General features: G+C 70.9%; 88 protein-coding genes and 1 pseudogene. 44 read left to right on the top strand and 45 right to left on the bottom strand.

Going from position 1 to position 82,629, the window contains the following annotated elements; translation table 11 throughout:
* Nucleotides 1-566 (bottom strand): glycosyltransferase family 39 protein (locus tag VFZ70_00640; GenBank protein ID HEX6254292.1); only part of this gene is annotated, 566 nt, incomplete at its 3' end.
* A 179-nt stretch (nt 567-745) separates the two neighbouring features.
* Nucleotides 746-2,341, bottom strand: coding sequence for a glycosyltransferase family 39 protein (locus VFZ70_00635; GenBank protein HEX6254291.1), 1,596 nt, complete (start codon nt 2,339-2,341; stop codon nt 746-748).
* 194 nt (nt 2,342-2,535) lie between these two features.
* Between VFZ70_00635 and VFZ70_00630 the strand changes: the two genes are divergently transcribed.
* The 5 genes from VFZ70_00630 to VFZ70_00610 all read left to right on the top strand — a co-directional run bounded on the left by VFZ70_00630 (nt 2,536) and on the right by VFZ70_00610 (nt 9,382).
* Nucleotides 2,536-5,172, top strand: coding sequence for a molybdopterin-dependent oxidoreductase (locus VFZ70_00630; GenBank protein HEX6254290.1), 2,637 nt, complete (start codon nt 2,536-2,538; stop codon nt 5,170-5,172).
* Nucleotides 5,169-6,116: an FAD binding domain-containing protein gene (locus tag VFZ70_00625; GenBank protein ID HEX6254289.1), complete on the top strand. Its 948-nt coding sequence runs from the start codon at nt 5,169-5,171 to the stop codon at nt 6,114-6,116. Before VFZ70_00630 ends, VFZ70_00625 begins: the two co-directional genes overlap by 4 nt.
* Before the next feature lie 133 nt (nt 6,117-6,249).
* A complete protein-coding gene (locus tag VFZ70_00620) occupies nt 6,250-7,485 on the top strand; it encodes a hypothetical protein (GenBank protein ID HEX6254288.1) in 1,236 nt (411 codons plus the stop codon).
* Between the two features lie 91 nt (nt 7,486-7,576).
* Nucleotides 7,577-8,500, top strand: a complete 924-nt coding sequence (locus VFZ70_00615; protein ID HEX6254287.1) for a pirin family protein — start codon at nt 7,577-7,579, stop codon at nt 8,498-8,500.
* Nucleotides 8,501-8,506: 6 nt separating this feature from the next.
* Nucleotides 8,507-9,382: an arginine deiminase family protein gene (locus VFZ70_00610; GenBank protein HEX6254286.1), complete on the top strand. Its 876-nt coding sequence runs from the start codon at nt 8,507-8,509 to the stop codon at nt 9,380-9,382.
* A 50-nt stretch (nt 9,383-9,432) separates the two neighbouring features.
* Here the strand turns inward: VFZ70_00610 and VFZ70_00605 are convergent, their stop codons facing one another.
* The 3 genes and pseudogenes from VFZ70_00605 to VFZ70_00595 all read right to left on the bottom strand — a co-directional run bounded on the left by VFZ70_00605 (nt 9,433) and on the right by VFZ70_00595 (nt 11,678).
* A complete protein-coding gene (locus tag VFZ70_00605; protein ID HEX6254285.1) occupies nt 9,433-10,500 on the bottom strand; it encodes a calcium/sodium antiporter in 1,068 nt (355 codons plus the stop codon).
* A gap of 16 nt (nt 10,501-10,516) precedes the next feature.
* Nucleotides 10,517-11,424: pseudogene (locus tag VFZ70_00600) on the bottom strand (aldo/keto reductase).
* 119 nt (nt 11,425-11,543) lie between these two features.
* Nucleotides 11,544-11,678 carry a hypothetical protein gene (locus VFZ70_00595; protein ID HEX6254284.1) on the bottom strand — a complete coding sequence of 45 codons (135 nt, stop codon included), beginning with the start codon at nt 11,676-11,678 and terminating at the stop codon, nt 11,544-11,546.
* A gap of 50 nt (nt 11,679-11,728) precedes the next feature.
* Here VFZ70_00595 and VFZ70_00590 point away from each other — a divergent pair, with 50 nt between their 5' ends.
* Nucleotides 11,729-11,869, top strand: coding sequence for a hypothetical protein (locus tag VFZ70_00590; protein ID HEX6254283.1), 141 nt, complete (start codon nt 11,729-11,731; stop codon nt 11,867-11,869).
* A 31-nt stretch (nt 11,870-11,900) separates the two neighbouring features.
* Here VFZ70_00590 and VFZ70_00585 read toward each other — a convergent pair whose 3' ends face one another.
* Genes VFZ70_00585 through VFZ70_00575 form a run of 3 tightly spaced genes read right to left on the bottom strand, consistent with a single transcriptional unit; the run spans nt 11,901 to nt 14,485 of the window.
* Nucleotides 11,901-12,320 (bottom strand): DUF86 domain-containing protein, encoded by a 420-nt coding sequence (locus VFZ70_00585; GenBank protein HEX6254282.1) that lies wholly within the window; start codon nt 12,318-12,320, stop codon nt 11,901-11,903.
* The gene (locus VFZ70_00580) at nt 12,313-12,684 is read right to left on the bottom strand and encodes a nucleotidyltransferase domain-containing protein (GenBank protein HEX6254281.1); all 372 of its coding nucleotides are present in this window, start codon (nt 12,682-12,684) and stop codon (nt 12,313-12,315) included. Before VFZ70_00580 ends, VFZ70_00585 begins: the two co-directional genes overlap by 8 nt.
* 58 nt (nt 12,685-12,742) lie before the next feature.
* Entirely contained in the window at nt 12,743-14,485 is a 1,743-nt protein-coding gene (locus VFZ70_00575; protein ID HEX6254280.1) for an RICIN domain-containing protein, read from the bottom strand.
* A gap of 119 nt (nt 14,486-14,604) precedes the next feature.
* Between VFZ70_00575 and VFZ70_00570 the strand changes: the two genes are divergently transcribed.
* Together VFZ70_00570 and VFZ70_00565 are read left to right on the top strand one after the other, a co-directional pair.
* Nucleotides 14,605-14,958, top strand: coding sequence for a hypothetical protein (locus VFZ70_00570; GenBank protein ID HEX6254279.1), 354 nt, complete (start codon nt 14,605-14,607; stop codon nt 14,956-14,958).
* Between the two features lie 7 nt (nt 14,959-14,965).
* On the top strand, nt 14,966-15,739 hold the full coding sequence (locus tag VFZ70_00565; protein HEX6254278.1) for a DUF72 domain-containing protein: 774 nt from the start codon (nt 14,966-14,968) through the stop codon (nt 15,737-15,739).
* Between the two features lie 54 nt (nt 15,740-15,793).
* On the opposite strand, the gene VFZ70_00560 is transcribed toward VFZ70_00565, so the two are convergent.
* The 3 genes from VFZ70_00560 to VFZ70_00550 form a co-directional block, all read right to left on the bottom strand.
* On the bottom strand, nt 15,794-16,531 hold the full coding sequence (locus VFZ70_00560; protein ID HEX6254277.1) for a pirin family protein: 738 nt from the start codon (nt 16,529-16,531) through the stop codon (nt 15,794-15,796).
* 87 nt (nt 16,532-16,618) lie between these two features.
* Entirely contained in the window at nt 16,619-18,115 is a 1,497-nt protein-coding gene (locus VFZ70_00555) for a gluconokinase (GenBank protein ID HEX6254276.1), read from the bottom strand.
* A gap of 22 nt (nt 18,116-18,137) precedes the next feature.
* Complete coding sequence (locus VFZ70_00550; protein HEX6254275.1) at nt 18,138-18,659, bottom strand: hypothetical protein; 522 nt, start codon at nt 18,657-18,659, stop codon at nt 18,138-18,140.
* 42 nt (nt 18,660-18,701) lie between these two features.
* On the opposite strand from VFZ70_00550, the gene VFZ70_00545 reads away from it, so the two are divergent.
* The 4 genes from VFZ70_00545 (at nt 18,702) to VFZ70_00530 (ending at nt 25,234) form a co-directional block, all read left to right on the top strand.
* Nucleotides 18,702-20,126, top strand: a complete 1,425-nt coding sequence (locus tag VFZ70_00545; protein ID HEX6254274.1) for a DUF1990 family protein — start codon at nt 18,702-18,704, stop codon at nt 20,124-20,126.
* A gap of 362 nt (nt 20,127-20,488) precedes the next feature.
* Nucleotides 20,489-23,716 (top strand): DEAD/DEAH box helicase, encoded by a 3,228-nt coding sequence (locus VFZ70_00540; GenBank protein ID HEX6254273.1) that lies wholly within the window; start codon nt 20,489-20,491, stop codon nt 23,714-23,716.
* 34 nt (nt 23,717-23,750) lie between these two features.
* A complete protein-coding gene (locus VFZ70_00535) occupies nt 23,751-24,065 on the top strand; it encodes a hypothetical protein (GenBank protein ID HEX6254272.1) in 315 nt (104 codons plus the stop codon).
* 170 nt (nt 24,066-24,235) lie between these two features.
* A complete protein-coding gene (locus VFZ70_00530) occupies nt 24,236-25,234 on the top strand; it encodes a DMT family transporter (protein ID HEX6254271.1) in 999 nt (332 codons plus the stop codon).
* On the opposite strand, the gene VFZ70_00525 is transcribed toward VFZ70_00530, so the two are convergent.
* Complete coding sequence (locus VFZ70_00525) at nt 25,125-25,808, bottom strand: 5'/3'-nucleotidase SurE (protein HEX6254270.1); 684 nt, start codon at nt 25,806-25,808, stop codon at nt 25,125-25,127. The two genes, VFZ70_00530 and VFZ70_00525, sit on opposite strands and share 110 nt — an antisense overlap.
* A 233-nt stretch (nt 25,809-26,041) precedes the next feature.
* On the opposite strand from VFZ70_00525, the gene VFZ70_00520 reads away from it, so the two are divergent.
* The 3 genes from VFZ70_00520 (at nt 26,042) to VFZ70_00510 (ending at nt 29,506) form a co-directional block, all read left to right on the top strand.
* A complete protein-coding gene (locus VFZ70_00520; protein ID HEX6254269.1) occupies nt 26,042-27,313 on the top strand; it encodes a GerMN domain-containing protein in 1,272 nt (423 codons plus the stop codon).
* Nucleotides 27,314-27,437: 124 nt separating this feature from the next.
* A complete protein-coding gene (locus tag VFZ70_00515; GenBank protein HEX6254268.1) occupies nt 27,438-28,118 on the top strand; it encodes a response regulator transcription factor in 681 nt (226 codons plus the stop codon).
* Entirely contained in the window at nt 28,115-29,506 is a 1,392-nt protein-coding gene (locus VFZ70_00510; protein HEX6254267.1) for a HAMP domain-containing sensor histidine kinase, read from the top strand. The genes VFZ70_00515 and VFZ70_00510 overlap by 4 nt, the downstream gene beginning before the upstream one ends.
* Nucleotides 29,507-29,582: 76 nt before the next feature.
* On the opposite strand, the gene VFZ70_00505 is transcribed toward VFZ70_00510, so the two are convergent.
* Together VFZ70_00505 and VFZ70_00500 are read right to left on the bottom strand one after the other, a co-directional pair.
* Nucleotides 29,583-30,554 (bottom strand): cation diffusion facilitator family transporter, encoded by a 972-nt coding sequence (locus VFZ70_00505; GenBank protein ID HEX6254266.1) that lies wholly within the window; start codon nt 30,552-30,554, stop codon nt 29,583-29,585.
* The gene (locus VFZ70_00500; protein ID HEX6254265.1) at nt 30,541-30,909 is read right to left on the bottom strand and encodes a metalloregulator ArsR/SmtB family transcription factor; all 369 of its coding nucleotides are present in this window, start codon (nt 30,907-30,909) and stop codon (nt 30,541-30,543) included. The genes VFZ70_00505 and VFZ70_00500 overlap by 14 nt, the downstream gene beginning before the upstream one ends.
* Nucleotides 30,910-31,023: 114 nt before the next feature.
* Here VFZ70_00500 and VFZ70_00495 point away from each other — a divergent pair, with 114 nt between their 5' ends.
* The 3 genes from VFZ70_00495 to VFZ70_00485 all read left to right on the top strand — a co-directional run bounded on the left by VFZ70_00495 (nt 31,024) and on the right by VFZ70_00485 (nt 34,651).
* A complete protein-coding gene (locus tag VFZ70_00495; protein HEX6254264.1) occupies nt 31,024-32,295 on the top strand; it encodes an MFS transporter in 1,272 nt (423 codons plus the stop codon).
* Between the two features lie 80 nt (nt 32,296-32,375).
* The gene (locus tag VFZ70_00490; protein HEX6254263.1) at nt 32,376-33,569 is read left to right on the top strand and encodes a 2,3-bisphosphoglycerate-independent phosphoglycerate mutase; all 1,194 of its coding nucleotides are present in this window, start codon (nt 32,376-32,378) and stop codon (nt 33,567-33,569) included.
* A gap of 62 nt (nt 33,570-33,631) precedes the next feature.
* Nucleotides 33,632-34,651 carry a S66 peptidase family protein gene (locus VFZ70_00485; GenBank protein ID HEX6254262.1) on the top strand — a complete coding sequence of 340 codons (1,020 nt, stop codon included), beginning with the start codon at nt 33,632-33,634 and terminating at the stop codon, nt 34,649-34,651.
* 43 nt (nt 34,652-34,694) lie between these two features.
* Here VFZ70_00485 and VFZ70_00480 read toward each other — a convergent pair whose 3' ends face one another.
* Nucleotides 34,695-35,180, bottom strand: a complete 486-nt coding sequence (locus VFZ70_00480) for a CHRD domain-containing protein (GenBank protein ID HEX6254261.1) — start codon at nt 35,178-35,180, stop codon at nt 34,695-34,697.
* A gap of 189 nt (nt 35,181-35,369) precedes the next feature.
* On the opposite strand from VFZ70_00480, the gene VFZ70_00475 reads away from it, so the two are divergent.
* From VFZ70_00475 to VFZ70_00455, 5 genes are all read left to right on the top strand, one after another.
* Complete coding sequence (locus VFZ70_00475) at nt 35,370-35,765, top strand: VOC family protein (GenBank protein HEX6254260.1); 396 nt, start codon at nt 35,370-35,372, stop codon at nt 35,763-35,765.
* 166 nt (nt 35,766-35,931) lie between these two features.
* Nucleotides 35,932-36,405, top strand: coding sequence for a hypothetical protein (locus tag VFZ70_00470; GenBank protein HEX6254259.1), 474 nt, complete (start codon nt 35,932-35,934; stop codon nt 36,403-36,405).
* A gap of 1 nt (nt 36,406) precedes the next feature.
* Nucleotides 36,407-37,108 carry a response regulator transcription factor gene (locus tag VFZ70_00465; GenBank protein HEX6254258.1) on the top strand — a complete coding sequence of 234 codons (702 nt, stop codon included), beginning with the start codon at nt 36,407-36,409 and terminating at the stop codon, nt 37,106-37,108.
* Nucleotides 37,109-37,151: 43 nt separating this feature from the next.
* Nucleotides 37,152-38,294 (top strand): HAMP domain-containing sensor histidine kinase, encoded by a 1,143-nt coding sequence (locus VFZ70_00460; protein ID HEX6254257.1) that lies wholly within the window; start codon nt 37,152-37,154, stop codon nt 38,292-38,294.
* Between the two features lie 105 nt (nt 38,295-38,399).
* The gene (locus VFZ70_00455) at nt 38,400-39,737 is read left to right on the top strand and encodes a DUF2252 domain-containing protein (protein HEX6254256.1); all 1,338 of its coding nucleotides are present in this window, start codon (nt 38,400-38,402) and stop codon (nt 39,735-39,737) included.
* 108 nt (nt 39,738-39,845) lie between these two features.
* Here VFZ70_00455 and VFZ70_00450 read toward each other — a convergent pair whose 3' ends face one another.
* Together VFZ70_00450 and VFZ70_00445 are read right to left on the bottom strand one after the other, a co-directional pair.
* Complete coding sequence (locus VFZ70_00450) at nt 39,846-40,676, bottom strand: NTP transferase domain-containing protein (GenBank protein HEX6254255.1); 831 nt, start codon at nt 40,674-40,676, stop codon at nt 39,846-39,848.
* Nucleotides 40,673-41,191, bottom strand: a complete 519-nt coding sequence (locus VFZ70_00445) for an NUDIX domain-containing protein (GenBank protein ID HEX6254254.1) — start codon at nt 41,189-41,191, stop codon at nt 40,673-40,675. The genes VFZ70_00450 and VFZ70_00445 overlap by 4 nt, the downstream gene beginning before the upstream one ends.
* A 165-nt stretch (nt 41,192-41,356) precedes the next feature.
* On the opposite strand from VFZ70_00445, the gene VFZ70_00440 reads away from it, so the two are divergent.
* On the top strand, nt 41,357-43,261 hold the full coding sequence (locus tag VFZ70_00440; protein ID HEX6254253.1) for a potassium transporter Kup: 1,905 nt from the start codon (nt 41,357-41,359) through the stop codon (nt 43,259-43,261).
* Nucleotides 43,262-43,273: 12 nt separating this feature from the next.
* On the opposite strand, the gene VFZ70_00435 is transcribed toward VFZ70_00440, so the two are convergent.
* The 7 genes from VFZ70_00435 to VFZ70_00405 form a co-directional block, all read right to left on the bottom strand.
* Nucleotides 43,274-44,623, bottom strand: a complete 1,350-nt coding sequence (locus VFZ70_00435) for a protein kinase (protein ID HEX6254252.1) — start codon at nt 44,621-44,623, stop codon at nt 43,274-43,276.
* Between the two features lie 115 nt (nt 44,624-44,738).
* Nucleotides 44,739-45,608, bottom strand: coding sequence for a DUF3097 family protein (locus tag VFZ70_00430; GenBank protein HEX6254251.1), 870 nt, complete (start codon nt 45,606-45,608; stop codon nt 44,739-44,741).
* Nucleotides 45,609-45,661: 53 nt separating this feature from the next.
* Complete coding sequence (locus VFZ70_00425) at nt 45,662-46,330, bottom strand: hypothetical protein (protein ID HEX6254250.1); 669 nt, start codon at nt 46,328-46,330, stop codon at nt 45,662-45,664.
* Nucleotides 46,327-46,623, bottom strand: a complete 297-nt coding sequence (locus VFZ70_00420) for a hypothetical protein (protein ID HEX6254249.1) — start codon at nt 46,621-46,623, stop codon at nt 46,327-46,329. The genes VFZ70_00425 and VFZ70_00420 overlap by 4 nt, the downstream gene beginning before the upstream one ends.
* A gap of 106 nt (nt 46,624-46,729) precedes the next feature.
* A complete protein-coding gene (locus VFZ70_00415; protein ID HEX6254248.1) occupies nt 46,730-48,220 on the bottom strand; it encodes a patatin-like phospholipase family protein in 1,491 nt (496 codons plus the stop codon).
* A 52-nt stretch (nt 48,221-48,272) separates the two neighbouring features.
* Complete coding sequence (locus tag VFZ70_00410) at nt 48,273-48,704, bottom strand: hypothetical protein (protein ID HEX6254247.1); 432 nt, start codon at nt 48,702-48,704, stop codon at nt 48,273-48,275.
* A 198-nt stretch (nt 48,705-48,902) separates the two neighbouring features.
* Nucleotides 48,903-49,415, bottom strand: coding sequence for a hypothetical protein (locus VFZ70_00405; GenBank protein ID HEX6254246.1), 513 nt, complete (start codon nt 49,413-49,415; stop codon nt 48,903-48,905).
* A gap of 602 nt (nt 49,416-50,017) precedes the next feature.
* On the opposite strand from VFZ70_00405, the gene VFZ70_00400 reads away from it, so the two are divergent.
* Entirely contained in the window at nt 50,018-50,731 is a 714-nt protein-coding gene (locus tag VFZ70_00400; GenBank protein HEX6254245.1) for a TetR/AcrR family transcriptional regulator C-terminal domain-containing protein, read from the top strand.
* 389 nt (nt 50,732-51,120) lie between these two features.
* Here the strand turns inward: VFZ70_00400 and VFZ70_00395 are convergent, their stop codons facing one another.
* Nucleotides 51,121-52,068 (bottom strand): DUF1028 domain-containing protein, encoded by a 948-nt coding sequence (locus tag VFZ70_00395; protein HEX6254244.1) that lies wholly within the window; start codon nt 52,066-52,068, stop codon nt 51,121-51,123.
* 441 nt (nt 52,069-52,509) lie between these two features.
* On the opposite strand from VFZ70_00395, the gene VFZ70_00390 reads away from it, so the two are divergent.
* Nucleotides 52,510-53,328 (top strand): hypothetical protein, encoded by an 819-nt coding sequence (locus VFZ70_00390; GenBank protein ID HEX6254243.1) that lies wholly within the window; start codon nt 52,510-52,512, stop codon nt 53,326-53,328.
* 496 nt (nt 53,329-53,824) lie between these two features.
* Here VFZ70_00390 and VFZ70_00385 read toward each other — a convergent pair whose 3' ends face one another.
* On the bottom strand, nt 53,825-54,295 hold the full coding sequence (locus tag VFZ70_00385; GenBank protein ID HEX6254242.1) for a hypothetical protein: 471 nt from the start codon (nt 54,293-54,295) through the stop codon (nt 53,825-53,827).
* A gap of 770 nt (nt 54,296-55,065) precedes the next feature.
* Here VFZ70_00385 and VFZ70_00380 point away from each other — a divergent pair.
* Both VFZ70_00380 and VFZ70_00375 read left to right on the top strand, forming a co-directional pair.
* A complete protein-coding gene (locus VFZ70_00380) occupies nt 55,066-55,356 on the top strand; it encodes a hypothetical protein (GenBank protein ID HEX6254241.1) in 291 nt (96 codons plus the stop codon).
* Between the two features lie 226 nt (nt 55,357-55,582).
* The gene (locus VFZ70_00375) at nt 55,583-55,711 is read left to right on the top strand and encodes a hypothetical protein (GenBank protein HEX6254240.1); all 129 of its coding nucleotides are present in this window, start codon (nt 55,583-55,585) and stop codon (nt 55,709-55,711) included.
* A 101-nt stretch (nt 55,712-55,812) separates the two neighbouring features.
* On the opposite strand, the gene VFZ70_00370 is transcribed toward VFZ70_00375, so the two are convergent.
* Together VFZ70_00370 and VFZ70_00365 are read right to left on the bottom strand one after the other, a co-directional pair.
* On the bottom strand, nt 55,813-56,478 hold the full coding sequence (locus VFZ70_00370; GenBank protein ID HEX6254239.1) for an SRPBCC domain-containing protein: 666 nt from the start codon (nt 56,476-56,478) through the stop codon (nt 55,813-55,815).
* Between the two features lie 328 nt (nt 56,479-56,806).
* Nucleotides 56,807-57,238: a nuclear transport factor 2 family protein gene (locus VFZ70_00365; protein HEX6254238.1), complete on the bottom strand. Its 432-nt coding sequence runs from the start codon at nt 57,236-57,238 to the stop codon at nt 56,807-56,809.
* A gap of 143 nt (nt 57,239-57,381) precedes the next feature.
* On the opposite strand from VFZ70_00365, the gene VFZ70_00360 reads away from it, so the two are divergent.
* On the top strand, nt 57,382-58,140 hold the full coding sequence (locus VFZ70_00360; protein HEX6254237.1) for a BTAD domain-containing putative transcriptional regulator: 759 nt from the start codon (nt 57,382-57,384) through the stop codon (nt 58,138-58,140).
* On the opposite strand, the gene VFZ70_00355 is transcribed toward VFZ70_00360, so the two are convergent.
* The gene (locus VFZ70_00355) at nt 58,137-58,295 is read right to left on the bottom strand and encodes a hypothetical protein (GenBank protein HEX6254236.1); all 159 of its coding nucleotides are present in this window, start codon (nt 58,293-58,295) and stop codon (nt 58,137-58,139) included. The genes VFZ70_00360 and VFZ70_00355 overlap by 4 nt on opposite strands.
* Nucleotides 58,296-58,659: 364 nt before the next feature.
* Nucleotides 58,660-59,442, bottom strand: coding sequence for a DUF1353 domain-containing protein (locus tag VFZ70_00350; protein ID HEX6254235.1), 783 nt, complete (start codon nt 59,440-59,442; stop codon nt 58,660-58,662).
* Between the two features lie 52 nt (nt 59,443-59,494).
* On the opposite strand from VFZ70_00350, the gene VFZ70_00345 reads away from it, so the two are divergent.
* Complete coding sequence (locus VFZ70_00345; GenBank protein ID HEX6254234.1) at nt 59,495-60,415, top strand: 5'-3' exonuclease; 921 nt, start codon at nt 59,495-59,497, stop codon at nt 60,413-60,415.
* Complete coding sequence (locus VFZ70_00340) at nt 60,412-60,858, top strand: DUF983 domain-containing protein (GenBank protein HEX6254233.1); 447 nt, start codon at nt 60,412-60,414, stop codon at nt 60,856-60,858. The genes VFZ70_00345 and VFZ70_00340 overlap by 4 nt, the downstream gene beginning before the upstream one ends.
* A 42-nt stretch (nt 60,859-60,900) precedes the next feature.
* Here VFZ70_00340 and VFZ70_00335 read toward each other — a convergent pair whose 3' ends face one another.
* Nucleotides 60,901-61,347, bottom strand: coding sequence for a hypothetical protein (locus tag VFZ70_00335; protein HEX6254232.1), 447 nt, complete (start codon nt 61,345-61,347; stop codon nt 60,901-60,903).
* 91 nt (nt 61,348-61,438) lie between these two features.
* A complete protein-coding gene (locus tag VFZ70_00330; protein HEX6254231.1) occupies nt 61,439-62,716 on the bottom strand; it encodes an endonuclease/exonuclease/phosphatase family protein in 1,278 nt (425 codons plus the stop codon).
* Nucleotides 62,717-62,853: 137 nt separating this feature from the next.
* Between VFZ70_00330 and VFZ70_00325 the strand changes: the two genes are divergently transcribed.
* The 3 genes from VFZ70_00325 (at nt 62,854) to VFZ70_00315 (ending at nt 65,574) form a co-directional block, all read left to right on the top strand.
* Nucleotides 62,854-64,323 (top strand): alkaline phosphatase PhoX, encoded by a 1,470-nt coding sequence (locus tag VFZ70_00325; protein ID HEX6254230.1) that lies wholly within the window; start codon nt 62,854-62,856, stop codon nt 64,321-64,323.
* 341 nt (nt 64,324-64,664) lie between these two features.
* The gene (locus tag VFZ70_00320) at nt 64,665-65,120 is read left to right on the top strand and encodes a methylglyoxal synthase (protein ID HEX6254229.1); all 456 of its coding nucleotides are present in this window, start codon (nt 64,665-64,667) and stop codon (nt 65,118-65,120) included.
* Between the two features lies 1 nt (nt 65,121).
* On the top strand, nt 65,122-65,574 hold the full coding sequence (locus tag VFZ70_00315) for a universal stress protein (protein ID HEX6254228.1): 453 nt from the start codon (nt 65,122-65,124) through the stop codon (nt 65,572-65,574).
* Between the two features lie 34 nt (nt 65,575-65,608).
* On the opposite strand, the gene VFZ70_00310 is transcribed toward VFZ70_00315, so the two are convergent.
* Nucleotides 65,609-66,505: a hypothetical protein gene (locus VFZ70_00310; GenBank protein ID HEX6254227.1), complete on the bottom strand. Its 897-nt coding sequence runs from the start codon at nt 66,503-66,505 to the stop codon at nt 65,609-65,611.
* A 71-nt stretch (nt 66,506-66,576) separates the two neighbouring features.
* Between VFZ70_00310 and VFZ70_00305 the strand changes: the two genes are divergently transcribed.
* Complete coding sequence (locus VFZ70_00305) at nt 66,577-67,284, top strand: histidine phosphatase family protein (protein HEX6254226.1); 708 nt, start codon at nt 66,577-66,579, stop codon at nt 67,282-67,284.
* Nucleotides 67,285-67,394: 110 nt separating this feature from the next.
* On the opposite strand, the gene VFZ70_00300 is transcribed toward VFZ70_00305, so the two are convergent.
* Nucleotides 67,395-68,225 (bottom strand): hypothetical protein, encoded by an 831-nt coding sequence (locus VFZ70_00300; protein ID HEX6254225.1) that lies wholly within the window; start codon nt 68,223-68,225, stop codon nt 67,395-67,397.
* A gap of 173 nt (nt 68,226-68,398) precedes the next feature.
* Here VFZ70_00300 and VFZ70_00295 point away from each other — a divergent pair, with 173 nt between their 5' ends.
* Nucleotides 68,399-69,391, top strand: a complete 993-nt coding sequence (locus tag VFZ70_00295) for a branched-chain amino acid aminotransferase (GenBank protein HEX6254224.1) — start codon at nt 68,399-68,401, stop codon at nt 69,389-69,391.
* A gap of 20 nt (nt 69,392-69,411) precedes the next feature.
* On the opposite strand, the gene VFZ70_00290 is transcribed toward VFZ70_00295, so the two are convergent.
* The gene (locus tag VFZ70_00290) at nt 69,412-69,930 is read right to left on the bottom strand and encodes a VOC family protein (GenBank protein HEX6254223.1); all 519 of its coding nucleotides are present in this window, start codon (nt 69,928-69,930) and stop codon (nt 69,412-69,414) included.
* 87 nt (nt 69,931-70,017) lie between these two features.
* Here VFZ70_00290 and VFZ70_00285 point away from each other — a divergent pair, with 87 nt between their 5' ends.
* The 5 genes from VFZ70_00285 (at nt 70,018) to VFZ70_00265 (ending at nt 73,743) form a co-directional block, all read left to right on the top strand.
* Nucleotides 70,018-71,274: a cysteine desulfurase-like protein gene (locus VFZ70_00285; protein ID HEX6254222.1), complete on the top strand. Its 1,257-nt coding sequence runs from the start codon at nt 70,018-70,020 to the stop codon at nt 71,272-71,274.
* Between the two features lie 124 nt (nt 71,275-71,398).
* Nucleotides 71,399-71,821 carry a hypothetical protein gene (locus tag VFZ70_00280; GenBank protein HEX6254221.1) on the top strand — a complete coding sequence of 141 codons (423 nt, stop codon included), beginning with the start codon at nt 71,399-71,401 and terminating at the stop codon, nt 71,819-71,821.
* A 154-nt stretch (nt 71,822-71,975) separates the two neighbouring features.
* Entirely contained in the window at nt 71,976-73,091 is a 1,116-nt protein-coding gene (locus VFZ70_00275) for an acetamidase/formamidase family protein (protein ID HEX6254220.1), read from the top strand.
* Between the two features lie 67 nt (nt 73,092-73,158).
* Nucleotides 73,159-73,359, top strand: coding sequence for a hypothetical protein (locus VFZ70_00270; GenBank protein HEX6254219.1), 201 nt, complete (start codon nt 73,159-73,161; stop codon nt 73,357-73,359).
* 84 nt (nt 73,360-73,443) lie between these two features.
* Nucleotides 73,444-73,743 carry an antibiotic biosynthesis monooxygenase gene (locus tag VFZ70_00265; GenBank protein HEX6254218.1) on the top strand — a complete coding sequence of 100 codons (300 nt, stop codon included), beginning with the start codon at nt 73,444-73,446 and terminating at the stop codon, nt 73,741-73,743.
* Between the two features lie 60 nt (nt 73,744-73,803).
* Here the strand turns inward: VFZ70_00265 and VFZ70_00260 are convergent, their stop codons facing one another.
* Nucleotides 73,804-74,442, bottom strand: coding sequence for a VOC family protein (locus VFZ70_00260; protein HEX6254217.1), 639 nt, complete (start codon nt 74,440-74,442; stop codon nt 73,804-73,806).
* A 60-nt stretch (nt 74,443-74,502) separates the two neighbouring features.
* On the opposite strand from VFZ70_00260, the gene VFZ70_00255 reads away from it, so the two are divergent.
* On the top strand, nt 74,503-75,120 hold the full coding sequence (locus tag VFZ70_00255) for an alpha-ketoglutarate-dependent dioxygenase AlkB (GenBank protein ID HEX6254216.1): 618 nt from the start codon (nt 74,503-74,505) through the stop codon (nt 75,118-75,120).
* A gap of 101 nt (nt 75,121-75,221) precedes the next feature.
* Here VFZ70_00255 and VFZ70_00250 read toward each other — a convergent pair whose 3' ends face one another.
* The 8 genes from VFZ70_00250 to VFZ70_00215 all read right to left on the bottom strand — a co-directional run bounded on the left by VFZ70_00250 (nt 75,222) and on the right by VFZ70_00215 (nt 80,006).
* Nucleotides 75,222-75,839 (bottom strand): MBL fold metallo-hydrolase, encoded by a 618-nt coding sequence (locus VFZ70_00250; protein ID HEX6254215.1) that lies wholly within the window; start codon nt 75,837-75,839, stop codon nt 75,222-75,224.
* Entirely contained in the window at nt 75,836-75,958 is a 123-nt protein-coding gene (locus VFZ70_00245; GenBank protein ID HEX6254214.1) for a hypothetical protein, read from the bottom strand. Before VFZ70_00245 ends, VFZ70_00250 begins: the two co-directional genes overlap by 4 nt.
* 74 nt (nt 75,959-76,032) lie before the next feature.
* Nucleotides 76,033-76,218 carry a hypothetical protein gene (locus VFZ70_00240; protein HEX6254213.1) on the bottom strand — a complete coding sequence of 62 codons (186 nt, stop codon included), beginning with the start codon at nt 76,216-76,218 and terminating at the stop codon, nt 76,033-76,035.
* Nucleotides 76,219-76,222: 4 nt separating this feature from the next.
* On the bottom strand, nt 76,223-77,842 hold the full coding sequence (locus tag VFZ70_00235; GenBank protein ID HEX6254212.1) for a molybdopterin-dependent oxidoreductase: 1,620 nt from the start codon (nt 77,840-77,842) through the stop codon (nt 76,223-76,225).
* 202 nt (nt 77,843-78,044) lie between these two features.
* Nucleotides 78,045-78,764, bottom strand: coding sequence for a haloacid dehalogenase type II (locus VFZ70_00230; GenBank protein ID HEX6254211.1), 720 nt, complete (start codon nt 78,762-78,764; stop codon nt 78,045-78,047).
* A 19-nt stretch (nt 78,765-78,783) separates the two neighbouring features.
* Nucleotides 78,784-79,299: an AAA family ATPase gene (locus VFZ70_00225; protein HEX6254210.1), complete on the bottom strand. Its 516-nt coding sequence runs from the start codon at nt 79,297-79,299 to the stop codon at nt 78,784-78,786.
* The gene (locus VFZ70_00220; GenBank protein HEX6254209.1) at nt 79,296-79,814 is read right to left on the bottom strand and encodes a 2'-5' RNA ligase family protein; all 519 of its coding nucleotides are present in this window, start codon (nt 79,812-79,814) and stop codon (nt 79,296-79,298) included. The genes VFZ70_00225 and VFZ70_00220 overlap by 4 nt, the downstream gene beginning before the upstream one ends.
* 9 nt (nt 79,815-79,823) lie before the next feature.
* The gene (locus VFZ70_00215; protein ID HEX6254208.1) at nt 79,824-80,006 is read right to left on the bottom strand and encodes a CsbD family protein; all 183 of its coding nucleotides are present in this window, start codon (nt 80,004-80,006) and stop codon (nt 79,824-79,826) included.
* Nucleotides 80,007-80,147: 141 nt separating this feature from the next.
* Here VFZ70_00215 and VFZ70_00210 point away from each other — a divergent pair, with 141 nt between their 5' ends.
* A complete protein-coding gene (locus VFZ70_00210; protein ID HEX6254207.1) occupies nt 80,148-81,113 on the top strand; it encodes an alpha/beta hydrolase in 966 nt (321 codons plus the stop codon).
* A 163-nt stretch (nt 81,114-81,276) separates the two neighbouring features.
* Here VFZ70_00210 and VFZ70_00205 read toward each other — a convergent pair whose 3' ends face one another.
* Nucleotides 81,277-81,726 carry a hypothetical protein gene (locus tag VFZ70_00205; protein HEX6254206.1) on the bottom strand — a complete coding sequence of 150 codons (450 nt, stop codon included), beginning with the start codon at nt 81,724-81,726 and terminating at the stop codon, nt 81,277-81,279.
* 210 nt (nt 81,727-81,936) lie between these two features.
* On the opposite strand from VFZ70_00205, the gene VFZ70_00200 reads away from it, so the two are divergent.
* Nucleotides 81,937-82,629, top strand: a 693-nt coding sequence (locus tag VFZ70_00200; protein HEX6254205.1) for a hypothetical protein, incomplete at its 3' end; no start/stop codon positions are given.

The following is an 82,629-nucleotide window of genomic DNA, read 5'->3' as shown; positions in this document are numbered from 1 at the left end:
GGCACCGCCAGCAGCGCCCACCACGACAGGCGGTCACCGCGGCCGGCGGCAAGGATGATCGCCATGGCGGCGAGCGTGATGGCGGCGCCCGGGATGTCCGGCATCATCTGCCACGAGCTGACGTGCCAGCCAGGGAAGATGACCACCAGCCACACGGCGATCGCCGCGGTGGTCGCGTCGGTCAGCAGCCGGGCGATGTACCAGGTCAGTCCCGTCGCCACCATCGCGAACAGCAGGCAGGTGATGCGCAGGGCGAGGTCGCTGGAACCGAACAGCGCGGCCGTCGGCGTCAGCAGCAGCGGTAGGCCGGGGGCACGGACGTCAAGCCAGTAGTCGCCCCGCGTGCTGACGGCCTCACCTAGCCCGAGGTTGAAGCGGGTGCGCAGCCCGTACACCGATTCGTCCCACAGCAGCGGCACGCCCTTTGACAGCGCGAGCGCACCGATCAGCGCGACCGTCAGCACCGCCCCGACAACGACCGCGATCTCCCACGGCGCGACCGGCCATCGCCGGGCGGACGGCGTGGCCGACGGCGGAGCCGCCCTGGCGTCCAGACTCGCGGACACTACAGATCCTCCACGTGCCGCACGAGGTTGTGGCGCGTGCACCCGGGCATGCTACAGCGTCGCGGCGTCTGTGGTCACGCTGCAGCCTGCCCACCACGCCCGGTTCCAGCGCCCGATCGCTGCCGCCGACCGCGACGCCGCTGGACTCGCTGTCCTGCGCCGGCGGGGTCACCACGTGGTCAGCTGCGTCCGGGCGGCACCCAGCGACCAGTCGGCGGGAGGCGCCGCAGGGTGTTGTCTCGCTGTCCCAGCGCGGCGTCGAACTCCGCGACGGTGCCCATCCGCAGGGCTGCCGTCGCAGGTGTGACGTCGGTGACCTCGGCGGCGGTTCGCCGCAGCCATGCCGCGTGCGCCCCGGCGTCGGTCTCGCGGCCACGGAGCGGGAACGACGTATCACCTCGACGCAGCACCATCCACAGGGGATCGTCGGCGCGGGCGGTCTCGGCGAGCTCAGCAACCCCATGGCGGATGCTGACAGGGCGCTTGAGCGTGCATCCCGAGTACCACCCAGCGGTCGGGCTGCGGTTCAGCATGACGCAGGGACGCTCGGTGGTCTCCGCGATGTGGACGTAGGCGGCCCGCCTGTTGCCGGCCACGCGCGACAACTCGTCGACGCTGTGGAGCGTGACCCGGGCAGTATGGATGAGCCCCGCGAGGCCGACGACCGCGCCGATGACGCCCAGCGTGACCCACGCCGCCGGACGCGTGTTCCAGCTGGGGAGGTCTGCGATGCCGATCGCGGCGAGGATCGCGAGGAACGGCAGCGCCGGCGCGAGGTAGCGCAGGTGGTACTCGGCGATGCCCACCAGCAGCAGCGCAAGCACGCTCAGCGTGACCAGCGCGCTGGCAACGACAGGACCGCGCAACGCCGGGTGGCGCCAGGCCGCGACGACCGCCAGCACGATGCCGATGACGACCAGGGTGCCGAACACCGGTCCGGTGACCGTCGCCAAGCTCGCGAAGAAGTCGGCCGCGCTCTCGGTGGCTGGAATCGCCTTCGCGTCCTGCCGGTCCGTGAAGATCAGGACCGGGGGCCGCGGCGACCGGGTGACAGCGGGGATGAACCACACGACGGCTGCGCCGACCGCGGTCCCGACCAAGGTCGCGACCGCGCGCCATGGTCGTGCACGGACCGCCGGCCAACGCAGCGCGAGCGCGGCAACGACGGCCGGACCGATCAGCAGCGGCGCGCCATAGCGGATGAGGGTGGCGGCGAACGCCAGCGGTGCTGCGGCGAGGGCCCACCAGCCGAGCCGGTCGCCGCGAGCTGCGAGCAGGATCACCGCCATCGCTGCCAACGTCAGCGTTGCACCGGGGATGTCGGGCATCACCTGCCACGAGCTGTCGAGCCAGCCCGGGGCGAGCACCAGAAGCCAGGCCGCCAGCGCGGCGGCGCCGGCACCGGCGAGCAGCCGCGTGATCAGCCACGTTACCGCGACGCCCGCAACGGCCAACACCAGGCAGGTGGTGCGGAAGGCGACATCGGTGGCGCCGACCAGCAGCGCCATCGGCGTCAGCATCAGCGGGAGGCCCGGCGCCCGCACGGAGATCCAGTACTGCCCCAGGTCGGTCGCGCCGAGCAGCTCGAGAGCTCGCAGGCTGTACACCGCCTCGTCCCACCGCAGCGGAGCGCCACGACGGATCGCGGCAACCCCGAGCGCCGCCACGACGACCATCGCCAGGCCGACCGCGACGAGCTCCCACCACGCCACCGGCGTGCGCCGTTCGGATGCCGGAACAGCGATGGTGGTCTTCGGTTCAACAGTCGCAGTCACACACGATCCCCCGACACCCGCCGTGCCAGATGGCGGGTACGATCGCCCGGCGAGCGAGCCTACCAGCCGGCACGGTGCTCGTGACGACCACGACGCGGTGGCGCACTGCACGCGCGGGTGCGGTCTGTCCAGTTGAGCTCGCGTGATGCGCCAACCGCCCGCCACCGGAGCCCGGGCCGCAGAAGGGTGCACCATTGACCGACGAGGCTGTCCCGATCGAGGTCGACCTGAACGGGCGTCGCACCGCCCTCGACGTCGCCCCGACCGAGGCCGCAGTCGAAGCCATACGCGAGCGCGCCGGGTTGACCGGCACCAAGTACGTGTGCGGTGCAGGTGTCTGCGGCACCTGCACGGTGCTGGTCGACGGCACGCCGACGGCGACGTGCCTGCTGCCTGCGACGGCGCTGGACGGCACGTCGGTCACGACCGTCGAGGGGCTGGCCGCACCGGACCTGCACCCGGTCCAACGCGCGTTCATGGCGCACGACGCCCTGCAGTGTGGCTACTGCACGCCAGGGTTCGTCGTCGACGCCGCGGCGTTCGTGGACGACTGGCGGACAACGCACGGGGACACCGAGCCCGACCGCACCGCGATCGCCGACGCACTCGCGGGACATCTGTGCCGCTGTGGTGCCTACGCGGGGATCTACCGGGCGGTCGCCGCGGCCTGTCGGGGCGAGTTCGACGCGGCGGACACCGCGACGTCCCCGCGGGTGGAGGCGGCCGCCAAGGTGACCGGCGCGGCGCGCTACACGACCGACATCACGCTGCCCGGGATGTTGCACGGCGCGATCGTCCGCGCGCGCACGGCCGCAGGCAGGGTGGACCGGTTGGACCTCACACCGGCACGAGGGGTCGGCGGGGCGCAAGCCGTCGTCGACCTGCGCCCGTCCGACCCGACGATCCGCTGGGTGGGTCAACCGCTGGCGGCGGTCGCCGCCACCGACATGACGACCGCACGTCGCGCCGCGCGGGCGGTCGCCATCGAGATCTCACCCGCGGAGGCCGTGCTGTCGGTCAGGGACGCCATGACGGACGGCGCGCCGTCGGTGTACGCGGACCGCGCGGCACGCCGGGACGTGCCGAACTCGTCGGAGGGACCGCTGCTGCCGGTGCCGTGGCACGGCAACCATCGCGGACCGACGCCGATCAGCTGGCTCGGCCCGGTGGCTGATCGTCGGATCGCGGCCGCCCGTCGCCGTGGTGATCCGCTGTTCGTGTCGACCACCTACACCACCGCCGTGCAGGTGCACACCAGCTTCGAGCCGCACGCTGCCGTCGCCGACTGGTCGGCCGGGGAGCGCCTGCGCCTGTGGGTGTCGACGCAGGCGGTCGAACAGGCGCGCCGGGAGGCAGCGGCGCACACCGGCCTCGACCCCGACCGCGTCGAGGTGATAGCGGACCACGTGGGTGGCGGGTTCGGATCGAAGCTGTCGCTCGGAGTCGAGGCGATCGCGGCGATCGAACTGTCGCGCACCGCGGCGGCACCGGTGCGGGTGGTGCTCGACCGGTCCGAGGAACTGACCGCCACAGGGCTCCGGCCGGGGTCACGCACCGACGTGACCATGCTGGCCGACACCGACGGTGGGCTGTCGGCGATGACCGTCGACACCGTCAACGACGGCGGCGTGTCGGTCGGCGTGTTGACCGCGGCGCTGGCGTCGGTGGTCTACGGGCGCAGCCCCCGTCGCACGCGGGACCACGACGTCGTCACCAACGCACCACCAGGCTCGCCGTTCCGTGGACCGGGCGGGCCGCCGCTGGCGTGGGCGGTCGAGCAGAGCGTCGACGAGGTGGCCCACCGGCTGGGCGAGGACCCGCTCGCGCTGCGCCGCCGCTGGAACGGCAGCGGACCCCGCGGCGCGCTGTACGAGCGCGCGGCCGGCCTGCCCATGTGGCGCGACCGCCCGTGGACCGGATCGCAGACGGGGCGGTACCGCCGTGGCGTGGGCACGGCCGCAGCCAACTGGCTGTACTTCGCCGACCCGTCCGCCGAGGTCACCGTACGTGTCGCTGACGGACGACTGGTGGCGTCCACCGCAGCGCAGGACATGGGGACCGGCGGACGGACCGTGGTCGCGCGCGCCGTCGCGGAGGTCTTCGGCGTCGACCCCGCCGACGTCGAGGTCGAGATCGGCCGCTCCGGCGCGCCCGCCGGCGGGACCGCGTCCCCGCACGGCCCGACGTCGGGTGGCAGCAGGACGACGGCCTCGCTGTGGCCGGCGGCCACCACCGCGGCGACGCGGCTGCATGAGCAGATCGGCGGCAACGCGCTGGCCCTCCACGAGGGACGGACGGTGACCGCACGTCGTCCGCCCGACCCCCGGTTCCGGGCGGTGCCGGTGCCGCCGTTGGGCATGCAGGTGGGTGCCGGCAGGTCCAACGCCGTGCACGTGACCGAGGTCGAGGTCGACACCCGCACCGGTCGGACCCGGGCGCTGCGCGTGTGGGCGGGGATCGCCGCCGGGAGGATCCACGTGCCGGAGTTGGCCCGCAGCCAGTGCGAGGGCTCGGTGATCCAGGGGATCGGCTACGCCCTCTACGAGCAGCGGCGGCTCGACCCCCACACCGGCGTCAACCTGACGGCCAACCTCGAGGACTACCGCATCCCGCAGCTCGGCGACACCCCCGAGATCACCGTCCACTTCGAGGAGCGTGGCTGGGAGCACGTGCCGGGAGGCGGCATCGGCCTGGGCGAGGTCGCGACCATGGGCGTGGCCGCGTCGGTCGGCAACGCCATCCACAACGCCACCGGCTGGCGTCCGCTGGATCTACCCGTCACACCGGACCGGATGATCGCGGGCCTGCGTGGGAGCGGTGGGGCGCCGTGACGCTGCATCGGGCGAGCTCGGTCGATGAGGCCGTCGCGGCGGACGGCGTCTACCGCGCCGGCGGAACGGATCTGCAGGAGCGGGTGCGGCACGGGTCGGACGTGCCCGCGATCGTCGACCTGGCCGGCCTGGACGAGCTGACCGTGATCGAGGCCGACGACGACGGGCTGACCGTCGGTGCGCTGGTCACCGTCGCCGACCTGGCAACGCACCTGGCCGACAGCCACCCTGCGGTGGCGCTGACCGCCGCGGGCCTGGCCACCCCGCAGATCCGTGCCGTCGCCACGCTCGGCGGCAACCTGACCCAGCGCACGCGCTGCTGGTACTTCCGCCACCCCACGCTGTCGTGCTTCAAGTCGGGCGGCACGGCGTGTCCGGCCCGCGACGGCGACCACCTGCTGGGGATCGTGTTCGACCGCGGCCCGTGCGTGCATCCCCATCCGTCCTCACTGGGGATGGCGCTGCTCGCCAGCGACGCGCACGTCAGCGTCGCCGGCCGCGGCCGCCTGCCTGTCGCCGACCTGTTCGGCGACGGCAGTGACCCAGGCCGGGACCACCTGCTCGACGACGACGAGTTGCTGACCCATGTGCACCTGCCGACCACGTGGTCGGGTGAGCGCGCCGCCTACCACCGCGTGATCAGTCGCTTCGAAGCCGAGTGGCCGCTGGTCGAGGCCGTGGCGCGCATCGTGATCGACGATGACGTGATCGTCCGTGCGGCGGTCGCCGCGGGCGGTGTGGCAACGGTGCCGCTGCGGCTGTCGGCGGTCGAGGAGGCGCTCCACGGCCACGCGCCGACCGCCGACGTGCTCGTGGAGGCCGCGCACGCGGCCACGGTGGGCGCGACACCGCTGGTGATGACGCGGTACAAGGTCGACCTGCTGGAGGCGACGGTGCTGCAGGTCCTGAAGCGCGTGACGGAAGCGCGGGGCGTGACGGGCTGAGCGTCTTCGTGATGCGCGCCGGGACCGGGCGCAGCGTCTGGCGACGCGGCCGGGGGCGCCCGGGCAGACGACGTCGGGTGCGGCTAGCGTGAGGACGTTGGACGTTCCTGCTTCATCGCCGCTGCGCGGTCTCATGCGCAACCGTTCGTTCCGCCGGTGGGCGGTGGCGAACCTGTTCGCGCGCCTGCCATTGACCATGAACCTGCTCGCGCTGGTGCTGCTGGGTGAGCTGATCACCGGCTCACTGGCCACGGGTGCGATGTTGTCGGGCATACTGACCGTCACCAGCGGCGTGTTGGCGCAGCCGCGTGGCCGCAGCCTCGACCGGGTCGAACTCCGGACGGGTCTGCGTCGCGACCTCGTGCTCTCGAGCGTGGGCATGGCGGCCATCGCGTTGGCCGCCGCGACCGCCGCGCCGGTGTGGGTGCTCGGCGTGCTGGCGGGTGTCCAGGGTGTCGTGTCCGCGGCGATCCTCGGCGGGTTCCGTGCGCTGCTGGTGCCGACCGTGTCGGCTGACGAGATCGAGCCCGCGAACGCGCTCGACGCCGTGTTCGTCGAGGTCGCCTTCGTGGCGGGTCCCGCGGTCGCCGGAGCCGCTGCGCTGGTCATCGGTCCGGTGGGCGTCGTCGTGCTCCAGGCGGTGTCGTTCCTGGTGGCCGCGGTGCTCATCGGGGGCCTGCCCCGACGTCCGCCGGCTGCCGACCTGTCGCTTGCCGGACCCGCACCGTGGCGCACGAGGGGCGCACTGAGCGTCTACCTGCTGGCGTTCGGGCCCGGGCTGGCGCTCGGCGGGTGGGAGGCGTCGGTCCCCGCGCGGCTCGAGTCGTTCGGGTGGGAACCCGCCACCGCCGGGCCGCTGCTGGCGCTGGCGGCACTGGGCAGCGGGCTGGCGGGCCTGGTCGCGGCGAACCTGCGCGATCCGCTGCGTTACGGGCGCGCCATGGCCGCCGGCCTGCTGCTGATGTTCGCGCTGTCGTTCGTGCCGACGGCCGTCGCGGCGAGCGTGCTGGTGCTGGCGGCCGGACTGTTCGTCGTCGGTGTCCCGATCGCACCGCTCAACGCCCTGGCCAGCCTGTCGCTGCAACGCATCGTCGCCGAGCCACGTCAGGCGGAGGGGTTCGCGCTGTACCCGGCCATGATCCTGATCGGCGCGGGCACCGGACAGGCGATCGCCGGGATCGCCCTGCGGGTGCTGTCGCCCGCCGCCTTCATGCTGCTGCTCGCGGCGGTGCCCGCGGCGCTGGGCGCGGTCGTGCTCGGGGCGATGGCGTTGCGGCGGGCGCGCGGCCTGCCGACCGGGGTCGGTTATCCGCACGATCCGGTGGTCACCGACCCCGCGGCGTACGCGGTCGTGACCGCGCGTACGTAGACTCGGTCGGACGTGCGATGACCGGCCCACGGGCGGACCGCAGGGTCCGCGTGTGACGCCCCGGCAGGACCATCCGGCTGGAGGGTTGGCGATGAGCGGACCGATCGAACCGAAGGACGCCGCCTGCGTCGACGAGGAACTGGCCGGCGTGGAGGTGCGCGAAGGTCGCCAGGCGTCGGTCGGCGGCATGCGCATCTCGCGGGTGCTGCCCACCAAGGGCCGCCGCACGGTCGGCGCGTGGTGCTTCACCGATCTGATCCTGCCGGCCGACGGGCTCGATCCGGATCCGATGGAGGTCGGCCCCCATCCACACATCGGGTTGGCGACCGTCACCTGGCTGCTCGACGGCGAGGCCGTCCACAGCGACTCGCTCGGCTCGGAGCAGGCGATCCGACCCGGCCAGCTGAACCTCATGACCGCGGGGCTCGGCATCGCCCATGCCGAGCTGGGAGCTCCGGCGCCGCTGCGTGGCGTGCAGTTGTGGATCGCCCAGCCCGAGCAGACGCGCCACGGCGGCTCGGCGTTCGAGCACCATGCCGACCTGCCGCGCGTCGACGTCGGCACGGGCGAGGCCGCCGTGCTGATCGGGACGCTGGGCGACGCGACGTCACCTGCGCGCGCCGACACACGACTGGTCGGCGCCGAGGTCACCGTGCGGGTGGGCGCGACCACGCTGCCTGCCGTCACCGACTTCGAGTACGCGATCGTGCCGCTGGACGGCACCGTCAAGGTCGGCGAGGACATCGTGGAGCACGGCTGGCTGGCGCTGGTGCCGCCGGGTGCGTCCGGGCTGCCGATCGAAGCCGCCGCCGACGGCGCCCGGTTCATGCTCCTCGGCGGTGAGCCGCTCGGGGAGCCGATCACCATGTGGTGGAACTTCGTCGGCCGCGACCGCGACGAGATCACGGCGGCGTGGCGGGCCTGGCGGGACCACGACGACGACCGCTTCGGTCCGGTCGCGTCCCGCCTGGACCGCATCGACGCCCCGGCACCCCCCTGGGTCCGCGCCGGCTGACCGCACATGGCCACGCGGGGGGCGTCCACGGTGCCGTACGGCACCGACGCGATGATCGGGCACCTGGAGCACGTGCTGGTCAAGACGCCCGGCGCAGGGTTCGCGGCGGGGTTCGACGACCCGGCGTACGGCTTCCTGCACCCGGTCGACCTCGACCTCGCGCGGCGTCAGCACGCCGCGCTGGTCGGACTGCTGACCCGGCTCGGCGTGACCGTGCACCGGCTGGACGCCGAGGCGTCCAGTCCCGACCTCGTGTACCAGTTCGACCCGTCCGTCGTGACCGCCCGCGGCGCGGTCCTGCTGCGATCGGGCAAGACCACACGGCGCGGCGAGGAGGACCTGCAGGCGGCGTGGTTCGCCGCGCATGGCATCCCGGTCGTCGGTCGCATCGAACCACCCGGCACCGTCGACGGCGGCGACGTGTGCCGTCTGCGCCCCGATGTCGTCTGCGTCGGCCGGTCGCTGCGCACGAACCAGGACGGCATCGATCAGCTGGTCGCCCTGCTCGACGTGCCCGTCCACACGTTCGACGTCCCGTACGACGCCGGCGAGGCTGGCTGCCTGCACCTGTTGAGCGTGATCTCGCCGATCGCGGACCGGCTGGCCGTCGTCGAGCTGCCGCGGTTGCCGTCGGGCCTGTTCCGCCTGCTCGACGGGCTCGGCTACACGCTGCTGCCGGTGCCGGCCGAGGAGGTCGGCTCGCTCGGCGGCAACGTGCTCGTGATCCGGCCGCGCGTCGTCGTGCTGTGCGAGGGCAACCCGCGCACGGCCGAGCTGCTCCGCCGGCACGGGATCGAGGTCCACACCTTCCCGGGCAGCGAGATCTGCTGGAACGGCAGTGGCGGACCCACGTGCCTCACACTTCCGCTCCGGCGTTGCTGAGCTCTGGACCCACGTGCATCCGTCACGCCCGCCGCCGAGCGCGGTCCGGGTCAGCGGGCGAGGAGGCGTTGGCGGATCGCACCCACCACGGTCGCGCCGACCGACAGCACTGTGAGCGGCACGACGAACCAGAGCATCACCGCGGAGAACGGCTCGAGGGCGTCGTGCTCGGCGGCGTCCAGCAGCAGGTACGCCGTGTACGCGACGTAGTACCCGAGGAACAGGGCACCTTCGCGCCGTGCGATGCGGCTGCCCGTGAAGAAGATCGGCAGGCACGCGACGGTCACCGCCACCATCACGGGCAGGTCGAAGTCCAGCGCACCTTTGGCGACACCGATGCCGTCAGGGGCGACCAGACCGGAGACGCCGAGCACCGCGAACAGGTTGAACACGTTGGATCCGACCGCGTTGCCGACGGCAAGGTCGCGCTCGCCCCGCACGACGGCCAGCAGCGACGTGGCGACCTCCGGCAGCGACGTGCCGACCGCCACCAGGGTGAGCCCGATCACGAGCTCGCTCACCCCCATGCGCTCGGCGACGGTGACCGACGCGTCGAGCAGCAGGTCCGACCCGACCACCAGCCCCACCAGGCCGACGGCCACCAGCGCCAGGTCGCGGGGCGTCGACGGTTCCGTGTCATCAACGGTGTCCCCGATCGCCGGGCTGTCGTCGGATCGGCGGGACACGACGATGACGCCCACGAGGTAGGCGCCGATGCCGGCCGCGAGCAGCGCGCCGTCGAGTCGGCCGATCATGCCGTCGAGTGCGAACAGCAGGACCGCGACCGCGGCGCCGATCATCACGGGCACGTCGAAGCGGACGAGCTGGGACCGCACGACGAGCGGTGACACGAGCGCCGACAGCCCCAGGATCAGCAGCACGTTGGCGATGGTCGATCCGACGACGTTGCCGAGAGCGATGTCGGCGCTGCCGCTGACGGCGGAGTCGACGCTGACCGCCAGCTCCGGCGCACTGGTGGCGAACGCCACCACCGTCAGCCCGACCACGAGGGGCGACATGCCCAGCGCGATCGCGAGACGTCCCGCCCCGCGCACCAGGAGCTCGGCGCCGCCCACGAGCAGCGCGAGTCCGGCGAGAAACCCGAATGCGACGGCCATCCCGGGGAGCCGGCGGTCAGTCGAACTCGAACACGGGACGCGGCGTGTAGTGCCGGCCGAGATGCTCGAGCTCGTCAGCGGTCAGCTCGACATCCACGGCGTCGGCGGCCTGGTCGAGGTGCTCGAGCCGGCTGGCACCGATGATCGGCGCGGTCACGACCGGCTGGTGCAGCAACCACGCCAGCGCGACCTGCGCCGGCGTCACACCCTTCTCGTCGGCGATCTCGGCCACGCTGGCGATGGTCTCCTGCGCCGCGTCGGCGTAGAGGCGGTCGGCGATGTGATCGGAACCGGACCGCGCGGTCGACCTGTCCACGCCTGCGGCGAGTTGCCCGCGGGCGAGCGGACTCCATGGCAGGACACCGACGCCCTGATCGGCGCACAGTGGGAGCATCTCACGCTCCTCCTCGCGGTACAGCAGGTTGTAGTGGTCCTGCATCGTGACGAACGGCGTCCATCCGTGACGCTCGGCGGTGTGCTGCGCCTTCGCGAACTGCCACGCCCACATGCTCGACGCGCCGATGTAGCGCGCCTTCCCGCCTTGACCACGTCGTGCAGCGCCTCCATGGTCTCAGCGATCGGGGTGTCGGGATCCCAGCGGTGGATCTGGTACAGGTCGACGTGGTCGGTGCCCAGGCGCCGCAGCGACCCGTCGATCGAGTCCATGATGTGCTTGCGCGACAGGCCGCCGGAGTTCGGGCGCTCGGCATCCCACGTGAAGAACACCTTGGTGGCGATCACGACGTCCTCGCGCACACCATGGCGGCGCAGCAGCTCGCCCGTCACCTCCTCGCTGACGCCCCGGGAGTACATGTCAGCGGTGTCGAAGAAGTTGATGCCCAGGTCGAGCGCGCGTTCGACGAACGGTTCGGCCTCGTCGATGCCGAGGGTCCACTCGCGCCAGCCGGGGTCGCCGTACGTCATCATCCCGAGGCAGATCCGGGACACCTGCAGGCCGGTGCTGCCGAGGCGGGTGTACTTCATGTCGCGCCCTTCTCCGAACGATGGCTCGGTCTGTCGGTACCCACGCGGGGTGGCTCCTGTCACCCGGTCGGCGTCGCATCCTGCTCGACCGCGCCGCGCAGCGGCCCGGACAACGTCCGCGCCACGGTCCGGCTCGGCAGGTCGTCACGCAGCTCACCGGCGACGACGCGCCGCTCGAGGCCCGTCCGGTTCATCGAGTTCGCCGGGCCTGACCTCAATCTTGCAGGGCGGCCCTGCCTCGCGCATGGTGAGTACCACTCAGTGGGTGGCGCTCGTCGCCACCGGCATCGAGGGCCTGCCCCAGCCGGTCAAGGCGCCGGGCTTCACGCGTGACGAGTGGCACCGTTACTTCGCGGACGAACCGTACCGGCGCCCCTGCCCGTGAACGGGGGACCGATCAGGACACGACGTGGTGGTCACTGCTCGTCGAGCAGTCGCGTCATGGCGGCGACGAACCGTCGTAGCTCGTCGCGCTCGTCCAGATGGCTGACGACGAGCCGATCGTCGACCTCCGTGTAGCCGTGGACCAGCACGTTGCGGAACCCGACTGCGCCCGCCATCCGCGTCGCCAGGTCGGCGTCGACCAGGTCGGCGTCGGTCAGAGAGCGGAATGCCGCTGCGTTGGAGGACGGTACACCCAGGCCGCGGTCGGCGACGACGTGGTGAGCCGCGTCGATGCAGGCCTCGATCGCCGTCTGGAACGTGTACTTCAGGTCGCCGAGCCGGACCCGGTCGGCCAGTAGCGCGTCACGGTCCTGCGCGGCGTAGTCGTCCAGGATCGCCAGTCGGGCGGTGACCCTGCCCAGCAGGGCGAGCAGCCGTTCGGTGTCAACCATGGGCGCGGACGAAGTCGCGTCTGAACTGCTCGCGGCGGAAGGCTTCGTCGAGGTGGCGCTTGCGGGTGTCCGCCTGCCAGCGGATCCGTGTGCGCGGGTCGTCGTCGAGCACCACATGACCCTCGAGCGCCACCCGGCCCGCCAGGTCCTGCGGTGCCGTGCGCAGGTCGACCAGATCCACGGCGTCCGGCAGCTCACCACGCAGGGTCCAGTCGTCCAGTGGTCGGTCTGACCAGACCGCCAGATCGACGTCGGACTCCCCCCGCGCGCGGCCGGTGGCGTGGCTGCCGAACACCAGCGCGAAGGTGACGCCGTGCGCCCGCAGCGTCGCGCGGACGCGGTCCAGGTCGATCGGCAGATCCATGGCGGACAGCATACGGACGGCGGCGCCGATCACGTCGCCGCCGTGACGTACGCCCCGGTCACGCGCCGTCGATCAGCCAGCGCTGGGTGTCGTTGTCCTGAGCGGTGCGGGTGACGACCGAGAAGTCCTCGCCCGCATGTTCGTGGGCGTCGACGAACCGCGCGGTGCTCAGCTGCTGCAGGGTGTGGGCGTTGCCGCCGAGGTAGGTCACGACCCACCGCTGCGTGTCGTTGCCCTGTTGGGGGCGGGTCACGAGCGAGAAGTCCTCGCCCGCGACCTCGTGGGCGTCGACGAACCGCCCCGAGCTGACCTGCTGGATGGTGTAGACCGCGCCGACCGGCGTGATGCGCCAGCGCTGGGTGTCGTTGTCCTGCGTGGTGCGGGTGACGACCGAGAAGTCCCTGCCGGCGTGCTCGTGGGCGTCGAGGCGGCGCCCGGTGCCGGCCTGTGCGACGGTGAACGTCCCGTCATCGCGCGGGGCCAGCAGCCACCGTTGGGTGTCGTTGTCCTGGGCGGTGCGGGTGACCACCGAGAAGTCGGCGGCCCCGCCGACCACGTGGGCGTCGAGGTACCGGCCTGAGCTGAGCTGCTGCAACGTGTAGGTCGACAGCCGTCCGGTCACCGGGGTGACCACCCAGCGCTGCGAGTCGTTGTGCTGGGCGGTGCGGGTGACGACCGAGAAGTCCTCGGCAGCGTCTTCGTGGGCGTCGACGTATCGGTCGGAGCTGACCTGCTGCATCGTCACGACGGTGGCGACCGGCGTGAAGCGCCAGCGTTGGGTGTCGTTGTCCTGGGCGGTGCGGGTGACGACCGAGAAGTCCTCGCTGGCGTCTTCGTGGGCGTCGACGAACCGTCCCGAGCTGGCCTGACGGATGGTGTGGATGCCGGTGGCCAGCGGTAGCGGCGCCGCATCGAGCGCCCGCACGGTCGGTGACGCCTGGCGGATGCGGCTGACGCGCACGCCGAAGTTCGAACCGGTGCCCTGGGCGTTGCAGCCGCCGTTGGTGTGCACGCCGACGATCGCGCCCGACGGCGACTGCAGGACCGCCGATCCCGAGTTGCCACCGAGGGTGTCGATGTCGTCGTAGCGGATGCGGTGACCGTCGAAGCGGATCAGTGGACCGGCTTCGACGCGCTTCGGCCTGCCGGCGGGATGGCCGATGATGGCCAGCAAGTCGCCCACGTCGGCGTCCCGCGCCGCGATCCGTCCGATGCCGAACCGGGACCCGGGATCCCCTGCCAGCCGCAGGATCGCGACATCGAGGCCGTCGAGGCGGTGCTCGACCAGCTCGATGACCTGATGGACGTCCGGTGTCCGCAGGTCACCCGACGGATCGACCTGGTAGCCGAAGTTCACGTGCATCCGCCGGGCGATCTCGCTGGACGGGATTGGATCGTGGGTACCGTTGATGCGCGGGACCCTCCACCCGTTCGGGTTCTGGCTGAAGCAGTGCGCGGCGGCCAGGAACAGGTTGTGGCTGATCAACGTGCCGGTGCACCAGCGGACACCGGAGACCGTGCCCGGATCGTCGTAGACGGTCGCCAGGTTGCGGTGCCACTGCAGCTGGCCGACCATGCGTTCCTGGTCCGCGACGAAGCCCGTGGTCACGCCGAGCGTGCCGTCGTACTTCTCGACCGGCTGCGAGTCGTCGGTGGCGCCACAGATGGATCTGATGAGGCGGGGGTAGTCGTCACGGTCGGTGATCGCCGACCGCTCGGTCGCGTCGCCCCTGTCCAGTTCGTCGAGCAGTTCTGGTGTCGGCGGGAACAGGGCGATCGCGTCGCCGGTCCGGTCATCCATGGTGCGCTCCTCGAGAATGCGGGCGGCCCCCTCATGCCGAGCGCTTCGCACTGTGCCAGATACGGCCTGTCTGCTGCCACGCGCGTGCATCAACCGCACGTCCGGGTACCGTCCGCCTCATGGCGACCACAGGACGCACCGCGGGGCGGCCGCCCGCCCGCGACCTCGCAGCCGTGTTCGGCCTGGGGATCGCCGGGACGTTGATCCCGGTCGTCGGCTGGGTGATCGGCGTCTGGCTCGTCGTGCGCGGGTCGTCCTGGTCGCCGTCCGAGAAGCTGATCGGCATCGTCGGCCCGATCGTCGGCATGCTGCTGATCGTGGCGGTGGTGGCGGGGGCTGCGGGTGTGGACCTGGGTGTGTCGGTCGCGCTCGCCGTGCCGTTGACGCTGAGCATCGCCAGCGCGGTCGGCGCGGTCTACCTCGCGGCGCGGCTGGTCGCGCACAAGCGCGCCACCGAGGTCGCCGGACGGTGATGCCGCCGTGACGCGGATCGACGGGCGCGGTGTGGTCCGGGTCGGGACCAGCGGCTGGCAGTACGACGACTGGCGCGGACGGTTCTATGCCGACGATGCCCCGAAGCGGTCGTGGTTCTCCCACTACGCCGCGCACTTCCCGACCGTCGAGATCAACGCGACGTTCTACCGGCTGCCGCGGACCTCGACGGTCGAGCGCTGGCACGACGCGGCGCCTGACCGGTTCCGCTACGCGGTCAAGGGCAGCCGGTACCTGACCCACAACCGGAAGCTGAACGAGCCGGCCGGTCCGATCGCGACGATCAGCGAGCGCATGGCGCCGCTCAGGTCCTTCCATGGCGTGTGGCTGTGGCAGCTGCCGCCGAACCTGCACGTCGACGTCGACCGTCTCACGACCTTCCTGGCCGCGCTGCCGGGCGGGCCCGGGCACGCCGTCGAGTTCCGGCACCGGTCGTGGTACGTCGACGAGGTGGCAGACGTCCTGCAGGCGCACGGCGTCGCGTGGGTGTGGCTGTCGGACGGCCAACTGCCCGACGACGCCCCGGTGACGGCGCCGTTCGTGTACCTGCGTCTGCACGGGCTCGACGACGACCCGGACCAGCGCTACCGGTGGGACTACACCCCGGCGGAGCTTGCGCCGTGGGTCGACCGGCTGCGCGCGACGGCCGCCGATGGCCGTGACGGCTGGGCATTCTTCAACAACGACCACGCGGCCAACGCGCCGCGCAACGCCCGGTTGCTCATCGAGATGCTCGGCGACGCGGCTATCCCATGGGGGTGAACACGAGGTCGACGGGCCGGCGGACGCGTCCGGTGCCTGGGCGCCGGGCGCGAGTCAGACGCGACCGCGCCACACGCCGACGGGCGTGAACTCCAACGGGACGTCGACCAGGATCAACTCGGTCGTCTCCTGCGCCGCCAGCTGCAGGTGCTCCGGGCCGGCGATCTTGACCGCATCGCCGGTCTTGACCGTCTCGTCGTTGAGCGTCGCCGCGCCGTCGATCACGTACAGGTAGCCCCCACGGCCGTCGCCGATCCCGTGATCGACGCCGGCGCCCTGCTCGAGTCGGGCCACGAGCGCCCGCGCGTCCTGGTGCAGGTCGAGGCCGGGCTCTCCTTCGGGGCCCATGATCTGCAGCCAGCGGTTGGTGCGATCCTCGACGGTGAACTGACGCTGTTGCACGGCGTCGGCCAGCCCTTCCTGCGACGGCAGGATCCAGAACTGGATGAACCGCAGCGGGTGCTCGGCGGAGCCGTTGCGCTCCGAGTGCAGGGCGCCACGGCTCGAGAACGTCATGACCTGCGCCGCGCCCGGCTCGAACACGCCACCGTTGCCGAGCGAGTCGGCGTGGGCGAAGGCCCCGTCCACCACGTAGGTCAGCGACTCGATGTCGCGGTGCGGATGCATCGGCCACTCCGAGCCGGCGACGATGGCGTCGTCGTTGAACACCCGCAGCGCGCCGACGCCCATCTGCGCCGGATCGTGGTAGTGATCGAAGCTGAAGTGCCACCGGGCGGTGAACCATCCACCGTCGGTCTGGAAGATCTCGTCGGCCCGTCGGATCGTGAGCATCGCATCCTCCCTGATGGGACGCGTCCGACAGTACGGCGCCGAGCCCGGCCCGGCACGTCGCCGGCCTGGGCACGGTCACGTCCGGCATCAGCCTCCGGTCGCGGGGCGTTCGCTCGCGAGGCGGTCGAACGGCTCACCGAGGACGTCGACGAGCTCGGCATAGCGCCGGTGTGCGGCGGCGTAGGCGTCCCGGTCGTCTGGTTGGTGGGTCGACGCCACGGTCACCATGTCGGTCGCGACATCGAGGTCGTCGACGAGGCCCAGCGCGGCCATGCCGAGGATCGCCGCGCCGAACGCGGTCGCCTCAGTGACCGCGGGCACCTCGATCGGCACGTCGAGGACCCCGGCGACGATCCGCAGCCACACCGGCGAGCGCGTGAAGCCGCCGGTCGCGCGCAGCCGCCGCAACGGGTACCCGCCGTCCGCCAACGCGTCGGCGACGAGGCGGAGCTGGTGGGCGACACCTTCCATGCCGGCCCGCACCAGGTGCCCGCGCCCGTGACCGAGCCGCAGACCGAACACGACGCCCGACGGCGTCGACGACCACTGCGGCGCGCGTTCGCCGGTGAGGTAGGGCAGCACCGTCACACCGTGGCTGGCGGGTGGCACCTCGGAGGCGAGCTCCGAGAGCGCCGCGTCGTCGAGGTCGCCCACGAGGCCCGCGTCGCGCAGCCACCGCAGCCACAACCCGCCGTTGCTGATCGCGCCACCCACCACCCACCGGTGGTCGGCGAGTGCGTAGCAGTACGTGCGCATGCGCGGGTCGGTGTGCGGCGTGCCGACGACCGTGCGCACCGCACCGCTGGTGCCGATCGTGACCGCGCCGACGCCGTTACCGACCGCGGCGACGCCGAGGTTGGCGAGCACACCGTCCGTGGCCCCGGCGACCACCGGGGTGCCGCGTGGCAGGCCCGTGCGCTCCGCGACATCGGCGGTCAGCGCGTCGAGCAGGTGGTCGGTGGGGACCACCGGTGCCAGGTGGTCGGCGTCGGTGTGCGCCAGCGACAGCGCCTCGGCGTCCCACGCCTCGTCCTTCAGCGCGTACAGCCCGGTCGCCGACGCACTGGAGCGATCGATGACCAGGACGCCCGTCAGCGCGTCGAGCACGAGCTCCTTGGCCGTCACCCACGTGCGGACATCGGCCGCGAGCGCGGCGCGCTCCTCGTGGTACCAGCGCAGCTTGGCCAGCGGCGCCATCGGGTGCAGCGGGGTGCCGGTGCGCCGGTACACGTCGAGGTGCCCCGCGCGCAGAGCGGCCGCCTGGGCATGCGCGCGGGTATCGCCCCAGGTGACCAGCGGCGTGACGGGTCGACGGTCGCGGTCCAGCCCGATCACCCCGTGCATCGCGGTGCTGACGCTGATGCCGGCGACGTCCAGGTTCTTCTGTCGGGCGGTCGCGACGGCTTGGGTCAACGCCTCGATCGTTGCGTCGACGACTGCGCCGGGATCCTGCTCGGCCTCGCCACCCGACGACCGCAGCGGATGCCGCTGCCGCGCGACGCCCAGCTCATGTCCGTCGGCGTCGTACAGACCGGCCTTGACGGCGGTCGTGCCGACGTCGAGACCGATGACGGTACGGGTCACAGCCGCTGCCGCGGCGGTACGGTCACCGGCCGCCGGCCTCGGACTGCACCGCGTTGATCGCCAGGATCACGGCGGTGGCGACGGGGATGATCCACTGGACGACGCGGAGCCGGCGCATGGCTCGCGCCACGTCGTCGGGGGTGTCGGAGATCGGCGTGACGGCGGTCGCCGCCGGGACGTCGCCTTGGGCGACCACCTGCTGGCCGGAACGTCCCGACTCGATCGTGGCGCCGACAGCGACGGCGGTCGCCAGCAGGCGCACGGCCGCCAGCGGCGTACCGAGGCCGATCAGCGGTGCCGTGCGGCCCCACCGCATCCGGCCATGGACACCGGCGGCGTGCGCCCCGATCGCCACGCCCGTCATGGGTGCCCAACGGAACCAGCCCGCGTTGGCGACCCGCAGGCGCTGGGTGGGCTCGTCGACCTCCCGGGTCGCGGCGTTGAGTCCGATCGCGCCCATCGCGGCACCGCCGAACCACGCGGCGGCGCCGAGGTCGTGTGCGACGCGTGACGCGGTCGCCAGGATCCTCGTGCGACGTCGCACGGGCCGACGCGTGACCGCGATCGGACGGGGTAGTGAACGCGTGTGCCTACGGATCATCGGAGCCGCAACGCTAGCAGCGGCCCGCCGGCACGGCGGTCGACCCACGCCAAGGTCGCGCGCTGGCTGGGCGGTCTGTTCGTCACGAGCCTGCGCTACCTGTTCATGCGGGTGCCGTCGTACCGGCGTGATCGCTTCGCTGAGGAGGAGCGCGACCTCCCCGACTTCGACCGCGACCTGCCCGGCGATCCGGACACGGTCCAGCGGGTGCGCGACGGCCTCGGATCGCTGTATCACCGGCACTTCTGGATCGACTTCACCGACGCCGAGAAGGGCCCGAAGGATCTGATCGCCGCCCTCGCATCGGATCTGAATGCCGCGGCCCCCGGCGAGGTGTCGCGCTTCGAGACGGGCGACGACGAGGCCGCGCGGTCGCTGCAGGTGGGCAGCGAGCTCGTGGTCCGCCTGCCGGGCCCCTGGGACGGGCCGGTGCGGGTCATCGACCGCACACCGTGCAGCTTCCGCTTCGTCACGCTCGACGGGCACATGGAGGCGGGCGAGATCGAGTTCAGCGCCGGGACCACCGGGCGAGGTCACGTCCGCTTCTCGATCGAGACCTGGGCGCGCAGCGGTGACCGCTCGTTCCGGCTGCTGTACGACGCGCTGCCAGTGGCGCGAGAGGCGCAGGCGTTCATGTGGGCGCATTTCTGTGCGCGGATGCCCAGACTGGCCGGCGGGATCGTGATGAGCAACGTGGCGGTCAACACGGAACGTCACGAGACAGGCACGTGGCTCGGACCCGACGGCGATCGCCCCGTGCACCAGACCGCACCAGTCTCGGCCAGGGCACGCCGCACGCTGTTCGAGCTGTCGGGCCGCGGCTACAACTTCGACCCGGCCGAGCACGACGTGCGCACGCCGGAGGCCGGGTGGAACCTCGACGATTACCGGGTGGAGCTGCCGAGCGAGCCGCCGGGGCCGCCGGTGGACGGCGGACCGTGGGAGATCGCGCGCCGGGCATGCGAGCGGTACGAGTTCGCCGATCCCGACCTGGTGCGCGCGGTGTGGTTCGACGACGTGCCACTGTCCGAGCGCGAGATGCTGCTGGAGGGCCGGTTCCTGTTCCTGCGCTTCCCGCTGGGCCTGCGGGTCGGCGAGGTCCTGGACGTCACCGGGGCCGTCGACGGTCGCCCGGCGCGCCGGTGGGGTTGGAACTACCGGACCCTGGCGGGGCACCTCGAGCGTGGCCAGATGGACTTCGAGATCCGCAAGTGGCTCGACACCGGGCAGGTCGAGTTCCGGATGCACGTGTACTCGCAGCGCGCGCACATCGACAACCCGCTCGTCCGCCTCGGGATGTGGGTGTTCGGCCGTCCGTTGCAGCTGCGCTTCGCGCGGAACGCCACCCAGCGCATGCGGGATCTCGTGACTCGCGATCAGGGCGCGATCGGGCCGGTGCTGAGGGAATAGTGACGCATGGCACATCGTTCACATCAAATGAGGCCGCGCTGGGTAGACTGGTCGTTGTCGCGGGCACATCGGTGCGGATGCTGAGTTCGCGGCAGGGGAGCAGCCGAACGGTGCACGACTGGCGCGTCGCGATGAGCGGCACGTCCTCAAGGCGGAGTCTGGCCGGTCGACCGGGGTTCGACGCGGCGAGGCTGCGGCCGATGCGGTGACGCGTGGCGTCCACGCCGCGCACTGTGGCACGACGACCTGTCGTGCGGACCCGCGGCAGCTCGTCGACAGGCAGATGTGCAGGTGCGGTCCGGGGCGCGGTACGCGCCGCGGACGGAGCACGAAACGAGAGAGCTATCAGCACGAACACCCTGATGCAAGCAGTGAGCCCGCAGCAGACGAAGGCCTGGGCACAGGCCCACCTCGACGGCGTCGCGTCGGACGAGCACGTCTCGTTCCTGGAGCAGAACACCGAAGCGTGGATCATCGCGCTGCGCGAGCTCCGTGGCGACGTGCAGGCGACGATCGACCGCGTCGCCGAGCAGGTGACCGGTCCTGAGCGCGGCCTGGTGCTGGACGACTTCGCCGATGAGCTGCAGCGGGTGGAGCGTATGCTCACCGAGCTGACCGGCGAGGAGCTGTCGCAACCCGAGCGGGACGACCGCCGCGAGATCGACGACGACACCGCCGACGACACCGACGACGTGCCGCTCGTGTCGGGCGTCGCGCAGCTGCAGCTGTCGTGGCACCGCGACCGGATCGTGGCGTGGGCCGCCGGCCACCGCGCCACGCCCGAGCCCGCCGACCAGGTGCTCGAACGCCTCACGTCCGCCGGGGCCTCCGCGGACCGCTGGGAGCCCGCAGACGACATCACGCTTCCGGACGGCTCGACCGCGGCCGCGGTCTCCGCGCCGGTCAGCACCAGCCTCGGCTGGTTGGTGTCGCTCGGCGCCGATTCCGACGACGACCGCGGAACCAGCATGACCTGGATGGGGCTCGCAGCCGCGCTGGCCGTGCGGCTTGTCGCGCAGGGCCGGGCCGTCCCGCAGCTGAACAAGGTCGGCGACGCGCCCGGCAACCGTTCCTACTTCTCGGTCAACTGGGAACCGGCACTCATCGACCACGACGAGATCTCCGAGCTGACGAGCACCATGCCGGGGACCGTCGCGGTGCTCGAGCGTCAGCGCGACGCTCGCGCGGTGACCCAGACCGTGGTCGCGGGCTTCGTCGACGCCATCTGCCGCGACGGCGCCGGGCGCGTCGAGGTGCCGTCGCCACCGCCGCAGCCGCGCAACGCGTCCGACGTCGCGGAGACGCTGCTGTGCAACCTCGACGGTGATCGGTTCGAGGCGCCGCACCAGCACGGCATCGAGATCGCCAAGGGCCTGCGGACCTGGGCCCTGGGCGCCACAGGCGCGTTGAAGGTCTCACTGACGGTCAAGCTCGATCCCCCCGACGACGGTGGGGCGTGGCTGCTGCGCACGCTGACCGACGACAACGGCCGGTCGGACGCGACGGTCGAGGCGGCCATGTCACGCGCCAGCCACAACCGCAAGGAGGCGCTCAAGCGCGAGCTCGAGCGTCTCGAGCGTCTGTACGAGCCGCTGATGCGCAGCCGCGACGCCCGTCGTGGCCAGGTGGTGCTCAGCCAGGACGAGGCCTGGGACCTGATGGCCGACATCGGGCCGATGCTTGCCGCGGCCGGGTTCGACGTCCAGGTGCCGCCGCTGGCCCGCCGCAAGGCGACGCCGTCACTGCGTGTGACATCTGTCGAGGCCGAGACGGCGGTCGGCGCGCAGCAGCTGACCAGCGTCCGCTGGTCGGCGGTGTTCGACGACGTCGAGCTGACGGCGGACGACATCCGGCGCCTGGCGTCCGAGTCGCGGCCGATGGTCCGGTCGCACGGACAGTGGGTGGAGGTCGACCACGCCGACCTCGAGGCTGCCGCGGAGGCACTCGCGGAGCGGGCGAACCGTACGAAGCTGACGGGTGCGGACATGCTCCGCTACGCCCTGGGGCTCGACGGGACGGCGCTCGGCCGCGCGGTGTCGGTGTCGGGCGAGGGCTGGGCGGCGGATCTGCTCCGCAGTGCCGCCGAGATCCCCGAGCACCCGCCGACGCGGCCTTCAGGGTTCAACGGCGAGCTGCGTGGCTATCAGGGGAACGCTCTCGCGTGGCTGGAGTTCCTCGACAACGCCGGCCTCGGTGGCTGTCTCGCGCTCGACATGGGTCTGGGCAAGACCCCGACCGTGCTGGCGCACCTGTGGCGGCACCGCGACCGGGGTCCGTCCCTCGTCATCGCGCCGAGCGCGGTGGTGGGCAACTGGGCGCGGGAGGCCGACCGGTTCGTGCCAGGGCTGCGGACGGTCATCCACCACGGCACCGGACGTACCGACGCCGCCGACATCGCCGAGGAGATCACCGGCGCCGACGTGCTGGTGACCACGTACGGCACCGCCGTCCGCGACATCGAAGGCCTGACCGACGTCAGGTGGAACAAGGTCGTCCTCGACGAGGCGCAGGTCATCAAGAACCCGCTCAGCGTGACGGCGCAGGCGCTGCGCGGGCTCGAGGCCGGCAACCGCATCGTGCTCACGGGCACGCCCATCGAGAACGGCCTGGGCGATCTGTGGGCGCTGATGGACTTCGTCAACCCCGGTCTGGTGGGCGACCGTGCGACGTTCGTGTCGCAGATGCACCAGGCGGGCGTCGCCGGGACGACGGCCGAGTCCGCCCTGCGAACCCTCAACGGCGTCCTCGTGTTCCGGCGCACCAAGGCCGAGCCGGTCATCGCTGCGGAGCTGCCCGACCGCATCGACAAGCTCAACCACTGCCCGATGACGGCCGAGCAGGTCGGCCTGTACCAGGCCGTGCTCGACGAGTTGGTCGCCGAGCAGGCCGGCGACGAGCTCGGCAATCGTCCAAAGGGGGCGGTGCTCGCGGCGATCACTGCGCTCAAGCAGATCTGCAACCACCCGGAGGCCTACACGGGCGACGGTGGCCCGCTCGCCGGTCGGTCCGGCAAGCTCGCACGCCTGGAGGAGATCACCGACGACGTGTTCGAGGCCGGCGAGCGGATGCTGGTGTTCACCCACTTCGCAACCTGGGGTGAGCAGCTGGCTCGGCACCTGAGCGACCGCACGGGCGTGCCGATCGCGTGCTACCACGGTGGGCTGACGCGCACCGCCCGTGACGCCATGATCCGCGAGTTCCAGGAGGGCACGGGACCAGGCGCGCTGGTGCTGTCGCTGAAGGCCGGCGGCACCGGGCTGAACCTGACGTCGGCGAGTCACGTGGTGCTCTACGACCGGTGGTGGAACCCGGCCGTCGAGGACCAGGCCCGCGACCGCGCGTGGCGCATCGGCCAGGACAAGACGGTCATCGCACACCGCCTGGTGTGCCCGGGCACGGTCGACGAGCGCGTCGAGGAGGTCGTCGCCGGCAAGCGGCGGATCGCCGACCTGGCGCTGCCCAAGTCGAGCTCGGTCGACGACCTCGACAGCGACCAGCTGCGGCGCGCCCTGGGCATCGACACGGATGCGCTGTTGACCGACGAGTACGCCGACGCCGAACCGATCGGCGTGGGAGGGCGCACATCATGAGTGCCTCAAGTAGCGACAGCGGTAGGCACACATCATGACTCGGAGCAGGAGCCGCCGACGACGGAACCGTTCGGGCGGACAGCGCAACCGCAACCGCCAGCAGCGCATGGACGTCAGCTTCTGGGGCGGCTCGTCCGTGCTGCCCGACTCGCACGGCGACGTTCGCATGACGACCGACCCGGCCGCGGTGCCACGGTCGCTGGGGCCGCCGCCGCTGCCCGGCCACGAGATGGCGGCCGAGCACTACTTCGCGGCCGTCTACGATCGCGCGGTGACCACGGCGGGTGCGCTGGCGGCGGCCGGTGGACTGATCGATCCCGAGACGCTGGCCAGCGAGCTCGGTCAGTGACACCGGGCCGGGGAACGCGGAGGCCACCCCGGCAGAACGACTCCACGCGCACGCGCCACCGCGATGTCCGACATCTGCGGAGCGTGCTCGCCGCCAAGTCGCCGCTCGTCGGACAGACTGGTCGTGACGACGGACGGCGCTGGCGGCTGCCGGTGACAGGAGCGCGCGACGTGGAGCAGACGGGTACACAGGGCACGACGTCACGGGTCGCCGGCGCCACGCTTCCTGGCGTCGTGCTGGTCGGTCTGGCCGCCGCGCTGTGGGGCACCGACGGGTTGTTCCGTCAGGGGCTCGCGCTGGAGCTCGCGCCATCGGTGGTGGTCGCCTGGGAGCACGCGATCGTCGTGCTGCTGCTGATCCCGGTGCTCGGCCGGACCTCGCGGACGTGGCGGACCCTGCCGTCCCGGGATCGCGTCGCCGTGGCTGTGATCGGCATCGGCGCCTCGGCGGTCGCGACGATGCTGTTCACGGCCGCCTTCCGGTTCGGCGACCCGGTCACGCCGCTGCTGCTGCAGAAGCTGCAGCCGCTGATCGCCGTCGCCGGCGCACACGTCCTGTTGGGGGAACGGTTGACGCCGCGCTACTGGCTGTTCCTGGTCGGCGGGCTGGGCGGGGCGTGGCTCATCACGTTCGCCGATCCCGCCGGGATCACTGCGCCGGCCGCCGCTGCAGGTGCGCTGGCGGTCGGTGCCGCCACGCTGTGGGGTCTCGGGACGGTCCTCGGCCGTGGTCTGGCGACCGGCATCCCCTTCGTGGAGCTGACGGCCATGCGGTTCGTGTTCGGCCTGCCCGCGGCAGCGGTCATCGCCGTGTGGACCGGCGGTCCCGCGGCGCTGGTCGTCGGCTCCGACCAGCTGGGACCGTTGCTGTTGCTCGCCCTCATCCCCGGGCTCGCCGCGCTGCTGCTGTACTACCGCGGCCTGCGGACGACACCGGCGTCGGCCGCGACGATCGCCGAGCTCACGTTCCCGGTGACGGCCATCACGCTCGGCGCGGTCGTGTTCGGTTCGACGTTGACGCCCACACAGTGGCTCGGCGCCGGTGTCCTGGTCGCCACGATCACGGTCCTGGCGCTGCGCGCGCGACGGGGCAACCGCGGGGTCGGCATCGTGCAGCGCCACGACCCCCTGGTCGGGGGCGTCCCCGCGCCCGCGAACCGGCCGGCGTGAGCTGACCCGACCGCGGCGTCGGCCAGCATCGGCGGCGTCCGTGGCGACGTCCGTCGGAGCGGAGCGCGATCACCGAGTCATCCCGACGTGGACCTTCAGGCGTCGCGCGGGCCTCGGCCAGGCGTACCCACGCGTCGGCCGTGGGAGGTGAACTGATCTGGGGGCGCCACGCGCGGTAACCGTCCCCGTCGACACCGGTCGAGAACGCGATCGCCGGGACGCCGGTGATCCATCCCTCGATGGCGGCGCCGACGGTGCCCGACGACAGCGGGAACGCCGACCCGTGGTTGAGACCCAGGTTGATGCCCGACACCAGCACGTCCGGCCGTTCGTCGCACACCTGATGCACACCGAGCTGGGTCGCGTCGGCCGGGTAGCCGGTGCACGTCGTGATGGGCACGTCGCCGCGCCGGGTCGTGGCCAGCGCGACCTCACCGGTGCGCGACAGCGCCTTGCCGATCCACGACCGCTGGCGGTCCGGCACGACCACGGTGACGTCGCCCCTGCCGGCCAGCGTGCGGGCGAGCGGCACGAGCGCCGGAGAGTCCACGCCGTCGTCGTTGGTCAGCAGCATGCGGCGCATCGTGCGGTGCTCCGTTCCCCTCGGGGGACCCGGGCGGCCAGTCTGGCACCCGGCACCGGTCGGCCGTGGCGACCGGCCGCGTCAGTCGTTACGCAACGGTTACCCGGTCGCGAACCGGCTGCGAACCTGCCGTCCCATCCTCTACCTGACGGCATCGGACCCCCGGCGGACCGGTGCGACACCTGGATCGCGGCGCGTGCGATCCATCGACGCGGAGGGCGATCATGACCATCACGACATCGGCGGCGGCACCGGGCGTCGACCCACGCCGTCGCGGCGGACGCGGCGCACTCGTGTGGCTCGCGATCCTGACGCTGCTGACCGTGCTGGTCCCGGTCGGCTCGGCCAGGGCGTCGGACCACACCGTGCGCGTCAACGTGTACTTCACGCCGTCGGGCAGCGAGTGCGACGTGCTGGCGCGGTTCAGCCGCACCGTTGAGGCACCTGCGGTCCTGACCGGCGCGATGGAGGAGTTGTTGAAGGGACCGACCGAGGAGGAGGCGGCGAGCCGACCTCTGGCCACAGCGTTCTCGTCGGAGACGGCGGGCATGCTGCGGTCGGTCAGCCTGCGCGATGGGACCGCGCGCATCGACTTCGGCGACCTGCGCGAGGTGATACCCAACGCGTCGACGGCATGCGGATCGACCAGCCTGCTGTCGCAGCTCAACGCGACCGCCACGCAGTTCCCGACCGTCGACACCGCCCGCTACTCGATCAATGGCAGCGAGGCGACGTTCTACGAGTGGCTCGGTCGTGGCGTGCCTGTCGTCGCACCCGTCGGTGGCACGCGATCGGCGTTGACCAACCGGTCGATGGTCCGGCGCACGAGCGGTGCCGAGGCGACGCTGCGCACCATCCGCGCCGCGCGCCATGACGGCTACGACCGCATGGTGTTCGAGTTCGACGGCGGACGCCCCGCCTACACCATCCGCTACGCCGCCGTGGCGCGGCAGGGTGGCAGCGGCCGGCCGATCGCCACCAATGCCAACACTGCGCTGCAGATCGATCTGCAGGCCCGCACCATCGACCTCGACGAGATCGGCTTCCCCCGGTTGTTCAGCCCGGCGTCGTTGACCCCGAAGCTGCCGACACTGCGCACCGTGCGCTACGGCGGGCAGTTCGAGGGCCAGTCGACCTTCGGTGCCGGCCTGCGTGGCCGGACCGGCTTCCGGGTGATCGAGCTCGCCGGCCCGACGCGGATCGTCATCGACGTCAAGCATGGCGCACGGGTCCGCACGCTGCGACGCGGCATGCGTGGCGCCGACGTTCGCGACTGGAAGGTGCAGCTGAACACGGTCCAGCACGGTCACTTCGCCAGCAGCGCCAGGCCGCCCCAGCGCCCGCTGCCGATCGACGGCTACTTCGGCTACAACGCGCGCCGCGCGACCCGGGTGCTCCAACGCGCCGAGGGTGTGCGGGTCACCGGTACCGTGAACGCGGCGACCCGTGGCGCGATGCGTGGGGCGTTGCACCGGTCGTCGCGCATCTCGCCCTGAGCTGCACGTGCCTGCACCGGTGGGAGAGCCGTGCCCGGCCACTGCGGTGGCCGGGCACCGGCCCGCTCCCGCGTCCGGGGAGGCACCACCGACCAGCGGCGGCGAAGCTGCAATGATGCAGCCCGTGGCCGACATCCTGCTCGTCGAAGACGACCCCTCGACAAGCGAGGCGGTCGCCCTCGCGCTGTCCAGCTACGGACACCGCGTCGGCACGGCCGCCACGGGTGATGCGGCGATCGAGCAGTGGCGGCAGCGGCGCCCCGACCTGGTGCTGCTCGACGTGATGCTGCCGGGTCGCGACGGCCTGGAGGTCTGCCGCGAGATCCGCCGCACCGACCGTGTGCCGATCATCATGCTGACCGCCCGCAGCGACCCGATCGACGTCGTGCTCGGCCTCGAGTCAGGCGCGGACGACTACGTGACGAAGCCGTTCGAGATGCGGGTGCTGCTCGCGCGCATCAAGGCGGTGCTACGGCGGGGCGCCGGTGCGCCGGACGAGGGCGTGCGCCGGTTCGACGACGTCACGATCGATCCGACGGGCATGGTCGTCGAGAAGGCAGGCGAGGAGGTCCACCTCACGCCGACCGAGCTGCGCCTGCTGCTCGAGCTGTCGGCCCGCCCCGGGCAGGTGTTCACGCGGCAACTGCTGCTCGAACGGGTGTGGGAGTACGAGTACCTCGGGGACTCGCGTCTGGTCGACGTCTGCGTCCAGCGCCTGCGCGCGAAGATCGAGCCGGATCCGGCCGAGCCCACACTGATCCAGACGGTCCGGGGCGTCGGCTACAAGCTGGTGACGCCCCGGTGAGCAGACGTCCGCTGGGTCTGCGCGCCCGGCTGACCCTGACCTTCGCGATGGTCTCCGCGCTGGTCGCTGTCGCCGTCGCCGGCATCTCATTCGCGATCGTGCGAGGCGACACGTGGCGGTCGAACATCGAGCAGGCGTCACGCGAGGCGCGCGTCCACCTGGAGGACGCGGCCGCCACGCTCCCGCTCGAGCCGACGGCGCCACAGCTGCGCCGGTTCCTCACGCAGGTCAGGGCACGCAGCACCGCCGAGGTGGTCGCCACGCTGGGCGACAGGACGCTCACGACCGCGCCACGGTTCACGGCGGCGCAGGTGCCCGACGTCGTGCGTGGACCGGTCGCCAACGGCCGCGTCGTGGCGCAGCGGACGACCGCTGGCGGTGAGCCGGTCATCGTGGTCGGCGGCGCGGTGGTGCCCACCGGGCCGGAGCTGTACCTGTTCTTCCCGCAGCAGCGGACCGGCCAGGACCTGTCGCGTCTGGCCGCGGTGCTCGCCGCGACCAGCGGCGCGCTCGTCGTCGTGTCGGCCGCGGTCGGTGCGGCCGCCGCGTCCGGTCTGCTGCGTCCCATCGCGCGCACCCGGGCGGCCGTGCGTTCGGTCGCCGCGGGTGACCTCGACGCGCGCCTGGAGGTCGAGGGCGACGACGAGCTGGCCGAGCTCGCCCGCGCGTTCAACGCGATGACGGCGGCACTGCGCCGCAACATCGGCGAGCTGCGGGAGCTGGAGGCCGGGCAGCGCCGCTTCGTCTCGGACGTCTCACACGAGCTGCGGACGCCGCTGACGGCGCTCACGACCGCGTGCGAGGTGCTGGAGGCCAACACCGACGGCCTCACCGACGCCGGACGTCGCGCGGCACGGCTGGTCGTGGTCGAGAGCCGGCGGCTCGCCGCGCTGGTCGAGGACCTCATGGAGATCTCGCGCATGGATGCCGGGGCGGCGGAGGTGACCCTGGAACGGGTCGACGTGACGCGGGGGATCGCCGGCGCGTTGCGCTCGCGGGGGTGGGACGGCGACGTCCAGGTCCGCGGCGACGACGACGGCGTCACCGTGCTGATGGATGCGCGTCGTCTGGATGCGATCATCGGCAACCTCGTCGGCAACGCTCGGACGTACGGGGGCCCGCCGGTCGTCGTGACCGTCCGGTCGTCCGGCGACGACGTGTGCGTCGACGTGACCGACCACGGTGACGGCATCGCGCCGCATCACCTGCAGCGCATCTTCGAGCGCTTCTACAAGGTCGACCGGTCGCGCAGTGCGGGGGGCACGGGGCTCGGGCTGGCGATCGCCCGGGAGAACGCGCGGTTGCACGGCGGCGAGCTGACGGTGGTCAGCCAGCAGGGCGACGGGACCACGTTCACCCTCCGCCTGCCCCGTCGCGCGGCGGCGTGATCCATAGGTTCCACCCACCCGAGTGGGGTTCACCGACCGGACGCGTGGCGGAGTGGCGATGGCGTTCTCGAGCGTCTCAGTCGCGCTCCACTCCCTGCGGCTGCGGCGGTTCGACGGCTGACACGACGTCCGCCGGCTCGGGTTCGCACTGATGGCACTCGAGCTCCAGCGTGGTGTGGGCGATCGCGAAGCGCTCGGCAAGTTGGTCCTTGAGGATGTCGCCGTGGGCCTGGGCCTGGTGCAGGCTCGGACGACCCTCCAGCACGACGTGTGCCGACAGCGCCGTGGTCTCCGACGTCAGATGCCACAGGTGGATGTGATGCACCGATGCCACGCCCGCTGCCATCCCCAGCCACTGCTCCACCTCGGCGGCGTCGATCGAGTCGGGGGCGCCCTCGAGCAGCACGTGGGTGGTGTCGCGCAGCAGCCCCCAGGAGGTCCGGATCACCAACAGCCCGATGATGATCGACGCGGCCGGGTCGACCCAGTTCGCGCCGAAGGCGATCACGGCGACCGCGGCCACGATGACGCCGACCGATCCCGCCGCGTCGGCCAGCATGTGGGTGTAGGCGCCGCGCATGTTCAGGCTGCGACCGGACGCGCGCGCCAGCATGACGGCGCTGCCGACGTTGACGGCCAGACCCAGCACGGCGACGATCAGCACGCCGGTGCCGGCGACGTCCGGTGGATCCCCGATGCGACGGGCGCCCTCGAACAGGATCCAGCCGGCGGTGGCCAGCAGCAGCACGCCGTTGGCCTGCGCTCCCAGCACCTCGGCCCGCTGCATGCCGTACGTGTGCCGCACGGACGCCGGGCGGTCGACCAGGCGTTGCGCGACGAGCGCGATCGCCAGACCGGCCGCGTCCGACAGCATGTGGGCCGCGTCGGCCAGCAGTGCCAGCGAGCTGAACACCAGACCGCCGACGAGCTCGGCGACCATGAAGCCGCCGTTGAGCACCAGCGCGATCCACAGCGCACGGTCACGGCGCCGTGACAGATCCCGGTCCGCGGTCCGCCGAGGAACCTCGTGGTACCTACCCACGGTCATGCGTCACGTGGTCGATCGCGGTCGCCAGCAGGGTCCGGACGTGCCCGTCCCGGAGCGAGTAGTGCACGTGGCGACCCACCCGTCGGGCACGGACGACGGTGTGGGCGCGCAACAGCCGCAGAGCGTGCGACGTCGCCGACTCGCTCAGCCCACTGACCACGGCCAGGTCTGTCACGCAGAGCTCGTCGCTGCTGAGCAGCGCGGCGAGCAGCCGCAGCCGGCCGGGATCGCCCAGCAGCGCGAAGACGTCGGCCAGACGGCCGATCTGATCGTCGTCGGGTTGGTCGCGCAGCACGGCCGCGACCAGTTCGTGGTCGGTGCCCGGCGGTGGCCGGAGCGTGGCGTGCTGCTGCATGACATCGCCACCAGATCGTATGAACAGATCCTCACATGTTAGCGGCTGTTGGCGCATCCTCGGGCCCGTGCCCGCGGCCGCGCACGCCCGGCGATGTCAGACTGCCGTGGTCGTATGGCGACCCACTCGTTCCTCCCCCCGCCGACGTCGTCGGTGCCCGACGACGTCGTCCGGCGTGCCCGGCTGTCCGTGGCGGTGCTGTTCTGCGTCAACGGCCTGATCATCGCCAACGTCGTGCCGTGGCTTCCGGCCATCAAGAGCGAGCTGGATCTCACCAACACCGCATTCGGCGTCGGGTGGGCCGCCGGACCGCTGGGTGGGCTGGCGCTCGGCGCCGCCGCGGGCGCACTGACCGCCCGCTTCGGATCGGGGCGGACGGCGACCGTGTGTGCGGTGCTCGGTACGGCGACGATGCCGTTGGTGGCCGTGGCACCGACCTGGCTGGCATTCGCGGGCTCGCTGTTCGCGATGGGCGCGGCCGACGCGGTGACCGACGCCGCGATGAACGCACATGCGCTGCGGGTCCAGCGGCGCTACGGCCGCAGCATCATCAACAGCTTCCACGCGCTGTGGAGCGCGGGCGCCGTGGCCGGCGGCCTGATCGGTGCCACGGCGGTCGGGCTCGACGTCCCGCGGGTCGCTCACCTGACCGGTGTCGCGCTCCTGCTCACCGTCGTGCTGCTGGTGTCGGCACGCTGGCAGCTGCCCGGCCACGAGGAGACGGAGCGGACGGCGCAGACCGGGGCGTCGCCGAACCCGGTCGCCGGTCCGCCGCCGGAACCCGAGCCCGCCGCCGACGGACACGGGGGCCGGGGCGTGCTCCAGGCGCTGCGCACCGCGCCCTGGCTGCTGCTCGGGTTGGCCGCGCTGCCCACCATGGGTGGCGCGGTCGAGGACTCGGCCGCGTCCTGGGCCGCCGTGCACCTGCGCGAGACGCTCGGGGCCGGACCCTTCGTGGCCGGCCTCGGCTTCGTCGCCGCACAGACGCTGATGGTCGTGGGTCGCGTGACCGGCGACCGGTTCGTCGACCGTTTCGGCGCGGCGCGCGTGGCCCGGACCGGCTCTCTGCTGGCCGCCGTCGGCATGCTCGCAGCTGCGGCGGGACCGGTGCCGGCCGTCGTGATCGCTGGTTTCGGACTGGCCGGTCTGGGTGTGGCGACACTGTTCCCGCTGGGGTTCGCCGCCGCCGGCGACATCCCCGGCGTCCGCAGTGCGGACGGCATCGCGATCGCGTCGTGGATCGCCAGGTTGAGCTTCCTGATCGTGCCGCCGCTCATCGGCGTCGTCGCCGACGATGCGGGCCTGCGGTGGGGGCTCGGCCTGGTTCTGCTCTGCGCGCTGGCCGCTGCCGCACTGTCGGGGCTGCTGCCGGGCCGCCGCGACTGAGCCACCCACCACGTTCGCTGGGCCGCCCAGTGGGAACGACTTCCAAACAGCGCCCAACCGTTCGGCCGATCGGACCTGTCATGAACCTGCAGTCACTTCTCAACGACGCCACCTGCCACATCCTTCTCGTCGTCATGGACGGACTCGGTGGATACGCCGACGCGCAGTTCGACAGCGAGCTCGAGCAGGCCGAGTCCCCCAACCTCGACCGGCTGGCCGCCGAGGGCATCGTCGGTCTCACCCTGCCGACGGGCCCCGGCATCACCGCGGGCTCCGGTCCCGGTCACCTCGCTCTGTTCGGTTACGACCCGACCGAGTACGAGCTCGGCCGCGGCGTGCTGTCGGCCACCGGCGTCGAGTTCGACCTGCAGCCCGGCGACATCGCCGCGCGCGGCAACCTGTGCCTGCTCGACGACGACGGCAACGTCACGGACCGCCGTGCGGGGCGCATCGCCGACGACAAGGCGCAGGCACTGACCGATGTGCTCAACGACGAGGTCAGAGTCGATGGCGTCGAGGTGACGTTCCGGCACATCTCGTCGCACCGGGTGCTGTGCGTGGTCCGCGGGGACGGGCTCGACCACCGCATCGCCGACCTCGACCCCCAGAAGACCGGCGTACCGCCGAAGGATCCTGCGCCGCTCGACCCCGCTGCCGAACACACCGCGGACGTGCTGCGCAACGTCGACAGCGCGATCCGCGACGCGCTCGCCGATCAGGACGGGGCCGACGCGTTGCTGCTGCGAGGGTTCGACACGCACCACGATCTTCCGAGCTTCGCTGACCGCTACAGGCTGCGCGCCGCGACTGTCGCGATCTACCCGATGTACCGCGGTGTCGCCAAGCTGTGCGGCATGGACACGCTGCCCAAGCCCTCCGGCCTCGACGGGCAGGTGGAGTCGCTCCGCGAGCACTGGAACGACTACGACTACTTCTTCATGCACCACAAGAAGACCGACGAGGCCGGCCACGACGGCAAGCGCGACGAGAAGGTCGCGGCCATCGAGGAGCTCGACGCCATCGTCCCCGACCTGGTCGCCCTCCAGCCCGACGTGATCGCGGTCACCGGTGACCACTCGTCGCCCACGCAGCTGTCGGGACACTCCTGGCACCCGGTGCCGACGCTGCTGTGGGGTCCTCACGTCGGACGCGACGACGTGGCGAGCTTCGGGGAGCGCGCGTGCGCCGGCGGGCTGCTGGGTCAGCGTCCGACGATGGACCTCATGCCGATCATGCTGGCCAGCGCCGGCAAGCTCGAGAAGTACGGCGCGTGACGCGGTGACGTCGGCGACGGGCCTTCCGGTCCCGCCGACGTGCGCGACGCGGAGGGGGTCGCATGGCACTGCCCGAACTGCAACGACCGCGCAAGCTGCGCGACGGCGACCAGGTGCGTGTGATCGCCCCCTCGCGCAGTCGCGGCATCATCGGACGCGCAGGGCACGACGCGACCAACGACCGCCTGCGGTCGCTCGGGCTCGAGATCACCTTCGGTGCGCGCGTCGACGAACATGACGCGTTCGACTCCTCGGCCGTGTCCTCCCGGATCGCGGACCTGCACGACGCCTTCGCCGACCCCGACGTCGCCGGGATCCTCACGGTCATCGGCGGCTTCAACAGCAACCAGTTGCTCGAGCACCTCGACTGGGACCTGATCGGTGCCAACCCGAAGGTCTTCTGCGGCTACAGCGACATCACGGCGTTGAACCACGCGCTGCTGGCCCACACCGGGATGCTCACCTACTCAGGTCCGCACTGGTCGAGCTTCGGGATGCGTGATCACTTCGCGGACACGTTCGACTGGTTCCGTCGCACCGTGTTCGCGCCGGGTGCCGGCGGCCACGACGGCCCGCTCGCGCTGTGGCCGGCGGCGGAGTGGACCGACGACGCCTGGTTCCTCGACCAGGATGACCGCCATCCGCAGCGCAACGACGGCTGGTGGTCGCTCGGTGGTGACGGCGTGGTGACCGGTCGCATCATCGGCGCGAACCTGGCGACGCTGTCATTGCTGCCCGGCACGCCGCACATGCCGGACCTCGAGGCGTGCGTGCTGGTCCTCGAGGACGACTTCGAGTCGCAGCCACACCACTTCGACCGTCTGCTCCACGCGCTGCTGCAGCACCTCGCGCACGTGGGTACGCAGGTGCGCGGCGTCGTCATCGGCCGCTTCCAGCGCGACAGCCACATGACCCGCGAACTGCTGACCCGCATCACCGACATCCCGGCGCTGCGTGGGCTGCCGATCGTGGCCAACGCCGACTACGGCCACACGTCGCCGATGTTCACCCTTCCCATCGGCGGTGAGATCGAGGTGCGCGTCGACGGCGACGACATCGGACTGCGCCTGCTCACCTACTGACCCGGCAGGCGCGGCCGCGCGCCGGGTCAGTAGATCCCCGACGTCAGTCGATCTGGCCGCGGATCTCTCCGCCCGGCGAGCTCAGCGTGTGGACGTTCACGTAGATCTCACCGGCGCGCATCGCCTCGATCAGCGCGTCGAGGCCGGCACCCGCGAGGTCGCCCACGAGATCGTCAGCCGTGATCGTCCCGGTCGCCAACGTGCCCTGCGTGCGTCCTGGGATGAGCTGCGGTGGCGGTCCATCCGGATACAGCCACACGACGATACCGCCGTTGGCGCCAGCCTCACCCAGGTGCAGATGGGCCATCAGCACGTCGGAGATGTTCGCCACGTTGAGCCGGTAGGAGATCGCGTCACCGTCGTCGTCGACCTGGAAGATCGCCTGTCCCTGGGCGTCGGTATCGACGGCAGGCACCTCTTCGGCGCCGGTCAGGTGGGTCGTGAAGTTCTCCGGTGCGGCGCTGGCCGGTGAGGCGATGCCAGCCAGGGTCATCATCATCACCAGGACGAGCAGTCTGATCCGTCGCATCGCGTGCCCCTCGTTCGCGTACCGATGTGCGCCGCTCCCGCCGGACGGGAGCCCGAGGGGCGGCGCCGTTGTGTGGAAGACTACGCACAGAGTGACGCCGCAGTTCAAATCGATCTGGCGCCGTCACAGCCCGTCCCGGCCGGCCACGGCGCCGCACCGGTCCCGGGCGGTCCGGTATCGTGCGGTGTGATGGATGCGTTCTCCGCCTCGGCCATGACGCACATGTTCGTCGTCGCCGACGCGCAGGCCGGTCGGGACTGGTACGTGAACGTGCTCGACGCGACGGTGTACGGAGAGTACGGCGGCACGTCGGTGGTGCTCGACCTGCTCGGCAACTGGTTGCTGCTCGTCACGGGTGCGGGACCGACGCCGGACAAGCCGGGCGTGACGTTCGCACCACCGGCGGACCCGGACCGCGTGAGTGCGGAGCTGATCTTCCGCGTCACCGACTGTCGCGCGACGTACGAGCTGCTACACGGCCGCGGCGCGGACTTCCTGACCGAACCGGTCGATCGCGGCGGCGAGATCCGCGCGTTCTTCCGCGACCCCGACGGCCACCTGCTGGAGATCAGCGAACTGACCTGAGCACCCGGGGCGCCCGGTCGCCGGTGTGGGCGCAACCCGGGGTGCTGTGCTCAGCTCGGCGGTGGTGGCGGAAACCTCCCCACGGCGTTCACAGGTCCTCCACATCTGCTGGCGACCATTGCCTCACACAACGACGAGGGACCACCGGTCCCGAGAGGAGGCAACGATGGGACGCAGTGGATTCGCACCCGTGGCGCTGGTCGGCTTCGGAGCGTTCGTGCTCGGTGCGATGATGTTCGGTGGCGCGGCGACCGCGGGAGCGGCGTCGGTCGGCGCCGCGGTCATGTGGCCGTTCTTCATGCTGCTCAAGCTGGCGTTCTTCTTCCTGCTGTTCGGGTTCATCGCCCGGGCGTTCTGGGGGAGGGGCTCCGGCCGGCACGGTCACCACCACGGCCCGCACCGCGGGAACGGCCCCGGCCGGCACGGCTGGTCCGGCGATCCCTGGGCGCCGCCGTGGTCGGACGGTCCCCGGGGACGTGACACGGGCGACAGTGACGACCGCGACGAGGTCCGCGACCCGCGCGCATGGTTCGAGCAGCGCGCGGAGGACTGGCACCTCAAGGCCCACGCACGCATGGACATCGACCGTGAGGTCCCCGACCCCACGCGCGACGACACCGACAACCGCGACGTCATCTGACATGTCGGCCACAATGGCCGGCATGGCGACCGTCCTCGTGGTCGACGACGAGCTGAGGATCACCCGCCTGGTGCGCGACTACCTGCGCCAGGCGGGCTTCTCGGTCGTCGAGGCGTCCGACGGGCCCGGCGCGCTGCAGGCGGCCCGCGACCACGCGCTCGACGCGATCGTGCTCGACCTCGGCCTGCCCGGCATGGATGGCCTCGACGTCACACGCGAGCTGCGCGCGGCCTCGAACGTGCCGATCATCATCCTGACCGCCCGCACCGAGGAGTCCGACCGGATCGTGGGGCTCGAGCTCGGTGCGGACGACTACGTCACCAAGCCGTTCAGCCCCCGCGAGCTGGTCGCGCGGCTGCGCGCGGTGCTCCGACGCGTCGACATGGCGGACCCCGACACCCGTGTGCTGCGTGTCGGCGCGGTCGTCGTCGACCGCCCGAAGATGCGGGTCACAGTGGGCGGTGACGAGGTCGACCTGACCCCCACCGAGTTCGAGCTGGTCGCCACGCTGGCGGCCCAGCCCGGCCGTGTGTTCACGCGGGCGCAGCTGCTCGACGCGGTGCACGGGGTCGCGTTCGAGACCTACGAACGGGCGGTCGACGCGCACGTCAAGAACATCCGGCGCAAGCTGGAGCCCGATCCCCGCCGACCGCGGTACGTCCAGACCGTCCACGGCGTCGGCTACCGGTTCAGCGATGCGTGATCGCGACGGTGACCGGAACGGACCGTCGAGGCCGCGGTGGTCCATGGACGACGGCGGTCACGGGCAGCGGCTCCGGGGCGGTCCGTGGCACGAGGCGCGGCGTGGCGGGCCGCCGTGGCGCAGCGGTCAGCCACCACCGTGGTGGCCCGACGGTGAGCCGTGGCCGCCGCGCCACGGCCCCGGCAGCCAGGAATGGGCGGCCTTCGGGCGGCGGGTCGGGCGCAAGCTGCTGGCGGTCGTGCTGCTCGTCCTCGCCGCGCCGGTCTTCCTGGGGCTGGTGGTGGCGTCCACGATCGGCGGCGCCGACGGGGCGCTGGCGGTCGCGGCGGTGTGGATCGTCATGGCGGTCCTCGTCGCCGGCGCAGCGACGGTGCTGTGGAGGACATGGGCGCCCATCCGCCGGCTGATCGGTGCCGCCGGGCGGTTGGCCGATGGCGACTACGACACGCGGGTCGACGCGACGGGCCCGGTGCTCACGCGACCCGTGCTCGCCTCGTTCAACCGCATGGCGGCCAGACTCCAGGCGGCCGACGAGCAGCGTCGCCAGCTGCTGGCGGACGTCGGTCACGAGCTGCGGACGCCGCTGACCGTCCTTCGCGGCGACCTCGAGGCGATGGTCGACGGCGTGCGGCCGGTCGACCCCGACCACCTGCGCCAGCTGCTGGACGACATCGCCGTCGTGGAACGGCTGCTCGACGACCTGCGGACGTTGAGCCTGGCCGAGTCCGGGGCACTCGTGCTCCACCGTGAGCCGAGCGACATCGGGGAGGTGGCACGGGACGCGGTCGACCACCTCGCGCGTGTCGCCATCGACGAGGAGGTGCAGCTGCGGGTCGACGCCGTGCCCGTGCCGGTGATCGACGTCGATCGGGCGCGGATCCACCAGGTCGTGTCGAACCTGGTCGGCAACGCCATCGGAGCGACACCCCCGGGTGGTGACGTCACCGTCGTGGTCCGTGAGGGGGCCGGGGGCGTGGTGCTCGACGTCCGCGACACCGGCGTCGGCATCCCCACCGACCAGGTCGATCTGGTGTTCGAACGCTTCCACAAGGGCGCCGGGTCGTCGGGCACGGGGTTGGGGCTTACCATCAGCCGTGACCTCGTCGCGGCGCACGGAGGAACGCTCGACATCGCCGAGACCTCACCCGCGGGCACCACCATGCGGATCACACTGCCGGGCGGGTGACGGCCAGGTCCGGTCCACCGAGCACAGGCCGGCGACGGGGGGTCAGGCGCCGCCGCTGCGGGAAGGGTCCACAGGACCCGTCCCCCGTGCGAGAGGATGCCGCCCGTGGCCGATGACCAGCGCTCCGAGATGATCGTGGACACGCTGCAGTCGATGTTCTCGGAACGGATGGCCGCGGCGCCCGACGCGTTCCGCACGCGGTTCCGCAAGATGGCGCGCGACCCGTTCGCGTTCTACCGCGGTTCGGCGATCCTGTTCTTCACCGACCTCGGACCCGAGGGATCGTTCGGCGGCCGCGACGGCCGGTGGATGGCCGAGCACGGCGATCGCGTCTGGATCCAGGGCGATCTGCACTGCGAGAACTTCGGGACGTACATGGACGCCGACGGCCGGCTCGTGTTCGACGTCAACGACTTCGATGAGGCCTACCTCGGGCCGTGGACGTGGGACCTGCGGCGGTTCGTCGCCAGCCTCGCGCTGGTGTGCTGGCTGAAGGCGCTGCCCGATGATGTGATCGATGATCTGGTCGCCCACTACGTGCGGTGCTACGTCGACCAGGTCAACCACTACGTCGACGTCCACGACGACACCGAGTGGGCACTGACGCTCGACAACGCGCAGGGCGCCGTGCTGCACACGCTGCAGCAGGCCAAGCTGCGGACCCGGGCGACGATCCTGGATCTCGGGACGATCGTCGAGAACTACCAGCGCCGCTTCGCCGACCACTCGTCGGTCGCCACGTTGGAGGACGAGGACCGCACGCGCGTGCTCGACGCGTTCGAGTACTACAAGGAGACGATCCCCGACAGCAAGCGGGACGTGCGGGTGCGCTTCGCTGTGCTCGACGTCGTGCGCAAGGCCGGCATCGGCATCGGCAGTGCGGGACTACCGATGTACAACGTGCTGATCGAGGGGTCGAGCCAGGCAGTCGGCAACGACGTCGTCCTGTCGATCAAGCAGGCCAACGCCGCGGCGCTCGGGAAGGTGGTCGACGACGAGCAGATCCGCGACCACTTCGAGCATCACGGGCACCGAACCGCTGTCTCGCAACGGGCGTTGCAGGCGCACGCCGACCGGTACCTCGGATGGACCGACCTCGACGGTCAGGGCTGCGTCGTCAGCGAGTACTCGCCCTACGAGCTCGACCTCGAATGGGACGAGCTCAACACCCCCGAGGAGATGGCGACGGTGGTCGACCAGCTCGGTCGCGCCACCGCCAAGATCCACTGCGTCGCCGACGACGACAGCGACACCGATCTCGTCAACGTCAGCGTGGAGGACGTCATCAGCGCGGGGGTGCACGACGACGTCGACGGACTGACCGACGAGCTCACCGACTTCGCCCGCGGCTACGCCGAGCAGGTGCGCACCGACCACCAGCTGTTCGTCGACGCGTTCCGGCACGGTGCGTTCACCGACGTGGCGCCGACCACGGACGCCTGACGACGTGCACAACTCGTGTCGCCGTGCATCGACGTCGGCGGTCGCTACACCCGCGACGTCGCCCCGTCGACCAGCGGGATCGGAGGGTGGGAGGCTCGCGGACGTGCGCTACCGGGTGGCGCCGTCACCCGCCGGCGTGGGCGCATCGCCCAACGGCGCGGAGACCGTCATCGGCTCGGCTGCCGACCCGGCGCGGATGCACTCGACCAGGTGCTCCTCGGCCGACACCGTCGCGCCAGGCCACACCACGCAGCGCTCGACGTCGCCGTCGACGGTGGCGCCCTCGCCGATCACGGAGGCGCCACCGGACGCGTGCAGGTTGGCCCGGAGATAGTCCGACGGTGTGCCGCAGTCGATGGCGGTGCCGAGGTGGCCGACGAGATCCAGGCGGCCCGCCGCCAGTTCGGGGCGCCACAGGACCTCGTACAGGCCGGTCGGTTCCGCTCGCAGCTTCGACACCGACGCCCACGGCAACAGGCACACACCCACGTAGCGGACCGGCGCGCCGTCGTGGACGAAGTCGCCGCCCCCGTCGGTCGGGGTGACCAGCAGCCGGCAGCGCTGGCGGTCCCAACCGGCCATCAGGCGGTCGAGCGTCCCGCCCCCGGTCGGCGCCGTGAGGTAGGCGTCCGCGTTGACCAGCAGGACGTCACGACCGTCGATCCACGCGCCCAGCTGCCCCAGCGCGCCGGCCGTACCCAGTGCGCGGGGACGCTCGACGGACAGATGGGCCGTGGCGCCGACGTGGGTCACGATCTGATCGGCGAGGTGGTGGCAGTTGACGGCGACGTCGTCGGTCCAGCCGCGCAGGTGCTCAAGGGCGCGGTCTACCAGGGCGACGTTGCCGACAGGGCACAACGCCTTCGGGCGCAACTCGGTGAGTGGCCGTAGCCGCGTACCGGCGCCCGCGGCGAGCGCGATGCCGACGAGATCGGTCACGCGGCGCCCACGACCCTGCCGTCCGTCGCACCGGCGACTCCGACCCGTCCCAGCAGATCCATGATCTCGCGGGTCGGTCCGTCAGCGCCGACGAGCACCTGGTCCGGTGGCAGCCAGCTGGCCTCCCGCGCCTCGCCTCCCACAATGACCGACGGTCGCTCGTCGACCGCGATCCGGTAGATCACGTCCACGCGGCGGACACGGGCGTTCACCTTCACGCTGAGCGGCAGGCCGACCTCGACGCGCAGGCCCGTCTCCTCGCGGACCTCACGCTCGACACCCTCGGCCGCCGACTCTCCGCGATCCAGCAGGCCGCCGGGCAGGCTCCACCCGGGTCGGTGTGGCTGGCGCAGCACCAGGTACCGACCGTCGTGATCGATGGCACAGACGGCTCCTACCGTGAAGCTCGGCGTGCCGCTGCGTACCAGCATCCGCCGGACCGGTGGAGGCAGCCGGCGGAAGACCGTGAGCACCACGGTGTAGGCGCGCCAGGCCAGGCCACGCGACGGTGTCATGGCCGTGCCCTGTCTGGGATCTCGGCTGAAGACATGGAGCGACAGCCTATGGCCGACGGCGGCGGGCGGCGACGCATCCATCGCAGCAGGCGTGGACGTGTCAGGCTGGGGTAGATCTGTCGCGCCACGTGCGTGGCACGTCGGAGGTCGGACGTCGACATGGGCGTGGTCAACAGATCTCAGGTCGCCCTGCCTGAGGACAGCCGGGACCGGGCGAAGCGTCTGGCGACGCTGTCGCTGGGCGCGTTGGGCGTGGTCTACGGCGACATCGGCACGAGCCCGCTGTACGCGTTCCGGGAGTCGTTCGCCGAACGTGCGATCGAACCCGACCCCGCCAACGTCCTCGGAGTGCTGTCGCTGATCCTGTGGTCGCTGATCATCGTGATCTCGATCAAGTACCTGGTCTTCGTGATGCGCGCCGACCACGATGGTGAGGGCGGCATCCTCGCGCTGACGGCGCTCGTGCCACGGTCGGGCGACTACCACGGCAAGGGTCGGCGGCGGGCGCTGGTTCTGGTCGGCCTGTTCGGCACGGCGCTGCTGTACGGCGACGGCATGATCACCCCGGCGATCTCGGTGCTCTCGGCCGTCGAGGGGGTCTCGGTCGCGACCGATGCGCTCGACCCGCTGATCATCCCGATGGCCGTCGCCATCCTCGTCGGCCTGTTCGCGTTCCAGCGGCGGGGAACCGGTGCGGTGGGCGCCGTGTTCGGTCCGGTCATGGTCGTGTGGTTCGCCACACTCGCGATCCTCGGCGTCGCGGGCATCGTGGCCCATCCTTCGGTGCTGGCGGCGGTCAGCCCCACCTATGGCGTGGCGTTCTTCGCTGCCAACGGCTTCACCGGCGTGCTCGTGCTCGGATCGGTGTTCCTGGTCGTCACCGGCGGCGAGGCGTTGTACGCCGACATGGGCCACTTCGGACGCCGGCCCATCCAGGCCGCATGGTTCGCTGTCGTGCTCCCCGGGCTCGTGCTCAACTACTTCGGCCAGGGTGCGCTGCTGCTTGATCGTCCGGAGGCGATCGACAACCCGTTCTATCGCCTGGCCCCCGGGTGGGCGACGGTGCCGCTGGTCGTGCTCGCGACCATTGCGACGGTCATCGCGTCGCAGGCGCTCATCAGCGGTGTCTTCTCGCTGAGCATGCAGGCCGTACAGATGGGCTACCTGCCGCGGTTGCGCGTCCGTCACACGTCCGAGGAGCAGGAGGGGCAGGTCTACATCCCCGGGATGAACTGGACGCTGATGATCGCCTGCATCGGCCTGGTGCTGGGGTTCCGGACGTCCAGCGGCCTTGCGGCCGCCTACGGTGTCGCCGTCACCACGACCATGGTGGTCACGACGCTGCTGTTCTACGTGGTCGCGCGCGAGCAGTTCGGGTGGTCACCCCGTCGGACGCTGGCGCTGTGTGCCGGCTTCCTCGTCGTCGATCTCGCCTTCTTCGTCGGCAACATGTTCAAGATCCCGGACGGGGGCTGGTTCCCACTCGTGGTCGGCGCGGTGGTCTACACGCTGATCACGACATGGCGCCGGGGACGGTCCGTCGTCGGTGCGCGGCAACGCAAGGGCCTGGTACCCGTCGACGGCTTCATCGGGCGGCTCGATCCCAACACCCCGCGCGTGCCGGGCACCGCCTACTACCTGACCGCGGACCCCGCCCAGATCCCGGCGTCGTTGCTGGTCAACCTCCGTCACAACAATGCGCTGCACGAGCGCATCGTGCTGCTGCACGTGCACCTCGCCGGTGCAGCGCACGTGCCGTGGGCCCGTCGGGCGAAGGTCGAGCGCCTCGATAAGGGGTTCGCGCGTGTCACCCTGCGCTACGGGTTCCGCGACCAGTTCGACGTGCCCGAGGCCCTGAAGCGGAAGGTCTTCCATCGCACGGGGTTCGATGACGACGACATCACCTACGTCGTCGGGCACGAGGACGTGCACGCGACCGACCGGCCCGGCATGCCCCTGTGGCGAGAGCGCCTGTTCGTCGTGATGAACCGCAACGCCTCGAACGTCACGCAACTGTTCCACCTGCCACTGCAGCGGGTGATCGAGATCGGAAGCCCGGTCGACATCTGACGGCGGCCGCCGTCACGCCTGCGCGACCACCCGTCCCGCCAGACGCAGCAGCCCGATCACGATCGCCAGGGCGGCGACGGCCTCACCGCGCAGGGCGCCGTGCGACCGGTCGATGCGTCGCAGCGCGAGCACGCCCAGCAGCGGCGCTCCGATCATGCCGGCCTCGAACAGGGTGAACGCCAGCGCCACGAGCGCCAGGGCACTCATCCGTGCGCGGACGTAGATCGGGCGCTGCAGGGGTGCCGGCGCGGGTGCCGCACCCGCCGGGTTGCGGTGGTCATCAGCGGCGGGCGCGCCACGTCTGCGTGCGCGGCGGCGCGCGTGTGCCGCAACGGGCTGCGCACGCGGCTCGTGCTGATCCGGGTGGTGCACCGGCTGACGGGCACCGCCCGCCTCATCCCAGCGCTGTGGAGCGGGCTGCCGCCCCGGCCCGGCCGACCGTCGGCCGGTCGCTGTGTGGGGCGTGCGCAGCGCCGCAGTCCGCACGCGCGGTGGCCACGCATCGTCAGAGGTTCCGGTCGATCCGACCGCGGCACGCAGTTCCGTGAGCAGCGCGTCCAGTGACGCGAACCGGTCGTCGGGGTCCCTGGCCGTCGCGGTGGTCACGACGTGGTCCACGGCCGGGGTGATGGCGGGCAGGACGGCGCTCGGCGCCGGGACCTGTTCGCGGGCGTGGCGCAGCGCGACCGCCATCGGGACCTCCGCCGGTAGGGGCGTCTCGCCTGTCAGCGCCTCGAATGCGATGATGCCCACCGAGTACTGGTCGCTGGCCGCCGTCGCCGCCGACCCCAGCACGACTTCGGGCGCCATGTACTGCACGCTGCCCAGCAACGTGCCGGCGGGCGTCAGACTCGTCGAGTCGAGCGCACGCGCGATGCCGAAGTCGGCCACGCGGACCCGTCCCTCGGGGTCGTGCAGGAGGTTCTCAGGCTTGACGTCGCGGTGCACGAGGTCGACGGCGTGGACGGCCCCGAGCCCCGCGCACACACCGGTCAGCTCATCGAGCAGCATCGCTGGCGACAGACGCGCCCGCCGGACCAGCTGCTCGCGCAGCGACGGCCCGTCGACGAGCTCCATGACGATGAACGGCTGGTCATCGTGCTCGTCGGCGTCCAGGACCGCCACGACGTTCGGGTGGCGGACGCGCGCGGCGTGACGCGCCTCCGCGTGGAACCGCGCGCGCACCTCGTCGTCCTCGGCCAGGTGGGGGTGCAGCAACTTGACGGCCACCGCGCGGTCCAACCGCACGTCCCAGCCGCGGTGGACGGTGCCCATCCCGCCCGCGGCGATCCGGGCGTCCACGCGGTACCTGCGCGCCAGCACGGTCGCCGCCCGGGCGGGTCCCGCGTTCTGGACCGGCATGTGTCCGTCCTCTCCGCCGACGTCCGGCGCGGTCCGGCGCCGGACGACCAGTGCCTACCCAACATGATGCGCGACGTGCATGGTCGCGGCAAAGGGTCGGGGCCGCTGGTGCCGGTCAGTCTGTGGAGGGTGGGGGAGCAACGAAGTCGAGCAGTTGCTCGACCGCCCCGACCAGGGCCGGCTCCAGGTCCGCGTAGCTGTTGATCGAGCGGAGCAGGCGACGCCAGAACGCGGGCGGATCGGCGTCGACACGAAGGGCGCGGCAGACGCCCTCCTTCCACGCCTGGCCTGGCGGCACGGTCGGCCAGGCCGTCATGCCGAGCGTGCGTGGCCGCACGCCCTCCCAGACGTCGACGTAGGGATGCCCGGTGATCAGCACCTGCGGATGGGTGATCGCCGCCGCGATGCGATGCTCCTTCGTGCCGGGCACCAGGTGGTCGACCAGCACGCCGAGCCGACGCTGCGGTGCCGGCCCGAAGGCGCGCACGGCATCGGCGAGGTCGTCGATGCCACCGAGTGGCTCGACCACGACGCCGGCGTCGCGCAGATCGTCGCCCCACACCTTCTCGAGCAGTTCGGCGTCGTGGGTGCCCTCGACGTAGATCCGGCTGGCGCGTGCCACTCGGGGCGCCGACCGCGGCGTCGCCACCGATCCCGACGCCGTCAAGGGCGATGTCGCGGAGGTCGGGGCCGGCCGCGGTCGCACCAGCGTCACGGCGCGACCGTCGATCCGGAACGCTCCGGGACTCAGGGGGAAGTGGCGCTGGCGGCCACGCAGGTCGCGCAGGGTGATCGCGGATCCGTCGACGGCGACCACCTGACCTGCGAACCCGGTGACGCGGTGCTCGACCTGCAGTCCCGGCTCGGCGGGGATCTCCGGCGGTCTGGCGTCGCGGCGCGCACGCCGGGCGGCGAGGACATCACCGCCGTAGCGGTCAGGGGACGGTCCGCCCGTGCGGTGGTTGGGGGTGGAGCGCTTCGACACGTCGGCCGACGCTAGCGGACGCGGCCGTCGAGCCGTGGGATCCGCGGTCGCGATCAGTTGGACTTGTCCTCGATCTCCCAGGCGTGGTCGAGCACGTGCCAGGCCAGCCGCCGAGCGGCGTAGCGTGGTGGCCAGCCCCTGGTCCCGTTCAGGGGATCGGCCGTCCGGCTGTCGCGGAGCACGCCGTACAGATCCTCACGCATCGCGGCCGGTGCGCCCGGCTCGGCGAAGCCCGTCGGTGTGTAGCGCACACCGAGCTGGCGCGCGTAGGAGCGCTCGGACTCGGCGACGTGCTCTGCGATCTCGTCCCTGTCGCGGCCGCCCCCGCGCGGGCCCTTGCGCAGCTCAGCCGGAGCGGACGCGACGACGCGGTCGAAGATGCGCCACGAGGCCGCCAGCAGATCAGCGTGACGACGGGCGGTCGTGGCGTCCCACGGCTGCCGGTCCACGTCGGGGATCGCATCCGGGGCGCCGAAGTCCGTGGCACCGGAACCGCGCACGTGCTCGACCACCTCGAGGTCGCCCACGACGTCGTCGGACGCAGATGCGTGGGGGAACGCGAAGGCGGCCTCGGCGGCCACGGCCGCGTAGCGCTCGGCATAGGAGGCGAGCAGCGCGATGGCCGCGTCGTCGCCCTGCGCCACGCGGCACCAGCCCGGCCAGTCGACGGCGCACGCGAACGTCTTCCGCGCGCCATGCTCCAGGTAGATGGCCGTGGTCATCGGCGGCGGTCGTCGACACCGTGCTCCGGGGATGGCGGGGTCTCATCCCCCGCGTCATCACCCGAGGCGGCGACCGCCGCTGTGAGGACCCGGATGCGGCCGCGTGCGGCGTGCACCTCGACGGCGTCGTCGTCGATGCCCAGGTGTGCGGCGATCTCACCCACCGACCAGCCCGCGGCGGTCATCCGCAGCACGTCCTTGGCCGTGCCCTCCGGTACGACGTCGAGCAGTTCCTCGACGGCTTCCCACGCCACCACCGTCTCGGCGGGGTCCTCGGCGCGCAGCGGATCCATGCGGAGAGCTTATGCGCGGTCGTCGACGCGGTCGAGTCGCGATCTGACGCCTGCGCCGCGGCCCGCCACCGGTCGCTCGCACGCGAGGGTGCAGTGATCCGCAGCGTCAGCGGATCATCCGCCACACGTCGTGGGCGATGACACGCAGCGTCTGCACGCCGAGGCGGAGCAGTTGCAGGCGGCTGCTGCGGGGCAGGTCCGACATCCCGGCGTGGCCCATCTCGACGTCGGCCCAGCGGTGGCGCTGGTGGCGTTCGGCGGCGTCGATCGCTGTCGCGATGACGTCGTCGGCGGCGTCGACGCGCGACAGTCCTTCGGGAAGCCACGCCAGCACGCACTCGTAGCCCAGCGCGAAGTCGCTGCGCCGCAGTCGGCGGTCGGCGAACCCGCCGAAGTCGCTCATGAGCTCGCCCGCCAGCAGCCCCGGGACGTCGCGATCGTGGCGGTCGGCCACCAGCAGCGGGGACACGAAGTCCAGGTGCACCGGGCTCTTGCCGTGCAGGCCAGCCACGCGGCTGACGACCTCACGCAGGGCCGTCGCTGCGTCGGCGTCGCGCTCCGGCAGCGCGTCGTCGTCGAACACGTCATGGAGCGCCGCAACCGCGCCCTCGCCGAGGTGGGGTGCCAACGTGTCGACCAGGTCGTCGAGTCGTTGGAAGCGGTTGTTGACGTGCTGCACACGTCGCAGGTCGTCGTGGAGGACCTGCTCGGGCATGATCTCCAGCGTCCGCGAGAGCGACTCGAGCCACGTCGGACGGTCGGCGTCGGCGGTCCAGGCGTTCGAGTCCTTCGGGATCTCCGACAGTGGGTCGACCATCAGTTGGATCCTGCGGGCGTCGCGCGCGCCGTCGTCGACGCGGTCGAGCAGCGACAGCACGCGGCCGATCGGTTCGGAGGAGATGCTGCTGCCGTCGGTGTACCAGAGCCGTCCGTCGCCGGGAAGGTCTTCGATCCGCCGTGACGCGAACGCGTCACGGTCGTACGTGCGGTCGAGCAGTTCGGGTCCGAAGCCGGCGGGATTCGCCGCGGACGCCAGCACGAAGTCCAGCACGGACGCGCCCTCGGGGGTGAGGAGCTGCTCGACGCCGCCACGGGGCTGCAGCACGAACTCGCCCCAGTCGGCGTAGGTCATCGCCGGCATCACGCGCCCGTCAACGGTCTCGAGATCGAACCGCAGTCCGCGCAGGCCGGTGAGCGAGACATGCAGGCCGATCGGTGTGTCCTGCGGTCCGTGCGGCGACCGGGACCAACGGTCGACGTCGAGCTCCCCCGGCAGCAGCTCCCGCAGTTGGCGGAACCCGAGGGGCGCGTCCGATCCGCGGCCGCGCAACATCTCGAGCGACACCTGCTCGACCCATGCCTGGTAGAGCAGCTCGGCGGTGTCGAGCCCGTTGAGCAGACCGTGCGCGGCGAACATCGATGCCAGCGCGCCGGCGGACGCGCCACCGATCGCGTCCAGACGCAGCTCGTCGTCAGGCAGCGCCTGGACGGCTGTCGTGAGCGCTGCGAGCACCCCGGCGTGATAGGCGCCCAGGCTTGCCCCACCGGACAGCGACACCGAGATCCGCAGCTGTCCGCCGTCACCGTTGGCAGCCATCGAAGAGCTCCGATCGTGGGTGTCCGGTCGGGACCGTACCGCGCGTCGCGGATCAGGATGCGCCGTCGGCGATCACGACGTCGACCGGGATGGCCCAGAAGGCATCACCCTCGGGCCCGCGACCGGACACCTCGATCACGTGAGGACCGGCGGGCAGCGGGTCGGCGATCAGCCAGACGGTGTCGTCGCGCTGACGCAGCGCCACGGGCGCTGTGTCGGTTCCGTCGCGGTCGAGCCGTCGGCTCGCCGTCAGCGTCCATCCGTCGACCGGGAACTCGAGGGTCGTCGCGCCCGCGATTCGCGCGCGGACGTCGAGCGTGGGCACACCGTCGGCGCACACGCCGACGCCTTCGGCGCTCCAGCAGTAGGTGTAGGCGTCGTACGTGGCCACTCCGGCGTCCGATGCGATGACCAGCGGCGGCGGCTGCTGGGAGACCGTTTCATCGGGCTCGGACGGTGCCGCGGTCGGGGGCTCGGAACGCACGACACCGGGGACCGGACGTGACGGCGCGGCAGATGAATCACTCGTGGAGGAGGGCGTCGCGGCTGCACCGCATGCGGACAGGGTGACACAGACCAGCGCCAGTGGAAGTCCGGTGCCTCGCGACGCCGCGCCCATCACACCCATGCCGCTTCGACGCCGGCACATGACGGTAGGTTCCCGCCCGTCGGTGGACCGGAGCTACGCGGCGTCAGCGCGCATGTCGAGGTCGTAGCGGCTGTGGACCGTCCGGCTGGTCAGATCCACGACCGTGGTGCCGACGCCCTGGGCGGTCAACCCGGCGTAGGCGCCGGTGCCGTCCATGAGCACCACGGTCGTCGACAGCGTCAGCGTCGCCCCGTCGCTGGACGTCCGTCGGCCGACCGACCGGATCGTGAACGAGCTGCCGTCATCGAGGGTGTAGGTCTCGACAGCGCGCACGATCTTGGGTCCGAGCTCATCGTCGACCGACACGAACTCGTCGTGCACCGCGCCGTGTGCCCGCACCTCGTCGGCATCTGCGAGTGAGAAGGTGCCATCGGTCACTCCCGCGCCCGCCGCGTCGAGTGCGGTGATCCGCGCCTCGCGGTCGACCGACAGCGTGAGCACGATGTCGGCGGCGGCGCCGGGTGCCGCGAGCAGGAGCATGCTGAGCGCGGCCAACCCCGAGACGACGATGCGCCTCAGTGGCCCGGCCGTACCCTTCGCTGTCACCGGCGACCTCACGTTCTGCGACCGCACTTGGCTGTCACACTCGCGTCACCCATGGTCGCCGACGGGTGGCGATCTGTCCAATGCCCGGCATGAGCCGGCCGGTCCGACCCTCACCGAGCGTCCACTCCGCGACGTCGCGGTCTCCGGCGCTACCGTCTGACGGCCTTGTCAATGGTGCCAAACATAGTGCACCTTCGGTGCCATCTCAGCTTCCCGCCATCGCTGTCAACGCCTGAGCATCACAAACACTGTTGACACAATAGCGTCGCTGTGATCGACCTCGCCATGTCTGTCTGTGATCGCCACGCCGTGCTTCAGCGTCTTGTGGTGGCTTGTTCCTGCGTTGCGAAACTGCATGGGGCTATTCCACGAACGACTGGAGGACCGGCTCCGCCGGACAAAGAAATGTCAACCCTTCTGGCCCGTCCGTGCGACATGATCGCCGATCCATGTGGCGGTGAGGATTTCAATCTTCCAGGCGCGGCGGTGTCCAGTTTGCGAGCCGATCACAACCGGTACCGCCTCGCGTGGCGCAGGCGCGTATGATGTCGACGCGCTCAGACTTACTATGTACGGGTAGGATGGCCCGACGAGAGGTGTCCATGGCATCTGACAGTGCTGTCGACGTGTCGACCGAGGTTGCCCGCGTCCCGCTGAGCCGTGAGCGCGTGCTTCGCGCGGCCGTCGAGTTGGCCGATGAAAGCGGCCTCGACGCGCTCACGATGCGCGGGCTCGCCCGGCAGCTCGGGGTCGAAGCGATGTCGCTGTACCACCACGTGCCCAACAAGGAGGCGATCCTGGACGGCGTGGTCGACGTCGTACTCGACGAGATCCTCGCTGCGGTGGAGCAGGCGGACGGACCGGAACCGGGGGACGACTGGCAGACGGCGCTGCGCGTGCGCGTCCTCACCGCCCGGCAGGTGCTGCTCCGGCACAGGTGGGCGCCCCGGGTGCTCGAGACGCGCACGAAGACGATCCCGGCGATGGTGCGCTACTTCGATGGCGTGCTCGGCATCCTGAAATCCGGTGGTTTCTCATATGACGTCGCACATCACGCACTGCACGCATTGGGAAGTCGCGCGCTCGGGTTCACCCAGGAGCTCTTCGAGCCCGACGATCCCGAGGCCGCGGGCGCGGAGACCGCCGCCCTGCTCGAGGAGCACGCGGACCAGTTTCCCCACCTGCTGGCGATGCTCTCGGAGGTCGCGCACGACGAGGGCGACAGCTCGTTGGGGTGGTGTGATGACCAGATCGAGTTCGAGTTCGGTCTCGATCTGATACTGGACGGGCTCGAACACCGGCGCACGACGGGCTGAACACCTCCGTTGCGATTCGAAGGCACCCGCTCGCACGCGTCACTTCGGGCGACGATTGCTCGGTCGCCCCATTTCGTCGTTCGAGAATCGCGTCCGTGGCGCAGGACCGGCGGGGTACCGTGCATGAGGCGAGTCGGATTTCTCACACCCGTCGGACCCATGACAGATGAGATTGCGAATCTGCTTCGAGAAGTCCGTGAGTTGCTCGCCGTCGGTTCCATCTCGGCTGACGATGTTGTACACCGTGGTGAAATAAACACTTCCAGTCAGATCAGTCAGCACCAACGATGCAATTGCGAACGTCGTTGCGAGGCGAGCCTCAACGTCGCTCCGGCCGGACGTGCTCGTCCAGCAACTGGCGGCGATCTGTGGTCGGGGGACGGATCGGATCAGTCCGTCGGGGTCCGGTCTCGCAGGACGGCGGCGACGGCGTCGTCGTCGATGAGCCCGGCGTCGGCGGCACGCCGGAGCAGCAGGCGCCACCGGTCGTCCCCGCTTGCGGTGGTCGCCTGTGCCAGTTCCTCGCGTGCCCGGTCGATCTGGCCGGTCGCGATCAGCAGCATGGCGAAGGCTGACCGGTACGGGACCTCGTCGGGGTGCGCTACGACCACGGCGCCACCGAGACGCACCGCCTCGTCCTCCTCGCCCCTGCCGAGTGCCTGCTCGGCGACTTCGAGCCGATGGAACCCGACGGCCAGGCCGACCAGGCGGCGCAGCTCACGCAACGGCTCCGGGTGATCGTCGACCCGCACATCGATGACGACGTCGGTGAGCAGGTCACCAGTCGGCGCCGGCGCGACGACGCGCAGCGCCGCTGACTGCCGCCCGCGCAGATCACCGCCGGCGGCCTCGGCCGCGTCGAGGGCTGCGAGAAGCCGCTGCTCGAGCGGACCGCTGTGATCCCGGTAGGCCGCGCCCATCGCCGCCCACACCCCGGGGTCGGACGCGAGGTTCGCCTGCGCGGACCAGCCGTCTCCCGTCACGTGCCCCGCGTGCCCCATGCACCGGTCACCCGTGAACGCCGCCACCGTCCCGTGGGTGTCGACCGCGGCGAGCTGTCGCAGCGCTGACCCTTCATCGGCGTCGAGCGACGCGGCGACCGCCTCCGCGGCGCCCATGCCGTCGCGCAGCCCGTCGAGCACGCGCGGTCCGTGCGCCATCAGCACGACGCTCTGGGTGACGACCGCGCCGACTCCTGCATCGGCGAACGCCGCGAGGCGGCCGACGGCCAGCGCCTGGCTCGCGATCGCGACGCCCAGTCGCCCGGTCTCGGCGCAGCGCGCCACGATCGAGTAGGTGATCGGGCCGTCCTTCCATCCTCGACCTTGACCTGTCACGTGAGTTGTACTCGACCCGCCGACGTGGCGTCGGCGGACAGCGCTGTCGCCACCGTCCGGCGGATCGCGCGGAGCCCAAGTGGTGCGCCGGTCCGGGGCGTCGGGGCGTCGAACCACCCGCATCGAACCCGTCCGCGCTGTCCGACAACCAGTCGCGGACGGATTGCACCCTACCGGGTGCCGAAGCCTCTCCGAGGTCGAGCTGAGCTGTGCGGGGGGATGTTCGGCCGGAAACGCACACATCGGTCTCGTTCGAGCATGTCGTTGGACGATCACTCTCGGCCCTGTCAAGGACACGAGATTGACAGCGTGCCGTCCCGGCTCGCGCTGGTTGGCGGTGATGCAACAGCGGCCGAGAGTTCAGAAATCGTTCTCGTGACATTTGGTGTTGTCCGTTGTTGTCTAGGGTTGCCAGTTAGTCACCTGTGCGGAGGGACCGCGGTGAGCAATGTGCAGTCTGAGGCGTACAGCTACGGCAGGCGGTCGGGACGCAGTGTGCCCGCCGTCATCGCTGCTGCCGTAATTGCTGTGCTTGCTTGGGCCGCCCGAGACAACGAGGTCCGAGAGAACGTCTGTCAGTGGCAGGCAGTTCCCATCGTGTGCGCTTCTGAGTACAAGAATCTCGACGATGATGAGGCCCGCGAACTTGTTCACCGGTTCTTTGAACGGGCTGCCGTGGGACGAACTGATCGCGCCTCCGCAATGCTCGTAGGAGACGCCGTCGACCAGTACAACAATATGCGCGCCGACCCTGGCTGGCAGCAGTCGGCTTGGGCCGAGATATTATCATTCGCCTCAGCCGAGGATCGCAATACGTACAAGGTTGAAGTGAAGCACTACATGAAAGATGCTCGCGACAAGCAGTTTCGCGACGGTACCGATGTCAAGGTAGAGATCGCATTCTGGGATGTGAAGGCCCAGCATGGAACAGCGGGGCCAAGAATATCCGAGGTCCTGTTCGACCAAAAAGCTGACGAGTGGACCACCACCTTTCCGCGATTGGAGGTAGTAAGTGCGGCGCACACTTATCGACGACCGATCCGCGATTTACGCTTAGTCACTTCACAACGTGCCGAAGATATCACTGTTGGGGGCAGCCTTACCGCCATTTGTTCTTACGAGGATCACAATCGATCAGCGTCCTGGATCAGAATTGCTCAAGGATGGATGCCGAGATCTAGCTTTGACTTGGGCGACGCGCAGCTCCACAGCTGTGCGGAAGGACACTCCGATCGACCCGTTGGCGACAACCTAACTTGACGGGTCTTGTATCCACTAGGCCTGATCAATTCAGTAGCAGGTTCCTATTCCGTCAACCCCTCGGAAATGAGTCTCCCGGCTGCCGTTGGCCGCCCGTTTCCGGCAAGGTGGGGCGGAATTGGATGGAATCCATTAGTGTTGAGTAGGGTCCAGTCCATGCTCGGCCGTCATATCGGCGTCCCGGATGCCGGAACCCCGTACCGTGGCCGGCGGTTGTGACGTTCGCATGGCGTCACGGTTCGATGTTGAGCCAGCAGCGCCGGTGTGGGTCGCTAGTCGGAATGCCGTTTTGGCGGTCTGTCTCGGCGGCGAGCGCGAGCAGTCGGTCGGAGCTGTGGCCCTCCTCGTACATGCTCCAGTTGCCGTCGACCAGTCGCTCGAGGATGCGTTGACGGCTGGGATGTTGAATGACCCGCCAGGTCCCGCTGCTTGCCAGCCAAGTCTTGGGCGCGGTCTGTGACAGGTGGCTGTGGTAGGCCCCCCGGCTGTTCGTCGCTCAGACCGACTTTCGACAGCGCATCGTCGGCCTGTCGTGACGGTCACGGTCCGGCTGCGGCGAGGCAGCCACCGTGGCGGCGGATTCTATGGCGACCCCGCTCACGTCGACATCGACGGCGATGACCGATGACGCGGCTATGACATAGCTGCGAACCGTTGCATCCTCAGCAAGATGCGGCCGGCGGCGTACGCGATCGACGAACCATTCGAGGAGGCCGTCCCACTCGTCTGGCGAGCCGGGAGCTTGAAGCGTCCAGCCGGTCTCGGCAAGTGTTCGATCGCCTTTGGTATCGTTGCGCCACCAGGACACGCAAGCGAGGTTGTCCTCGGCGTTCGTACCCGAGCGTGCCCGCGGGGTCAGGTGATCGACCGTTGGCCACAGGTCCCACCACACCGGCGCGTTTGCGCGGTACGCCCAGGGTCCATCTGGGTGGGCATCGATCGCGCCGGGCAGCTCAAGCGACAGCACGCGGATCGCTCCTGGGTAGACCAGCCGTCAGCGTTCTGGACTGAGCCGGTCGATGAAGCCGTCCCGATGGCAAACCGCGGTCCGTTGTGAAGGGCTGAGACTTCTCACTCGGGCAGGGCGAGGCGATGTAGACGGCCGCTCGCATTCTGCTACCGCGAACTCAAGGGAGGTCGCGGGTGCTGGATCGAGTCGGCTGCGGGCGAGCGTCGTGACATTCGTCTTCGAGAAGGTCCCGGAGCATGACGACAATGTCCGCTGCCCCCATCCGTCGATGGATATCTCTGCTGCCCACGCGCTCTGCCCCTCTCGTCATGCGCCTTCAAGTCCGCCGCCGGAATGCTACCGATTCGACGGACCCCTGATCATGCGGAGGGCTGGCCCACACCTCCGCTACGTGCCGAGTACCCGGTTTACACAGCGGATCTTCCAGCCGTGCCAAGCCGGCCGCGGCAGTCGCGCCCTGCTCGGGCTCACGCCATTCCGGAGCGGGTGGTCGGGTGAGTCGTGAACGGCCTCCGGCTGGCGGGCTCACCGGCGCATTGCCAATGGAGGTAGGTTAACGATCACCTTCTTAACTGTGCCGTCTTCGCTGCAAAAGGTTCGCTCGGTCCCGCCCCCGACAAAGGTCACCTCGATAGGGAAGCTGCAGGATTCCTCGTCGACGAACTCATCGACGAACTCAAACGATTCCGTCGTCGGTGGCACAGCGGTAGCCGGCACAGCGACAGCCATCATCGCCAGTACGACCGAGGCAAGGAACTAACACGCGAATGCTCATCGCGGATCTGAGCGACGACGGCACGGCGACCAACCCGGAGACCGGCGCATCGGTATCAGGTCACGATGCTTGGACTGTGGTCATCGACTTCGAGAACGGTGAGCCGACGACCGAGAGCTTCTTCGGATTGGTGTTCCATTTCAACGCGCCGGGTGCTGGGATTGTGCTGATTGACGCCGGCCGAGTCGTCTTTGACGCGTCGACCGGCGAGGTGATCGTCGTGAGCGGTCCACATCAGGAGTTGGAGGGCGACCTCTCGGCTTTGTGCGCAGCGCTCGGTTGACGCTGCTCTGGCCGCCGCTTCTACCGGCCCTGACACTACGCGCGGCCAGGGTTGAGCGGGCCGTCGGGGTCGGGAATCGGGAGGCGGTCTTACGGTTCGGTCCCATCGACATCCGATATGTGGTTGGCACGAGCCCGCTCGGAGCCCGTCGAGTCGCTCCTCAGTCTTCCGAAGCGAGGGCATCTCGGTTATGTTGCCCGGCGTCAACGTGACCGGCGGATCCGAGATGCACGTGCGTACAGCGGGGCCCAGCGACGCGGCGGCGATGGGTGCGCTGGTCGTGCGCGCCTGGCAGGCGGCGTACCGCGGGCTGATGCCCGACGACTACGTCGACGGCCTGAAGGTATGCTCTTGAACGGCTGGGCAGTGTTCGGTGTGGATGCCTGGTGCGGGTGCTGGTGTCAATGGGGGCCGTTCAGAGGGCAGGGTTTGTGCTGTCCCGCGTCAAGAAGTTCGTTATGCATGCGCTTCATTCGAGGATAGGAACGTTCTCAGACGTTCAAGACTTTCGCTCCACCCTTGCTCGTGAAGTGCCGTTCGCGCCTCGGTGGCGAACACGCCCTGATCCAGGGTGAGTCGGGTCGATCCACCGAGGTCCGTCAGCGAGATGTTCACCGCTGTTTCGACATCCTGCGGATCGGGCGGCTCCCAGCGGAAGGTGTACACGAGCTGAGAGGGGGCGTGCATCTCGCGGAACTCGCCGTGGAGATGAAACATCTCGCCTTCCGGAGGTTGCATCGCGAACCGGTACCTCCCGCCGACCTTCAGATCGAGTTCGATAACCGAGGTCGTGAACCCGTGAGGACCCCACCACCGAGCCACCTCGTCGGCATCAGTCAACGCGTCGAACACCCGTGATGGCCGGGCGTCCACCACGCTCTCCAGGTGCAGGGTCAGTTCATCCGGCTGGGAGGCCATCGAGGATCCTTCCGTACGCAGCTGGCACCGGAGGCGCCCCGACATGAAGTTGTCGGTCTGCCTGCTCTTGGCCGCGTCCATCACGACACGGACATCGTCCACACCGCCGTGCAGGGACGGCAGCCGGTGCGTCGGCACATGATCCGGGCGGGTGACCAGCCCGATTGTCGGGCACCGCGAAGCACGCTCAAACGCCGCGAGCATGTCCTGCGCTCGAGCGCCACCATCACACAAGTGTGCGATGGCCCCGACCGGTGGGACGTGACGGCCTGGTCGGTCGCGTCGGTTCCGCGCAACGGTCGCCGCCTCGTCGTCTGCCATCAGCCGACAATAGGAGGCGATGTCGGCGTTGAGGACGACCGCCCGGCGTCGGTGCACGCCAGGCTCACGAATCGGCGCAGTGACAGCAGTCATGACCAGAAAATCCCGTGCGCTCGCAACGTCGTCCCGGGAGCGACACGGCGTCCAGCATCCGCGGCACAGCACCCGCATGTGATCCATCGCGGTGTCGCGTCTCCGCTCGCGACGCCGCCTATGCTGCCGACGGCTGCGGCATCAGGCCCAGCTGGGTGAGCAGCGAGACCTGGTCGTAGTACAGGTCCCCACCAACCACGTGCCCCTGGGTGTCGAAGTGCCACATCTCGCACAGCGCCAGTGCGAACTGTTTACCGGTGGCGGGGAACGGGCCCAACTGGCCATCGTGGGTGCCGACGACGGTGAACGTGCACAGCACCGTCGCTCCAGCGTCGACGTAGTGGGGGTCGGTGATGCGGATGTCGCCGGAGGACAGCACCCATCCGGCGAGGAAGTCGTCCTTGAACTCCCGGGGCGTTGTGAACGTTCGGCCCTGGGCGTGGTCCGTCCAGACGATGGTATCGGCGTAGCGCGCGGTCATGGCTGCGAAATTCCGATCGTTGAAGGCGTCGTGGCCGGCGCGATGGGTCTCGACGTTGCTCGCGTTCATGACTTCTCCTCCGCGGTCGTGACGGTCGAGGACGAGCAGTGTGGCGACCGCTGATTGCGCGGACCGTTCCCGCGCCTTTCGTCGAGCTTTCCGTATGCTTGCTGTCACGTACGGACGGCGAGGACCGTTGATCCGGGGCCCCGATGGGTGAGTGGACCAAGGCCAGGATCCAGCTCTGCGGGCGGTACGTGGCCGACATCGACGGCTCCCGCGTCGAACAGGCCCTGCCCGGCCGCAAGGGGCGCATCCTGTTCGCGTACCTGGCCCTGAAGCGGGGCCGTCCATCGCCTCGCGACGAGCTGCTCGTGGCCGGCTGGGGCGACGACCATCCCGCCGAAGCGGCAAGCGCGCTGAACGTGGCGCTGTCCAAGCTCCGCCGCAGCCTGGGCGCCGACCGGCTCCACGGACGGGCAGAGATCGAGCTGCGGCTGCCGCCGGCGACCTTCGTCGACGCCGAGGCAGCCCTGGAAGGCGCGCACCGCGCGGAGTCCTACATCGCCGAAGGACAATGGGCGCAGGCATGGGGTCCGGCAGGAATCGCCTACCACGTCGCCACCAGGCCGTTCCTCATGGGGCTCGAAGCGCCATGGATCGACGCATGGCGACGCCGGTTGGAAGAGGTCCGACTGCGTGGGCTCGAGTGTTTCGCCGCCGCCAGCCTGGGTCTCGGCGGCCCCGCGCTCGCGCAGGCAGAGGAACGCGCCAGGATGCTGACCGAACTCGCGCCCTACCGCGAAAGTGGGCACTGCCTGCTCATGGAAGCGCTGGAACGTCGCGGCAACGTCGCTGAGGCGCTCCGCGCCTACGAGCGGCTACGGGTCCTGCTCCGAGACGAGCTCGGAATCGCGCCCAGCCCCGTCGTGCAGACCGTTCACAGACGGCTGCTGCGCACCGCCGACTAGAGCTGCTCGGCCTGCGCGAGGATGTCTTCGCGGGTGACGCTGCGGACCAGCTCCGGGTGCAACACACCCATGTGACCCTGCGCATTCCTCCAGAACTCGTCGTCGTCCTCACCCTCGATGACATACCCGCACATGCAGGTCATTCTCAGCGCCATCGCGACCTCCAGACCTCGAGGAGATCCTCACGCAGGGCCGTCAACAAAGGCAAGCCCGCCAACGAACGTCGTGACCTGACAGGTGAGCCGCCGAACAACGCGGCCACGCCGACTGCGGATGTCCACGCCGTACACGACGCCTGGTGCGTGGTAGGTAAGCCGAACAACCGACCCTGCTGGGTGGACGTGCCGCTGCGGGTCGTGCGGCTCACCGTGCCGTTCGACGAGATCGAGCGCCGCTCTCCGACGACGTCACGACGGGGCGTGTCGGCGTGACGTCGTCAACGCGAGGTGATGGCTCGCCGACGACATCGCCTCCGACATCGGCGATCTGGTCGTCGCGAACGACCGGCCGATCGGTGCCTCACATGCCCTCCGCCGCCATGGTGCCCGGGTCTTGCGGTGCACGGCCGAGCCAGGCCAGCACCACACCGGCGATGCTCTCGATCACCCAGTAGATCGCGTAGCCGATGACGGCGAGCACGGTCGGGGGTAGCAGCCACGGCACCGTGAGACCGGCGATCAGTCCCGCGCCGTACTGGCGTCCCCACAGGCCGGCGAACAGCGCCGGCGCGACCGCCGCGGCCACGGTGACCCAGCCGATCTCGCCGAACAGCAGCGTGTACAGGAACGTCGACAGCCCGATCAGTGCGGCGACCAGCCAGGCCACGACCGAGACCCGCCGCAGTCCGCCGGCTGCGTAGCGCGTGCGCAGCGCCACGGCCGCCCACATGATCCACCGCTTGAGCCAGCGGACGCCGACCTCGTCGAGCATGAAGCGCATGTACCGGTCGGCGTACTGATCGGTCATGCCGTCCAGCCCGCACGTCCGGGAGACCGGGATGAGCCAGTCGTGGATGATGACGGCCGGCGTGTGCTCGCCGTAGCTACCGAGGAACCAGCGCGTCGGGCCGGGAACGGACCCGAGGTCGGTCAGGAACCGCTCTGGCGGATCGAGCGTTCTGATCCTGGCGATGGTCGCGTCGGGCACACGACCCTCCAGGCCGGTGTGACCCCGGAAGTCGATGCGTGAGCGCAGCTCGAAGAAGCGGCGGTCGACCTGCGCGAGCCGGATCGGCCCGCCGGACTGCCCGTCGATGTCGAAGCCGTGGCGCCACTGTGGCCCGTCGCGCGTGGTGTCGGTCATGGCCGCAGGGTAGTGGCACCCTTGGGCCGTGGGAACCCGAGCCGGACGCCTGATGCTGCTCGACGCGCCGTCGCTGTACTTCCGCGCGTTCTTCGGTGTGCCGCCGCGCACCGCGGCGGACGGCACACCGGTCAACGCCGTGTCCGGCTTGCTGGACTTCATCGCACACCTCGTACGCGTACGGCGGCCCACCCATCTGGTCGCGTGCATGGACGCCGACTGGCGTCCGGCATGGCGCGTCGCTGCGGTCCCGACATACAAGACCCATCGTGTGGCCGAGAGCGACACCGAGGGCGTGCCCGACCCGCTCAGCGTCCAGGTCCCGCTGATCGAGCAGGTGCTGGACGCGTTCGGCATCGCCCGGCTCGGCGTCGACGGGTACGAGGCGGACGACGTGATCGGCACCCTCGCGGCGCGCGCCACCCGTCCCGTCGACGTGGTCACGGGCGATCGCGATCTGTTCCAGACCGTGGACGACGCCCGCGACGTTCGGGTCCTCTACATCGCCCGCGGCGTGGGGCGGCACGAGGTCATCGACGAGTCGGCGATCACCGGGCGCTACCACATCCCCGGCCGAGCCTACGCCGACTACGCCCTGCTCCGGGGCGACCCGAGCGACGGGCTGCCCGGTGCCGTGGGCATCGGCGAGAAGACCGCGGCGACGCTGATGACCACGTACGGCACGGTGGACGCCGTGCTCGCGGCCGCGGCCGACCGGTCGTCGGACATGACCGCGTCGGTCCGGCGCAAGGTGCTCGCCTCGTACGACTACCTTGTCGCGGCACGCTCGGTGGTGCGTGTGGCGACCGACCTCGACACGGGCGTGGTCAACGACGCGTTGCCCGACACACCGGCTGATCCGGCGGGCCTCCTGGCGCTGGCTGATCGTCTGGCCCTCGACGCGTCCTGCAACCGGCTGCTCGCCGCACTCGACCGGGTGGCCGCAGGCGCGGGCGAGGGTGGAGGGCCGTGAGACCGCCGACCGACCGCGACCTGATCGCTCGCGGAACGCAACGCGGCCGTCTGCTCGCGCGCGGGTTCCGACGGCAGTGCCCCCGCTGCGGCCACGGCGACCTGTTCCCCAGCCTGCTCACCATCCATGATCCGTGCCCCCGCTGCGGGCTGGTCTTCGAACGGGAGGAGGGGTACTGGCTGGGCGCGATGATCGTGGCGTTCGCGGTCATCGAGGGCGCGTTCGGCCTGGGGTTCGTGGCGACGATGGTCATCACGTGGCCGGACGTGCCGTGGACGCCGCTGCTGGTGATCGGACTGGTGGCCACCGCGGTGCTGCCGATCCTGATCTCACCGTGGACGCGCACCATCTGGATGGCGTTGGACCGCGCGTTCATGCCCGCCCCCGACCAGCCGGAGCCGCCACCGACGCCCACCGTTGCGCCGGGCGACGAGCGCGGCTGAGCCGTTCAGCGCCGACGCCCCCGTCGGTCGTCGCGTTCGCTGTCACCACGGGCCACGGCCGCCGTTGCCTGGACTGCACACCGGACGCCGGCCGGGGCTGTCAGGGAACGGCACGATCGCGCGCACCAGGTCGCCGTCGCGATGGAGGATCGTGCCGATCGGGAACTGCTCCGCGACGTGCAGCATCTCCGCCGTCATCTGCGCCGCCAGCGCCACGAGCAGGTGCTCGTCACGTGGTCCGTGACGCGCGGCTGACTCCTGGATGTGGGCCAGCACCACGTCGGGGCACACATCGAGCTCGGCCACCTCGACGATGCAGGCGTCGGCGTGGCTGTCCAGACCGACGAACTGGCGCGACCGGTTGCGGAAGACGCCGACATCGCCCACGTCGGTCGCTGCGACCGGCAGCACGGCCAGTTCACCGTCGAGTGGCGCACCCTCCGTGGCGGCCCTGGCGGATCCGGTGATCGGTGTCATCAGGACGTGCATCGACGTATCCTCCCGCATCGAATGTGTGTTCGATACAGGAGGATAATTGGGCCGGGAAGGTCTGCGGGCCGCTGTCCACAGGCCTCGCTCGTCAGTTGCGTCCGGGGACTTTGACGTCGATCCACACCAGGCGATGGTCCGAGCTGAGAGGGACCCCGGCGTCAGGGTCATCGTCGCCGACCAGGCGGAACAACGGATCGTCCTCCGTCGGCCAGAACACGCCGCTGTCGCGGATGGTCAGCTGCCGGCTCGGCAGCACGTAGTCGACGCGCAGGTTGCCCGCTCCGAACGGCGGGGCGTCGCTGAAGTCGGCCGTGTCGTTGGCGGGGTCGCCCTCGTGATCGACGTTCACGCCACCGTCCTCGATCGAGTCCGTCGCGGCACCCGCGCTCGAGGGCACGATCCGGTCGTTGACCCGCGGGCTGTCGAGCAGTTGGTTCGCGGCGCCGTCCACGCTGTCACCGTCGAACGGATCGGCGTTGTAGTCGCCGACGATGACGAATGGCTCGCCGGGGTCCAGACCGCCGGTCTCCCCGTCGTCGTCGTAGATGTAGCCGCCGCGGCCCGGGTGGACGTAGTCCGCCCAGAACCGGATCTCGTCGTGGTTGCGCAGCCCGTTCTGATCGATGACCGGATCGTCGAACACCGGCGGCGTCGGGTGGGCGGCCAGCATGTGCACCGTCGAGCGTCCGACCTCGATCGGCACGTCCCAGTGGCTCTTGGAGCTCAGGCGGAACACGTCGAGCTCGGCGTCGGTGTAGTAGTCGCCAGGCTCCTCAGGCGTGTCGGGGTCGTCCGGCAGCAACGCGCCGGGCATGTCACGCCACAGGAACGTCTGGAACGTGCGCACCTCGTCGGTCGCGATCGGGTACCGCGACAGCACCAGCATCCCGAACTGGCCGGGGAAGAACCCGAAGCCGAATGCGTCGCCGGGCAGGGCGAACACACCATTCTCGTCGAAGTCGACCTCGGTGTCGGGCAGGACGCCGGTGTTGGACTCGTCGATGAACGCGTACGGGTAGGTGATGGGCTCCGCCCCGTCCTGTGCGACCTCCAGGTAGTTGTCACGGAACAGGTCGACGGCCGAGGGGTCGTAGTCGAACTCGTTGATGAGCAGCACGTCGGGACGGACACGCTGGATGATCTCGGCGATGCGTTGCGCCTGCGGATCGTCGGGCGTCGACAGATCGTCGGCCAGATCGCCCTGGTTGAACCGGTTGAGCGACGCGTTGAAGGTCGCGGCGCGCAGCGTCTGCCGTCCGGGCGCATCGTCGCGCCCGGGACCGGCGGCGGCCGGAGCGGCCACCGCCAACGCCATGACCACCGCCAGTGTGGTCGCGAGTGCACGCTGCAGTCGACTGCTGCTCATCTGCCGCCCTTTCTACGCGTTGCGGCACGTGCATGAAACAGCATGAACAGGGCAGGCGCCACTCACGCCGTCGAATGGCCATCGTGCGACAGTCGCCCGTTGAGTACGCTCCAGCCAGTCTGAGCGAAGGTGAGACGATGACAGATGTAGATCGGCGCACGTTCCTGCGGCAGGGCGCTGCCGTCACCGGAGCCGGCCTGATGGCCGGACCGTTCCAGGGATTCTTCGCCTCGGCGGCTCGCGCCGCACCGGGCGAAAGCCGCCAGTTGGGCTACGGTCCGCTGACACCGGTCGCCGATCTGCGCGACGGCGTGGAGCGCCTGCTGCTGCCCGAGGGCTTCAGCTACCGCTCGTTCGACCCGACCGGCGACACCCTCACCGATGGCACGGTGATTCCCGGTCGCCACGACGGCATGGCCGCGTTCGGCGATGACGTGCGTCCGGTGCAGCGGGGTCACCAGCGCGGTCGGTCGGTGCTCGTGCGCAACCACGAGGTCAACGGTCCCGTCGGTGCGTTCGGTGATCCGTCGACCGCCTACGATCCTGCGGCGGGTGGCGGCACGACGACCGTCTTCGTCGACGGCCGCGGCAACGTCGAGCGCAGCTTCGTCAGCCTCAACGGCACGCAGATGAACTGCTCGGGCGGCCCGATGCCGTGGGGCAGTTGGGTCACGTGCGAAGAGACCGTCAACGGGCCCGACGTCGGCAACGACTTCACCGGGCAGGACAACTCGCTGCTCACCCAGAAGCACGGCTACCTGTTCGAGGTGCCGGCCGGTGAGCGCGGGCACCGCGAGCCGATCCGCAACGCGGGCCGGTTCGCCCACGAGGCCGCGGAGTACGACCGCCGGACCAACGCGGTGTACGAGACCGAGGACAACTTCAACTTCCCGTCCGGCTTCTACCGCTACCTGCCACCGACCGACCCGATGAAGCGGGGGCGCCTCGACGACGGCGGGCGGTTGCAGATGCTGGCCGTCGCCGGGCAGCCGAACCTCGACCTGTCCGGTGTGACCGCTCCGGCCCCGGAGGTGGGGTCGAGCTACCCGGTCGAATGGGTTGACATCGACGATCCCGATCCCGATGTGGACGGGTTCACGAACGACGAGGCGATCGTCGCGGTCGGCGACCAGGGCCGCGCACGTGGTGGTGCGATCTTTTCGAGGCTCGAGGGTGCGGCCATGGCCGGCCCGGTCGTGTACTTCACGTCGACCCAGGGTGGCGAGACACCACCGGGTGACGAGGATCCGTCGGGGTTCGGAGCCGGACGCGGACAGATCTGGGCGTACCACACGACGCGTGAGCAGCTCTACCTGCTGTACGAATCGCCTTCCCGGGACGTGCTCGACTTCCCCGACAACATCGCGACCAGCAGGACCGGCACCCTCGTGATCTGTGAGGACGGTGACGAAGGCAACTTCCTGCGCGGGCTGACACGGCAGGGTCAGATCTTCGACTTCGCCAAGAACAACATCGCCGGCCGGACCGACGACGAGTTCGCCGGCGCGACGTTCAGTCCCGACCATGAGACCCTGTTCTGCAACATCCAGGCGAGCAGCGGGCTGACGTTCGCCATCTGGGGTCCCTGGGGAGGCGGTGGCTTCTAGCGCCTTTCCGCGGAGACAGGGTCCGCGCCCGCCACGACACGCGCAGCGACATCGCCGTGTGGTGGCGGGAACGGCGCCCACCTGGTACCACCCGATGTCGGGCGACCCTTGTGGAATGCCTGCCGCGCCGGCCGCGTTGGGACGTGGGTCGCCGATCGTGTTACGTCCCGGCGACCAAGTGCTCATCGAGATGTAACCCGCAGCCGCCCGTGCGGTGCTAGCTGTGGTTCCGGGAGCACGACCCCCTCCGGTGAGAACCCACCGGAGCCGACCGCCAGCCACCCGTTGACGCGAACCCGCGCGCGGGCGTGCTGGACTGCACGAGAGACAAGGAGGAGCCGATGACGGACGTCCTGACCGGACGCAAGACCATCGCGCTCGTCGCACACGACAACTGCAAGACCGACCTCGTCGAGTGGGCGGAGTACAACCGCCACGCACTCGCCGACCACCACCTGGTCGCGACCGGCACGACCGGCAACATCCTCGAGCACGAACTGGGCCTTCCGGTCGAGCGGCTGCAGAGCGGACCGCTCGGCGGTGACATGCAGATCGGCGCCCGGATCTCCGAGGGCGAGATCGACGCCATGGTCTTCTTCTGGGATCCCCTCGAGGCCCAGCCGCACGATCCCGACGTCAAAGCGCTGCTGCGCATCGGCGTGGTGTGGAACATCCCGGTGGCCTGCAACCGGGCGTCGGCCGACTTCCTCGTGTCGTCGCCGTTGCTGGCGAGCGAGTACGCGCGGCGCGTGCCCGACTACGCCGGGCACAACGAGCGCCTGCAGTTGGTGGGTTGACATGGCCGCGACGATGTCCCACGTCCTCGTCGCGCTGGACGGCTCGGCCCGCGACCGCGAGGTCGTCGACGTCGCCGCGCGCGTCGCGACGACCACCGGCGTGTCGCTCGCGTTGGTCCTTCCCCACACGCCGAAGGTGACGGCGCGCCTCGCCGACTTCGCCGCCGGCGAGGAGATCACGCCTGCAGATGCGGCCGAGGCGTACGTCGACCTGCTCGCCGAACCGGTGCGCGACGCGGGCGTCCCGACAGCCGCCATCACGGTGCCGGCCGACGACGCGGCGTCGGCACTCAGCGCCTACGCCGACCGGCACCACTCGGCCGTGATCCTCGCGGCCGCAGGCACGCGTCCTGCGCTTCGCCGCTCGCTCGCCGAGCGTCTCGCGCGGATCTCGTCGACGCCGCTGATCGTCGTGCCCGCGCAGTTCGACGGATCCGCCACCGCCGCGGCCTGATCTCCGATCACGTCCGCCAGCGCCACCTCCACCCTCAGGCCTGCACGACCTCGAACGACAGGCCGCCCGGCGTCCCCGACGGCAGCGGGACCCCCGCGTACGCGTCCGCCAGCGCACGGCTGAGCAACGCGCACCGGGCGGTCGCCTCCGCCGGGACGTTGGCGCACACGACGCCGCTGCCGACGCCCGGCGTGGTGGCGGCGCCGAGGTCGCCGTCGTCGCGTGTGCCGCCAGCGTCGTCGGTGACCGTGAGCATGCCGCACCACAGCGGTGCGGCACCAGCCAGCGCATCGACCGCCCACATCCGCTCATGCGGCGCGTCGAAGCCGAACCAGTACATGACGGCCACGCCTTGACCCATCATCGTCCGGGTCAGATCGACGGCGGAGACGCCGCCCTCGCGGGCCTCGAACGGGTCGTACGGGTCGACGTGGACGAACGTCGTCGCGGGATCGGCAGCGTCACCCAGGACCCGTCGGCCAACCGCCCGCAGCCCATCGGCTGTCACGGTCGCCACCCGGTCGCCGAGGCCCGTGGTCACCGCCCACCGCTCGATGTCGGCGGTGCTGTCCGGGTCGATGTCGCACAGCAGGTAGGTCGCGTGCTTCCGCAGGACAGCCATCGCAACCGCCGGCGATCCGGGGATCGTGGCCGAACCGGTGACGTGGTCGCCGAGCACGGCGGCGTACGCGCTGCCGCGCAGCGCCGGGTCGTCGGCGAGCGCATCGAGGAAGCGGGCGACGCCGTACACGCGTTCGGCGACAGGATCACGGGGCGTTGCCACACCACCCGCCATGCCCGCCTGCTCCGGGTACACGGCGTTGCCGGCGTGTGTCTCCGCGTACAGGATCGGGCGGTCGGCCGCCAGCAGGGCAGCGAGCATGAGGTGCTTGTGTATGTCGGCGATCCGCCCGGCGTGCCTGTTGGCCAACGCGACCTCCTCCGCTCAGATCATCGGACGTGGCCCACGTGTGGAGCAACCCTGCGTCTACGGTGGCGGTCATGCCGTCCGACGACGAACAGACCGAGTACCGCCAGCACCGCTTCCAGCTTCCGCCTGGCGCGACGGATCTGCTCCTGATCCGGCACGGCGAGTCGGCTCCCGCCCGCGTCGGCGTCCCGATCGTGCAGGTCGACGGGCACGCCGATCCCGACCTCGACCCCCGCGGCACGCAGGAGGCGGAGTTGGTCGCCGCCCGGCTCGCGGACGAGGACGTGACCGCGATCTACGTCACCACGCTGCGCCGGACGGTGCAGACGGCAGCGCCACTGGCCGCGCGGACCGGCATCACCCCGACCGTCGAAGCGGACCTGCGTGAGGTGTATCTGGGCGAGTGGGAGGGCGCCGCGTTCCGCAAGCACATCCGTGAACGGCACCCGATCGCGGTCGAGATGTGGGAGCAGCAGCGCTGGGACCCCATCCCGGGCAGCGAACCGATGGACGCGCTGCGCAAACGCGTCAGCGCCGCGATCGGGCGGATCGCGGCCCATCATCCGGACGAGCGGGTCGTGGCCTTCACGCACGGCGGCATCATCGGGATGATCGTGCACCTCGCGACCGGCAGCACGCCGTTCGCGTTCGTCGGGGCCGACAACGGTTCCCTGACGCATCTGGTCGTGCTGCCCGACGACCGGTGGATCGTGCGCCGGTTCAACGACACCGGCCACCTGCACACCGATCTCGACCGTCCCCCGCAACCACTGACCTGAGGTCGGCGGCCCCGCCGTTCGGCCCGGATCCCGCGATCCACAGCCTGATCGTGCTACCTGCGGCCACCTTCCCGCGCCCGTGCGCGGAGCGTCGGCGATCATGTCGCCGGTCAGCTCGTGGCGGCGTCCAGTGCCGCGCTCACGGCGTCGGCGACCTCGCGTGCGCCGGCATCGTCGTCCCGGACCTCTCCGGGGACGTAGGACACGAGCGTCACCACGTCGCCGCGCTGCTCGACGACGGTGTAGGACGTGAACAGCCCGATCTGGGGCGTTGTCTGCAGCAGCAGCCGCCCGTCGGCGTCATCGAGGATCTCGGTCGTGAGCTGCGTGCCGTCGTCTCCGGTCGACGTCGCGCACTCGGTGGCCACGCGGCGGAACCCGGCCAACGCCTCGTCGGCGACATCGGCTGACGCGTACCGCGCCAGGTTCTGACGCACGCTCGCCGTCTCGGGCGCGGCGCCGCTGGGCTCCTGCACCTGCAGATCGACAACACGGACCTCGGTGCGCTGCGGGTCCGTCGGATACTCGGTCGGCTGGCACGGATCGAACAACTGGGACGACCGGCGCCGCGCGGTGGCGTCGCGCCGCACGGCCCACTTGAAACCGGCTTCGGGGTCCGGCAGGTCTGCGGGCGTGAGCGCAGCTTCCTGCAGATCGTCGATATTGTCGACCGACGCCGCTGGTTCCGTGTCCTGCGGAGCGGGATCGGCCGCGCTCGTCGGCTCGGCTGCGCTTGTGGGCTCCGTCGGGGCCGCAGACGCGTCGCCGGCCGGTTCGGTGGCTTCGTCGACGGTCGTGCCCGGGCTCCCGGCGGTCTCGATCGTGGAGGCCGCGCCGTCACCGCACGCCGCGAGCAACACCCCCAGGATCGTTGCCGCCACCAACGCGGGCAGGGCGCGGCTTCCACGCCGGCGCGCCCACGGTGCTGCTGACCGTCGCACGGACATCACCCTCCTGGTCGGCGTCAGCGTAGAGCAGCGGTCGCCGCAGACCGGCGAGGCGAGGCGCACCCGTGATCGGCGCATGGTCCGACCCTGTGACCTCGGGCAGCGCGCCGGTGCAGAATTTGCGATGCTAGGAGCACGGAGCAGGGCGGTGCCAGGGAGGAAGCGCGATGGCCAGCAAGCCGTTCGGATCGGTGATCTCGGCCCGCATGGCGGTCAGCGTCTATGAAGCGGACCGCTTCGAGGACCACGAGGTGGTATCCGCCGACAGCCTCCCGCTGACGCCTGCGTCGCACGTCCTCCACTATGGCAGCGCCTGCTTCGAAGGCCTCAAGGCACACCGTGGTACCGACGGCGTCGAGCGCATCTTCCGACTCGACCGCCACGTGGAACGCATGCGCATCAGCGCCGAACTGCTGTGCCTGCCGGAGCCGCCGGTGGATCTGCTGACCGAGATGATCCGGGACGTCGTGGTCGCCAACCGCGACGACGTCCCGGAGCCACCCGGCGCGCTGTACCTGCGGCCGGTGCTGATCGGCACCGAACCGAACATCGGCGCCGCCGCACGCCCGTCGCGGACCGCGCTGCTGTATGTCATCTCGTCACCGGTCGGCGACTACTTCGACACCTCGCGCACCCTGACGGTCATGATCGAGACCGAGTTGCCGCGGACCACCCCGCAGTTCGGACAGGTCAAGACCGGCGCCAACTATGCGATGGCGCTGGGCATCACGCGTCGCGCCGCGCGGGAGCACGGCGCCGACCAGGTGCTGTTCTCGCCGGGCGGGCTCGTCCAGGAGACCGGGGCCGCGAACTTCCTGATGATCGACGGCCACTGCATCGTGACCCGCGGCCTCGACGGGTCGTTCCTGCACGGCGTGACCCGCGACTCGGTCCTCACGATCGCCCGCGAGCAGGGCTACGACGTCGAGGAACGTGATGTCACCGTCGACGAGATCGTCGAACGCGCCCCTCAGGTCGAGATGGCCCTGTCGGGCACAGCGGCCGTGCTCGCGCCCATCGGAACGCTGATCCACGAGGGGCAGCAGATCACCGTCGGCGACGGTTCACCCGGACCCAACACCGGCAAGCTGCGTGAGACGCTGCTCGCCGTGCAGCGGGGCGAGACGCCCGACCGCTGGGGCTGGACGACCCAGGTCTGACGCACGCCCCTCGGGCGCGGTCAGGCGGGCTGGGAGATGCCGATGCCGCCCGGTGTGTCGGCCCCGTAGCGCTCGATCTCGCGGTCCAGGTCCAGACGGCCGATCCGCGTCCGCGCTGCCAGTGCCTGCTCATCGAGCATCCCGGCCGGGATGATCCACGCGATCTCGAACTCCAGGCCGTCGGGATCGCGCCCGTACAGGCTCTTGGTCGACCCGTGGTCCGAGGCGCCGGCCAGGGCGCCGTTGGCCTGCAGGCGCCCGGCGAGCTCGCGCATCGCGGCCAGCGTGTCGACCTCCCAGGCCAGGTGGTACAGGCCGACGGTGGACCGCCCCGCCTGGGACGCACCGGCGGATGCGCCGATCTGGAACAGCCCGAGGTCGTGGTCGTTGTTCGAGCCGGGCGCCTGCATGAACGCCGCCGCCATGCCCGGGATGTCGATGTCGACGCGTGTGAAGCCGAGCACCTCGGAGTAGAAGGCCACGCTGCGTTCGACGTCGCTGACGTACAGCACAGCGTGGTTGAGGCGGGTGATGCCCATCGCGAACTCCTCGGACCGTAAGCGGACTGCGGTCCGCATTGTACCGCTCCAGCGACTCGATGCGTGCGTGGGTGCAAGGATGGACCGATGACGAACCGCGACGACCGCCGCCCGGACGACCGCACCGACGCCACCATCGACTCGACGCCACCGACGTTCCCGCTCGATGCGGTCCGCGCCCGCTTTCCGGCGCTGCGTGCGACCGCGCCCGACGGTCGGCCCGTCGTGCACGCCGACGCACCCGGCGGCACGCAGGTCCCGCAGCAGGTCATCGACGCGATCGCCGCCTACCTGCGGGCCGGCAACGCCAACGCCCACGGCGTGTTCGCCCGTTCGCGGGCGACCGACGCCCTGTGCGCCGACGTGCGCGCGTCCGCCTCCGCCGTCGTCGGCGGCTGGTCCGACGGCATCGTGTTCGGGCCCAGCATGACCGCGCTCACCATGCACCTGGCCGATGCGCTGGCCGACGAGATCACCATCGACGATCGCATCGTGTGCACCCGGCTGGACCACGACGCCAACGTCTCGCCGTGGCTGCACCTGGCGCGGCGCACCGGCGCGGAGATCGACTGGGTCGACCTCGATCCCGGCACGGGGACGCTGGACCTCGCCACGCTGCGCGTCGGCGACCGCACGCGGCTGGTCGCCTTCCCGTTGGCATCGAACGCGCTGGGCACCGTCGTCGATCCCGCGCCGTTCGTGTCGGCTGCACGCTCGGTCGGTGCGGTCACGTTCGCCGATGCCGTCCACGCCGCCCCGCACGTCGCGATCGACCAGCGCGCGGCCGGCATCGATGTGGTCGTGAGCTCGCCCTACAAGTACTTCGGTCCGCACGCCGGTGTGTTGTCGGCGGACCCCGAGCTCCTGGCACGCTGGACACCACGCAAGGTCCGACCGGCGCCCGACAGCGGTCCCGAGCGCTGGCAGCAGGGCACCGCGGCGTTCGAGGCGATCGCCGGCGTCGGTGCGGCGCTGGCCTACATCGAGGAGATCGGCATGGACGCGATCGCCGCGCACGAGCGCGTGCTGACCGACCGGTTCCTGGCGGGGCTCGCGGACCTTCCGCACGTCACGTTGCACGGCCCGGCGACCGTCGACGGCCGCACGCCGACGTTCGCGGTGACCGTCGAGGATCGCACGCCCGACGACGTGGCGCGCCGGCTGGCGGCCGACGGCATCGCGACCTATGCGGGCCACTACTACGCCGTCGAGCCGATGCGTCGGCTGGACCTGCTCGACAGCGGCGGCGCGGTGCGGATCGGCTTCGTCCACTACCACGGCACCGACGACGTCGATCGCGTGCTCGCCGCACTGGAGGCGTTGGCGGACCCGGCACCGCCGTAGCTCCTCGGGCGTTCACATGCGATCGGTGTCGCATCAGTCCGATGCGCGCCCGTCGCCGACCCGGCGCCCCAGACCGGCTTCGCGCGCCTTGACGATCGCCTGGGCCCTGTCGGTGACCTGCCACGTGGTGAAGATGTTCGACACAGAGCACCGTGCCCGCCATGACGATGCCCAGCGCCTGCGACATGGCCGCCACGCGCCGCTCTGGCTTGCGCAGCTGCACGAGCACCGCCGTGACGAGCGTCCACGTGATGATGCCCAGGGTGTTGAAGTGACCCCGGTGGGCCTTGATGTCGGCGGGCAGATTCTCAGCGCCGACCGCCGCGACGAGCGTGTAATGGGGCAGCCACATCATCACGACCTCGAGCAGTCCGAACACGCCCAGGGCGAGCACCCACAGCGACGTCAGGGTTGCCACACATGGAAGGCGATGCGCCGACGACGGCTGCTGGGCGGCCCCGCCCCCGGGGACGGGCCGTCGCGGTCCGCGACCGTGCGTCGCTGCGGAGCGTGCTGTCCGTTGGGTCTGTCATGGTTGGTCCTGTGAGTGATCGATGTCGGAGCGACCATCCGGGCTCGGTGTTCCCGTCGTCACGGGGGCAGGCTCCCGATCGGGCCGGGATCCTGCCCGGGTCTTCTGTCGCGTCGGGGCCCGTGCCGGGGTACGTTGCGTCCGACGCCGCGTGCGCTCGGAGGTTGTCATGGCCACACACGAGATCCGTGCCGACTACGCGGTGCCGCTGGCGGGGCAGCCCGCGACTGGACACAACCGCTGGCATCCGGACGTCCCACCGGCGGTCCGCTGCGATCCTGGCGATGAGGTCGTCATGGACACGCGCGACGCGCTGGACGGCCAGATCACCAGTGACGCGACCGTTGACGACGTGGCCAACGCTGACCTCGGGCCGGTGCATCCGCTGACGGGGCCGGTGTACGTCGAGGGCGCTGAGCCAGGCGACCTGCTGGTCGTCGACGTCGTGGACGTGACCCCGGCCGACTTCGGGTTCACGGTGCAGATCCCGGGCTTCGGGTTCCTCCGCGAGGACTTTCCCGAGCCGCACCTCATCCGGTGGGATCTCGCCTCCGGGTTCGCGACGTCCGAGGACCTGCCGGGTGTCCGGATCCCGGCCGCGCCGTTCCTGGGCACGTTCGGTGTCGCGCCCTCGCGTGACCTGATGGCACAGATCACCGCCCGCGAACAGGACCTCCTCGAGCGGGGCGGCATGGTGCTCCCCCCCGATCCGGCCGGTGCCGTGCCCGACGATCCGGCGATCGCCAACGACGCGCTGCGCACGATCCCGCCGCGTGAGAATGCCGGCAACGTCGACATCCGCCAGTGCGGCGTCGGCGCGCGGCTGTACATCCCGGTGTGGACCGACGGTGCGCTGTTCTCGGGTGGCGACGCCCACTACGCCCAGGGTGACAACGAGAGCTGTGGCACGGCCATCGAGATGCGGGCGACGTTCACGTTCCGATTCGATGTCCGCAAGGGCGAGGCGGCGCGGCACGACCGTCGGCGGCTGCGGTTCGAGCGATCCGACTACTGGGTCGCACCGGAGATCGCAGCGCCGCGGGCGTTCTACGCGACGACCGGGCTGTCCATCGACGCCGACGGCGTGAACCACTCCGAGGACGTCACGGTCGCCACCCGCGAGGCGCTGCGCGAGATGATCGACCACCTGACCACCGAGCGCGGCTTCGACCGCCAGCAGGCCTACGCGCTCTGCAGCGTCGCGGTCGACCTGCGCATCGCGGCACTGCCCGACGTGCCGAACATGGTCGTGACGGCGCTGCTGCCGACCGACATCTTCGTCTAGACGGACTCCGCCGGCCGCGAGATCCTCACGTGACCGGCGACCGGACGGGCGAACGTCAGGAGCGTCCATGTCCGAGACCACCGTGACAGACGTCAGGCCCGGCGGTGTGCCGGTCGTCGGACAGACGGCAAGCATGAGCCGCACGGTCAGCCACCGCGACATCGAGTTGTTCTCCGAGATCAGCGGTGACGACAACCCCTTGCATGACGACGAGGAGTACGCGACCGCGCTGCCGCCCGACGCCGGGGGCGCCCCGACGGGCGGCTGAGCGGCCGCGGCGAGGATCCCTCCCGCTCTCGCGTCGCGTCACCTATGGTCGGGTGCACGGGGGCGTGACCATGTGGAGGAGCCCATGAACACCGTCGCACTCGTCGTCAAGCTGACCGCGCGCGAGGGACTCGAGGACGAGGTCGCCGAGTTCCTGCGTGGCGCTGTCGACCTGGCGAACCAGGAGGAGGGCACGCCCGTGTGGTTCGCGTTGCGCACCGACACATCGACGTTCTGGATCGTCGATGCGTTCCCTGGCGAGGCCCAGCGCAACGCCCACCTCGAAGGACCCATCGCGGGCGCGCTGATGGACAACGCCGACCGCCTGCTCAGCGCACCGCCGGAGATCAACCGCGCTGACGTGCTGGCGTCCAAGACCCCCTAGGACCGGTAGGACGTCACGCCGGGACCCGTCGCCGTCGTCAGTCACGACGGCGACGGTTCGTCAGGTGATGCCCGTGGTCGTGATGCGGACCAACCGCTGCGCGGTGGCCACGGCCACCGTACGCGGTCCCGGCGGCTCCTCGACGCACCGGATCGGCAGCGCGTGCTCGCCCAGCCAGCGCGCGAGCCGTTGCTGATCGCCGCCGAACTCGATCCACGGGATGCCGCTCGGCGCGTTGACGTGCTCGGCCGGCATCCGGCCGGGGTGCCGACCATCGTCGGTGTCCCACTGGATGAAGAACGGCAGCTGGTGGCCGGACAGCGCGGCGTCGAGGCCGACCAGGCGCCACCGCAGCTCGACGTCGTCCTCGGTGCGTCGCGCCATCGCTTCCGGTGTGAGACCGAGTCGATCGGCGATCTCGTCGATCGCGTCGGTGCGCAGGCACAGGGCCGCGAGCCGGTCCCCGTGGCGGGTCTGTTCGATCACCCACCGACCCAGCGGGCTGTCCTGCGCTTCCGCATCGTCCACCACGGTCATCAGCTCGAGGTACGCGTCCCCGAGCGGCACGATCCAGTTGCCCGTGCCGGTGCCCACGTGCCGGCCACCCGGAACCGCCGTCAGACCGGCGCGGGCGCGCACGCGCGCGGCCCACGACGCCGGGTCGTTCACCGCGATGATCGCGTGGTCGATGGCCAGCATGCGCGTCGCAGTCTAGATGGACGTTGATCATCGAACATGCGTTCGACTAGAGTGGTCGGCATGACCGACACCTTGACGTTCCAGGGATCGCTGCTCGACACGGTTGACGACGCGCCGACCTTCGCGGCCGACTTCGCAGGCATGCGCCGGTACCACCTGCACGACGGGGCGTGGGTCGACCGGCTGCCGGGATGGGTGCGCGGTGCCGACCGGCTGTACACGGCGGCGGAGCGCCACCTGCCGTGGCACAGCGGGACCGAACGCATCCGCGGCATGGACGTCCCGCGGCCGCGCCTGGTCGCGACCGTCGACCGGGGATCGCTGCCCGATGGGCTCGATCTCGTCGGCGAGCTGTCGGATGCGCTCAGTGCCCGCTACGGCGTCCGACTCGACCGCATCAGCTGCAACCTGTACCGCGACGGTCGTGACAGCGTGACCTGGCACGGCGACCGGATCGTCCGCGACCTGCCACAGGCGACCGTGGCGATCGTCTCACTGGGCGAGCCGCGCCCGTTCCGCATCCGCCCGCGCGGTGGCGGGTCCAGCCTGTCGTGGTCGGTCGGACGCGGCGACCTGCTCGTCATGGGCGGGTCGTGCCAACGCACCTGCGAGCACGCCGTGCCCAAGGTCGCCTCCGCCGGTCCCCGCATCGCCCTGATGTTCAGAGAGCGCCGATAGCCGCCCGCCGCGTCTTTCGCGGAACCAGGGTCTGCGAATTGCAGGCGCGCGTACGACATGTGATTGTGCGTGCAGGACGGCCGCCCGGCAGCCCTCGCAGATCAGTGACCGCGCTCGATCCACTCCGGCAGTGAGCCGGACTCCTCACCGATCGTCGTCCTGTCGCCGTGGCCCGTGTGGACCACCGTGTCCTGCGGCAGCGTGAGCAGGCGGTCGCGGATCGAGGCGATGATCGTGTCGAAGTCCGAGTAGGAGCGCCCCGTGGCGCCGGGTCCACCCTGGAACAGGGTGTCCCCCGAGAACAGGATCCCGTCGCCGTGCAGGCACACCGATCCGGGCGAGTGGCCGGGCGTGTGCAGCACCGTCAGATGGGTGCCGCCGACCGAGATGACCTGACCGTCGGCGAGGTCGAGATCGGGCGCCCTGTGCGGGTGCACGGCGTCCCAGAGCATGCGGTCGTTGGGATGCAGCGCGATCGGCGCACCCACCAGATCGGCGACGTCGACCGCCGCGTTGATGTGATCGTTGTGGCCGTGGGTGCACACGATCATCGGCACGCGTCGTCCACCGACCGCCTCCGAGATCCTCGCGGCATCGTGCGCGGCGTCGATGACGATGACCTCGTCGTCGTCGCCGACGAGCCAGACGTTGTTGGTCACGTGGAACGACTGCCCGTCGAGGGTGAACTCGCCGTCGGTCGTGAGGTGCTCGACCGTCACCAGACCACCACCGAGCGGACGAGTGCCTCCCCCGACCCGGAATCGGGCACGATGACCTCCTCGACGGTGACGGGCTCACCCTCGGTCCGCGCCACCACCCCCCGTGCCGTCGTGGTCATGCGGTGATCCTCCTGTTGCGGTCGTCGTCGCGGTGATCGTAGTGGGTGACCGGCGACCGCGACGCCGAGCCCGGTCAGCCCGCGACGCGCACGCCCGGCCAGCGTTCGGCGGGGCGCTTGCGCTCGAGCCCGGCCGTACTCGTCCTGTGTTGCGCTGCGCGGTTGCGCCGCCAGACGCCGTCGAGTCGATCGCCGACTCCGAGCGGTGCGCAGATCTCGAAGGTGCCGTCCTCGGCCGCCACGGCGACCGCAGTGGACACGCTGTCAAGCCTCGGTGACGGCGACGCTGACGCTGTGGTGGCCGGTCGCGCCGTCCGGCCGTGGCGGGACGCGGTCCGCGGTCTGCGTCCGGCCGTCGCCGTCCGTGGCGCGGACCCGCAACGTGTGGTCGCCGGGGGTCGCGTCCCACGTGTGGACCCATTGGCGCCACGAGTCGACGCTCAACTCGTCGGCCAGCCGCGCCTCACGCCATTCGCCGTCGTCGACCTGCACCTCGACCCGTGTGATCCCCCGTGTCTGTGCCCACGCGACGCCGGCGACCGCCACCCGCCCCGCCACCACGGTCGCGCCGGGCCGCGGGACGTCGATGCGTGACTGCGTCTTGATCGGCGCACGCTCGGCCCACCCGCGGGGGATCCAGTAGGCGTCGAACGCGTCGAAGGTCGTCAGCTCCAGCTCGCTGAGCCACTTCGTGGCGGACACGTAGCCGTACAGCCCTGGGACGACGAGGCGCGCTGGAAACCCGTGGGCGCGCGGGAGGGGTTCGCCGTTCATGCCGACCGCGATCAACGATGACCGCCCGTCCAGCACGACGTCCAACGGCGACCCGGTCGTGAAGCCGTCGACGGCGCGTCCCACGAGTTGGTCCGCCTGCGGCCGCACCCCGGCGTCGGCCAGCACGTCGGCCAGGCGCACACCACGCCAGCGGGCGTTGCCGACCAGGTCGCCGCCGACCTCGTTGGACACACAGGCGAGCGTGACGTCCGCCTCCACGATCTCATAGGCCAGCAGATCGTCGATGGTGAGCTCGCGTGGCGCGTCGACCATGCCCGTGATCCGCAGCGTCCAGTCGTCGACGCTCACGGTCGGGACCCGCAGCGCCGTGTCGATGCGGTAGAAGGTCTCGTTGGGTGTGACCAACGGCGAGATGCCCTCGACGTCCAACGAGGCCGCCGCTGGCGCCGGTGGCAGCGGGTCGTCGGGTTGTGGCAGCACGGCGCGCGCGTACTCGCTGATTGCTGCGGCCCGGCTCGTGAGCCACCGGCCCGCGGCGCCTGCGACGACGGCGACCGCTCCCACCGCGGCCGCCGCGCCGAGGAAGGCGCGTCGGTCGACGCCGGTGTCCGGCACGCCCGTCGACTCGGCGGACGAGGCGTCAGCGCGGCTCGCACCGGCAGCGGCGGCGTCCTTGACCGTGAGCGGTGCGATCAGCAGCCGGAGCGCGATGATGCCGGCAACGGTCGCGCCGACGGCGGGCAGCACGGCACCCGGACCGGCCGCGCCGGCGTCGGCGATCGCCGCGCCGACCCCGACCAGGCCCAGTGCGACGACACCGGCGACGCCCGTCCACCACCGCCGGACGGCCAGCACGCCGGTCATCGCCGCGACTCCCGCCAGCACGAGCACGACCGAGGCGATCAGCACGGGCTTGTCGGCCGTGCCGAGGACCGCGACCGCGGCGTCCTTCAGCGCGGGTGGTGCGAGATCGATCACCACCGCCCCGATCGACGTGACCGGTGCGCGAGCGCCCGGCACCGCCGCCGCGACGAGCTCGCCCGCCGCCAGCGCGGCGCCCGCCGCGATCACGCCGGCGAGCGCGGCGTACACCGTCGGCGGCGGCGCTGCCGACCGCTCGCTGGTGTCAGGTCGGGTGAGGGTGGCCATCAGCTTCCATGGTGGTCGGCGGGAGTGCCGCCGGCCACGGGGGTGTCGTCACCGACGGTGGCACGGTCACCGCGGTGACCATCACCGGGTGCGATGCCCGTCACCGGGTCGCCGCGCGGTGGCTCCGTCGGGGAGCGCACCACCCAATCTGCTGCATCGCCGACGACCACGGAAGTCTGTTTCGCGAATGTTGCGGCGCGACTCAGACGCCGGCGGCGTCGGCGAACTCGGCCATCGACGTGAACCGCCAGTCGGGTGTCACATCACCGAGCGGCTCTGGTGTCGCGCCGAACCCCGCCTGCGCGTGGCGGCGGTGGATCCACACCGTCCGCAGCCCCACGACCTTCGCCGGCTGGTGGTCGTGGTACAGGCTCTCGGCGACGTGGACCAGCTGGTGGCGCTCGAGGCCGAGGCCCTCGACCGCGGCGAGCAGCGCCGCGAAGTTCGCGGGCGCCGGCTTGTAGGACCCCACGTCCTCGGCGGTGACGATGCGGTCGAACGTCACACCGAGACGTTCGTTCGAGTGCGCGAACGACGCGCGATCGACGTTGGACAGGATGATCAGCGAGAAGCGCGTGGACAACCGCCGGAGCGCGTCGGTCGAGTCACCGAACGCGGGCCAGTCGACGACCGAGCCGCCGAAGGCATCGGCCTCCGCGTCCGACACCGGGGCCCCCAGTCGGCCGCCGATGCGACGCATGACCTCCGCGAGCACGACCGGGTAGCGTGCACCGGGCATCTCGCCCTGCACCGTCGTCTCGTTGGCCGAGAACGCGGCGAGCACCTGGTCCCGCGACACCGCCGGATCATGTCGCTCGATCCACGGCTGCAGCGCGCGGGTGATGCCCGTCTCCCAGTCGATCAGCGTGCCGTAGCAGTCGAAGGAGAGCGCTGCCACGTCGTCGAACCGGTCGGCCACCATCGCTGCTCCCTCCGTGCGGTCAGCCCAGCCACGCGAGCACGTCCGCCGCCAGCGTCTCGGCGTCGACGGAGCGTTCGGTGTCGACGTCCACCACCGGTCCGACAGCCAGCGGGGTGCGGTGCACATCAGACCACAGCTCGTCGTCCGGACGAATCGCCTGCAGGTCACCGGTGCGTCGGGTGGGCATGCGCGCACGATGACGGCGGCGGGCGACCTCGACGGAGCATCGGCAGCGGACCTGCACCACCGGCGATGGCAGCGCGCGCAGCAGCGGCTCGGCGTAGGGGTACCACGTGCTGTCGAGCACGGCGCCGGTGTTGGCGGCAGCCACCGCGAGCATGGCGTAGACGGCCGCGCGCCCCAGCTCCCGGGACCGTTCAATCTCGATGGGGTCGCCGAGCGCGTCCATCAGCCCGTGCTTGATCGTGTCCTTGGCGAGCAGCGGCAGACCGAGGGCCGGGGCGAGCAGCGCGGCCACCGTCGACTTGCCCGAGGCCGGCATGCCGCCCACGGCGACGAACACCTGCGGCGTCACGGCGCGGGCCGTCCGAGGTGCATCCTGCGTTCGGTCGTCCACCGGCCGTCGGTCTCCACCTGGAAGGCCACCGTGTCGAGGCGTGCGTGGACCGGCAGGTGCGGGCGAAGGAGGACCTCGAGCGGCCCAGGGTCGACACCGGCGGGGAGCCGGACGAGGCTGCAGTGGGGCGTGAAGTCGTCGATCGCGTGGTCAGAGGCGTCAGCGATCACCGAGGCCAGCGCATGGAGTGCCGCCTTCGGATCGGGGGCCAGGTAGACGGTGGTGCGGTCGCGGGCGTCGGCGGGAAACCGCTCCGGGCCTCCCAGTTCGATGTCGAAGGGCAGCTCAGCGGCAAGCGCTGCCGCCACGTCGTCGATCACCGACCGGGCCACATCAGGGTCCAGCCACGGGTACCCGAACGAGATGTGGCCGGGATCCAGGACCGTTGCTCCCGCTGGCAACCGCGGGCGGAGGTCGGCCAGGAGGGGATCGGCGGCCGGCACCATGAGCTGAAGTGCGCTGAGGCCGGCCATCGCCGCGTGTCAGCTGGTCCGGTCAGGGTTGACGGCGTCCTTTGCCGCGTCGGCGGCGTCGCTGATCTTCTCCTTGACCGACGCGCTCGCCTGGTCGACCTTGCCCTCCCGCTTGAGCTTCTTGTCGCCGGTGATCGCGCCTGTGGCCTCCTTCGCGCGGCCCTTCACGTCTTCGCTGGTGTGATCGCTCATCACTGCTCCTTCGGTGGTCGCCGACACCTTTCCCACCGGCATGGGTGACATGCGTCGTGGATCGGCGCGCGGTACGGCCGTACGTCCGGCCGTGTGCGCTGCGACGCGTACGCCGAGGGGCGTGCGCGCATACTCGGTCCGGTGAGCGACCGATCTCTGACCGACCGCGCCGACGTGCGGCTGCGTGCGCTGGACGCGGTCTTGCGTCGCGTCGTTCGCCCCGTCGACGCCCTGACGCCGGCCGAGCTGCAACGGGAGCGTGCGCGCACGCTGCCGGGCAACCCGCTCGCCCGGTTGGTGTTCGGAGGGCGTGCCCGCGGCGTGTCGGTGGCCGATCGTCGCATCGAGCGGTCCGGCTGGTCGATCCCGCTGCGGACGTATGCGCCAGTCGGTGTCACCGACCCGCCGATCGTGGTCTTTCTCCACGGCGGCGGCTGGGTCGTCGGCAACGTGGCGCAGTCGACGTGGATGTGCAGCCAGATCGCGCGTCACTCGCAGGTGCTGGTCGTCTCGGCGGGCTATCGACTGGCGCCCGAGCACCGGTTTCCCACCGCAGTGGACGATGCCTACGCGGCCGTGTCATGGATCGCCGAGCACGGTGACGAGCTCGGAGGGGATCCGTCGCGCCTCGCGCTGCTGGGCTCGAGCGCCGGCGGCAACCTCGCGGCCGTGGTCTGCCAGATGGCTCGGGACCGGGCGGGTCCGTCGATCGCGTTGCAGATCCTGCTGTACCCGACCGTCGACGTGACGCAGGAGACACGGCCGCGGACCGACCTCGACGACGCGCCGATGCTGCCGGTCGCGGACCGGATCGCCTACCTCCGGCACTACACGGAGGACGCCGTCGATCCGTACGACCCGCGGATCTCGCCACTGCACGCCGCGAGCCTGGCCGACCTGCCGCCCGCGCTGGTCATCACCGCGGAACACGATCCGTTGCGTGACGAGGGACGACGGTACGCCGACCGCCTCCGAGCTGAGGGTACACCGGCCCGCTACACCGACTACGCCGGCATGTGCCACGGCTTCATGTCGTTCCCCGGGCTGGCGGCCGCGGCGCGTCAGGCACTTGCCGAGATGTGCCAGGAGATCGACGCGACCCTGTGATCGGTCGCGGGGCGCACGGCGCTCGGTCGAGATGTGCCAGGACATCGACGCGACCGTGTGATCGTTCGCGCGGCGCACGAGGCGCTCGGTCCCTCGGCGAAGGCGCGTGGTGCGCCTGCGGTGGGCGCGGTGGTGGTTGACCGGCGGCTGGGGCCGGTACGCGTCAATCGCCCGGCGGCTGGGCGTCGAGGCCGCGGCGCAGTTGGTCGGTCAACGTCCGGTGCGCGCGGGGGTCTGCGCGCCGCAGGTCATCGAGCCGGTCCAGCATGCGGTCGACGTCGCTCCGGGACAGTGTCGCCGGTGCCGGCTCACCCCGGAACTCGGCCTTCGCGTCCTCGACGTCGTCGCGGAGTTCGGTCAGCGCGTCGATCGCCGCCCGCTCGGATGACGTGAGCTCATCGGTCGACAGCCGGGCCGCCAGGACCTCGACCGCGTCGAGCATGGTGCCCAACTGCTTGCCGTAGCTGCCCACGCGCGACAGCACGTGGTTCTCGATCGGGGCGTCGCTGCTGTTGACGCTGATGAACAGCTGCGGGTTGAAGAACCGGGTCCAGCTGGTCTGCGGGTTGATCAGGAAGTCCGCGAACGGGAACGCGACAGGTGGCTGTGCCATGCCACTCCTCGATGCCAGCGATGCGTCGCCCTCAGCGTAGCCGCGGTGGGTGGCTGTCCGTGTGCCGTATCGGCGCTCGAGGGTGCCGCGGGCACTCGCCCAGTGACGCCGTGTCCAGGCCGTGCCCCCTCGGACAGGGGAGGCGTGGTGGGTCGACATGCTATGACGTGCACCGGAGATCGGGTCCGGAGGCCCAGGGGGACGGGGGTCGTGACGATGCGTCGAGGTGTCGACGCCGTGCTGGCCATGGCACTGGTGGCCGCCGTGGCTGCGTGCACGGGTGCGGATCTCGCCACCACGTCCGAGGCGTCGCCGGCCTCCGGCACGACTTCCACGCAGGCGTCCGGGTCCGAGTCCGCCGTGGCAGATAGGCTGCCCGCGACGCCCACGGACGCGGCCCTGGCCGCGTACGAGCGCTACACGACGGCGTCGGTCGGGGCCCTGGCGGCGGGCGATGCCGATGCCGTCGCGCTGGCGGACGTCGCGGCCGATCAGGCGCTGAACCACGTGCGGCGCAGGCTGCGTGCGAACTCGCGGGACGGCGTGGTCGTCACGGGATCGCTCGAGCCGTCTGCGACGCCTGAGGACGTCCGCTACGACGGGGCGACGGCGACGGTCACCGACTGCGCGCTCAACGCGCTGGAGCAGGTCGACGCCGACGACCCCGACCGGGTGGTCACCGAGGCGACGGGCTGGCGGCAACCCGTCACGGCGACCGTCGAGCAGCGCGACAGCGGATGGATCGTCACCCGCATCCGCGTACCGCTGCGTGACGGCAGCGGGCGTGTTCCTCCGCCGCCCGACGAGCCGCCCTACCTGCGCGGCCCGGCGCAGGGCCCCGCCCCGCCCAGCTGCGTCCCGCCCGACCTCGCTCGGGACGCCGTGGACGGCTACGAGGCGTTC

This window comes from Euzebyales bacterium (genome assembly GCA_036374135.1).
Lineage (GTDB): Bacteria > Actinomycetota > Nitriliruptoria > Euzebyales > JAHELV01 > JAHELV01.
The sequence above is the reverse complement of the archived record's forward strand: the minus strand, read 5'-3'. Positions and strand labels throughout refer to the sequence as shown.

Excerpts from the sequence above, each read along its gene's own strand:
- VFZ70_00620 (HEX6254288.1), top strand. The coding sequence starts at position 6,250 with ATGCGCAACCGTTCGTTCCGCCGGTGGGCGGTGGCGAACCTGTTCGCG.
- VFZ70_00615 (HEX6254287.1), top strand. The coding sequence starts at position 7,577 with ATGAGCGGACCGATCGAACCGAAGGACGCCGCCTGCGTCGACGAGGAA.
- VFZ70_00610 (HEX6254286.1), top strand. The coding sequence starts at position 8,507 with ATGGCCACGCGGGGGGCGTCCACGGTGCCGTACGGCACCGACGCGATG.
- VFZ70_00605 (HEX6254285.1), bottom strand. The coding sequence starts at position 10,500 with ATGGCCGTCGCATTCGGGTTTCTCGCCGGACTCGCGCTGCTCGTGGGC.
- VFZ70_00595 (HEX6254284.1), bottom strand. The coding sequence starts at position 11,678 with ATGAACCGGACGGGCCTCGAGCGGCGCGTCGTCGCCGGTGAGCTGCGT.
- VFZ70_00590 (HEX6254283.1), top strand. The coding sequence starts at position 11,729 with ATGGTGAGTACCACTCAGTGGGTGGCGCTCGTCGCCACCGGCATCGAG.
- VFZ70_00585 (HEX6254282.1), bottom strand. The coding sequence starts at position 12,320 with ATGGTTGACACCGAACGGCTGCTCGCCCTGCTGGGCAGGGTCACCGCC.
- VFZ70_00580 (HEX6254281.1), bottom strand. The coding sequence starts at position 12,684 with ATGGATCTGCCGATCGACCTGGACCGCGTCCGCGCGACGCTGCGGGCG.
- VFZ70_00575 (HEX6254280.1), bottom strand. The coding sequence starts at position 14,485 with ATGGATGACCGGACCGGCGACGCGATCGCCCTGTTCCCGCCGACACCA.
- VFZ70_00570 (HEX6254279.1), top strand. The coding sequence starts at position 14,605 with ATGGCGACCACAGGACGCACCGCGGGGCGGCCGCCCGCCCGCGACCTC.
- VFZ70_00560 (HEX6254277.1), bottom strand. The coding sequence starts at position 16,531 with ATGCTCACGATCCGACGGGCCGACGAGATCTTCCAGACCGACGGTGGA.
- VFZ70_00540 (HEX6254273.1), top strand. The coding sequence starts at position 20,489 with ATGCAAGCAGTGAGCCCGCAGCAGACGAAGGCCTGGGCACAGGCCCAC.
- VFZ70_00535 (HEX6254272.1), top strand. The coding sequence starts at position 23,751 with ATGACTCGGAGCAGGAGCCGCCGACGACGGAACCGTTCGGGCGGACAG.
- VFZ70_00525 (HEX6254270.1), bottom strand. The coding sequence starts at position 25,808 with ATGCTGCTGACCAACGACGACGGCGTGGACTCTCCGGCGCTCGTGCCG.
- VFZ70_00520 (HEX6254269.1), top strand. The coding sequence starts at position 26,042 with ATGACCATCACGACATCGGCGGCGGCACCGGGCGTCGACCCACGCCGT.
- VFZ70_00505 (HEX6254266.1), bottom strand. The coding sequence starts at position 30,554 with ATGACCGTGGGTAGGTACCACGAGGTTCCTCGGCGGACCGCGGACCGG.
- VFZ70_00500 (HEX6254265.1), bottom strand. The coding sequence starts at position 30,909 with ATGCAGCAGCACGCCACGCTCCGGCCACCGCCGGGCACCGACCACGAA.
- VFZ70_00495 (HEX6254264.1), top strand. The coding sequence starts at position 31,024 with ATGGCGACCCACTCGTTCCTCCCCCCGCCGACGTCGTCGGTGCCCGAC.
- VFZ70_00490 (HEX6254263.1), top strand. The coding sequence starts at position 32,376 with ATGAACCTGCAGTCACTTCTCAACGACGCCACCTGCCACATCCTTCTC.
- VFZ70_00485 (HEX6254262.1), top strand. The coding sequence starts at position 33,632 with ATGGCACTGCCCGAACTGCAACGACCGCGCAAGCTGCGCGACGGCGAC.
- VFZ70_00480 (HEX6254261.1), bottom strand. The coding sequence starts at position 35,180 with ATGCGACGGATCAGACTGCTCGTCCTGGTGATGATGATGACCCTGGCT.
- VFZ70_00475 (HEX6254260.1), top strand. The coding sequence starts at position 35,370 with ATGGATGCGTTCTCCGCCTCGGCCATGACGCACATGTTCGTCGTCGCC.
- VFZ70_00470 (HEX6254259.1), top strand. The coding sequence starts at position 35,932 with ATGGGACGCAGTGGATTCGCACCCGTGGCGCTGGTCGGCTTCGGAGCG.
- VFZ70_00465 (HEX6254258.1), top strand. The coding sequence starts at position 36,407 with ATGTCGGCCACAATGGCCGGCATGGCGACCGTCCTCGTGGTCGACGAC.
- VFZ70_00460 (HEX6254257.1), top strand. The coding sequence starts at position 37,152 with ATGGACGACGGCGGTCACGGGCAGCGGCTCCGGGGCGGTCCGTGGCAC.
- VFZ70_00445 (HEX6254254.1), bottom strand. The coding sequence starts at position 41,191 with ATGACACCGTCGCGTGGCCTGGCCTGGCGCGCCTACACCGTGGTGCTC.
- VFZ70_00435 (HEX6254252.1), bottom strand. The coding sequence starts at position 44,623 with ATGCCGGTCCAGAACGCGGGACCCGCCCGGGCGGCGACCGTGCTGGCG.
- VFZ70_00425 (HEX6254250.1), bottom strand. The coding sequence starts at position 46,330 with ATGACCACGGCCATCTACCTGGAGCATGGCGCGCGGAAGACGTTCGCG.
- VFZ70_00420 (HEX6254249.1), bottom strand. The coding sequence starts at position 46,623 with ATGGATCCGCTGCGCGCCGAGGACCCCGCCGAGACGGTGGTGGCGTGG.
- VFZ70_00415 (HEX6254248.1), bottom strand. The coding sequence starts at position 48,220 with ATGGCTGCCAACGGTGACGGCGGACAGCTGCGGATCTCGGTGTCGCTG.
- VFZ70_00400 (HEX6254245.1), top strand. The coding sequence starts at position 50,018 with ATGGCATCTGACAGTGCTGTCGACGTGTCGACCGAGGTTGCCCGCGTC.
- VFZ70_00380 (HEX6254241.1), top strand. The coding sequence starts at position 55,066 with ATGCTCATCGCGGATCTGAGCGACGACGGCACGGCGACCAACCCGGAG.
- VFZ70_00375 (HEX6254240.1), top strand. The coding sequence starts at position 55,583 with ATGCACGTGCGTACAGCGGGGCCCAGCGACGCGGCGGCGATGGGTGCG.
- VFZ70_00370 (HEX6254239.1), bottom strand. The coding sequence starts at position 56,478 with ATGCTCGCGGCGTTTGAGCGTGCTTCGCGGTGCCCGACAATCGGGCTG.
- VFZ70_00365 (HEX6254238.1), bottom strand. The coding sequence starts at position 57,238 with ATGAACGCGAGCAACGTCGAGACCCATCGCGCCGGCCACGACGCCTTC.
- VFZ70_00360 (HEX6254237.1), top strand. The coding sequence starts at position 57,382 with ATGGGTGAGTGGACCAAGGCCAGGATCCAGCTCTGCGGGCGGTACGTG.
- VFZ70_00355 (HEX6254236.1), bottom strand. The coding sequence starts at position 58,295 with ATGGCGCTGAGAATGACCTGCATGTGCGGGTATGTCATCGAGGGTGAG.
- VFZ70_00350 (HEX6254235.1), bottom strand. The coding sequence starts at position 59,442 with ATGACCGACACCACGCGCGACGGGCCACAGTGGCGCCACGGCTTCGAC.
- VFZ70_00345 (HEX6254234.1), top strand. The coding sequence starts at position 59,495 with ATGCTGCTCGACGCGCCGTCGCTGTACTTCCGCGCGTTCTTCGGTGTG.
- VFZ70_00335 (HEX6254232.1), bottom strand. The coding sequence starts at position 61,347 with ATGCACGTCCTGATGACACCGATCACCGGATCCGCCAGGGCCGCCACG.
- VFZ70_00330 (HEX6254231.1), bottom strand. The coding sequence starts at position 62,716 with ATGAGCAGCAGTCGACTGCAGCGTGCACTCGCGACCACACTGGCGGTG.
- VFZ70_00325 (HEX6254230.1), top strand. The coding sequence starts at position 62,854 with ATGACAGATGTAGATCGGCGCACGTTCCTGCGGCAGGGCGCTGCCGTC.
- VFZ70_00320 (HEX6254229.1), top strand. The coding sequence starts at position 64,665 with ATGACGGACGTCCTGACCGGACGCAAGACCATCGCGCTCGTCGCACAC.
- VFZ70_00315 (HEX6254228.1), top strand. The coding sequence starts at position 65,122 with ATGGCCGCGACGATGTCCCACGTCCTCGTCGCGCTGGACGGCTCGGCC.
- VFZ70_00305 (HEX6254226.1), top strand. The coding sequence starts at position 66,577 with ATGCCGTCCGACGACGAACAGACCGAGTACCGCCAGCACCGCTTCCAG.
- VFZ70_00295 (HEX6254224.1), top strand. The coding sequence starts at position 68,399 with ATGGCCAGCAAGCCGTTCGGATCGGTGATCTCGGCCCGCATGGCGGTC.
- VFZ70_00290 (HEX6254223.1), bottom strand. The coding sequence starts at position 69,930 with ATGGGCATCACCCGCCTCAACCACGCTGTGCTGTACGTCAGCGACGTC.
- VFZ70_00285 (HEX6254222.1), top strand. The coding sequence starts at position 70,018 with ATGACGAACCGCGACGACCGCCGCCCGGACGACCGCACCGACGCCACC.
- VFZ70_00275 (HEX6254220.1), top strand. The coding sequence starts at position 71,976 with ATGGCCACACACGAGATCCGTGCCGACTACGCGGTGCCGCTGGCGGGG.
- VFZ70_00270 (HEX6254219.1), top strand. The coding sequence starts at position 73,159 with ATGTCCGAGACCACCGTGACAGACGTCAGGCCCGGCGGTGTGCCGGTC.
- VFZ70_00265 (HEX6254218.1), top strand. The coding sequence starts at position 73,444 with ATGAACACCGTCGCACTCGTCGTCAAGCTGACCGCGCGCGAGGGACTC.
- VFZ70_00260 (HEX6254217.1), bottom strand. The coding sequence starts at position 74,442 with ATGCTGGCCATCGACCACGCGATCATCGCGGTGAACGACCCGGCGTCG.
- VFZ70_00255 (HEX6254216.1), top strand. The coding sequence starts at position 74,503 with ATGACCGACACCTTGACGTTCCAGGGATCGCTGCTCGACACGGTTGAC.
- VFZ70_00245 (HEX6254214.1), bottom strand. The coding sequence starts at position 75,958 with ATGACCACGACGGCACGGGGGGTGGTGGCGCGGACCGAGGGTGAGCCC.
- VFZ70_00235 (HEX6254212.1), bottom strand. The coding sequence starts at position 77,842 with ATGGCCACCCTCACCCGACCTGACACCAGCGAGCGGTCGGCAGCGCCG.
- VFZ70_00230 (HEX6254211.1), bottom strand. The coding sequence starts at position 78,764 with ATGGTGGCCGACCGGTTCGACGACGTGGCAGCGCTCTCCTTCGACTGC.
- VFZ70_00220 (HEX6254209.1), bottom strand. The coding sequence starts at position 79,814 with ATGGCCGGCCTCAGCGCACTTCAGCTCATGGTGCCGGCCGCCGATCCC.
- VFZ70_00215 (HEX6254208.1), bottom strand. The coding sequence starts at position 80,006 with ATGAGCGATCACACCAGCGAAGACGTGAAGGGCCGCGCGAAGGAGGCC.
- VFZ70_00205 (HEX6254206.1), bottom strand. The coding sequence starts at position 81,726 with ATGGCACAGCCACCTGTCGCGTTCCCGTTCGCGGACTTCCTGATCAAC.